Origin of the sequence: Streptomyces sp. NPDC050508, from assembly GCF_040655155.1 — a bacterium.
Lineage (GTDB): Bacteria > Actinomycetota > Actinomycetes > Streptomycetales > Streptomycetaceae > Streptomyces.
Genome location: NZ_JBFAJJ010000024.1, coordinates 1 through 110,611 on the forward strand (window position 1 = coordinate 1; position 110,611 = coordinate 110,611).

Sequence of the window (110,611 nt, forward strand, 5' to 3'; positions counted from 1 at the left end):
CGGATAGCAACGCAAGTCGATGACGTGCCACACTGCGTCTATGACGCAGAAGCGAGCGACGCCGACTATCAAGAGACGGCGTGTTGGCGCTCAGTTGCGCCGATGGCGTGGGGAGATGAAGTCCGGCGACGCCGCCAAGCTGATGGGCTGGGACACCACGAAACTCAGCCGGATCGAGCGAGGGCTATACCGCATTTCCGCCGTTGAAGTGCGCGGGCTCTGCGCGAAGTTGGGCGTGGACGACCCGGCCGGCGTGGAGGAGGTCGCGCGGGTCGCCGAGGAGCAGCCCGGAACGGGGTGGTGGGCTCCGTACGCCGATCGCGTCACTCAGGCGTACCTGGACTTCGTCGAGTTGGAAGCCGAAGCGGAGACCATCCGGATCATCCATCCCAAGGTCGTACCTGGTCTGTTGCAGTCTCACGGCTACGTGAGGGAGATGCTTTCGATCAGTCGGTCGAACAACCCCGAGTCGCTGATCGCCCTGCGCCTGGCACGGCAGGAAGTCCTGAGCCGCGCCCAGTTCCACGCGCTGGTGCCGGAATCCGCCTTTCACGCGCAGTTCGACTCCGGCCCTGCCCTGATGAGGGATCAGCTACGCAAATTGCTGGACGCCTCAGAGATGCCGAACGTAACCCTTCAGATCGTGCCGCTCACCGCCCACCCGTCCTACGGTTCAAACGGGGCGATGACGATCCTCACGTTCCGTCATCCCTGGACGCCCGTCGCCAGCATCGACAATCCCATGGGCGGGTCACACACGTACGACCCTGATCAAGTCGCCTACTTGGAAGCCGAGTTCGACAACATCGCTTCCGCTGCGCTTCCCGTGGACAAGACACGGGATCTTCTCAACCAGTACCTGGAGGAACTGCACCAGTGAACACGAACAACGGACGCCGTCGTGTGCTCGATGCCCTCGACGGCGCCGTCTGGAGAAAGTCCTCTTACAGCGGGGACTCTCAGGGGCAGTGCGTTGAGGTCGCTGACGTGCTCCGTACACATGCTGGGATCGCTGTCCGCGACTCGAAGAATCCGACGGGGCCCATACTGCTGTTTGCCCCCGAGGCGTTCGCCACCTTCGTTGATGACGCGGTGCAGGGCTTGGTCAACCAAGCCTGATCCGCACGACTGTTGAAGAGATGGCCCGTCTCCCCCAGCGCAAATGGGGGAGACGGGCCATCCTCGTACAGCCGTACCCATGGGTTAGGGGGAGCGTACCGCGAGTGATCGATAGCGGAAAGGTGACGCTCGGGGCCCAGTGGCAAATCAGCTCGTTCGGGCCTCTGCGACTGCTGCTCGGGCGGGGCCGCCGAACTGCGGAACCTTGTCGAGCGGGTCGCTTGTCCCGACACCGTGGCGGCGGTCATAGACCGTGTCCGCGGTATGGGAGCCGTCCGCCCACCGGCCGGCCAGGTTGCGCTCGGCGAGCGGAACCCCCTTCTCGGCCATGTCGGTGTTCGCGCCGGCCCGCCACGAGTGGGAGGTGACCTTCTTGCCGTCGATGTATGGCACGCCTGCCTGTTCGGCGAGGAGCTGGAACCGTTCGTTGAGCGAGCCCGGCCGCATCCGGGTGCCGCGCTTGCGGTTCGCCGGGTAGGAACGGAGACCGCCCTTCACGGTCAGGGCCCGGAAGGTCGGCTGGTCTGGGCCGTCCGCGCCGAGCTCGCGCAGCACGGCGAACCAGGCGCGGGCGCGGCCTACGAGCTGGAGGTCAGCGCGGTCGTTGATGAAGCGGCCGGACCCCTTGCCCGCCTGGTCCGTCTTGGACATGGCGGTGGTGACGTGGATGCCGGTGTCGTAAATCCGCAGCCGTTTGTTGAGCTGGTCGGCCAGCTCGGACTCCCGGTGCAGGTTGGCGTAAGCGAGCACCACCAGGAACGCGTCCCGCTTGCCGATGTTCGTGCTCTCATCGATCGAGTTGAGAATCCGGACGGTGTACTCGATCGTGGCCGCGGCTGCGCGTTCGACCTCGCCGCCGGCCTTCACCCACTCCTTCTTCCAGGCGCGCAGGCGCCCCTTGAAGCGGCTGGGGTCGGGCCGCAGGTCCATCGGCTGCCAGTTCCAGATCCGGGACATGTACTGACCGACGCTGTCCGGTCTGTACTCCCCGGCCTTGCCTCGGCGGATCAGGTGCAGGCCGTACGAGGTATACGTCGCTGTCGTACAGGGGTGGGCCAGCCGCGGCGGGTCCTGCGCCGCGCACCACTCCTCGAAGGCGCCGATCGTGGACTTGCGGTTTGCTTCGGTGGTGTCCGCGAGGTCGGGTTCGGCCAGGTCCGCGATGTCCTCGGCGGACAGGCGGAAGTCGGCATCGGTCCAGCTCGGCCGCTTGTTGGCGAGGGGCGGCAGCTCGCCGGGCCCCAGCATGGTGTGTTGAGTGACGAGGTAGCGCACCGGCGCTTCGGCAACCAGGTCCACGGCGTCGTCGTCGACCAACTCGGCCTCGACGACGTCCAGATCCGCGCTCACGGCCCCTCCGGAGGGACGTACTCGGGGTGCTGGGGGTGGTCGAGGAACGGATCACAGAACTGACGGACGATCATGAGGAGGGCGCCAGCCAGCGGGGCGCCGTCCTCGGCGGCCTGGAGCTTGAGCAGGTTGACCAGCATCAGCTTGCCCACGTGGTCACCGTGAGTGCGGTGGGGCTGGTTGCGGGCGATGTGCAGGGCGGTGGCCTGGTCCAGGAAGTGGCCGGAGCCGGTGAGGATCGGTGCGAAGACCCGGCCGCCCATTCCCCGCACGCCGAACCGCCGCGCGCCCGGCTCGGTCAGCTCCCACCAGCCGTGGGGGCTAAGGGCGTCGGCCGCCTCCAGTTCCTCCTTGACGCGGGCCTCCAGGAAGGCCGCCCACTCCGCGGCCGTCGCTTCTTTCTCGGTGGTCGGTCGCTCGGGTCGCTGCTCGGTCACCGGCCGGCCTCCGCGGGATAGTCCGGGTGGCCTTCCCAGCGCTTGGCCTCGTTGCGCATCCACGCCAACTTGCGTACGGCGCCGACGATGTCCCGCTGCTCCATGCACGCGTCGGCGTACCCCAGGGCATACCCCAGGGACTCGTAGAAGAGCGGGGTCACGTCCGCGCTCTCCGCCGCCCGCGCCCTCAAGAACGTGTGCAGGGCGGCGAGTTGGGCGCTCATGTCTGCGTAGGCGTCGATGCTGCCGCCGTCGGGGGGCGCGAGGGGGGAGGGCGTGGGGGGCGCGGTCGTCGGCTCGGGCCGGGTTCCGTGGGGGCTGTATCCGCGGCCGTTCCTCATGAGCGCTCACCGGCCTCGTCGGCGGAGTCGTCCGCGTCCTTGGTCAACAGGTCGATGGTGGTCAGCAGCCGGTACGCGGCACTGTGCAACTCGTCGTCGTAGGGCTGTAGTTCGGCTGTCGCGGAGATCTCGCGCACGCCCAGGAGGTATCGCAGGTGCTCGGCATGCCGAATCAGCCGTGCCTCAAGATTCCCCGGGTCGGCGATGACGACGGCGGGCTCCCCGTCTCCGCCGGTTGGAACATCTACCCTTGCGGCGAGCCCGGGGGCGGACGGCTGCCGCTCCGCCCACCCAGCCAGGTTCCTTCGCGAGACCGCGGGGGCGCCGGAGCGGTCCCGGTTCTCCTCGAACTCCTCGTGTCCGTTCACCGGGCGGACTCCTGGTGGTTGAAGGGGTTGGTGCACTTCGGCGAGGCCTTGGTTGCGGGGGCGAGGCACGTACGACACAGGTCGACGCCGTGGCCGCCCAGCGGCGTGGCCGCGGCGCCCTGCGGGTCGAGGTCCAGGATCATGGCGCGGCTGCTGGTCTTCCCGTCGCCGCCGGGTAGATTCCCGTCGGCCACGACTTGGCCGAACGACGCGATCCACTCTTCCGCGTCGGGCGGGGCCGGCAGGGTGTTCGGCACCGGCTTCATGATCGTGTACAGCTCGGTGGGGTGCTCGATGTGGCCGAGGTGTGCGAGGCGGTCGCCCGGCGGCACCGGTCGCGCCTGCCGGGCGATGCGTCCGTTGCGCTGTTCGGGTTCGGCCGGTCGCCAGGACGGCGGCCGGTGTTCCCACTCGCTCGCCCTTTCGGGGTTTATGCCCGTCCCGGTCCAGTACTCCTCACCGCGATCATGTTCGAGCCGGTCTGCCGGGATGCCGGGGCTGTCGAAGGTGGTGATCCGGATCTCCACCTCGTCGCCCCCGCCCCCGGCCTCCGTCCGCGCGGCCCAAGCCTGCGGATCGTGCTCCGGCTGCTCGGTGTCGCTCATCTGCGTCCCCCCTCTAGGTACCGGTTATTCCAGGCAGAATACCCGATAAGGCTTACCTAACCATGACTTCGCCACGCCCTCCTTGCATCCAGGTTTGATCCAGGGTTATTTCGCGGAGAGGCCACGGACGGGACGGGGCCGCACCGGCGACGGGCGGCACGGCGGAGCCACTGCGGGCCTCACCAGCCGTGCACGTGGTGCACTCCGGGCATGCCGAAAGCCGCGCCCGGCCCGGCGCGGTCAATGTTTCCAAACTTTCCGAGGTCAATTCATCGCAGGGCCTCCAATTCATTTCTGATCCGGCGAAGCAAAACCTCCGACTCCTCAATTGCATTTTGTTGACGAGATTCGGGCGGCGGATCGACCGGCAGTTCCATGACGGCAAGCCGAGGCCGACCCACGGAGTGACTGCACTCCTGCCGGACGGCCGGCGCCGTCACGAGCAGAGTCCATCTGCCGTCGTCGGCCGCGGCGGCGCTGAAGCTAGTGGCCTCGGCGATCAGCGAGTTCAGCGCCGCGTTCGGATCGCGCGCCGCTCCCAGGTTGTCCACGACGATCGTGACGGTGGTGTGAAGGGTGAAGTAGATCTGCATGGCGTCACGGAGTGGTTCGTTGCGCGGATGGAACGGCTCGAACATCAGGGACTCAGAATCAACCCTCCTGCGTTCGCAGTCCCTTTCCCTCTCCGACCAATAGACGCACAGCCGGTCCCACCAGAAATCATGCTTGCACCTATAGCTATCCGCCCGGCGGTCAGTCAGCCAGTTCCGCCGACGAGACCACGGCGAAATAATGGGAACGAAGTTCCCCCGCCCGGACGACTTAATTGAGCCGCCAGCGCTGCACAGAAGCACCGTGGAATATTCTTGCCCTACTTCTTCCAATCCAAAGTTGAACAGGCTATCCGGTGGCCACCTCCACGATCGATCTACGGGTGAGAGTGCAGATCGATAAAGATGACTCAACAGTGAAATGTAACTCGCATCGCTTGAAGCGGTTTCGTGACTGTCGCTATCGCCCTCTCCCTCTTCCGATTCGCTCAGGTAGAGATCCGTGCCCGAAATGCTTTCGATGTCCTCGGGAAGCGGCTCGACGGTCCGCTCGTGCAGCGAGGCGAGCCGCCTGTCCAGCTCGTCTTCGGGCACGGGAACGAAGCGCTCGTCGACCTCGCCTCCAGGCTCGTCCTCGCCTTCCACCGGTGTCTGCATGAGATACCAGTACGCCACCAGGCCCGCGCTCATCGTCTTCCCGCCACCCACGAACATCGTCACTTCCGCTTCGTCCGCCTCGTGCTGTCGCTCGTCGTCGTAGCTCATCACCGCACCCCCGCTTCCCCGTCGACCAGCTTCTTCAGCCGCTGCTTTGCCCGATGCAGACAGACTCTGAATGTTCCTTCCAACATGCCCAGGGCCTTAGCCTGCTCCGCGCAGGTGGCGCCCAAGTAATCCATGGCAATCACACGCTGATCCAGAGGCGACAATTCACCGATCAGCTCCTGTAGGCGAAATACGTCAATACAATGCTCCGGCTCTCCGTCCTTCGGAGCGGTTTGCATGACGACCTTCTCTGTGTCGGCGCACAGATATTCCTCCGACGCTCGTCTCATATTTTTCCGCCAGAAGTCCATAAGCCGCAAGGACACTCGATCCCAGAGGAAGGCCTCCGGATCTCGAACCTTGCTCCACCCTCGCGACGTCTCCTCGAAGGCGATCGACACGATCACCTCAGCGTCCACCTGCGCCAAGCGGGGCTCGCGCGCCATCAGTCGGCGGACGGTCGGATTGAACCGGGCGCGGAAGAAGGGACTGAACTCGTCCTTCGTGCGGGGCGCTTCATCGCTCACAGCTCCCTGACTCCGTCATCTGTCACTCGTCCGGCTGCGCGCAAGCTTGGTGACGCACAGGAGGAGGTCGCAGTGACCTGCTCATGAGGGAGGACGACTCGAATGGGTCGGTTGTTACAGCCGAACCAGCCTGAGATGACGCTGAGTTGTGCCACACTGTGAGTACAGGGTTTAACCAGGGTTATTTAGAGGAGAGTGCCCGCCCGTGGAGATCACCATCAAGCTGCCGGACCCGGCACCGCCAGGCGTCATGGCCGCAGTCGCCGATCTCATCGCCAGGATCGGCCCCAACGCCACGGTGGCCACCAACACCGAGTGGACCGTCGACCGCGCCGTGAAGTTGCTGAGGGACACCAACCGCCGGACGCTCCTCTTCGTTGAGGCAGCGATCGAGGGCGAGGGCTGGGTGGACGGCGCGGCCTTCCGCGAGAAGCAGGGCGAGACCGCGCTGCGCGGGCCGTCGCAGTCAATCACCAAGGCCATCAAGCGCGGTGCGGAGCAAGGGCTTTGGTCCCCTGACATCACGCCCCCGTTCACGCCCACAACCCCCGAAAAGGAGGGGTGGTCGAAGACCGGGGGCTACTACCTCGCAGACGGACTGCTGCCCATCTTCACCGAAGCCCTGAAGCGACTACGAGAGAGGGGAGCGGACGCGTGATCCCCTACACGCACTGGTCCTACTTCCCTGACCAGGCCAGCGCCCAGAGCTGCGCCGATGAACTAGCGGACTACGTCACTCGAATCCGTGAGACTGAGGACTCGAAGTGGCTGCTTCTGGCTGGCCGCGATGTCGAGGCGTCCGGGCTGATCGAGCGGCACGCGGAGGTCGAAGCCATCGTTGTACGCCACGGAGGCGACTACGACGGCGGAGAAGCCACCTACCAGGAAGGCAGGCCTGTGGTGGACCCGGTACTCACCGACGAGCCGGGCCCTCATCCCACTGATGGGACATGACATGGACGACGGACAGAGCACCACTCCGTGGCGCTGCGAGGTGGCGTGGCACGCCCACACCGACAACCAACGCGGCTCCACCTGCCGCCCCGACAGCTTGCTGCACCCCACGGCTAGCGCCGAGCGCACCGAGAGTGAGCGATGACGTGCACGACGAGACCCTGAGCCAATTCGAGTTCGAGACCGACCCGTTCACCGCGGCGGAACTCGCGGCCATCGCCACCTACCGCAAGGTAAGCGAGGGGATCTACGACGATCTTGGAGGTATCGCGCCGCAGGATCTCATCCCCCTGGGCGCCGGGCTGGAGGCGACGGGCGTGCGCTTCCTGCTCGCCGATTCCGCCGACCGTCTGAACAAGTGGTACCTCGCGCTGGACCAGGCGCTCGCCGAGCTGCTGACGTGCTCGACCGAGTCGACCCGCTACAGCGTGGCTGCCAGCCGGTTCCTCAAGTCCGAGTCGGGCAAGTACCACCAGACTCGGCAGTCGTTCGAGTACGCCGTGACGGTGTTCCTGCTGGGCCGTCACACCGGGCCGACCGGCGACTACCCCCCGGCTACCGTCACCGTGAGCCTGACCATGCAGAGCCTTCAGGGCTACAACTGACCCCGATCCATCCAGGAAGACGCGGTGCACGAGCAAGCACCGGGCCTTAGCGCTCCGAAAGGGCACACCATGCACTACACCGAGGACCCGCTGATGGACGAGCCGCGCACCCAGCACCGGATGATGCTCGAACCCGTCGGCACCACCAAGTCCCTGCTGGGCGGGGATGCCGAGCTGTACGGTGCGGCCTGCGCCGCGGGGGACTGGATGGACGCCCGGCCATACGACTTCAACGGCCACGCCGAGGGATTCGACCTGCATATGCAGGCAGTGCAGGCGAAGGTGCACGAAGAGAAGAGGAAGAGCAGTGAGTGAAGTGACCGGCGAGGAGACGACCGCGGAGGGCCGTGTGGCCGACCTGCTTCGCGAGGCGGGGGTGCGCGAGGAACTGGTGCCGACGTACGCCGCGGCGCACATGGCGCTGCGGGACACCGAGAACGCGGCCCGACTCCGCGCGGCGGGCTACCCGGAGGCCGCCGCGCTGCTCCAGCCGAGCGCCGTGCTCATCGATGCTGCGTGGGGCGAGGACCGATGACCACGAAGTCGGCGATGGAGCGGCGCCCCGCGCCGATGAACAACGACGCGAAGGGTGTGCCTCACGGCGCTCCCGCCCTGTGGGGCGGCGAGCTGGCCGCTCTGTACCGGGACGCTTCCTTCCTCAACCGCCCCGACACGCGGAGGGACAAGCAGGCGCACGTGGTCGTCTTCTCTACCAAGCTCAGCACCCGGGCTGGTGGTCTGCTCGGGGACCTCGGCGCGGCCTGCAACCCGACCGGCATCATGCTGAACGACGACCTGTGGTTCGAGGCCAACAGCGTGACGAGGGTGGCTCGTTGCCGCCGCCCAGCCTGCCGATTGCTCTTTGCGGTGGCCGACCGACAGCACGGCGACCTGAGGCACATCCGGTCGTACTACGCGTTGGAGAACCGCATCGGTGTCCGCGTCGACCTAGGGCTCCGCGTCCGCCACGGCGGCCGGCCGGGGGTCATCATCGACACCGATGGGCAGTACCTCGTCGTGCGCCTGGACGACGAACCCGTACCGGTGAAGGCCCACGCCACATCGAGCATGGAGTACGAGGGCCCGGACGGCTGGGTGCGCGCGGTACCGCTTCCCGACCCGTACGCCGCGGTGTAACGCTCCCGCAGGTCACTGCGTCTATCCCGTGCACGGCCCCCTACGTCGGCGCCCGCCGACCCGTCGTTCATGCAGGGGGCTGTGCTCTGGGGAGACGATGAGCACAGTCACCGATACGCGGCCCGTTGTCCTGCGCGAGGCGTCCCTGACCATCTGCGGGCGCCGCGAGGGCAAGACGAGAGCCTGCAACTCCTGCCTGCGGAAGGCCGACGCCGCGGTCCGTATGGCCACCGAGCCGTCCCTGAACACCGCGCTCCTTCCGCGTCTCGCTGACGTCATCTGCGGATCGGCCGGCCACCCGTGCCCCGCTTGTTGGGAGAAGGCCACCACGCTGCTCCTGGAGCTGCGCGCGTGACGTTCGAATTGGGCCTGCTGGTCCGGGCCAGCGTCCAGGTCGGCGACCGTGAGTTCACGGCGCAGAAAGCCATCGCTGGAAGCGCATGGGAGGACTGCCTCCCTGAAATCCGCATGCACACCGTCCGCTGGCTCAAGGCGATGTTGTACCGCCACAACGCCGTGTGCGTGTGGTGCTCGGGCCTCTCGATCAGCGAGCCAGTCGCACCGTGCCGTACGTGCCCACCCATCCGGTTGACCGTGTGGGACGGGGAGCGCGAGACACGACTCCCCGCCGATCAACTCTGTGGTTCTACCGATCAAGCCGGGTAGTCTTCAGCCACAACTACATCCCGGGTTTCGGCCCGGACCCCGTCGCGGCGCACGAGCAAGCGCCCTGGCGAACGCTCCGAATTCGACCAGAAGGGCATAGCTATGCCTCGCGCCTCCGTGATCTCTTCCGGCATCGGCATCTCCGTCTCGACGTGACGTGACGACCCCTCGACCTGGGGTTTTCGCCGTCATCCACGTCACGTCACGTCCCGGGAGACTGCTGTGCCTCCGCACGACTCGATATTGGCGCGCGCCGCGCTGGGAGCCGCGAGCGCGTTCGGCTCGGCCTGCCGTTGGTGCTCCCGCCGCCGCTACGAGGTCGCCCCTGGGGCCGCCTCCGCGACCCTGACCGGCCTGTCGTGGCTTCACCACCTCGACGGCGTCAGCATCCCCGAGCACATCGTCTACGGTGCGGCGACGGCCGCCGCGGGCGCGCTCACGGCCGGGGGGCTGAAGCACAAGCACAAGGGCATCGCGACCGCCGGAGCCGGTGGCGCCGTCGTGATGGCCGACGCGTGGATCGGCGCCGGCCTCGGCCCGTCGGTGCCGTCCCTGCTCGCCAGCGCGTTGGTGACCGGCGGCGCGTACGTGCCGTACGTGCGCTGGCTGGTGAAGTCGCGTCAGGATCGTCTCGCTCTCCAGGTGAAGGCCGCGAAGGCGGGCGTCCTCGCCGAGGGCCTGGGCGACAACATCCTCGCGCCTGGCATCACGGGCTCGACGGCGGAGGAGACCGCGCTCCTGCGGGCTCTGGTCGCCCTGCTGTCCGTGCCCGCGGTCGACGTGACCTCCTTGGACTACACCCCGTTCGGATGGCGGGCCGTCGTCGTTCTTCCCGCCGGCCGGAACACCTCTCCGCAGAAGGTCATCGCGCGCAAGGACCAGCTCGCAACGAACCTGGGGCTCGGCGGGAAGCTGCGCCTGGCGAAGGGGGAGAAGGACAACGAACTGGTCGTCTCGCTGTACGAGTCCGACCCGCTCGCCTCGCCGATCCCGTGGCCCGGTCCGTCGACCACGACGTGCCTGGAGCCCGCGGTCCTCGGCCTGGACGCGTTCGGGCAGCCCGTGCTGGCTCCGCTGCTCTACAACCACGTCCTCATCGGCGGCTCGACGGACAACGGCAAGTCGGGCATCCAGAGCGTGCTCATCGCCTACGCGGTCGCCTGCGAGGACGCCGAGGCGCTGCTCATCGACATGAAGCCCGGCGCCGTGGAGTTCGGGCCGTGGCGTGACAGTGCCCTCGCCCTCGCGGACACCCCGAGCCGGGCCATGCAGGTCCTCAAAGGGGTCTGGGCCGAGGTCGAGCGCCGCGGTGTACTGCTCGCCTCGCTGGGCGAGAAGAAGTGGATACCGGGCAAGCACGGCCCGGCGTGGTTCGTGTTCATCGACGAGCTGGCCGAGCTGGTCCGCCGTGTGCCGCAGGCCGCCAAGCTGATCGAGTCGCTGCTCCAGGTCGCCCGGTTCGTGGGCATCACCCTGGTGTGCGCCACTCAGTCCCCGTCGAACCGCGTGTTCGGCGGGTCTACCGACGGCCGCCAGCAGTACCAGCTCCGTGTCGGGCTCGGTGCGAAGGAGTCCACCACCTCGAACCTGATCTTCGGCCCGGGTGCGTACGGAGACGGCTGGTGCCTGGACGAACTGGACGCGCCGGGCAAGTTCCTGCGCTGGGACCGCGAGCACCAAGTCCCGGTCGAGGCCCGCGCGTTCTGGATGACCGAAGAGGACGTCGCGGCGACGAACCACCGCTATGCCCCCGAGGCGGCGAGCGAGGCCAGGGAGCACCCTGAGCACTCGCCGGACCCCGACGACGACCCGACACCTCCGAAGCCTCCTACACCCCCCTCCGGCGGTCCCGGGGGCGGTCGCCCGGTGCTGCGCGCGGTGCCGACCTTCCCGGACGGGTCGGAGATCAGCGACGAGCGGCACCTGGCACTGTGGCAGGCGATCGAGAAGACGGGACCGAAGGGCATCACGGTCGACGACCTGGTGGCGCTCGACCTGCCGCAGTTCGCGGCCCGGTCATCGGTGAACGGGCCGCTGAGTCAGTGGAGGAAGAAGGGATGGGTCGAGGAGGCGGGGAAGCAAGGCCGGGCCGTCGCGTTCAGGACGGTGCCACGTCGTACGGTCGTGGAACTGCCGACGGCTGCGGAGGGCGCCGAGCCGGTCAAGGTCGGCGGCTGAGGCGCCGTCAGTGGCCCGGGACGCTACCGGTGCTGTGAGCGTAGAGACGGCCTTACCGACGGCCGCGGGTGTAGAGGTCCCCGCGGCCGTCGTCGTTCGCCCCCGCTGACGTGAACTGCGTTTCTACGCAGTGCAGTTGACGGCATGGGATGATCTCACCCATGACCAAGGGGTGGGGAAGAGGCGTGGCATCCATACTGCTCGTGGCCGCGGCGGCGGCCGGTGTGGTGGGGTGCGGCGGGCAGGCCGACGCAGAATCCAAGCAGCCGGCCGCGAGCGCGCCCCCGGCGAAGAAGGCCGCCACGCCGGTGAAGGCGCAGTGGGACGAGACGATGGCGTGGTGGGAGACCCACGACATCGGGTGTCTCGGGGGAGCGGACGTCGAGGACAACCCCGACGGCTGCGCGGTCCGCGTGCAGGACTTCGTGGACGATGTACGGAAGATCCGCAAGGCGATGAACGGCGACACCGCGGCGCCGAAGGGGTTCTACACCGCGGCGTACGTGATCGTCGACAAGCTGGAGACGTACGCGGGCACGGCGAGCGGGGAGGACGACACCGAAGGGTGGCTCGCCGCCCGGCCGCTGATCTGGATGCAGGGGCAGGCCCTCGACAAGTGGATCACGGCGCACCCGTTGCAGTAGCTCGGTCGTTGGGCAGCACGGGGCGCGCGTCCGCCGCTCCTTCTATCAACCTTGAAAGATGGTGTATCAACCTTGATAGAGAAAATCGAAATGGCCGAGGACCGCAGAACCTATTCATTCGCCATTGACGTTCAGCACGCGTCTCGCTTTACCGCAATTCGCAGGAAACAGCGGCGAGAAATGGCAGAGTGGGCGCATGAATTGGCCTACAACAGCAAAGGGAAGATCACCCGCGCGGAGGCCCGCTTGGAGGCGCGCCGTCGGCGGCCGGAGCTCTGGCCCACGCTGGACGAATACGTGGAGCGCGCTGTGCGGAAACGACTGGCCGAGGAGGACTTGGCCGGCCCATGGGAGCCGCTGACCGTTGCCGAGACAGAAGCGGCGACGCTGTCGGGGCGGGGGTTCGGCAAGCACTACCCCGGCCACCTGATCACACGCGCCTACGATCTCCCTCCATCCCTGGTCAGGGCGTTGCGTACGGCCGCAATCAGAGTGAGCGAAGAACCATTGGCGGAACTGGATGAGCTGGGCCTGTTGTACAACTCCCTCAACTACACGATAGAGGAGCAGGAGCAGCGGACCGAGCTGGTGGAGAGGGTGTTGTCCGCCCCGCGGATCGTCCGCCAGGCGCTGGAGCGGTATGGCCCGTGGCCGCCGGACGAGCGCCCGCCTTCCGCACCTCCGGAGGCCCCCAAGCACTCGACCGAGTGAGGGCCCTTCGGGGTAAATTCTATCAACCTTGATAGAAGAAACGGCGCAACGCGCGCGCAGATATAGGGGTCTCCAATCGGCCTCCACAACCCGATCGCACGCATTCTTGGATTCGGCTTGAATAACGGATCGCGTGAGGCTATTAATGGCTTTAGAAATGCACCAGAGGAGGCGTCCCCTTGCCCAGTTCCGTCCCGCCGCTCCCGGACCTCACCCGCTACACCGGGTGGGACCAGGTCCCCGAGGGCCTGCACACCAAGACTCAGCTCGACCGGCAGGGCCTCAAACCGGGGTCCGCCCCGGTGGGGCAGGTGCTGTACCACGGCAACTCATACGCACCGCTGTACGAGGCGACCGCCGCGGTGGCGAAGCGTGGGTGCTCGCCAGCGCAGCGTGCCGCGCTAGGCCGGGCCCGGGAACTTCAGCACCGGTGCCGGCGCTGCGGCGTGTGCGAAGAGGAGCCGCTCGGGCGGGGCCGGTTCTGCGACCCGTGCCGGTACGCAATGACGATGTGGGACCAACACGAGCGGGCCCAGATCCTCGCCCGCGAGCTGGTCGCCGAACCGGCGGCCGTGCTCCTGGTCGTGGACGTCGAACCCCACTCACTCCCCGAGACGCAGGGCGTCGCCGTGATCAGCGTGCACGACGGCCAAGTCCTGTACGCCGATCCGGCGGGGGAGTACGGCAGCCCCGAGCGCGGCGCCGTCCTCGACCGGCTCGATGCGCTCCTGGCGGACCGACGGGTGGTCGAGGAGCCCGACTTCATGGGCCCGAACCGCCGCTACCCGCACGCCCTGCTGCGCCTGCCTAACTCCGGGCCGGTCGTCTCCGGCCGCGACCCGCTGCACCCGTGGGCCGCGCACGCCTCGGCGGCCAACGACTCCGTCACACGGATCTGGGCCGGATGGTTCGGCTGGACCGATCGCCACTCGTCCACGACTGCCTGCGCCCCGTGGGAGTGGAGCGGCGACATCCCGATGCCGTGGTCGAGGTCGCTGGACGTGGCGGCCGACGGGCGGTCGATGGCTGGCCTGCTGCACAGGATCGCGGACGGTACCGAGCCGGTGTGGGAGCGCGCGGCCTGGACGCTGGACGGCCACGGCGTCGGCACCCCGGAGGTGAGCGCCTGATGTCGTCGCTTCGCATCATGGACTCAGACCCCGGCAAGGCGCAGCGCACCGCCGACGCTGTGCAGCGCGCCCTGGAGGCGTCGCCGGAGGTCGTAGTCGGCAACGTCTCGGTGGTGCCGAACAAGAGGGGTCCCGGTGCCCGGGTGTTCATGGAGGTGCTGTTCCTGGAGGCCCCGGCCGCACGCAGCAACGAGGATCAGGAGGTGACCGTCGAACGTGCCGACCGCCCTCGGCGGCACACGTCTCGGCGCGGGTTGCCACGTGGCGGACGTACCTGATCCATCGCCCGGGACGTAAGTACCACTGGCGCCGCACTCTTCCCCAGCTCGCCACTCCTGGCGGGCGTTCTCCGAGGGAAAGAAGTGCACCGCATGACCAACTGGACCCCGAAGCTCACCAACGTCGCCGGGACCGACGGGACCTCCGGCGCCGGCCGGTACGCCGTCTCCGCCGACGGCATCTGTGTCTTCACCGCGCAGATCGCTGCGAAGAAGGAGACCGCTGCGGCGGACTCCAGCGGCTTCGGCCTGACCCTGCCTGTCCCGGCCGCGCCCGGCTGCCGCTACGTCTTCTCGGCCAGCCTCGACGGCCGCGACGCGGACAACGGCGTCTGGACCGGTGAGGCGCAGATCTACGCCGGGTCGGACGGCACGAAGATCGACCGCATCCGGGTCACCGGTGGCTCGAACGGCGCCGCGGTGCAGAACATCGGCCACCTCTACGGTGACGCCGAGGGTGCGACCGCAGCGGAGATCATCACGGTGACGGGCTCGTACCCGACCGCCTGATCCCCCACCACCTGCGGGGCCGACGGAGAGTTTTCCGTCGGCCCCGCAGCCCGTTTACGCTCGGGCTATGAGCAACGCACGGTACGTCGGAGGCCCGTTCGACGGGGGCTCGAACCCGGACACCTTCATCGACGAGATCGCGATGCGTACTCCCGCCGGCTGCGGCCGGTACGTGCTCGAACAGGACGAGGGCGGCATCGCGGTGTACCGGTGGGAGCCGGATCAGGACTGAAGGGTCCGGCCGGCCGCGATGACAGTCTCGGTGAGGTCATGGCACTCCTGGTCGGTGAAGGTGAACCCGACCATGGCCCCTTGCTCAGCGAGATGTGGCGCGGCAGGGGCACCCAACTCGATCAGGCGCCGCGCGTTGTCTGGGGAGAACCACGCGGTGAACATGCCTTTGGGATGGTGTACCCACGACGCGCCGGTGTGCCGAATACCCGCGCGGTCCTCAAGCGCGAGGAGCAGCCTCCAGCTCGCCGCCTGGGGATCGTCCTTGCCAATCCGGCCGTCGATGATCGCTTCCCTGTGGACGCGGATGGCGTCCCAGTTCGGTTCGATCGCGGCAGGCTTCGGTTCAACCCAGTGGCAGCGGATGCCTCGCGTCCATCGCAGGCGGCTGTCGCAGTCGGCGACGGACACCGCGATCCGGGCCTCCTTGGACAGTTCTTCGGTGAAGCGTGCACCGGTGCGCGCGTGGACCAGGTCGTGGATGCCGCGGCTGCTGACGTACAGGGAGAGGAAGCAGCCTGCGGGGGTCGCGTCCAGGCCCTCGATGTGGATGTTCAGCATGAGGCGATGGAGCGCCGGGTCCGTGTGTCGGTTCTCGGCGGCCCGCGCCTTCACGGTGGTCCACGCCGTTTCGACGCTCGCCGCGATGACGCCGCACGTCACCTCGATTGCGTCGGTGTCCCCGTACTCGTCCTCGGGCAGATGCCAGCGAACACTGTCCGCGGACAGCGGCATCAGCAGGTGCGGCGGCACGGTGTCGAGCATGGAACGGGCCCCTCCCCGGTCGTTCGTGAACCGGTCCCATCGTACGGAGCAGATCCCGGTATCCCGCCCGTCCCCGGTCAGCGACCGTGAAAGACTCGGGCACACCCAAACTTGCCGTGAAGGGCCTGAGATGACTGACGAACCCCGACTCTCCGAGCTGCTTGGCGCTACGGACAAAGAGGCGGTGCTCGCCGAGGACTTCGCCTACGTGGTGCTGAAGATCTCCGATGCCATCGGCTACGCCGAAGACGGCAACTGGCGCAACCTCCACGAGAAGATCGGCTCGCTGAGGGCCGCACTGGCAACCTTCGACCGCAAGATCAGCCAGACCGCAGTCGACGAGGACGGCGAGAAGTTCGAGGCGTACCGCGACCCTGAAGTAGACGCCCACCGCACGGTGCAGCTCATCACCGCGTACGCCCAGCAGCACGGGGGGCGCCTCGGGCCAACTCTGTTCCCCATCGAGAAGTTGGACAACGAGCAGGCCGTCACGCAGATCCAGGCTGCCCAGGAACGCACCCGTCGGTTCCACCAGGAACTCCTCGGGGACAGCGCCTGATGGCAGCGGTCGCACGGCGGGCGGAGCGGCTGCGCAAGGTCGCCTGGTCGCTCACCGAGCAGTACGAGCTGCCGCTCGACAGGCAGATCGAGGCACGGATCGACGACTACGCCCGCCCGAAGCGGTGGACGTTCTTCTGGTGGGACGGTCCCACCGAGACCCAGGTCCGGCGCGCGGCGGCGAAGCTCGACAAGGATGCGCTGGACGGCGTCGGCTACCAGCGCGAATACAGCTACATCGCGTATGCGGTCGCCGCGATCCGGTTCCTGCGTGAGGGCGATCCCGGGGAGGACCCGTTCCGCGCGGGCGTCAGCGTGTACGACGCCCGCCGGCTCCTGGATGCGCTGAAGAACCCCGGCCCGAGCGACGAGCGGGAACACGCCATGGCCGAGCGCCTGGTGAAAGCCTCCGAGCGCCATTCCTCGGCGTTCGGCGACGGTGACTCGATCTGTCGCGAGGCCACGGAGAAGGGGTTGTCACCGCTGCTGCGGGGCGAGGGCGCGCCGCCGCTTTCGCCGATCGAGATGCTGACCGAGCGGTACGCGAGTGGCCGCGCGAGCGCAGTGTGGATGCGCAGGCTCATCCCGATGACCGCCCTGGAGGCGTTCGCTGCCGTCCAGGCGGACGCGAAGGCGTCGCCCGAGCACGTTGCCGCTGCCCTATCCCTGCTCCCTGAGCTGCACGTCGCGCTCGACGCCGCGGCTGCATCGCTTCAGGCGCGACTCGACCCGGCGTAGCTTCATCACGTTGTACGGTTCGATCAGGCCCGGTACCGAACCCCCGTCGGTGCCGGGCCGTCAGTTTGCCCGGCCGCGGAGCACGATGACCTGCTCGACGCCGCCGTGCTGTTCCTCTCGCTGGCGCAACTCGTCCTCGACAGCCCGGCGTATCGGTTCGAGGCGAGTCGGCATGGGTGACCACTCGGGTACGGCGGTGCCCATCTGAGGGGCTCCGCGTTCCGTGAGCAGCTTCTCCATCTCCTCGTTCAGTGCCTCGGCCGCGCGCAGGAACACGCGCTGCACGCCGCGGGGCTTGAGCGGCAGGCCGGGAGGGTCCTGGATGGTGGAACCGTCGGGCATGCGGCGGGTGTTGTGCTCCAACGACACCCACAGGTGCTTGACCGTGTGCGCGTGCTCCAGGGGCTTGGTCAGCTTGGTGCGCAGCAGCAGATAGGCGGTCAGGGCGTCACGGGTGGCGAGGGAGAGCGGCCACTCCTCTATCGGCGGCTCGCTGCTCTGTCGGCCGTGGCGGGGGCGCTGGATACGGATGCTGGACAGGTCCCGGGCAAGGTGGGCTTCATGCTGGCCGGCCAGCGTGCCGGAGCTGGAGCCGGTGTCGAGGACGACGCCGTACATCGCGAGGAACCGAACGCGGAACGGCTCGCTGATGGAGCGCTCGACCTGGCCCTTGAAGTGCTCCAGGAGGAGCGCCCTGGTGACGGGGGAGACGACGGGCGCCAACTCGGGCTTGGGCGGCATCTCCGGCTTCTCGAACGGGGTGCGAGTGTGGTCGGCGATGATCTCGATGGCTCGGATGCGGGCCCGGATCTGCGCGTCGGACTCGTTCGCGTGCTTCCCGTCGCCGCGGATCAACCCGTTCGCGGCCAGGCGCAGAAACTCGTCCACGGACTCGGGCGCGAGCAGCGAGGGAAGGTCGTCGTATGCGTCGGGGGTGAGACCAAAGTTCGTCAGGGCCCGTTGGAAGGCCCCTTCGAGGGCGCGCAGGTGCTTCTTGCGGGACCTGCCCATCTTCTCCGGCGGGAGGGCGCACAGTTCGTCCACGGCGCGACTGAGGGCGGCCAGGGACGGCGCGACGGGAGTCTGGACAACGGTGGACATGCCCCCATGATGACGGGTGGCCGGTCGGGCGGCCGGGCTTCCCCGCGTTCTCGGGCCGCAGGGGCGGGAAATAGTCGGCGCCCGCCGGCACCCGCAGCCCAGGTGATGAGCCTTGCTGCGGTGGTGTGCCAGGGGGCGCGTCACCACATAGACGGAGCGAGATGCCGAGGCGTTACAGGGGGCTCGCTCCTCAAGCTCAAGGCTGTGAGCTGGTGCTGTCTCCGTCTGGAGGGTCCCCAGGTCGGTCGGCGGCTTCCCACATGCGTTGTATCTGTTCGAGGAGGCGGTCCGCGTCGGCGGTGGGCTTGCCGCTGATCTCGGCGGTTCGGTCTCCGACCTCGATCCGGATACGGGCGGACTCGTACCTGCTGGCGATGGCCTCGATGGCTGTGCGGATAGTCATCCAGAGGCCGCTGTCACGGGCGGCGAGCACAACGATGAAGAGCTGGTCGAGGTCGAGGCCGAATTCTGCGGCGTAGCTGGCTTCGGCTCCCTGCTCTTCGAGCTGTTCGAGGAGGGCTCGGGCGAGGCCGGGCGTCGCGCGAATCGCAACCTGCCCGGTGGATGCCCAGTTGGGGTCAATGCGGAGGCGCAGGACGCCGGGTTCAACGGGTGGAGGTTCAGGCATCGAGTCGTGGCCACGGGTCATGGGCGGAGAGTAGAGCTGAGTTCGGTCGGTGTCTCTATGCCGCGGCAAGACTGTGGCGCACGACCTGACACGGATGTTCTTCGTGTCTGGTCCCCAAGGCCGGGATAGCGTTCCATCTCATGGATGAGCCCAACCCGTTCAAGAGATTCGGGCAGTCAAGCGTCTACATCGTTGGTACAGCCGTGGTGGGAATCGGCCTACCGACTTGGCTGCTGCTGGCCTCCAAGTCGGTACGGAAGGTCATCAACACCCATGGCGTGATCTCCTTCGGCGCGTTTCTCGTCGTCACCGTCACGGCACTCCTGTGGATAGATCGGCTCATAGCCAGCCGTCATGAAGCCCGGCGCGAGCGCGACGCTCTCAAGGCCGAACTAGCCGCCTCCCAAAAGGAGTTGGAGGCCCCTTCCGCTCGCGATATAGCCCTCTTCAAGCAGTTCGAGGAGGAGTTCCCGTCTGCCGGCGGCCCCCTGGAGTACCTGCGTGAGTCCTTCAACGGCAAGCAGTGGCGGCTGGAAGCGTTGGAGGAGCTCGATGCCTTTCAGGAGAGCTGGCGCTACGGGCGCACCTTCGATGATCTGGAGATCGAGGCGGCGCGAAAGGCACTTTGGACCGCGGCCGACGACTTCACCACGATGCTCTCCAATGAGGGTGATCTGGTCAACGACGAGCCGCCTGTGGCCCGCCTCATCGAGGCGCGTCTCCGCCACGGCGGTCAGCAGGAGTGGGAGGACGTCAGAAGGCGGCTGCTCGACTCTGCGAAGACGGTGATCAAGGCGCACGAAGAACTGGTCCTCGTCGGACGCAAGCGGCGCCTCTGAGCCTGATTCCCCTGGTTGGCCGTCAGATGAATGTTCACGGTCGGCATCCCTGACAGGCTCGGGCCTCAGGCGATGAGTCCGCGGCGGCGGATGCCGGGCTCGTACACGGCCAGGAGGATGCCCTCGGCCCGATCCGGCGACTTCATCCCCCGGGCCTTCATCTGCTTCTTGCTCTCCACCACGGAGTGCCCGCCCGCGTTGTTGCCGAGGTTGGGGGTCGTGAGCTGGATACCGGCCTCGCGGTCGACGCGCAGGCGCAGGCGGCCGGAGCCGGTGGCAGGGTCCGGCTGGAGCAACGCCCTGGCGGCGAGCCACATCTCATCCCTCTTGCGCCAGGGCCTCATGACGGCGCCCGGATCGTCTCGGTCGGGGGATTCGGAGACCATGACGCCAACGACCTCCGAGCCGTGCCTGCCGTTGTCGCCCCAGACTTCGAGCATGCCGACCGCGCCGTGGCCGAGGCCGTTCTTGTCGATCTTGACGTGGACCTTGGCGGTGGAGCCGAGGGCCTGGGCCAGGCGCTCCGCGGCGTGGACCTCCTCCAGGATCTTCTTCGCGACCTTGACCTGGTTGTCGTTGGCGGCGCCGCTGGAGTGGTGGCGGTGCTCGATGGCGTCGCCGACGATCCGGTAGATCGTGAATTCGTCGCCCCCGTCCGCGGCCACGTCGACGCCGAGGCGTACCCAGGAGCCGCGTTTGACGGTGTGGGTGGCGGTCTCGCCTTCCAGTCCGAGGTCGCACAGGCGGACCCAGCCGGGGCCGGTCGGGTCCTCGTTCTTCTGTGCGTCCTCGACCCAGGTGACGGGGATGACCTTGCCGCCGCCGCCCTTCGGGAAGCGTGCGTACACCTTCGCCTCGACGTACGGGTGATCCTCCCCGTACTCGCGGATCGTCCGGTCCACCCAGTCCATATCCGGCAGATGGAGCGCGAGAGAGTGCTTCGGTACGCCTGCGGGGCAGTCGTTGCAGTACGGGACGCGTTCCTTCGTGATGGCAGGGGAGTCGAACGTCGCGATCGGCACGGTGACGGTGGTGGGCTCCTCGGGACTGTCCCCTTCGTCGCACAGGCTCTCGAACCAGGAACGCGGGTCGTCCGCCGGCGGGTTGCCGATCGCGAGCATCCGCGCGTCGCCCGTCAGCAAATTGTTGGTGCCGTTGCCGATGCCGCGGCTGATGCCTCCGGCCTCGTCCACGATGATCAGGAGTTTCGGCGTGCCGTGGATGCCCTGCATGGCCGCCTCGTCGCCCTCGGGGGCGGTGAAGCCGTACGCGACCACCACGTCGTTGCCGTAGTGGTCGGGCATCTTCCATTGGGTGGTGTCGCACCAGCCGGGGAGGCCCGCGCGGGCGACGGTCCGCCGGACGTGCGGCCACAGTTGATTCCGGACCTGCCGGAAGCGGGTCGCGGTGGTGACGATGACCATGGTCCCGGCGGGGTTCACAGCCCCGGCCCACGCGACCAGCCTTCCGGCGATCCAGGTCTTCCCGACACCGAAACCCGCAGGAACCGCGATCCGCTTGTGGAAGGGGACAGCGTCAACGATCTCGCGCTGCTTCGACCAGATGCTCTCTCCCAGCACGTCCTCGATGAACCCGGAGGGCGTGTCGTGCCAGAGGCCGTACATAGTGCCGGTCTCGCGCTCGACCTCGGTGAGGACGTGCGCCAGGTCCGCGGGGGCGAGCGTCTTGATTGCTGCTCGACGGACCGGGATGGGCGCACGGAGCAGCATGTCGGCGATGCTGGCGGCGTCGCTGGAGCGCACGCCCTGGCGCTGTTCCTTGGAGGCGTGGGCAGCGGCCACGACGGGCGTGCGGGTGTTCGGTGCGGCCATGGGCGCACCGTGCGTTTCGGCCCGGGTTTACGTCCCGGGCAACTCACCGCAGCAGTACGGGTAGTCGCACTCCTCGCGCAGGTGATAGTCACCGCGGCATCCGCAGTCGCAGCCGCCGAGGAGCTTCTTGGCGAACAGCTTGCTGATCTTCGCCAGGAACAGCTTCTCCGGGATGGGGCCGATGACGGCTTCGAGTGCTGTCTGGACGTCCCACCGCATCCGCCAGGGCACTGTGCCGGGGCGGATGGGCCCGGGTGCCGGTGTGCGGCGGACGGCGTCGCACACCAGCTCGTCGGGGATGTCCTTGCACTGCATGCGGTGCCCGTTGATCAGGCGAGTCGTGGGCCGTTCTGTCGTCTGCTGCATCGCCGTCCCGGGAAAAGCTGCGGCCCCCGTCCGGTCTCGTGCCTCCGCTGCGGCCACCGGGGGGTTCGGCGGGAGCGATGCACGATCGGGGACGGGGGCCGGCGGCTGGAGGTGGGGCGGCCCCCGGGGGGACGGGGGCCGCCCCTGGGGGGGGGTGGTGACCTACCTCGTGAGGGGTGACTGAGGTCCCTCACCGCCATAGACGGAGTGGGATCTCCAGGCGTTACAGGTCTCCCGGAAGATTCTTCAGCGCGGGTTCACGACACGGTGCACGACCGACACGTCGCGGTCGATGAACTCGGCGATCCGGGTGTAGCCCCACCCGTACGGCTCGGCGATGAGGACCATGATCGCGGCATCGCGGATCTCAACGGCCGCTGTGTGCCGGGCCTCTGCCGCCTCGTACGCCGCGGCGATCTGCGGCAGCTCCTCAGCGGCCTCCTTCAGGAACGGCACTCCTGCGGCACGGGCCGCTTCCGGCTGGTCGGGACGCGTCGGCAGGTTGGCGTCCCGCGAGAGCCCCAGGGCGCGCTGCTGCACTCGCTTCATGCCCTGGCGGGAGATGCCCGCGGAGTCGTACACGGCTCGCGCCGTGGTGTAGAAGGCGAGGCTGTTCAGGGCTTCGTCGCGCTCGGGGAGCAGCGCAGCCTTCTCCTCCTCGGCCTGGTCGACGGCTTCGGCAGCCAGGCGCAGCCGCTCCTCGGGGCCAGCCGCGAGGGTGGCGAACTCCGCGCGGATCTCCTCGGTGGCCTTGCGGCGGATCTCGTCGAAGTCGGGGCGCTCCACGGCAGCGACGCGGACCCGCCCGCCGGCGGTGCGCACGGCTTCGTGAGCGGCTTCGAGGTGGGTGAGGGCGGCGTTGCGGCGGGCCTCGGCCTCCTCGTAGCGGACTGCGAGGGTGACGGCCTGGTCGAGGAGACCGTCCGGGTGGGGGATTCCCGCCTTCTGGGCTGCCTTGGCTCGATCCTTGGGCCACGGCGGCGGGGTGTGGATGTCTTTGAGCGGGCCGACGGCGGCGCTCGCGATGCGCTTCATCTGGTTGTACGTGATGCCGAGGAGCTTGTGCACATTCTCGGCGGGCTCGTACAGGGCAACGGCGGCGACGAGCTGGTCACGCTCGCTCTTGAGTGACGCGAGTTCCATGTACGCCTGATCGCGCAGTTCCTCGGCGTGGGCGCGGCGCTGGAACGGGTCGTTGATCCCGGCAAGTTCGCGCTCAACCTCGTCGGCGGCGTCCGCGCGGAGCTTGTCGTAGTCGATGGTGCTGCTCATGAGCAGTGTCCCGTTTCCGGGTGCGCGCCCGGGGGCGCTGGTGGCAGGGGCCTCCCCTAGCCGTTCATCCTTCGGCGGAAACTGTACACCACCTCAAGAGGTCGGGGATCGTTCGGACGATCACGCGGCACCTCCGCGCAGAACGCGAGAGCGGGACCCGTCGGGGTGCAGTACGTACTCCGCGCCACCCGGGTAGGTGACGGTCATCTCGCCGGGGAGCATCGGACGCCGCACCTTCCATCCGTGGCTGTAGGACTCGCGAGGGTGGTCTTCGAACCAGGAGTTGCACGTCGTGCACACCAGGAGCAGGTTCTGCGGCTGGTTGATCCAATCCTCGCGGGAGGAACCCATGCCCCGGTTGACGCGGTGATGGATGGTCAGGCCGTTGGTGCTGTTGCAGCGAACGCAGCGTCCGCCGTCGCGATCGTGCACGAGCTGGCGGACGACGTCCGTGGGACCGGTGCGGCGGCGAGGGGCCACGGCAGGCTCTCCGTCCTGCTCCCGCGCGCCGGACCGCCGGTGTGACGGCCGCGGGGGAGCGGCGGGAGCGAGGACGGGAACATGCACGTCGGCGGGGCTTAGCGTCCCGGCGTGGCCGCTACGGCTTCCTGCTCGTCCTCCTGGCGCTCGCGGGCGGTCGAGAGCGCGTCGAGGAGTTCCACGGCGTAGCCGACAGGGACGTAGGCGACATAGACACGGCCGACCCCCTTCGTGCCGAGGACGACTTCGTACTCAGCGCCCGTCGACTCGTCGTCGTACGCGTAGCTGCCGGGCTCGGCGTCCTCCAGGGGGCCGTCGGCGCCGTCGAACCAGGCGATGCCGAACAGCTCGTCAACTCCCTCGGCGATGACGGAGTTGGGGACGTTGTCGAGTTCGACGGTCGCCCGGTGATCGTTGTCCACGCACACCTTGCCCTCGCCAACGACGTTCGGCTGGTCGATGGTGAGCGTGACCGGGCAGCAGTAAGCGGGGGTCGTGGACGGAGCCAGACCGGGCAGGGCGAGGCCGAGCACATTGATCGCCTGTTCGTGGGTCGTGTCGAAGGCGTCCTTCCATTCGAGGAGCGCCTTCTCAACTGCGGGCTTCATGTGGTGCTTCTCCGTTCGTCCGTCCCGGACTGGCCGCGCGGATGCGACCGCCCGGTGTGGAGCGGCTATGGCGGAGAAAAGTGCCGGCTGATCGTGCTTGCGTCCCGGGGTGAGGCCGCTTGCTGGCCGAGGTCTGTGCTGATCACGCCTCTGCCCGCAACAGGCCCACCGGGGTCCGTCACGGACAGAGTTCGTCTTCTTCCTACGTCTGTGTTGAGTACTTCTTGTTTACATGCGCCCCAGCGCATCAGGCCTCATACGGTGCAGCGCACGTGACCTGATGCGCTGGGGCGCATGTGGATTTCACCTCGTGCGCTGTGGCGCATGAGGAAACCCTCGTACGCCCCAGCGCATGTGGTCATGAATGTGCAGGTCAGATGAGGTGCACTCGGTCCCGGTTAAAGAGGGACAGCACACGGCCGACCAGGGAGCGGCGACGGGGCTTGCCGACGACGATCGCCGGGGCGAAGGGGTCGGTGGCCGCGACGTTGCTGACGCCCGTCTGACCGACGGTCACCGTGGTGATGGCATCTGCCTGGAGCGGGCCCGCCTTGATGACGCCTACGGGGATCTTGTTCGGGGAGGCGGCCGGCTCGGTGCCCCCCTTTCGCGCCTCGTCCGCGACGCCGACGCGCAGCCGGAGCGTGGCGCACCGGACCTCGAACTCGGAGGTACCGCCGCCGGCGTCGAGCACCTTGCGGCCGAGGGTGAGCCAGCGGGCGAAGGTTCCGGCGGAGATCCCGGCGTACTCGGCGGCGTCCGCCCGGGTCATGTTCGCCTCAACGGCCTGGACGAGGGAGTCGACCAGCTCGGGCGTCAGCTTGGACGGGCGGCCACGGGTCGGCGAAGGGGTGTTCGTCATGGCGCGGAACGTAGAGAGCGCGACTGCTTAGTGTCGCCCGCTGCCCGGCGCCCCCCGTGCCGGGGACGGTAGGGCGCGGCGAGCCGCATGGTGCACGGCCTCCGGGGCGCAGCGGGCGCCCCCGCACCGTGGAGGACCCTTCCGTGCCCCGACCGCACCCGGATGCAGCCCCGGGGAGCCTTCGACTGCACCTCGTGCCACTCCGGCAGAAGGACGCTCGCGAGTTCGTCGCCGCCTGGCACCGGCACCACCAGCCCCCGCCCGGGGCCGTGTTCAGCGTGGGCGCGGCTGACGACGACGGGGTACTGCGCGCGGTCGCGATGGTGGGCCGCCCGGTGGCGCGGATGTTCGACAACGGCCAGACGTTGGAGGTCACGCGGACCGCGACCGACGGCACGGCCAACGCGAACTCGCTGCTGTACGGCGCGGCGTGGCGGGCGGCGCAGGCCCTCGGTTACACGCGGCTGGTCACGTACACGCAGGCGGGGGAGAGCGGCGCGAGCCTGCGCGGGGCCGGGTGGCGAGTCCTGGCGCAGCGCCCGCCACGGCGGGGCTGGGACTGCCCCAGCCGCCCCCGCACGTCCCGGGGCGTCGATCAGGTCGCCCGAACCCTGTGGGAAGCACCTGGGGGGCCGTGAGGCGCGATGCGGCTATCTCGCGTGCACGGGGGCAGCCCGAGATGACAGGGTGTTCGACATGCGACTACGTAACGCCGGTGGCATCGACGACGCCGAGCGGACCCTTACCAGCCTGAAGTACGCCTGCGAGACTGTGCGGAACGGGAAGGCCGTCGCATCGCTCAGGGACGACTACCTGAACTGGGTCGATACCGCCGATCGGCACTTCCGCAACCTGTTCGACGACCAGGGCATGGTGGACGCTCTGTATTCCACGGCGTACTGGGAGATCCGTCGGATCACGCAGGCCACGCCGCAGCCGTACCGACTGGTTCATGCCGAGATTGACAACCAGTTGCGGCGCATTGAGGACGCGCTAGCCCAGCTCGCTCGCTTCCGCACGTTCGCGAGCCATCCGGGGACGATCGTCGTACCCGACACCTCGGCCTTCATCCAAGGTGAGATCTTCACCCAACTCCTCTGGCCGAAGAAGATGGGCATCAAGGGCGTGGTGCGCCTGGTCGTCCCGATCATCGTGATCGAGCAGCTCGACAAGCTCAAGGACACGGGCAACTCACGCGCCGGGGACCGCGCCAGGAAGGTCCTCAAGCTCCTCCGCGAGCAGCGCCGGACCGTCACCCCCGGAGTACCCGCGCCGGTGCGCGCGGGCGTCACGGTGGAGATCTTCCTCGACGACGGGTGGCAGCACCGGCATCCGATCGATGACGACGAGATCATCGAGCAGGCGCGAGTCATTCAGCAGATGGTGCCCGGGGAGGTCACGCTCGCATGTGTCGACGCGAGCATGGAGTTCCGCGCGCTGGAGCGCGGTTTCAAAGTGTTCGAGGTACCCCCTCCAGCAGCCGCTTCGGCCCCCACGGTGTAGCGGCCGGCGCAGGCGGTTCGCTGGCCTCCGCCTACGCTCGAAGGGTGAGCAGCGAGACGCCCCCCGAACCGGTTGAGGCGCGCCCCTGGCGACCCGACGACGGGCCGGAGCCGAAGGTCACGATGTGGCCCCACCGGAGCCGCCCGGCACTGGCCGTGTGGTCACACGGGAAGTGGCGGAACGCCCCGGTGATGGCGCGGCAGGACTGGGCCGACGGCAGGGTGTTCTACCAGGTGAGCGTCGACCTGCGCGGGGACATGTCGGTCGTGGCGCGCATGTACCAATGGCCACAGCCGGGTCTACGGGTGGCGTGGTACCCGAGTTCGGAGCCGGTCTCGGGAGCGGCCGACGACCGCAGACTCACGCCCCGCACCCGGCCCCGGCCGAGTGGTCCGGGGCCGGAGGAACGTCCGCCTACAGGGTCGTGAACAGCAACTCGGCGCAGCGGTAGCCGTTCCACACGGTGTCGGTGAGCAGGGCGCGGACGCGGTGGCCGTCGAGGGTCAGGTCGACGACGGAGCCGACCGGCGCCGTGTGGGGGAAGGTGATGACGCGCTCGGCGCCGAACAGGGCGCTGGGGTTGCTGACGACGTACGTGCGGGCGGACTGGAGCTTGGCCATGATGGCGGGCCTCCGGTGGAGTGCGGCGCCCCTGGTGGGCACCCTCACTCCTTGAGCCGCGCTCGGGGCCGATCCGACAGGACCGACCCCAGGAGGAGTCAGACCGCCGTGGCCATGTCGTCCTGCTCGACGGGCTTGATGGCCGGGAGGGCGCCGGGCATCCGCTTGAGCGCCTGCCGGGCCTCGAACTGGTCGGCGCCCGAGAAAGTGGCCCAGTGCGGATGCAGGGAGACAGCGGCGCTCGTTGTGCGGCACGCCTCCCACAGCCGGTCGTACTCGGCCCCCTGCTCGGAGGTCCACCCCTGGGTGGCCGGTCGGGAGGACTGGGGGCCGACCAGGGCGCCACCGTGCGCCGGGGTAGGCGCCTCCCACCCGTCATGCGGCACTCGGGACCACGGGAGCGTCGCCTGGTAGCGGTGCAGCGCCTCGTACGCCTCGGCGGCGGCCTTCTGCGCCTCGACCAACTCGGGCGGGAAACTGAATGGGTTGGACGGGTCGGAGGGGGTGTCGGTGGCGTCGCTCATGGATCGACAGTAGCCCGAGCCTCGGACATTCCCCGGGCGGTGGACTTGGGGACGCCCGGGGCGGGGCCGACGTCACCTCTTGCTCAGGCTCGGCGCCTTCACAGCGGGCGCCTTGGGCGCGGCCGGGACCTTTGCGGCGGGCTTCTGCGGGGCCGGGGCCTTCGCGCCCGGCTGCTTGCCCGTGGACGTCTTGCTGCCTGGCTCGCTCGTCGAGGTCGAGTGGCTGCCGCCCTGCTGGTACGTGCCGGTGCCCGTCGTCGTGCCGTGCCCGGCCCCGTAAAGGACACAGGGGCGCGGGCCCCCGGGGACGAGGTCGACCGCGCCGGTCCGCGAGACCGGGCAACGCGGCGGGGAGTCGTCGCCGCTGCTGAGCATCACGACGAACAGCGCCACGAACGCGATGCCAACGGCACCTATGGCGAGACAGCCAAGCGGGTTCGAGCGGCGGGATCTGGCGGAGTACACGGGGATGGTGCCTTTCGTCGGGAGGAGTGGAGGAGCGGGGCGGGACCTACACGAACGGCTGCTCGGCGGGGTCCTCGGTGTAGTTGCGGTCGTCAGGGAAGTGCCCCCACTTGTCGGGGGTGAGGATCTGCCAGACGGGCACGTCCGGCCCGGACAGCTCGCGCGCGGCGGTGAACTTGCTGGTGTCCGTCGCGCGGCGCAGACGGAACCCTGTAGCCGCCGAGCAGTACCTCGTCCAACTCCAGGCCCTCGGCCGGGTCGAGGTGATCCTTCGTGAGCTGTTTGGCCGCGCACGTGATCACGGCGTGGGCAAAGCGGTTGGGGAGCCCGAAGGTCGCCAGTTCGTAGGAGCGGCCGGGCCGAGAGGCGAGACCGACGGTGTACGCGAACGGCGGCTTCTTGCCGTCCGGGTCGAAGATCGCGCGGACCGTGTGCTCGGGAAGTACCGGCTCGTTGGTGGAGTCGTAGAGGGTCATGCTGCGTGGGTCCTTCGGACAGGCGTCAGGTGGCGAGGACGTTGTACCGGGGCCGGCGGGCGGGTCGACTGCGCGGTGAGCTGCGCGGACACCTCCGCCATCCAGGCCCGGAACGCGTCAGGCGCACCACAGCCGGCCCGGCGCACTAGCGTCCACACCTGCTCGGCCGTCGCGAGACCGGCCAAGCTGTTCGGCGACTCGGGGAGGACTGGCCCGGCAGGGAACCGCACGGCCAGGGCGGCGGCGATGTCGCGGCTGAACCAAACCGGTTCTCCGCCGCGCACCCGTACGCGCACCGGGGCGTGGCCGTAGTAGAAGACGCTGCTGAGGCTCACACGACCCCCACAGAGTCGCCCTGGGTGAGGACGAATCCGATCGTCAGAGCGACGCCGCGCCCGGCGCCGTCGCTCACCTCGGACAGGCGGCGGGCTTCCTCGGCCCCGGCGCGCACCGTGGCTTCCAGGCGGCTCGACCGCTCCGAGTAGAAGCGGAGGTGGTTGGCGTGGTTCGCCTCGAAGCAGGCGTTCCCGCTCTTCGCGGCGCTCAACAGGCTTTTGGCCAGCGCGACCCGGGTTTCCGGGGTGGAGTTGTTCAGCATCCACAGCACGTGGCCGCCCGTGGTCGGCGGCTGGTGAGTCTCGGCCGGTTCTTCTCCGGCCCGCAGCCGGGCGATCTCGGCCCGCAGTCGCTCGTTCTCCGCCTCCAGGTCGGCCCTGTCCCGTCCGGGCGTGCGCTGGCCGTCGATGTGGAGGATGAACGGCGTGCTGGTCGTCATGCGAGAGGCCTCCAGGCGGGATTGGTACCGCCGGGTAGACGGAGTGAGGGCACGGAACCGTTACACCCCGCCGCAGGGCGCGGCGGGGTGTTGGGGCCCGGCTCAGAGGATGTCGGGGCCGTCGATCGTGAACACGCCCGTCGTCAGATCCACGAACAGGTGGGCGCCGTGAACGGGCAGGTCGACACCGGAGCGGGTAGCGAGGAGTTCGGCGAACCGCTCGTCCTGCTCGGCGAACCCGTCGTCCTCCTCCGGGAACTCGAACTCGTCGACGGAGCCGTCCGCGCGGTGAATGTAGTAGCTCTCCTCGGACCAGCGGACGCTGCCGCCGTTCGAGTCGGTGACGAACTCGGCCTTGACGGCGTCAGGTTCAGAACCCTCCCAAGTCGGGTTCCACTCCCGCAGCAGAGCCAGCAACTCGGCGTCATCCCTGCGGCCCGCCTCCCGGGAGAACAGAGCCGCCACGGTGTACAGCTCCTCGCGCGTCCAGTCCGGAACGAGGGGAAGCACAAGCTCCTCGCTGGCGAGGAACGCCGGGTCGAGGCGGATAGTCGTGATGCCGCCCGGGGCGTAGCGGGCCGGGGCGGGCAAGCGCGTCGTACCGACGTCGATGGTGTCGCCGGGCAGGTTCATGCGGGGATTCCTTCGGGGAGTTCGGGCAGTTCGTATCCGGCGGACTCCAGACGCGTGACGAGGTCGTTGGCGTCCAGTCCGCCGATGTCGTTGGACTCGGTGACGTACTCGGCGACGATGCGGAGGATGGCGGCTGGCTCAGGGTCCGGCCACTCCAGCTCGCGGCGTTTGAAGAACGGGCCGAAGTACGTGGCGCGGTGCTGCTCCTTGGGCCCGTGCGGGGCGAGATCACACGTCACGTCCAGGTCCGCGTCCTCGTCGCGGCCGGGCGCGCCACACAGGGCGTCGGGCTCTTTCACGGGCTCTCCAGGGGCACGGCCCGGGGCGCAGCGTGGCCGCGCCCCGGGCGGGGCGGGTCAGCAGAAGTTGGCGCGGATGATCTCGGCGATGTCCTCGCCGACGGCACGCAGCTCGTACGGGTAACTGGGCGCGCCATTGGGGAGGTCGACGGTGAACCGCATGGGGTCGGCGTCGTCGTGGAGCGCCACCACCAGGTCGTCCCACTCGTCTACGTACACGCGCAGCGTGGGGACGCCGGGGCCCCAGAGCTTCCCGTACGCGCCGATGTACCCGGACTCGGAGTCCCAGCCCTCCCCGAGGACGGTCGCGGCCTCCCGGGCGTACTCGCTGATGGTGTACGCGTACTCGGTGCTGCGCGCGTCCTCGGCGGGCTCGGTGAACGGGGACGGGATGGCGACGCGGAGGGTGTCACCGACCTGCGGCCGGTCGAAGTTGCCGATCTCCACCAGGGCCTCGGAGACGAACGAGCGCTCGAAGTCTTCCCCGTACGTCTGACCGGTTGGGGAGTCGGTGAAGTAGGCGGTCGTGTCCCAGGTGGCCCACGCCGGGCCGTCGTCGTACTCGGTGGTGACGCGGAAGCTGATCGCGGCCGGACGGCGTATCTTCGGCCGGTCGTCGAACCACTCCGTCAATGCGGAGCGGAGGTCTTCCAGGAGGGTGCCGTACTCGTACCGGGGCGGGGTGGCGTCCTTGGTCCACAGGCGCGCCTTGTGGCAGCCGCCGCACGCGTTGAGGTCCGGGGTGTTGAGTTCCTTGCAGACGCAGCGCCACAGCAGGCCCGTGAAGGGCCCGAGGTCGGTGAGTGCGTGCTGCTGGGAGAGGAACGCGGCGCTCATCAGGCGGCCGAAGACCTTGGCGGCGAAGTTGCGCGGCATGGTCGCGGTGTTCACGAGGGTTTCCCTTCAATGGGTCGCCCGGCGCGCAGCCGGGCAGGGGAGGTTCAGGCAGGGAGGGCCGGGATTTCGGCGGGCACGGCGGCGGCTTGCTCGCGGCGCAGGTCGTTGTACGCGCCCCACTCGGGTAGCCCGGGGTGCGACTGGTCGGCGACGTAGAGCACGTCCGGCGGGGTGTCGTCCCATCCGGCCTGCTCGGCGAACCACTCGCGGAAGAACGGCAGGTCAAGGAGTTGGCGGCGGGCGTCGTCGATGTCCGCGCCGTTGAGGACGAAGGCGTACGGCTGTTCGCCGTCGTGCCGCTCGGGTCCGGCGAACGTGAGCGTGAACGTGTCCCCGGGGACGGGCGGACCGGCCAGGTCGTGAAGGTGCAGCACGAGCGAGTCAAGGAAGTTGTCGGCCTCGATCGTGTTGTCGAACCGCTGCTCGTCGTACTGGCCGTACTTCCGCACGTCGGGTTCGCCGTCCTCGGTCAGGTACGGGGCGAGCGCTTCGGCGTGGCGGGCGGCAAGGACTTGGTACTTGACGAGCCACGTGTGTATCTCCCCGATGAAGTCGGTGGGCTGGTCCATGGGCGTGTGGGCTTTCTGCGCGGGCCGTGCCCCCGGGCCGGCGTGCGGCCACCGGGGCGCGGCGGGGGAGATCAGGCGGAAGGGGCCGAGTCCGGAGCGGGCGCAGCGCGCAGCTCGGCGAGCCGGGCGACCACGGCGCGGGCGACGGTCCCCAGGAACGGGGCGTGATCGCCGGTGCGTTCGGTGAACCGGTCGTTGGCCAGGGCCATGAAGCGGTTGTTCGGGTCCCCGTTGGCGCTCACGAGGGTGGAGAGCTGGCCGGGGGTCGCGCCGAGGAGATCCGTCGCCATCTCCGTGATGACGGGGTGGTCGGCGAGGGCCGTGACGGACTGGTCGAACGCGGGGGAAAAGGCGGTGACGGACACCCGGGGCTCCGATCAGGCGAGGCGCTGACGTGTGAGGCCCGGGAGAGTGCAGGGCGGGAGCGGCTTACGTCGCGCGCTCCCGCCCGGGGGCCGTCAGGCGTCGCCGTGCGCGATGGCCTGGAGGTCGGCGAAGGTGAGATCCGGCGCGGGGTTGGCGACGGCGGCCGTGACGTACTCGAACGCGGCGCGCTCCTGATCCGGCGTCGGCTGGTACTCGGCGCGCAGCTCCTCGATGGCGGGCGCCTCATCACGCAGGAAGGCGAACCATGCGGAGTGCGGACCTTCCTCCTCCCAGCGGGCACGGGCCAGGCTCAAGGCGTGCCCGGCGCTCACCGCGTCGGGGAAGCCGTACCGGGCCAGGCCACGCGCGGCGAGCCGCTGCTCCGCGACGTGCCAGTCGTGCCCGGCGCGGAGCTGCGCCGTACGGACGACCGAGTGAACGGGCATGGCGGCCCACTGCGCGCCGGTGAGCGGCGACTCGGTGTGAAAGAGCACCTGCCACGACTCGGGCGTCTTCTCCAGGGTGACCGGGCCGGGCTGCTCGTACGCGTAGGCCATGACGTCGCGCGCTTCGTTCACCAGCTCGGCCCAGCGGTCCGTGTCCAACTCACCGGCCGCCGCACGGCGGTTGAGGTGTTCCCACGCCTTCAGCAGCGCGTTGGGCATCTCGTCGTTGGTCTCGTAGTCGTCCTGGCCGTAGTCGGCGCCGGGCTCCGCTCCGATCTGGTGCCACACCTCGGCCGGGGTGAACTCGGGGCCGCCCTCGAAGACTGTCGTCAACGCGTTCTCCTGCAAGGAGTTGACGACCCTGTTCGCGGCCGGGTGCACATCGGCGAACAGTTGGGCGGCCGTGTCGTACTGGTCCTGCCGCTTCTCCTCGGCGCGCTCCGCCTCCCACGCGGCCTCTTCCGCCGCCCGCTTCAGCGCCTCCGGGTGAGCGGCGACCTTGGCCTCGGCCTTGGCGCGGCACCGGTCGTGCAGGTTGGACAGGGGCCACCGGTCGGCGTCGCGCAGGGTGCGGAAGAACGTGTCGTTCTCGCGGTGCTGGCGGGCGCGGATGCTGCGGTTGCACAAGGCGCGGCCGTCGTCGCCGAACGCGTGCCAGAGTTCGAAGCTGGAGTCGGTGACGGACCAGACCTTGGAGTCGTCCAGGTATGAGGTCCAGCGGGGGGTAGCGGACACAGGTGTCCCCTTCTGGTTGGGTTCGGAGCGTTTGTTGTCCGGCTCGCTCATGCCGTCCAACAAGGAAAACTGTACACCACTGCAAGGCGCGCTCAACAGGGAACGCTCACACCGACTTTCCGCAGGTGGTCAGCCGCCGCGCCCCGGGCCCCGAGCCGGGACGGCACGGTCACCCGCCACCCGCACGAGCACGCGGCCACCGACGCCCCGTCGTACATCTGCCCGCCGTTACGCTCCCGCCCGCCACCCGAGTAGCCCCGGTCCAGCGGGCGGTGCCAGCCGGACGGCTCCGACGTACGGGTCAGGTGTGCCGCTTCCGGGTCGCACAGCAGCCGCAGACCGGCGTCCGCCACGGCGGCCACGCGATGTATGTCCCACCCCGAACCCTCCAGCCGTACGGACAGCGTCACCAGGCCGGCCCGCGTCACCTCCACCCGCCCGTCCGGCCACACACGGGCGGACGCTCCGGGCACGCTCCACCCCACCGACCCGTCCGACTGCCGGGGTATCCCGTTGGCGTGAGTCCGCGTCATGAGGGAGACGAGCCGCACCGACCCGGGCGCAGCGCTCGGGTTGTGGTGGTCGCCGCGCTCCGGCGCGTTCTCGGCAACGGCGGACAGCCACGCTGCGGCGTACGAGTACGCGGCCGGGCGCAGCGTCGCCAGCGCCACTCGCCCCATGCCGTCGGCGGACGCCTGCCGGGCGGGGACGGCCGCGCGGACGAACCCCCGCCTCGCATCGCGGCCGTACTTCCGGAAGCGCACCGGGCCGTGTGGCGTCATGTGCTCGATCGTCTCGCGGTCGGCAAGGAGGATCAGGCCAGGCATCGGGAGGTTCCTTCCAGGGAGGGGAGTGGCGGTCAGGAGCAGGGCCGGGGGTGGACGCGCGCGCGGGCCCGCTCCAGCACGGCGGCACGCTCCTCGGGCGGGATCGGCCAGGAGTGCGCGGTGAAGTCGTACGGGCCGTCACCCGGCGCCCGGTACCTGTGCACGACGAGTGTTCCCCCGGGGAACAGTTCGCTCGGCGTGCTGATCTCGAACACGAGACGGGAGCGGCCCATGCGGCGCACCCACGCGTACGTCACGGCATCGTGCTCGGGCGCCTTGAAGCGGCGCGGCCCGATGGACAGCCGGTAGCGGGTGCATGCCGTCGGCGCCCCGGGGTCGTCGTGCTCGCCCTTCCAGTGCCCGCACCAGGCGCAGCACGGAGTGAGCGGCGGACGCTCGCAGGGCTCGGCGACGAACACCGGGCCGAGGACACCAGGCACCATGCCCGCGCTCTGCCCGAACGTGAAGCGCACGGTGCCGTCCGGCTCCAGGGCGGCGGCGCCCCGGGAGTGGAACGCGGACGCGAGCACGGAGCGGAGCAGCGCGCCGGATACCGGTACCGCGGCGCCCTCGCGGTCTGCGTTGCTCAGCGCGTACGCCGTACCGATCGCGTCGAGGGGGCGGCCGATCGGGTGCGGCGCGTCCACCTGGGGGGCGATGACGGTGGTCATGAGCGGTTCCTCTCGGGCAGGGCGCGCCCCGGGCCGGCTGTCGGTCACCGGGGCGCAGCGGGCGGGGTCAGGAGCGTTCGAGTCCGAGCGTCACGCGGTGCGCTTCCTCGCGGCCCCAGGAGTACAAGGCGTTCAGCGGGAGCGGCAGGGACGCGGAAGCGTCGGCCTGCCGGTACTCGGCCGCGCCTTGGACAAGTGCGGCCTGCCACTCGGTGTGGGGAACGTGATAGCCCCAGTCGTCCCACCCCCACAGTCCGCCGATCTCGTACCGGCCGTGCGCGTCGGGCGTGACCTTCTGGGTGCCGCCTTCGCCGTCGTAGTCCTCGGTCCACGTCAACGTGAGCGTGCCGTCATCAGCGAACGTGCCGAAGATCCCGCGTCCGTCGTTCTCCAGGTTCCGCACGATCATCTCGGCCGTGGCCCGGGTGAACAGGTGGGCGCTGTACGGCGTCCACGCGGATGAGAGCGGCAGGGCGACGTACGGGCCGCAGCCACTGCCCTCCACGGTGAAGAGCTGAATGCTCAGCCGGGTGCCGTCGGCGTAAGTGGGGACGGTGACGGGGGTGGTGGTCATCGGTCGTTCCTCTCGGGACAGTGCGGGGAGAGTGCCAGGCGGCGGGGGCTTGCGGCCCGGGGTCGCCGTGGTGACCCCGGGCGAGCTGTCGTGCTCAGCGGCGGGGCAGGACCGGGGTGTAGTGGGGGGTGGCGGCCAGCCATTCAGCAGGCGTGCGGGTGTCCCGGTCGTAGGTGCCGACGTTCTTGTATCCGTCGTCCGTGATGCGGTACTCCTCAACGCCCCACGGGCGGTCGATGGCGACGATCAGGGAGCCGTCGTCGTCGCGGGCGAACGCGGGCTCGACGTTCACCGTCTCGGTGGCCAAGACGATCTGCCGAGCCAGTTCGGCCTTCGCGGCCTTGAGGGTCTTGCCGCGCCCGAACATGAAGCGGCTCAGGGTGACGCGCCACAGCTCACTGCCGACTCGGGAGGGGCGCTGAACGCTGATGTTGGGCAGGGGGATGGGGACGGTCTCAACGCGGACACCGGACATGGGAGTGCCTTTCAGGGTGTGCGGGAAGCGAAGGGAGGGAGCGGGGCGCGGGTGCCGCGCCCCGGGGTTGTGCGGGGTTAGGAGGCGGCGGGGACGAGCGCGGGGCGCTCCAGGCAGAAGTGCGTCGGCCAGAGGCGACGGGCACCGTACGTGGCCTTGGCGTACGCGTGCGCGTCCGTGATCAGGTCATCGGTGATGTGCCGGTTGATCGTGGGCGCCATGCCCTTGTGCGTGCCGTCGAGGACGCGGACGGTGAGCTTGGACCGGCCGCCGTTGTTGATGAAGTGCAGCCGCGTCACGGTGCCTGCGACGTACTTACGGTCGACGTGCCACCACACCCAACCCGTCGCGTCGTCGAGGGCGGGGGTCGACAGCCGGCCCAGGGACTTCACGGGCTCCGGCGCGCGCTCCGGCTCCGGGTCCGGCGCGGACTCCAGCTCGATGAGGGCGGGTACTTCGTCGCCAAGTCCGAACCAGCCGAGAAGGTCAAAGTCGTCGTTCGCCACAGGGAGCGCGGACGGCCCCGGGGCGACGCGCAACGTCAGGGTGTCGCCGGTCGCCGGTCGGCGCAGGTCGGCCAGATCGTTCAGGAAGTAGTCCAGCCGGATGCACGGGTAGCTGATGTTGTCCCGCTCCGTGCCGTCGTTGTACCGGGTCAGGGCGTGCGTGATGTTGCCCCACTCGATGCGGGAGCCGAAGGGGTGCGCGGTGAACTGGACTTCGGCCACGCGCCCGGGGCGATCGGCGTACATGTTGCGCAGCTCGGTCACGGCGGCGTCCAGGAGGAACGCGGCGGGGTCGGACAGGTCGAACCGGGGGAGTCGGGCGGCGTCCGCATCGCGCTCGAAGTCGCCGAGGATGCACACCACCTTGAGGTTCGAGCGGTCCCACAGTCCCCCGGGGTAGCAGTGGTGGCCGGTCTCCCCTGCCTCGAACGCCAGCTCCAGGAGCGCGGAACGCTCCGCCTCCGGGGTGTCCGGGTGCAGCGCACGGGCGCGGGCGAACGTCGACAGGGCGAACAGGTGGGTACGAGGGTGCAGTTCGGGCACGGCGGTCTCTCCGGGTGTGGGGTGGGAAGGAGTGGGGCCCGGGGCGCGGCGGTTCGCCCCGGGCGGGGCGGTCAGTGGCGGGTGTCCGTGCCGCACACGCGGTTCCCCATCGTTCGGCAGTCCCACCCGGGCTCGTCCTCGTCTATCCGGCCGTCCCCGTTGCCGTCGCCGACCGTGACGGTGACCGTGGTGGCGGGGTGGGGCGTTGCGTCGGCACGGACGGCGCTGACGGTCGCGGCCCCGGCGAGGAACAGCAGCGCGAGGAGTCCGGCGAGTACGGCGGCGGCGCGGGTGCGGGTGATGAGGGCGCGCAGGAAGGACACGGCGGTCTCCGTTCGGGAAGGGGCGGGGCGCGGCGGCGGGTGCCGCGCCCCGGGGTGGGGGAGCGGCTACGCGGCGACGCGGGCCGCGCGCATCTCGGCGGCCTTCCGGCGCGCGGTGACGAGATCCGGAGCGAGCGGAGACAACACGACGAACCGTTCGTGGTCCCGACCGTTGACGTTCTGCTCCCAGTCGGCGACCTGCCCCCAGGCGTGACCGCGCGGGTTCCGGCACGGGTAGCGCTTCTGGAAGTGGGGGTCAGTGGACCGGGGCGAGCACGCTTCACAGTCCCACCCGAGGGCGAAGGCGTTGGAGCCGCTGAGCGTGCCGTCTGCGTTCAGCACGCACGCCAGGTAGACGCGGCCGATCTGCACGTCACCGGACGCGGGGAGCGGCAGACCGAGGGCGCGCGAGGCCTCCAACTCGGCGAGCGCTTCCCGGAATGCGCGGTGCGCGGCGTCGAGGGACGGCCCCCACTGGCCCGGGTCCTCCATCACGGTGCGCGCCTCCACGTACCGCTCCCACGCGGCGGCGGGGGCGGGCAGTTGTGCCAGGAGGCCGGCGGGGGTGACCGCCCACACGGTCTGGCCGTCAAGGTCGACGTCGCCGGGGGCGATTGAACTCCCGCACGGGCAATGGAACTTGCCGTCTGGTCCGGCGGTGAACGGGTGCGTGCCGCAGGCGACGCAGACGATGACGGTCACGGCTTCGGGCAGCGCGGGGGCTGCGGTGCGCGTGGGCATGGGGGTCTCCCCTTGATTCCGGAGCGTGGAGCGCGCCGGTTGCTCGTTCCGGCGTCGCCCTCTCGGTCGGTGTGAGCACCACAGTACATGACCACGAGTACAACTGACAACCAACACAAGAAACGAGGGGGCGTCACCCCTACAAAGGCCAGTAAGGAGCGGGTTTCAGATGGAGTGTTGACGCCTCACCATTGGCATGGTGTACAGTTCAACTCGTTGGACGGCACGAGCGAGCCGGACAACAAACGCTCCGAACCCGACCAGAAGGGGACACTCATGTCCGTCACCATGGACAAGCCCAGCGACACCCCCGAGCAGGACGACGAGTCGCTGTTCATCAGCGTCAGCCAGACCGCAGACGGGCGCGTGGAGTCCGTACGGGTCTCCGAACTGGAGCCCTACGCCGACGAGACGCTGTTCCGCAACGGGCGCACCACCGTGTGGACCGTCGACTTCGCCGAGGACCGCGACACCGACGAGTTCGACGCGGACAAGGTGCTCGACCTCACCCACACCGGCCGCTACCGGCACCAGGACACCGACGGATGGGTCAAGGGGGAGCGCATGGCCGCAGACTTCTACGCCAGCAACAGCCCCGAGCGGGCCACCCTGCGCGCCATAGAGGCCCACCTGATTCAGGCCGGATACCTGGACGCCTACACCGGCATGGTCATGTGCCAGGGCTACGGCCTCACGCTGATCCGGGGCGGCGAGGAGTTCTACGTCTTCCGCATGTCGGACGGGTGGCACCAGGCCATGCGTGACCACACCTCCTGTGACGGTTGGTACGAGTTCCCCAGCGTCTTCGCCCCCGCCGACGCCTCACCGCGCCGCGTCGCCAACGAGATCATCGACGAACTCGCCTGCATCGACCTGGACCTCTACGAGCGGCTTCCCCTCCGCCACCGGGCCCGCGTCTACGTCCGCACCTTCGGATGGCGCGCCCGACTCCACCGCATCACCTACCGGCTCACCCGCTTCAGCCGCACCGTCCGGGCCCGCATCGCCCGCTGACCCCGGTCCTGGGCGCGCCGCCACCCTCGGCGCGCCCAGGCCGGCCCCCGCGCGCACGCGTAGGACGGTCTCACCGGTTCCACGAACACCCCTTTGCGCTGGTCAGGGTGCTGCACCCCGTCTCGCGGGTGATGCCGCCCCGGCGCGTTTTCCTTCCCTCTGCCTCTTCCAGGGAGTCTCTGTGTCTGCTGCCCGCGATGACGGCCGCACCGACCACCGCACCGCCATGTTCCGCCCGCTCACCAGTCCGGCCGAGGTGATGTTCGCCGCGTACTCGAAGACTGCGTTCGTCCCTGAGTGGAACCGCGTTCCCAACGTGCCCCTTACCCGGGTGGTGTCCGGCGCGTTCCTGCGTGCCCTCTTGATCGACGCCATCCGTTGCTCGGGTGCCCTGGCGTTCGATGATCTGTCCCGCATGGTGGCGTTCACGTACGCCGCCGGGATGTACGACCACGCCACGTTCGAGTGCCGCCCCATGCCCACGCCCCGTACGCCGATCTGTGGTGAGTGCGGCCAGTGGGAGAGCGAGCACGGGAACCCCAACGCGACGTGCTGCAACAAGTTCGACGTTGAGCCGCGTCCGGACACCCCGCAGAACCCGCTGTGCGGCGGGTGCGACCAGCCGTTCCTTCACCACGGGCGTCAGTTCACCGTCGCGTGCCGTGGCTTCTTCCGGAAGTAGGCCCGCCGACTCCGCATCGTTCCGCGGCGCCATGTCGCGGAGCGGTGCGGGGGCCGACGGTGCCCCCAATCCACCTATGACCCCTGGAGGTCACCCATGTCCAAGGAAGCCACGGAGTACGGCATCCCCACGCCCAAGCAGAAGGACCTGACTCGGGCGGCGGGGGCCATAGCGCTCGGCCTCGTGGCCATCGCTCTGGCGATCCTCGCGCACGGCCTGCTCGTCGTCATCGCGGCGAGCTAGCCCGATACGCGGAACCGGGGCTTGCACTCAGCCGGCCCCGGTCTCCACGCTCCGCCGTTCCCCCATCTCCGGCCGCGCCGCACTGTCCGTCGCGGCCGGATTGAGGGCGCGCCGTAAGCGCATCTCCCGGGCCACCATGCGCCCGCCCGTCCCGCCCTTCCTCGCTTGGAGTACCGCCGTGTCTGTTCTTCCCCCGTCCGTGCTTCCCCTCGTTCCCTCCACCTTCGCGACCGGTGACCGCGTCTCGCACCGCGCCTGCACCCTGGAGCGGCTGGCCTCCGGGCGTTGGACGTGCGTGAAGTGCGGGCCATCGCTGGGCGCCACGGACGCGAGTGTCCGTGAGCTGTTCGTGAACCCGGAGTTCCTGGAAGCGCAGGGTGGAGTACCGCTGTTCTCCCCGGCGAACGTCCCCGACGACGCGCCCCTTCCCGGGCGTCCGGTGGCCGACGGTGAGAGCCCGTACGAGGCAGGCCGCCCGTACCTGTTCTGCTCGACCGGTGTCGAGAAGCCCGTGAGTCTCCAGGGCGTTCCGGCCGCCGAGCCTGGCCTGTGGGGTCCCGCTCAGTTCGCGTTCACCGCCAAGTCCGTGCCCGCGTGCAGCGACGTCTTCGAGACCTCCATGACCGAGACGGGGACGGTGTACCTCCGCGTCCCCGGGGTGACGCTCGCCTACGTCCCGGCGGACCTGCCGACCGAGCCCGAGATGGTCGCGCTCCTCTCGTACTCCGTGCTGCTCCACGCCTTCGCGCCGCTCACCGTCATCGACCTGTCGTGACTCCGCCCGGCGGGGGCGTTCCGTTCTCGTGCGCCCCCGCCGGCCCGCATCCCCTCTTCCTCGTTCCGTGCCCCCGGAGGACTCCGTCATGACCACCGCCGTTGCCGTCGACTCCCGCACATCGCTGCTGGCACTCAGGGCCGCTGTACGCGCCGTACGGCAGAACCCGGAACCGTCGACCCTCGGCGCGCTCCACCTGGCCGTGCAGGCGCTCCCCACGGAATCGTTCCACTGGAACCTTGAAGACGGTCATCAGCGGGTGCTCAAGTCGGTCGAGTTCGCCGAGGAAAGCCACCTCTTCCCCCGCATCGGCCACATGAACGATGCGGTGACCGACCTGACCCGGACGTTGCCGAGCTGGACACCCGCGTACGCAACGGTCGCGATGGCGGACGTCCTTCGCCTCCTGGCCGTGTGCCACGACCACAGGGCCGACATGGAGGACCACCCGCTTGACCCGTGGTCCCGCGCGGCCGAAGCGGGCGCGCGCCTAGTCGCCATCATGCTGCGCCGTACCGATGCCCGGCCCGCTGACGCCCTGATGGTGCGCACGGCCGGAGAGTTCGCCGCACTCATGCGGACGGCCGTCGCCGCCAACGCCGTGCTGGGCGCGTCCAACCTCGCCAAGGAGGCCGCGCGCGTCTACGGGCTGTTCCCCATGGGGCCCCGTATGCCGTTCGAGAACGGCGGTACAGCCGGATGGACGCGACGCCTCGGCGGCACCACCTACCGGTTCGAGCTGCTGGGCGTCGGATGGCACCAGCCGGAATACCCGCACGGTCGCGTGGAGGTCCGCATCCCCGGCTCGTACGAGGTTGTTCGGTCGTTCACGCTCACCGCCCGCACGCGCCGCAAGGTGATCGACCGCTTCGTCAGCTCCCTGTGATCCGCCCGGCGGGGCGTGCCGTCCGTGCGCCCCGCCGGCCCCCGTACTCCGTTCCCCCTTCGTGAGCCCTTTGGAGGACTCGCCCATGAGCACCGCCGTCCGCGCCGCCCTGTACCCCCTGATCACCGCCGGGCAGTCCGCCGTACGCGACATCGAGCGCCACGCCACCCCCGAGACGCTGCGCGCGGTCGACGCGGCCCTGTGCGCCCTCCCCGTGAACGAGATGGACGACCAGGCCGACCGCATCCTTCACGTCGCGATACAGGCCGTGTCGCTCGCCGAGGACGCCGAGGAATGGGCGCTGCTGGCGGACGTGGAGCGCACTGTGTCTCGGTTCCTGCACGAGCCGGACGGCGCCACGATGGAACACCCCGCCGTGAAGGCCCTCGTGCTGCTCACCTCCCAGTGCGGCAGCCGCTACGGCGTGCGTGTCGATGACCCGATCGAACTCCGTGCGTGGGTGGCCTCGCCGGAGCGGCAGGCCTGGAATCGCGCCTTCCTGCGCGGGCTGGATGCGCTGCGAGAGCTGGGAACCGCCATCGGGGGCTCGGACAACGGGCGCGCCCTGGACAAGGCCATGACCGAGTTCCTGACCGCCGTGCGGCGCGCCATCCCGTACTCGGCGCTGTACGAGACGCGGCGAGCCCTGGTGGAAGCGGCGCGCGCCTACGGGCTGTTCGTCATCGGGATGCGTCAGCCGATGCCGGTCGGTGGCCGGTGGGAGTGGGCCCGCCGCATCGGGAGCGCGACGTACCTGTTCGAGGTCGAGTTCCCGCACATGGACGGCGACCCGTACGGGGCCGTCGCGGTCCGGCGGATCGCCGAGGACGGTACGGCCGCGCCGGTGCGGTACATCCCGCTCGGCCCCGACGAGGAGCGCCGCCGCGCCGTCACCAAAGCCCAGTACCGCATCTGACCGCCCGCCGGCCGGGGCGCACTCCGTCCCGGCCCGCCGGTTCCCCCTGCTCTTCCCCTTCCCTGCCCGTACCTTCCCGGAGGCCTTCCGTGTCCAGTCAGCAGACGTCGACCGCCGAACTCGCCCGTCAGATCCTGTCCGCCGCATCCCTTCGCGTCATCGACGGGGAACTGTCCGAGGACTCCCGCGGCTACCGGGTCACCGAGCAGCACGACGGCACGGTGCAGGTCTCCCCAGTGGTGGACGGGCACACGACCGCCCCTGCCGGAGCGCAGTTCCGTGCGGGCGCTCTCGACGAGTGGCAGACCATGAACCGAACCGCGCTCGACGTGGTGACCGCCGAGGGGTGGGAGCGCATCGAAGACACCTGGGACGGCAACGTGTTCCGCGCCCCTGCCTGCGAGTTGCACCCCCTGGTGAAGGAGACGCGTCACGTCCTGGAGCGCGACGGCCGCCCCGGCTACGCCTGGTTCGACCTGTCCCTTCTGGAGTCCGACGCGGTGAAGGTCGACGTCGTGGGTGGCTACAACTGCCGACAGCTCTCGCTGAGCGACGTGGCATCACCCGCACTTCGTGCCGCCGGGTTCGACATCGAGACCGTTCACGAGGACGACGGCCGGGGGCGTAGGGACTGGCACACCGCCCACCACATGGTGGTGCGTCCCCCGGTGGAGCGGCGCGAGGAATGGGCTATGGCCCACACGGTCCGCCGTCTCCTTCAGGACAAGGAACGCAACAGGGGTTGGGACGTGCACATGGTGCCTGCTCTGCCCGACCACATGCCCGAGGGCTCCGCGCCGGACGCGCACCTTGGCGGCTTGCTGTTCCAGTTCGACGGCCACGCCGTCCACCACCCGGGGGCATTCGACTACACGCTCCGCCAGGCCGGTTACGACTTCGCGCCGAGCCGCCACAAGTGGTGGCGCCGCATACGCATCCTGCGGCCTGTCGCCCAGTAGCCCCGCCGGTCGGGGCGGCACCCGTCGCCCCGACCCCCGCCCGCTGTTCCCTCCCCTCGGCCGCGCCCGTCGCGACCGGGAGCAGGGCGCACCGTGCCCCGCCGTACCGAACCTGACCAGGAGAACAACCGTGTCCGTTGCCACCCTGTCCGCGCCGCCCGCCCGGTCGGCCCTGTTCCCCCCGCCGGCCGTTCCGCTGCACTTCGCCGACGGCGACCACTACGAGTGGCCCGCCACCGGGGACGTGTGGGTCCGTACCGCCGGGGAGTGGAGGCCGAAGCCGAACGACGGAAGCGGCTACCTGACCGACGAGGAGGTACGCGGGTTGCTGCACGCAGCCGTCACGCGCTGGGACGTGGGGCAGCGATTCGTGCCCGCCGTACCGGGGGACATCCTGCCGGGGTGGCGCATTCTTGCCCTGCCGCCGGTCTGTGACGTCGCCCAGTACGTGCTCGACCACCAGGGCGCGGGGCTCGTGCCCCTTCGCGAGCTGGTGGCCCGACACGACGAGGATGGCGCGTACGACGTCCCCGGCGTCATCAGCGGTTCGGCCATGACGGACGTGCTGACGATGATCGTCGCCGAGCACTCGCGCACCCAGGTGTCGTACGACAAGGCCGCAGGACGCGTCTACGTCCGGTACCAGCGGCCGAGTGACTTCGGCCCCTGGCAGGAGGCCTTGCCCTCGTTCGTGACGTGCCTCCACGTGTTCGTGTTCGCCGCGTCCCCGGCGGAGGCGTAGCCGTGTCGAACATCAAGGAGCGAGGGAACTTCGGCGACAAGCTGTTCCGGGAGTTCGGCGAGTACGTGAACGCCCTGATCGAGGCGGGCGAGCCGTGGAAAGAGGTCTGGCACGTCAAGCCGTGGCCGCCGGGCAGTCGTCTGTGGTGGCTGCACGGCCGCTTCCTGCTCGCCCGCGAGATGGCCGGGGACGGGGGCGTCCGGCTCACCGACGCGCAGGTGACGACGGAGCAGGAAGTGCGCATGGCGTACCTGGAGATGTTCCCCGCCGGCATGCCGGAGCTGTCCCCCTCCGATGGCTGACGCCCCGACCTTCAGACTCACCGAACTCTTCCCGCGAAAGCAGGCCTAACCATGCCCAACACCGCCCCCCGTCCCGTTCTGCCCTCCGTCAGCTTGGCCGCCCGGGTGACGACCCTGCTCGCCCGCTCCTTCCCCGAGTACATCCCCGGGGTGGTGTACGAGGGGTTCCGCGTCGAATCGCTCGACGCCCGCGAGCCGCGCCGCATGTTCGTCCGCTGGCACGGCGGCACGCCGACCCGGCCGGTGTGGACACACGGGCCCGCCCTCGGCCGTGAGAAGTACAAGGCCCAGATCCTCGAAGTACTCACCCGCAACGGGTACGCCGTGACGAACGTGCCCGGCCGAATGGACGTAGTCGTGGCCGACAAGCCACACGACACCAGCGGACCCCGCTTCGCTCCCGTCCCCTCCGACATCCCCGTCACCGCCCCGTGGCTGGTCATGGACCTGTGGACACGTGCGCACATCGCGACGGCGAACACCGAGGAGGAAGCCGTGGCCGAGACGATGGAGCGCGAACGCCGGCACACAGTCACCGAGGCGCGCATCGTCACCCATCAGAAGCTGTGGGACTTCCTGGAGGGGGCGGACGCAGTCCTTGGCGATGGACTGACGTGGCTGCGCCGGGAGGTCCACAAGGTGGTGAAGCACACCACGCCCGTGCGGCACAAACGCATCGACGCCCTGGTCGACGTCGCGAACGCGCTGCGGCGCGGTGACAGATTCACGGCGGAAGGCCGGTTGGTCGGGTATGAGACGCCGTACCCGGGCGCGGGGGAGGACCGGCCCGATACCTACTCGGTGCACTGGGTACCCAAGTCCGCTGCTCCGGCGGTCGGTTACTTCCCCGACGCGGAGTGGCAGCGGGGCCCGGAGGTGACCACGGCGATCACGCTGCTGATCGAGGCGGGGCTCACGCCCGTGCGATACGGCGAGCCGATCGGCGAAGGGGCAGTCATGTGCGAGGCGGACGGGTTCATGGTGAGCGCGGCCGACCCGTCGGACCTGCGGGTGCCGGGTATCCACATCGACGGCATCGGAAGTCCGTCGGCGGATCAAACGGCGCGCGTGCCCGAGGTGTTGCGTGCGGCCGGGTGGCGCGTCGAGGGCGACCGGGGTTGGCCCGGCGCATGGACGGCGTTCCCGCCGGCCGAGTAGCACCGGTGCGGGGCGGTCGGGAGGGTCCGGAGGGAGAATTCCGGACCCTCCCCCTACTCCCATTCATTGGCTTGGTGTACAGTTTTCCTTGTTGGACGGCACGAGCGAGCCGCACAACGAACGCTCCGAAACAACCAGAAAGGGGACAGCCATGTCCTCTCCCACGACCACCCTGCCGTTCACGGCCGCGGCCGTCCTGGACGCCGCCCGTACGGTCCTCGGCACCGGGTGGATGACGTTCCCCGCCCACAACGGGCGCATTGAGGGGACCGTCCGCTCCCACCACGGGCACGACGTCGCCGTCCTCGGCGCCGAGAACGGGCACCTCTTCACCGCCGGACTGCTGCCCGACGGCACTCGACAGGAGAGGGCGACCACTCCCAAGGTGCAGACCGCCGCCGCGTACGGCAGCGCCCTCGCCGACCTGATCACCCGGGATCACATCCCCGCCCACAACGCCCGCAGCACCTCGCGGCTGCACGTCGCCAAGCTGCGCGCCGCCCTGGGGCACGAGTTGGCCACCCACTGGGAGTTCGGCACGGCCACCACCACGTGGAAGGTGCCCGGCGGGGGCACCGGGCGCCACCACACCCGCCCGCTCCCACGCGGCGCCGGTGACCCGCCCGGCGGCCCCGGAGCCGAATCGTGGCTACGCCTGAACGGCCTCACCGCCGACCAGGCCGTGACCGTCCTCCGCGCGGTCCAGGCCGAGAACCGCGACAAGCGGCGGCAGCAGCCGGTGTACGGAGGCCTCGCGCAGCAGATGAAGGCGGCGGCCCCCGGTCTGCGGCCCATCGACACCTACAACTGGCCCCGGCTCGGCGGGAAGTGCACCACGTCCCTCTGCGTGGACGACGTGGTCAAGGTGGAGCTCCACTACGGCGGACGGTCCGGCGCCGTGAACGTCATCGTCACCGGCTCCGTCGACAACCAGCTCCGCGCCGCCCGCGCGCTCTGACCCCCGTACGGCCGCCGCCCGTCCCATGGCGGCGGCCGTACACCCCGCCTCGGCATTGGCCGGGTGTACGGAACCCCTCTTTGGCCGACACGAGCGAGTCGGCTCCCGCGCTCCGCAGACCAGAAGGACACCGCCATGACCACGCCCGGCATCCTCGCCGCACTGTCCACCAGACCCCGCAGAGACGCCCAGCGGGTGGCCGAGAAGCGGCGCATCCGTGAAGCGCTCGATCTCGCCACCCTCGAACGCGCGGTCACGCGCACCACCATGAACAAGCTGCGCACCAAGGCCGACGGCGTACGGCGTGAGGCAGCCGAGCGCGACGAGCTGAGCGCGCTCTACCCGCAGACCTCGGCCGAGGTCCGGAAGAACACCGAGGAGTTCAGCCGGCTCGCCGACGAGATGGCCATAGCGCGCGCACACGGCGCAGCCGCCCAGGTCGCGTACGAGTCCGCCGGACTGGAACGCGCGTGGTTCCGGCGCAAGGCGGCCAAGGAGGACGCCGGCGGCCGTGCCATCGTCGCCGAGCTGGCCACCGGTGTGCGCAACGTCGTTGCCCCCGGGTACGCCGTAACCCGTCTGTGGCGGCGCGAGCCGGGCAAGCCCATGGAACTGATCGACACCCACATGGTCAGCAAGAGCCGCGCGCGGTCCCTGATCGCGGCATGGTTCAAGTCCGAGAACGGGTGGGTGCTGCGCGACACCGACGACCGGCTGTTCGTCGCCACGCCCGCGATGGTGCTGGAGCTGGTGCCCACCGACATGGCGCCCCCGCACACCGAGGGGGACGTGCTGCGGGCCGCTCTGGAGGCGTACGGATTCCCCGCGTACGACGACGGCGAGGGCGGGTTCACGTGGCTCGCGGTCCCGCTGGACCCGAGCACGGCGGAGGACGACGTCTATCAGGGCACGCACCTGCGGATCAACTCGGGGGAGCAGGCGGACCGTGTCGCGTCCCTGCATGACGACGTCTGGAGCGCGTCGGTCTACGACGCCGAAGGCGACTACGTGACCACGCTCGACCCCGCCCCGGCCGGCTCGTCGGTCGCCGAGGACTCCGCGTTCTGTGCCGCGCTCGTCGCCGCGTACGCCGCCCTGGTCTCCCCGAAGTAGCCCCGGAGCGCCGCACTGCCCGCCCGCGCTCCGGCACGGGCGGGGAGGTGCGGAACCCCGGTTCCCTCCCTGCTCCACCACATCGAAAGGCTCATCATGCCCACCGCTCCGATACCCTTCGGCGCCCTCACCGTCATCGCCCAGCTCATCGACGCTGGCGTGGGCGCCTTCTGGGACTACGACGAGAGCATGCTCATCGCGCACCCGGCCACCATCAGCGAGGACGACGCGCTGATGAGCGGGCAGCACATCATGGTCAACTGGTCCGGCGCCGACAGAGTCACCGCGCCCGACGGCGCATCGTTCGAAGCCACTGCGTGGGAGCCCGACGGTCTTCCGGACTACGACAAGATCGCCACCGTCTATGCCACGCCCGTTGCTCGCCCGTTCGACGAAGAGGCCGCCCGGTGCGCCCGTGCCGTCGCTGAGTGGTTCGCCGGTCCCCGGCTCACGGCCGGCGATCTGCTCATTGCGGCGCTCGCCGAGTACGGCATCACCGCGGAGACCGGGATGTCCGTCGACTACGGCACCCACAGCGACATTGTCAGCGTCGCGCTGCCGTTGCCCTATGACGCGTACGCCCACCTGATCATCGCCGACCGAGACGGTTCCCTCCGGCACGTCCCCGCTGCGCACATCGGCTGGAGCGTCTTCCTGCACAACGAAGAGAGAGAAGCGCTCGGAGACCCCGTGTACATCGCGGGCGACGGCGGGTTCGTCGACTGCGCCGAGGACTCCGCCGCCGCCGCGGAGTTCATCGCCGACTTCCTGACCTCCCCGGTCTCCCGTCACTGCGACTGCTACGCCCAGGAGGGCCACGGCAGGCGCCACGACGACGAGTGCAACCGGTACCGGCGGCCGTGATCGCGCGCCGTGCCGTCCGCCGCACCTGGCCCTAGGACGCGCAACTCCCTTACTGCCTAACCCCGTTCACGCCCGGCCGGATGCTCCGGCCGGGCCGGAAGGAAGACACCCATGGCCCTGCTCAGCCCCACGGGCGCGAAGATCCTCCACGCCAACGACAACGGCGTCGTCTCCGGCCATCCCGCCGCCATGGCCCGGCTGGTGGCGGACACCTTGGTCGTTGCGCACGACGGCGACAGCGGTACGCACTGGATGACCGAGGCCGGGTGGGCGGCCCTGGCCAAGTGGCGGCAGAAATACGGCGACAGCCCTGTCAACACCTCCGTCGGTGTGCTGCCGAAACTGCCCGCCAAGCCGCACGAAGCGGTCCTCACGGCCGCGCGGCGCCCCGACCAGCTCGTCGCCGGACGCGACGACAGCAAGGTGTACTGGGCCGGAGAGCCCTGGTTCCGCGGCCCGACGCTGCGCGCCGTTCACCGGGCGGGGTACGCCGAGATCCGGCCCGAGCCGCACGACCGCGAGCCGCAGACGTTCGCGACCTACGAGCGCTCGCTCTACCTGACTCCGGCCGGGCGCAAGTATGCTCGGCAGCGCGGCAACATCGACGTACGACGGCGCCGGGTCGTCATCATCGCGTGCGGCCACGAGAAGGCTCCGGACCCGGGCGTGAACGAGTTCGGCAACGCGAACGCGGGCTACCCCGCCGGCGAACTCTACGTTGGGCAGTACCACCGATCCCTGCGCCGCGCGGCCGACGCCCTCACCGACCGGTCGCTGATCTGGATCTTCTCGGCGCTCCACGGCCTTGTGGATCTTGACCGCCCGCTCCACCCGTACGACGTCACGATCGGCGACGAGCGGGCCGTGACGGCAGACCGGATGGCCAAGGACACCGCGCGGTTCGGCCTGGACGACGCGGACGTCATATTCCTCGGCGGCCAGGAGTACGCCGCGCTCCTGCTCCCGTCCGTCCCGCATCTGCTCACACCGCTCGCCGGAGGTATGGGGGAGCACCGCGGCCTGTGCAAGCAGGCTCGCGAGGATGCCGCGGTTCGCGACGCCTGGTGGAAGGAAGCTGCCTCCCTCCACGCCACCCCCTCCACCCGCTGACTGCGGCCCCGGAACACCCTCCCGATGCGCCGAACTACCCGGCCCGCGCCCGCCGTTGGGCGGGCGCGTTCGGCTCATCGGCCGAAGGTCCGGCGCTGTGCCGCGTGCACGGCCAGGGCTTCGTCGAGGGCGGTCCGGGAGTAGTCGGGCCACCACCGGTCGTCAAAGTGCAAGGTGCTGTCCGTGCACTGCCAGAGCAGGAAGCCGGACAGACGGCGCTCGCCGGAGGTGCGGACGATCAGGTCCGGGTTGGGCAGGCCGGCCGTGGTCAGGTACCGCTCGATCGGCAGTGTGACGGCCGGGTTGTACTCAGGGCATGTGGCCGCCTGGTGGGCAGCCCGCCGGATCTCGTCGTGACCGTCGTAGCCGATCCCGAGGCAGACAGCCATCCCGACCCGCTGCGCCGTAGTCGCCTCGGCGTACTCGATCGCCTCCAGCAGTTGCGGGGTCGCGTAGCCACGGAGGGCACCGTTGTGCAGGACGCGTACCGGACCGCTCGACTCGTCGGCGACGGTGCGCAGCAACTCGGCGATGACGTCGACCAGGACGACGACTTCCTCCGCTTCACGCTGGAAGTTCCGACTCGACATGAGGAACACACTGGCGGCTTCGAGGCCGAGTTCGCGGCAGTGGCCGAGCACCTGGTGGACCGTCAGTGCCCCGTGCCGGAAGCCGCTCTCCGTGCTCATGCCCCGCGCGCGAGCCCACCGTCGGTTGCCGTCAGCGATGAAGGCGATGTGGCGGGCCGGTGCACGCGGGGCAGGGGCAGTGGAGATCGTCATGGCTGGGTTGTGTACGTGTCCTGATCGGCTTACGTCATGCGCTCAGGAGAGAGAAGACGACGCCTGCGGTGCTGGTGCCGGCGATGGCACCAGCAACGGTCTGGGCGAGGGTGTGGTCACGGAGGGAGATACGGGACCAGGCGATCACGGCGACGAGGGGGTAGGCGATCCAGACGAGCGGGCCCCAGGTGAGGGCGAGCATCGCCAGGGCGCCGCCGGCCACCGCGGTGTGAACCGAGATCTTCCACTTCCACACGGCGGTGGGGACCAGGAGGACCGCCAGGGTGGCGAGCATCGCGACGACCAGGGCGAGCATGTCGTCGGGGGCGTCGAAGACGAGCATGCCCCCGATGCCGACGCCGACCGACGCCATGATGACGGGTATCAGGAGCTTGCGGCGCTGGACTTGCCCGACGTGGCGGTCGGCCCACTTGCCGCTGCGCATGCCCTTCTTGATGTACGTCATGGGGATCGCGGCGGCGAACACGATGGCCTCGATCGCCCACAGCAGCCCGGTGATCGGGTTGTCCTGGGCGAGGCCGATGCCGAGGCTCACCAGGATAATGACGTTCCGGGGTTCCGCCCGGTCGGTGATGAGCCGGGCGGCACGGTTTTCCTCGCGGGTGGGGGCGGCGGCGGTGCTGGTCATACGGCGACTTCCTGGAATGCCGTCGGGCTGGTGAAGGCCTTGAGGGCTTCGGCCATGCGGGGGTCGGTGTAGTAGTCGGTGACCCGGGCCAGCCAAAAGGCGTTGGCCTGAAGGTCGTTGTGGAGGGATAGCAGGGAGATCGCGGGGCGCTCGGCGGTCGGCTCTCCTTCGACGGCCTTGTTGCGGGCTACGCGCAGGCAGATGGCTTCGCGGGCAGCTCGGCAGTCCGCGCCGTGAAGGCCAGCGGAGTGTGCAGCCGCGAGGGCTCGGCGCGGCAGGTCGTCATCGATCCAGGGCAGTAGTTCGAACGCGGCATCGGATATCGCTACCACTCGGTTGTCGAGACGTCCGTACAGGTTGCCGAGGTTGCGGCGGTCGTCGGTCGCGGAGGTGCCTTCGCGGAAGTACTTCCGGACCGCGTCCGGGGGGAGGATCGACGCCATCTCCTCCCAGAGAGGGCGGATGCGGATCAGACCTCGCCGGTAGCGAATCGACTGCATGACCATGTCTGCTCCGCGGACGGAGCTGCCGACGAGGACGAGGAGGATGCAGACCAGTTGCATCAGGCTGCCGCCGCGGTGGAACTGGGCTTCGTCGAGCGGGTACTTCCATCCCAGCAGTCCACAGGCGAGGTAGCTGAGCCGGTAGATGGGGTAGAGGACGCCCACGGCGCTGCCTGCGCCCATGAGGCCCATGCAGTAGCGCAGGAGTCTGCTGGTGGTGCGGCGGGCCGCCGTCAGGCACAGGACAGTAGACATCGTCTGGGCGACGCCGATGGTCACCAAGTACATCGTCAGGTGGATCGTTCCGGCGACGTTGCCGTACTGCGGTGTGGCGAAGTCGGTCGATCCGTCCGGTGCGGTGATGGACTGGGCGGCGTGGGGGAATGCCACGGATGCGGCAGTGCCCGTCACGACGAAGATGATCATTCGGGACTTGAGGCCTATCCAGCGGTACCAGGCCGGCTCAGGCTCTCGGGGCGGGACGACGGAGTGGACCCATCCGAGCACGAGCATGCTGGCGAGCATGACGACCAGGTGCTTGGGCAGGATCGCCGCGTCGTGGAAGCCGGTCAGGCGAGCCAGGGCGTGCTCGATCACGGTCAGACGCAGGGTCGCGCCGGCCGAGAGCGCGGTGAAGGTGCCGAGCAGCGCCCACTGTCCTGGGGTCTTGGGCCGGGCACGGAGCCGGAGTGCGACCACCAGCCACAGGGGCACGGTAGTGAGCAGGTCTATGACATCGTCAGCGGGCACGCACGACTCCGAAGTTCAGTAGCGGCAGGGTGAGTTAGAGGCTGCGGTGCAGCCGGTCGAGCAGAGGGTCGGCCTGGTAGCGGGTATCCCTGGCCTGATCAGCGGCCTTGCGGCGGAGGAGATACGCGAAGTCCTCCGCTTGGGTCTCGTACCGCTGGTACAGCGGATCGCTGGGGCCGTCCTGGGAACGGGCTCGCCCGAGGAGGCAGCCACCGAGGAAGTCGGCGCTGAGCAACTCGTACTCGGGCTCGGGCTCGGGGTCGGTGGGCAGGATCACCGGCTGATGTCCAAGCAGGATGTGCCCGTACTCGTGAGCCAGGCTGTGCACTTCCGCCGAGCCGGTGAGCGCGCTGTCGAGCCAGATGGCATCGCTCGGCAGGTGGGGGCGAGTGAGCCAGAGGGCGTTGGCGTGCAGGCCGGGGAGCGGGCACTCTCCACGCAACAGGTCCAGTGGACGGTGATAGTCCCGAACGATGACGGCGAACAGCGACTCAACTGTGAGGGGGTTGGGGGCGGAAAACTCTTCGAGGGCGCGCCGGACTTCTCGGTCCTGAGGGGGCTTGATCACCGGAGTGAAACACCTTGTGGGGGATAGTCAGTCAGTATCGGTCGAAACGGTGGACTCGTTCTCGTCCTCCATGTCCTGGAGTTCGGAGAGCGTCCTGACGTACCTCACTGCCTTGGCCATGGCAGCGGGTGCCAAACGCCGTGCGGTCCGCGCGAGCACCGCCACTTCTTCCGAGTCCTGATCGTCCGCATGCCGAGTTCGACGCCTGGACCGGACCCGACGTTGTGCTTCCCTGACCAACTTGTTGGACGCATCGCCGCCAAGAGCGTTGAAGACGTCGAGATCCACCTGGAAGACATCAGCAAGCACCGACGCATAAGGCAGGGTCGGCTTGGGGCCGTTGGGCTGGCGGAGCTTGCGGATGTACTCAGTGGTGATAGTCCCATCGCCGTGACGACGGTTGATCTCGTCGGCGATCTCCTTGTTGGTGTACTCGATGAACTTCCCTGGTCTGTCAGGGTCTGCGCGCGCGCTGGCCTCGAAGAGGAGGTTCAGCACCTCGGCGAAGGAGGGCGCCTTGGGCTTGGCTGAGGTCACAGGTGGTGGATCTTTCTTGGCGAGGTGGCGACGAGAGCACCCTACCGGGTATCCAACGATCGTTGGTTCACAGGTTTCTGACACAACAATCGTTTGACGCGTGAGCGTTCACAGACTTTGATGGGGCATCGGAGCTTCACGTTCCGGCGGCAGCCGGTCACAGCTTGCTCACAGTCTCATCCGGCGGGAACGGGGGAACCTTTCTCGCACCGTGCGCTGAGGGGAACCCCATTGCCAATCCGCCCTCTCGATGGGCCTCATGAGAGGTCTGTCGCCATCTCAGCACGGCTCTCGGCGCGTGCTCCGTTCCCTGTGGGCTTGGCCATCACCCGCCGCAGCCGTTTCACCGTGTCCTCCAACGGATCAGCCTCGGTCCAGGCCCGGAAGGTAGCCCGGAGCGTGCTCGGGCTCATGGTCGGCACTGGCAACGATGCCGAGAGGACCGTGCGCCGCATTGAGAACTGCCTCTCCGAGCTGGTGGCCGTCGCCTATCTGCGCACGTTCGGCGCCGACATGCTCTGCGAGATCTGGATGGACGCCGAGCACGTGTTCATCTCCGTGGAGCACGACGAGGCACTGCCCGTTCAACCGAGCGAGACCAGCGCTGGTCTCAACATCGTGAAGACGATCGCCGACGACTACGGCACCCACATCACCGGCACCACACACCAGACCTGGGCCGCCATCCGCCGCGTGTGATCCCAGGTGTTCCCCTGGGGAACACCTCGCCGCTACGCCGCCACCGCCCACTCCGGAAGAGGCACCGGCCGGTCAGGATCGGTCACATCCCATCCGTTCCAGGCAGGATCAAGGATCTCCCCGGTGGTCCGGTCGACCGCGTCGACCGGCACGAGCGGACCCGCGTTGGTCAGTCCCCGGGCCAGCGCCTTCACACTCCTCATCAGCAGCCTCCATGCCCGGTAGAGCGTCCGCTCCCGGCGGTGCCGCTCCTGACGCCGGCGTCCGGCCCCTCTTGTCCCGCGGTGGTCCGCAGCCGCTTCCAGTACCTTCTCGTCGGCTGTGACACCAAGTTCACCGGAGAGTTGCGGAGCCAGGTAGAACAGACCCTCCTGCTCGACGACGAGGTTGTCCGCGAGCAGGAGGTCCAGACGTCGTACGACGGTCGTGCGGTGGAACCCGGAGGCCTCTCGAAGCTGCTTCGCGGTGAGTCCGTCCGACTCGTCGAGGAGCGTCAGCAGGCGAGCGCCGGTGGTGCCGTGGCCGTAGCGGTGGAAGGCGTCGTGACCGATGAGCTGGCTGAGGCTCTTGGTGTCTGTGTGCACGACTGGTACAGGGCTCCTGCCCCCCCTGGTAGCTGGGGATGGGGGGTGTACCGGTCCTGCACACTCGCCTTTCACCCAGTCAGGAAGGCGCAGCCGCCACCGAGAAGCCTTGTCCGTACCGCTCCCCGACGACTCCAGCCTGAGCCACCCAGCCGCCTCGATACGCCTGTTGCTGTCAGCCGCAGTGCCCTTCGCGCAACCCATCTCCTCGGCCAGCCGCCGCACAGACACACTGTGGTCCAGCCCGCCCGACTCCTCGCACAACCGCAGCCGTACGGTCAGGTTCTTGAGGTCCGTGTCCTTGCCGCCGCGGCAGGGCCACACGAGCCGATCGACCGCCTCGCGCACCTCGTTGACGGCCTCCCACGCGCTGTGGCGGCAGGAGATCGCGGGCCGGTCAGCCACGTACTCGCGGGCCTTGAGCAGCATCCCGGTGAGCTTGCCCTCGGCGTACTCCGAACCCTTGCGGGCCCGCAGCAGCCGCGCCCACTCGCCGGCGGCCGTCGGGGTGTAGATCAAGGCCCGGTGGAAGTCTGCGGGGGCCCAGCGGCGGCCGGGCTGGGACACGGCGACCGCGAGCGCCATGGTGATGCGGTAGCCCGCGTCCGAGTCGTTGTACCCGGCGTAGCGGCCGGCGACGTCGCCCTCCAGGAGCAGCCGCTTCATCTGCTCGGACAGACCCTTTGTCAGGGCCGGGTCAACCTTGGCGACGGTCTGCTGACGATGCGACTGCGATCTCTCCGCGATAGCCGCGCGATCGTTTTCTCGGCGCGTCGGCCGGATTGACTGGCCGCGCGCGGGGACATGGGGCATCATTACTCCGTGCTCTTGGGTCTCCTGAGGGCGCAAAAAAGCCCTCGGTAACGGGGGTTCGGGATGAACCAGGTGAAACCGCACTCACGTGCGGGGAGCCAACGGGCCTACGCCAAGGCCCGAGTAACGAAGCGGCCGGCAACTCGACGCCACATCGAGTTCACGGCCTGGAGGACTGGCTGGGACGGGACCGCTGCCAACGGAAACGACCTCGCACAGACCTCGCAGCAGGACTAGGTCACGACGACCTCCACAGGGGGAGAGAAGGGCAGAGCGGATGCCACGGTCGCCGAATGGGTAGGGCAGACCTCCGCCGAGGGGGACACCGACAGACCAGACTGAAGACCAACGAACGCACGTAGGCCCACCGGAAGCCGGCGCACGACGCGCCGCCCGGTGGGCCTATCTGTTGTTGCGTGATCCCACCCGGAGGCGGGTACATTGGTCCTCATCGAGACCAGTCCTCGTGTTAGGTCTCCCAGATCGGCCCCGTCAGATGCTCGCTGCAAGGTTTCCAGGCCTTAATTGCAGCAGAGCGGCGGGGCTTTTCCGGTTCTAGTGGTCTTGTGGCGGTACCGGCGCGAAGAGGGTCCCGTGGGGGACACACATGATCGCGACGGTATTCGTGTGCACAGACTAGACCTTCCAGTCCCCCTCTCGGGTGCATCTTCACCGGGCGTGCCGGGCCGTGTCGGTGACGAACTGTCATGACCGGCGGCGCCGCTCGAACGCCGCGCTGGCTTTGTCGGCCTGGTACTCGCACAGTTCCCTGTCCTCGTGGTAGGCGAGGGGGATGTCCTCCAGGGTGTCCCACAGCGCCCACGACAACTCGCGGCTCCGGTAGCGCTCGCCGTCCTCCGGCCGGTATCGCGCCTGGTACCGCGGCTGCGCGCGAAGCTGGCGAGCAAGCACTCCGGCGTCCTCGAACAAACCCGAGAGGCGCCGCTCGGTGGCGGGGGAGGCGGGCACCGGGTCGCCGCCAACGGGTGACGCCGCAGGAGGCAGCGGCCACTCGTTGGTGTTGAGGCCGGCGGCCAGCAGCTCGGGGAGCGGAGTCCGCGATCGTCGGGCGAGGAGATAGGTCTGCTGTTCCTCGCGCGTGCCCGTACGGCGCTCGCCGAGGGCCACGTGGACGGCTTCCAACTCTTCGGCGATCTGCTGGGCTTCGCCCTCGCGTCCATCTCGTCGTGCGGACTTCAGGGCGCCGATCGTGCGCGACCGCCACGCAGTGATTGATTCCTCCGCCATCTGTTCGTCCCTGAGTCGAGTCGACGGGGCAGGAGGACAGACCTGCCCGTGGGTCGTTGCGTGGTGCAGGACGCGCGAGTCCTGAGCATGGTTGCAGGCGTCCGCGGGCCTTCGCTCCGATTATTGGGATAACCGGCCCCAGGCCTCTCTTTCGTTGGTGGCTTCTTTTCAACGCGCGAGACCAGGGCCGCGCTGCCGCGCGGGCGCCTAGAAGGACCGGCCTGGGGCCGGTTATCCCTGTCTTGTCATTGCGAACCATGAGGCAGTTCACCGTAGTAGATCGCGGTGTTCTCCTCGTGACGAGGGCGTGGTGGCGAGGAGGAAGCTGAACCAGGGCGAGGCCGTTCAGCCCTGCATGCTGCTCGACGGTCGGGCCTGCGGGAGCCTGTGCCGGCGGACGCGCTTGAAGAGAACGGAGCCCTGGTCGTCACGAGAGACCGTGAGAGTGCCGCGGCGGCGGCCGGCGCGAAGCACCTTGTCCGCTTCTCCGACGGACAGGCCGATCAGCTTCGCGCTCTCGGCGACGCACACCCACGTCTCGTACGGCAGCCGGTTGATCTGGTCCGCCAGGCGGGCGCTCGACATGGCCGCCTCCCCCTTCGTCTCTGGTATGCCGGTTGCTCATCCCGGCGGCATGGGTTGACCACACACCATAGTGCACACCACGGCAAAGGTCACGGACTTGGCTGAAGGGGGCATGAGTGGCTGGATTCTGGTTACGCGTGCCAGCAGACACGAACTACTCAGTAACGGTTCTGCAACAGCAGTCCCGTGGTTCAATCACGCACGGGCCGACGGCATATGACAGATCGTCCGATAATGTGGCGGTGCGAACCCGGATTAACCTTCTCACTCAACGTGAACAGCACAATTACCTCAGTGGCCAATCTTTCGAACCTCTGTGCGAATTGATGCTCGCCAACTCGTCCCGGCCTGTCGGAAGATTGCGTTCCAGCGCCGATCAAGACGGGGGAGCGATCCGGTATGGCCGAGACCCGCAGCACGAGCGAGAACACGTCGTGCGACGGCGAACTCGGGCACCCTCTGGAGATCGCAGCATCAGCCGCGGCCAAGGACCCCACGAACAAGGAAGCCCTCGCCGAGCTGTTCGAGGGGCTGTACGAACCGGTCGTGCGGTTCATGCAGGCGCGCGTCCAAGACCCTGCCACGGCTGAGGACTTGGCACAGGAAGTCTTTGTGAAGATCGTGCAGAAGATCGGCAACTACAGCGGGGGCGGCGTCTTCGCGTGGGTGTGGGCGATCTCGCGCAATGTCTACAACGACTACTTCCGCCCGATGAAGAACCGCGGCTTCGAACAGCCCACCGGCGAGATGTGGCACCTGGACACTCCGAGCGCCGCCATGGGGCCCGAGGAGCTGGCGGAGTGGGAAGAGCTACGCCGAGCACTCAAGAGCAAACTGGACAAGCTGCCTGACCAGCAACATATGGTTCTTCTCCTCCGTATCTCCTGCGGGTACTCCACTGCTGAGACAGCGGAGATTATGGGGAAGCCAGTGGGTACCATTCGCGTGTTGCAGTGCCGAGCACTGGCCAAGCTGCGAAAGCTGATGCCCAAGGGCGGCAGCAGTCTGGCAACGTTTCTGTTGTCTGCTACCGAAGCGCAGCGGGAAGACGATGTAATACACGCAGCGCCCGTGATGCTGAGGGAGAGAAACGATGCTGGGTCGAGGGGATAGCGCCGTCGCAGAGCAGCTTGATCGCTGCCTGTCCGGCGACGCCGAGCCTGACAGCACCGCGATACGCGGCATGGTCATGGCTGCCGCTGCTCTCGCTCCGCGGCGTCCCATCAGCGAGGGTGCCCGTGAGCGCGCCTTGTCCGCCATGATGCGCGAGGTCGATCGCCGTACGCACCCGCTGGCCACTGAGCACTCCGAGGATCTTGAGGACCCCGGCATGCACGCCCGCGTGGCCCAGGTCGGCCCCGGCATGGAGATGCGCGTCGCCGACATCGAAGAGATCGACGACGTACGCCTTGAGCAGATCGCTTCCAAGCTCGCCGAGCGCATGCGCCGAGACGCCCCGGACCGCAATCAGTGAGTGATGGCATCAGGGAACTCCATGTCTACGAAGACGACATGGAGACCGATTGCCTGGTCTTTGACAACACCGAAGAGGGCGTCAGGGCCATCATCCTGCGGCCGGGCCAGTCCTTCGACAACGCCGTCAAAGCAGTCAAGCGCCTCTGCCCGGAGTTGAGCTTCCCGCGCATCCAGGACTTGGTGCGTACGAACTGCCCCAGCATCATCGAGATGAACGAGCGGCTGGGTGTCGAGCAGAACGTCCCACGCTTCGAGGCCGCTCCCGACGCCGGCGTCATAGCCCCGGCTCCGGCGACGACCACCGGCGCTCACCGCCGGCCCCGGCCTCCGCGCTGGGCCCGCATCACAGCCGTGGCCGCGCCCGCACTCCTCGGCGGCGTCGTCCTCGCCAACCTGTTCAACTCGGGTGCCCCCAAGGGGCCTCCCACACCGCCGTCACTCAGCCAGGACGACAAGGCCGCCGCCAGCACGTACAAGGACCCCGCATTCAAGAAGATCGCCGAAGGCGGTCAGATCAAGTGCGACCCCATGAGCGCCTACGAGGCCAAGTGCGTGGACCAGGACGGCAAGGTCATGACGAGCGAGGCGTCGGTAGGCACCTCGACGGCGTTCACGTTCTCCTACGACTACGAGAAGGTCGGCTTCCGGCTCTTCCCCGACGTCGACTCCGCCTCGGCCTGGAGCGCCGAAGAGGGCAACAAGGACCTCTACCAGAACGTGAAGCAGCACGGGCGCGTCGTGCTGTGGGGGACGGACGCCAAACGCATCCGTGAGTGGGAGCAGCCGTTCATCGAGAACGAGCGCCGCGCCGCCCGGAAGAAGCAGGGGCTGGGAAGCGCGACTTCGTACGTCGGGACGGGCGGCCAGTCGCTCACGACTACCGCGACGCCCCTTCCGGACCGGCTCGCCGTTCTCGCGTTCGGCACTCTCGGTGTCACCGAGGAATCGGTCGAGCGAGCGGTTCGCAGCGACGACGTGCAGTCGCATCAGCTCCTCCAGGCCGTCCAGCTTGTGCTGGGCAACGCGGACGTGAGCCAGCTCGGGACGATCCCGTCGGGCGGAGGCGATGCCGTCGCCGTGGTTATCGACGCGGACGACCCGCCAAAGGCTCCGTCTGACGGCGTACTCACCCAACTCGACCCGACGCCGGTCATCACCACGGGCGCGATCCCGGCTACTCCGACTGTCGTCAACGAGCCGAGCCCGCCGACACCTGCTCCCTCGCCTACGACAGCGACCCCCACCGAGACGAAGCCAGCCGAGACCAGCACTGCCACGCCCTCAACGGGCGACTCCAAGCAGACGGATACACGGTCGGAGGAGCCCTCAACTCCTGTTGCCACAACGCCCGTTGCCACACCGCCCGCGGAGCAGACGCCCGAGCCGGAGCCCGCTCAGCCCGACCCGGTCGAGCCCACTCCCGCTGACCCCGCTCCCGTGGCCAGCGACCCGGCACCGGTTGACGCTGCGCCGTCCGCCGCCGAGGAGCCGGTGACCGATCCAACCGTCGGTGACGACCAGCAGGACGATCAGCAGCCGGAGACGCTTCCGGCTCCCCCCGTACAGGAGGAGCCGGAAGACGACGGTCTGGGCATGGACACCCTGCCCTCTGCCTGGGCAGCCTAGAACGGCGGGTTCGGCTGACCTCCGCCGCTGTTCCACGGATCGCCGGCCGAGGCGCTGCCGGCCGACACCCCGGACCGCTGGCCCGACACCTTGGTCACCTTTGCCGTGGCGCGCGTCAGCGACGGCCCCACCTCGTCCACGTCCAGCTCGTAGACGGTTCGCTTCACCCCCTCCCGGTCCTCGTAGGAACGCTGCTTCAGGCGCCCCTGCGCGATGATGCGCATGCCGCGCTGGAGGGATTCGGCGGCGTTCTCCGCGGCCTGCCGCCAGACCGAGCAGGACAGGAACAGTGCCTCCCCGTCCTTCCACTCGTTGGTCTGCCGGTCGAAGGTTCGCGGGGTGGACGCGACGCGGAACTTCGCGACCGCGGAACCGGAGGGGGTGAAGCGCAGCTCGGGGTCGTCAACCAGGTTGCCGACGACGGTGATGACGGTCTCGCCTGCCACGGAGGGCCTTTCGATGTGGGGCCGACCCGCTCGGCGCGGGCCGGCCGGGGGTCAGGAGAAGAGGAGCTTCCAGGTCAGCGGACCGGGCAGGCCGTCCGCGTCGCCCTTGAGCTGGGAGTGGGCGAGCTGGAAGGCACGGACGTTCTTGCGGTCCGCGTCGCTCCACTTGGGGCCGGGGCCCGAGGTGTAGTACCGGCCGTACCCCTTCTTCACGAGCTGCTTGCCGAGGGTCGTGATGTGGGCGTTGTTCTTGCCGGGGCCGAAGTAGGAGGCGCCGGGGAACGGTGGGGCAGGCTTGGGTGTGGTGGTGGAGCCGCCGCCGGTCGACGGCTTGGTGCCGCTCTTGCTGACGATCGCCTTGGCCTTGGCCAGGATCTTGGCGAAGGGAAGGTTGCCTGGGTCGCCGTGGTAGTTCTCCGGGGCGTGGAGGTGGCCGCAGATGCCCTTGAAGCCGGTCCACTCGGCGAAGGTCATGCGGGCCTTCGTGGCGCCGTACGAGGACGGGTAGGCCGGCCACTCGGACGGGCCGGTCAGCGGGATGCCGACGTTCGTGTTCATCCACGCGATCAGCTCGGCCAGGGCGTCGTACGCCCACTCCGGTGCGTCCGGCCAGTAGATGTAGTCGACGCCCGCCTTGAGCTTGCCCCAAGTGCTCTTGTGCTTCGGGTCGCACGTGCCGACCAGTTCGAGCTGCACGACGTTCAGGGTGTTGGTCTCGACGCCGCCCGGGGCGTTGACCAGGGCGCGTGCGGAGCGGTTCAGCGCGAAGTGCTGGTAGACGTCGAACGCCTTCTTCGCGAAGTTCGGCAGGGCGGTCAGGGTCGGGGCCTCGGCGCCGTTGCTGTAGCTGACGACGCCGGTTCCCTCAGTGGTGTGCAGCGCCAGGACGTTGGGCGTCATCAGGTCGCCCTCGTACGTGTCGCCGTACCAGTGAGTTCCGCGGATGGCGCCCGGGTACAGGGTGGTGGTCATGGGTGATTCCTCCGGTGCTGGTGAGCAGGGAGGGAGCACCGTGGCGGGTTGGGAGGGTTAGCGTCCCGGGCTCATCCGGCGTCGGCGTCGAGGCCGTCGTCCTCGGCGTCGTCCGGGTACTGGAGGGCGTGCAGCGTCTCGGCGAGACGGGTCGCGAGGTCGGCAGCCGGCCCGGTGTGCTCGACTGCGAGAGGGCCACCCGCGGCGCCCGTCAGCTCGACCTCCAGGTGGTCTTCCTTGCCGTACTGCTTGCGGTGCTGCCGCTCCAGATACCAGGCCGCGGCCCGCCAGTCGGGAGGCGTGGTGATGGTCTCCTCCAGCACCTTGCCGGAGTGCGGGTCGAACTTGCGGTGAGTGGTGACGATGCCGCCGCGGCTGGCCCGCCGGATGTCGAGCGCGGCCGAGAGCGCGGCGGCGGAGCGGGCCCGCTCGACCTTCTCGAAGAACTCGACGAACACGTCGAGTTCGGGGTCCGGGGAGTTGCCGGCTGACCGGTCGACGGCTTCGGTGCGGCCGTAGGCCATCCACCGCAGGAACGTTGCGCGCGAGATGCCCGCGTGGACGGCCGCCAGGTCGATGGCGAGCCCGGCGCGGCTGGCCTCGATCAAGCGTGCCTCGACGTCCGGCGTGAGGAGTCGGGCACGCGCCGGGGTGTCGGAGCGGCGGACTTTGCGGCGGGGCATAGCGGGGACCGTAGGTCAGCTCGGCGGCTACCGTCCCGGGCTGAACAGGTGGCCGCAGGCGGGGCAGCACACGCCGGCCGCCCGCTCGTTGTCGCCCGTGTCGCCGAATCCGTCGTCGGTGAAGTCGTTGCCGCTCGGCGCGTCCTTGTCCTGGTCGCCGGAGTCCGGGCCCTGGGGCAGGCTTTCGGGGTCGACCTGGCGCAACAGCTCCTCCATCTCGTCGTCGGAGATGCACAGGGAGTCGAACAGATCGGCGTCGGACGTCGCGAGGTCTTCCAGGATCTCTGCAAGCGGGCCCGGGTCCCAACCGCCCGCCGCGCCAAGGCGGTTGAGGAGAATCAGGACAGCGTGGGCCTGGCGGTCGTTCTGCGAGGCCCAGCCGCGGGTGACGGGGATGAGCCACCCGCCGTCGTCGTCGATCAGGAGACCGGGCGGAACGGGTTCACCGCGAGTCTGCATCTCGATCAGGGCGATGCGGCGGCCGTGCCCGGAGATGACCAGGCCCGTGCGTTCGTCCACGACGGGCGTCTCGATGAATCCGTGGTCCTGGATGGACGCAATGATCCGCTCGATCTCGTGCTTCTTCGGGTTGACCGGGTCCGGGGGCAGGTCGGTGAGCGGGATGTAGGTGATGTGGCGGGGGGCTTGCAGGGGGCTCACGGCTGCTCCTGTCGCGCAGCTCGGGCCGGAGGGTGAGGAGCGGCCGGCGGTCAGCGAGCCCGCGGACTTCAACCGCGGCGTCCCGGCTCGCTACCGGGACATGCCGTCATGGCCGGACCGGTCGGCCGCTCCTCGGCCGACGTCGTCCCACATGTCCGGACGGGACAACGTCGGGGCCTGAGCTGGGCTTTCCGGCGGGTGCGCGTTCCGTCGGGCTCGTCTCGGGCCGGGCGGAACGTTGTCGGGCCAAACGGGTTGTGTCGCGTGTGCGGTACTCGCAGACGGCATTGACCTGGTGTACAGTCTGCCTCGTTGGCTGCACGAGCAAGCAGCCACGCCCGGTCTGGTGTAACGAATTCGGCCCTCACTCCGTCCATAGCGGCGAAGGCCACCGGCACCAGACCTCAACGCTCCAAAGCCGGTACGAGCAAACCGGCGAACCAGAAGGGTCACCAGAGATGTCCACGCAGTCCGAAGAGCAGGACGCCCCTACCGTCACCGTCGGCGATCTGGCGTTGAGAGCAGCCGTGGCCTACCGCGTGAAGGCGCGAGTCGCCGACATCTGCGACCCGCTCATCGATGCCAACGCCGCGTACGTGAAGGAAACCAAGGGCGTCCGCAGCACCGAGGCTGAGATGCCGCTCGACGGCGGCGGCACCATGCCGGTCGGCGCGTTCACCCGCTCCATGACGAAGTCGAAGATCGTCGTCGCCGACGACAAGGCTGTCCTCGACTACGCGGACGCGAGAGGCGAGACGCTGTACGTCGTCAACCCGGCGTTCCTCAAGACGCTGATCAGCAGGCTGCGTTACGTGCCCAGGACGGGAGAGATCGTCGACTCGACCAGCGGCGAAGTCGTCCCGGGGTTCCGGTACGAGCCGGGTGGCGAGACCGTCAGCGTCAGTCCGAAGTGGAACTCTGCGGGTGTCGAGGCTCTGGACGCCCGGCTGGGCTTCCTCGACCTTGCTCTGGAGAACCTGCCTGGGCTGACCGCCGGCGACTTCCTCACGGCGCTGGAGGCGGGCGAATGAGTACCCCCGTCTTCATGATCGATTCGCCGTGCTCGCGCACCGACCCCGAGGCGATGTTCCCGAAGGCAGATGACACCGACGGGATCGCGTTCGCCAAGCGGACCTGCGGCGAATGCTTCGCCCGCACCGAGTGCCTTGAGTGGGCCATCGCCCCGGCGTCCCGCGCCAACTTCGGTGTCTGGGGCGGCCTCACCGAGACCGAGCGGCGCACGCTGATACGGCAACAGCAGCGGGGCCGCGCCGACCGGATCGACTACGGCCCCTTGCCGCCCAAGAAGCAGCGCTTTACCGCAGCCGCCTGACCTCTTCACTCGGTCTGCCCGCCCCCGCCCTCCGCGGGGGCCGGGGCACCTCTCACAAGGAAATCTCGTGATCCCCAGCGCCACCCGCCTGCGGCTGATCGACCAGGCCACCGACCAGCTCGGAGGCAGCGTCAGCCCGGCATCCCTCTCCGTGTTCGTCCGGCACCTGCGTCGCGGCGACCTCGACGTCAGCGACTGGCACTGCTGCGACGACATCGCGAAGACGGGCACTCTGACCCACCACCAGGCGCGCGCCGTTGCCCACCAGCTCGTGACTGCGGGCCTGTTCGACCGCCGCGTCGTGCCTCGCCGCCGGCGGGGCGACAAGCAGCGCGTCGAGTACCGCCTGAACCTCCCGCAGACGCAGGAGGAATCCCAGTGAGCGCACACATCGCCGAAGACCTCGACGAGCAGTACGAGATCGTGGCGGGCCGCAAGGCCCCCTTCACCATGGTCCCGGACTGGATCACCCTGCACGACGAACTCGACCCGCAGGCGAAGGCGCTGTACGGCGTCCTCGCGATGCACGTCAACGTGTCGCGGAAGGACGGCGTCGCCTGGCCGACACGTCTGGTCATGGCCGAGATGCTGGGCTGGACCCGCGAGCAGTCTCCGGACAAGTACATCCAGCAGCTCGAAGCCGCCGGGGCGATCGACACGGAGGAGTTCACCCGGCCCAACGGCGCCCGGGGCAAGCGGTACTACGTGCACCAGACGCCGCCGTCCGGCTACACCGGAGCCACGACCGTGGCCGAGTGGTACAAGCGTCGCCGTGAGGCGCTGGAGGCGGCTGGTCCCACACCGAAGGCGGGACGCCCCCGCAAGAACGCCGCCGCGCTGAAGGCGGCGAAGGCGGCCACCGTCGCGCAGACCACGGCCGCGGACTCGGCGGAGGCGAAACCCGCCAAGAAGCCGGCCGCGAAGAAGACGGCCGCCACGGAGAAGACGCCCGAGGAACTGACCCTCGACAAGCGGGCGCAGGACGGTGCCGACAAGTGGTGGAAGCACGCCAAGGAACTCGCCGACTCGAAGCAGATGAAACCGCTCATGGGCAGCAAGCGGCAGCAGAGCGGCTACTTCCTCAATCTGCGGACCAAGATCCGCGACGCCCTCGCTGCCGGGTACGACCACCGAGTCATCTGGCGGGCGCTGGCACAGCTCGGCGAGTGGTCACCGGCCAAGCGTGAGTGGGAAACGACTCTCGCCAGTCTGAACGGCATCCCCGTCGGCCGGCGTCCCACCGGCCGGACTCCGATGTTCACCAACTCCCAGTGGAACCAGGGCGACAGCGACCAGCCCACGACCTCGGACGAGCCGCCCGCGCCCGACTTGAGCGCGTACGGGTTCGAAGAAGATGACGCGGCCTGACGACCAGACCTACGAGAGGGGGGACGACATGTCACTCACCCTTCCGGCCCCGGCGCCGGATATCAGCAACGGTGAACCCGTGCTCGCGGGCGGCCCTGTCGCGCACATCGCGAGCATCTTGAAGCGGCGGGGCCTGGAGCCGCACAAGGCGACGTTCGACGAGGACAGGCCGGACAGCACCGAGGAGTACCAGCGGGAGGTGTACCAGCAGGCATGGGTCAACTCCCTTGTCCGCGCTGGGCACTCGGACTACGCGCGGTACAAGCTCGCCCACCTGGACGAGGCCGAGCAGCACCGCGAGCACTTCCGTACGTACGTCGACCACCACGCCGAGGCTCGGCGCCACAACCGGTCGCAGCGGAACCTGCCCGCCGAGCAGCAGCAGATACGCCGCCCGAAGATCATGCACATGATCGTCCCCGGCGCGGTGGGGGCCGGGAAGACGGTCAGCGCTGTCGCGGCCGGGAGCTACGCGGTCGAGCGAGGCCTCATGGCCCGGTTCCTCGTCCACTCCCACTACCTGAAGTGGATGCGGCCCGACGGAGCACCGCCCGGGATGACGCAGCTCATGGTGCGCGAGTTCTACGAGCGGTGCGACGTCCTGGTGCTCGATGACCTCTGCCAGCAGATGGACGGATACGCGACCACCCACGTACGCGACCACACCTCGGACCTGATCAGCGCACGCATGCACTCGAACCGGCCCACGATCTTCACGACGAACCTCAACTCGGAGCAGTTGACCGTAGTCCTCGGCGACGCGCTGGTATCCCGCATCGGCAGCCGGGCCCAGGTGCTGAACATGCAGGGGTCCGACCGCCGCAAACCGAAAACCTGGTAGGAAAGGGGCATTTGGAAAGGACGCAGGGAGAACACTCCAGCCCCATGGGGCACAGGTGATCTAGGCTGTCGGCGACCGGGCGCTCACGAGCGAGGGCGCCCCGGCACGACGCTCCGGGAGGACATCACTGTGGCCCCATCCTCGCCCCTTGCCGACAAGTCCGAAGCGGAAGTCCGCGCCGCCGAACGGGTCCTCATGGCAGGCACCTGGGCAATCACCGCGGGCGCCATCCTGTTCAGCGTGCTGACGGTGACGCCACTCGTGGAGTCCGTGACGCCTGCTAAGTGGCAGTGGACTGCACCGATCCTGCCCATCGTCGTGGACGCCGCGGTCGTCATCGTGATCCAGCTCGACTCTGTCATCTCGCGGCTCGGCGGCAGCGGCGGTGCGTGGCCGGCACTCCTGCGCTGGATGACCGGCTGCATGACGCTGCTGCTCAACGTCGGGAATTCCGCCCTGCATAACGACTGGGTAGGCGTGGCCGTGCACTCCACCGCTCCGCTCCTCCTGATCGTCACCGCGGAGGCCGGTCTCGCGTACCGCCGCGCCATCAGCGACGCGCTCGCGCACATCCAGAGCGAGAAGGCCGCAGCCGCCGAGCGTCACCGCCAGGAGCGCGAGGCGACGGCCGAGCGTGTGCGCGAGGCGGAGCGGCGCGAGCGGCAGGAGCGGGAAGCCGCAGAGCAGAAGAAGCGTGCGGATGAGGAGCGTGTCGCCCGGGAGGCCTCCGAGCGCGAAGAGGCCCGGCTGCGCGAGGAGCGCGAGCACAAGCTGGCTCTGGAGAAGGAGCGCACCGAGCGCGCTGCGGCCGAGCGCAAGGATGCTGCCGACCGCGAGGAAGCCCGGCTTCGCACTGAGCGCGAGTACAACCTGCGCATGGAGCGTGAGCGGGCGGAGCGCCAGGCCCGCGTGGACAAGGAGAAGGCGGACCGCGAGGAGCGAGCGGCGGCCGAGCGCCGCCGTGAGGAGCGCGAGGAGAAGGAACGCCTCGCGGCACTGACACCGCAGCCCGTCGGGGTCTCCCCGGCGAAGCCCTCCGCCGCGCACGCGGTCACTGCGAGGGTCACGCGTCCTGCGCGGGCCGTCGAAGCGGTGGTGATGGACAACGAGTTCGCCGGGATGACCCAGTCCGACGCCGAGCGTGCTCTCTTCGAGCTGTACCGGGCGGCACGGGATGCGAACACCTTCGCCGACTGGGAGGACAACCCCCTGTTCGCGCCGGGCGGCGAGTTCTGCGGCAGCAACCTCGGCCGTCGCCTGGGCCGTACGGACGCCGCTGGTCGCTCGAATGTGAAGCCCAAGTTCGAGCGGTGGTACCTGGAGAGCAAGGAGCAGGCGGAGGAGAAGGAACTGGCCGGCGTGAGCTGACTTGTACCTTCCGCTTCTGTGACGGCGGGTGCCTCGTATTCTCGGGGCGCCCGCCGTCGTCGTATCGGTACCAGTGAACGGACTGACCTCATGGACCCCTCACGCCAGGCTGCTGAAGCGCGGCTTCTCGCCGCCGGCCATGCGCGCGAGGTCGCGGACTTCGCCCGCGGCATCGTCGGCGACTCCTCCAGTGGAGTCGACGCCGCCGACCGTATCCGCGCGGCCCGACGGCTGCGACTGTTGAGTCTCCAGGTGCTGAACTGGACCGTCCGGGCCGAGGTGTTGCACGGGACGCCGTGGCCCGACCTTGCTGTCGCGCTCGGCCGCGGCGAAGACGCGCTGCGCGAGGAGTTCGAGGCCAGCACACTCCAGTGGGCGCGCGATCACGACGCCGACCCGGCCAGCACGGAGCAGAGTCTCGCCGCAGCCGCGGCCCTGGATGCCTGGTACGAGCGGCACGCTGACGATCTGCTCGATCCAGACACTCAAGCGCCGGTTTCCAGCCTCTTCCCGCCTCCAAATGTCTAGCCAAAGTGGTAAACTGTAAACCACGCCAAAGGGAGATGTAAGGCCTCCTGAAGGCGCACCATGCCCCCGGCACGAGCGAGCCGGGGCATGAACGCTCCGAACAACCAGGAAGGCATCACCGTGGCCGGACGCGTCGCCCCCGAGCGCCAGAGAACCACCATCACACCCAACGGGCACCCGTCATGGCCCATGCTCCTCCTCGCGGGGACGGAGAAGTCCGGCAAGTCCTACGAGGCTGCCAAGTTCTCCGGGAGCGACCTGATCGGCCGAACCTTCTGGTTCGAGATCGGTGAGGGCGAGGGCCATCACTACGGCTCCGTGCCGGGCGCCCGCTACGAGCTGGTGCCGCACGACGGCGGCTTCCTCGACCTCCTCGACGCCGTCCGCTGGGCCGCCTGGCAGCCCCGCGGTGCGGACGGCAAGCCGAACGCGATCGTCCTGGACTCCGCGAGCATCTTGTGGGATCTCGTCGGTGACGAACAGGCCGTGATCGCTCGTCAGCGCGCCGCCGTTCGGGCTGCGCGGCAGAAGCTGCCCGCTCCTGAGCCGAGCGACTACACCATCACCAGCGACCAGTGGAACGTGGCCAAGCGGCGGTGGGGCATGGTGATCGACGCTCTGCGTCATCACGACGGACCGGTCATCATCTGCGCGCGCATGGATGAAGTCACCCTGTTCGACGCAGCCGGGCAGCCGACCAAAGATCGCACGTGGAAGATCCAGGCTGAGCGGAAACTTCCCTTCGAGGTCACGGGCACGATCCAGCTCCGTGGGTACCGGCGGGCGTTCCTGACCGGGATGCGCAGCCTGCGCCTCAACATCGACCCGGACGCGACTGTCCCGTACCCGGGGTTCTCCATCGACAAGCTGATGCGAGACCTCGGTCTGCACGAGCTGCCCACCGCTCAGCGCACCTACGTGGCCCCGCGCCCCGAGGCCTACATCGAGGAGCACGCCGCCGAGGTGGCTCGGCTCGCCGAACGGGCGTCCCACTCGCGCGACGCCCGCAGGCAAGCGGCACAGGGGCAACTGCCCGATGCCGAAGAAGTCTCCACCGCCATTCGGACCGCCTTCGAGTCCGACGGCGACAAGCGCACGGAGCTGGTCAAGGTTCGGTCCCACTACGGGGCGAGCATCCTGGCACAAGTCCAGGTGATCACCCCATGGGGGAATACGGACGCGAACTCGGCGATCGACACGGCGCTCACCCACGTGCCTCCTGCCGCCCCGCCCAAGACGTCGCAATCGACGGAGCCGAAGGACTCGCGCCCGCAGCAGCAGACGCCGCCGGAACAGCCGCAGCCGCTCAACCCGAGGGAGGTCGAGGAGTACCTGACCAGTGCTCTCCGTGCCCCGGAGGAGGGCCGCGCACTGCTCACCGGGCTTCAGAAGCAGTGCGGCCCGGGTTCGCTGCGGCAGACCGTGGTGAAGACCGAGTGGGGCACGATGGACGCGAACTCGGCGATCAAGATGGCGATCCTCGCCATCGACGACCGGCTGAAGTCGGCAGCTTCCGGGCAGTCATCCAACCCGGCCTCCGTGCCGACTCGGCCTCCCGCGCCCGACCCGGCTCCTTCCCCCCGCCCTCGAACGCAGATGACGGCCGCGGAACGGTCCTTCGCCCACTCGCTCGCGGAGGCGAAGTTCCAGGCGCAGATGCTCGGCGTGAGCAGCATGGACTTCCTCGACGAACTGCTGCCCGAGGACGCGACCAGCGTCGAGCAGATCCGCGGAGGGTCACGGCTCCTCGACCACGTTCGCGCCTACCGCCCCCAGGTGTTGGAGGCGCTGCGGAGTCAGGGGATGACGGCGGCGGCGACGGAGTACGAGAAGTTCGGCGAGCGGGTGCCCGCGCGGAACATCGACGAGTTCATCAAGAGGGTGCTCCAGCCGAATTGATGGGTGACGTGGCGTGCCGGGCGCCGGAAGAACCGAAACAGCGCTCCTTCGCCCGGCACGGCCGCAGCTTCACGTCACGTCACGTCACGCCATTAGACAGAGCGAGCCTCTTCCCGGAGGCGTACGTATGGGGGCGCCGGGACCCCGTACGGGTTCGCGTACGTGCGAGCGGCGGAGGGTACGGACCGCCGAAGGTTCGGGGTACGGCGACGCCAAGGTACGGGGTACGGAGCGCAGCCGACTCGCACGGGTACGCGCCTCGAAGGTACGGGGTACGGGGTACGAGGCCCTGGGGATACGCCTATTCGGGGTACGGGGTACGGCCCGGGAACGCGCACGCGCCCGCCGTGCGCGAGGGGTACGGGTTCGTGCTGTTCCCCAGGGGAACACCTTGGCCGGCTGCCGCTACTCCCTGGGCTGAGTCGCGGCGGCCGACGAATTGGCATACGGGTACGCCGGTCTGACCTGCGTGTATGCGCCCGTACCCCGGTTGCGGCGCGCGCGTACCCGAACCCGAACGCGCGCGACTCTGCGTACCCGTACCCGAACCCGAACTGCCTGCCGAGCCGTACCCCGCACGCCGAACCGCGCGCGGCCGGAGCCCGTACCCTCTCGTCCGTCTCGGCCCGTACCCCCGTACCCAGCGGCGGGGGTACGGGGGTACGGGCCGAAAACGAGAGAGGGCGTACCCCTTGGGTACGCCCTCCGGTGCGATCGAGCCGCGCTATGCGCCGGTGCTCTCCTCGCGCTGTTTCTTCCGCTCGGCTGCCGCCGCGGCGGTACGGTCCTGGTCGGCCTGCTGCTCCTCGCGCACCAGCTCCAGGAAGCGCTCGGGGTACTCGTCGGCAAGGCGGCGGCGCGCGCGGGCCCTCGGGTTCGGCTCCGGGGGGAGGTGGCCGCGGCGCGCGATCAAAGCTGCGGCGACGTTGTGGAGGAGCTGGCTCTCGTGGTTCACCCGATCGCGGAAGGCGCCGAGGCGTGCCCGGCGGGCGTTGTTGCTCTCGCCCTCCGGTGCCCGGAGGAAGTTCTCCGGGTTCTTCAGCAGATCGGGGATCAGGCGACGGGCCTTGCGGGCAAGTTCCGGGGAGCGGATGGCGTACGCGGCGACCTGGTCCACGTCTCCGTGTACCTGCTCGTAGATGAAATCGGCGAGGGCCTGAGTGAACTGCCGGTTGGTCAGCGCGCGGTAGGCATCGATCTGTTCGCGCACTTTGGCCGCGTCCGGCTCCGTGAACTGGTCTAGCTCGGGCTTAGCCTGGCCGCTCTTCTGCGTTGCCGCCATACCGGCTGGCCCTCCTGAAGTTGCTCATGGCCGGCCGGTGCCGACATAGGGGTGCAGGGCGAGGTGGCCGCCGTGCGACCGATCCCCCCGCGGGCCGGATCGTCCCGGGTAGCAGCCAGTACCCGGCCATCTTGGCGCCCTCCTCGCGGTTACGCTCCGGGTCACCAGAAGGCAGACCAGGAACCGCTTGGATGCTTTCCTACGGCGGTGAGATCGGCGGCACGGCGGCCACCTCGTTGCGGATGATACCTGTGCAGCCCCGGCAGGGCCGCACGCTGCGGCGTTATCCAGCCGCTGTAGGCGATTTCCGGCTCGTGGCGGACTCGATGGCCGGGGCGACCCGCGTCGGCTTCCAGATCAGGTCATAGGCGCTCTGGGAAGCCGCCAGAAGCCCGGCGAAGGTGGCGAGGGTGGGCACGCCGTGCTGGAACTGCTCCAGCCCGCCAACCGAGATGACGGTGACGACGCCGGCGATCAGCGCGGAAGCGACGGCGACAGCCTTCTTCACGTGGGCGGACCATCGTGGCTGCTGGACAACGGCGGTGACGAGCGGCAGGAGCGCGCCGACGGTGGAGCCCGTGGCGATCGAGTCGAGTGTGGACGACATGGTGAGGTTCCCGTCTGTCGGTGGGAGGGACGACGGGACCCTGCACCCGGGCCGGACCTTACGTCGCGGGCACGGTCACCGGCCGCCGTCGTTGAGGTCCGCGGCGATCTCCTCGGGCGGGTCGGGGGCAGGCCGACCAAGGGACCGGGCGACCAGGCCGCGCAAGTCGCGGATGTACTCCAGGGCTGCGGCCTTCCAACGGCGGTCCTTGCGCTGCTCCTCCTGGAGCTGCCGCACCTCGCGGGTGAGTTCGAGGTGCCCGGCCTCCAAGGTGGTGACTCGGTCGACGGTCAGCGCGTGCATGGTGCGCTCCTGGTCGAGGAGCACCTTCTGTTGATCGAGCATGCCGCGCTGCTGGTCGAGGAGCGAGGAGAAGCCTGCGGTGACGGTCTTCATCGCCTCGACGTATGTCTGCCCTTCGGTGGCCTCGGTCGTTGCCCTGACTTGGGCGGTGGCAATGCGCTCGTCCGTGTCGCTCTTGCGCTTGACCTGTCGGTAGCTGAAGACAGCTCCGGTGACGACGCCGAACGCGGCGAATGCGGATGCGATGGCGGGCGCCGCGGAGTTCAGCCAGTCCATGGCGCCTCCCTTTGTGATGGATGGTCGGGTGCGCGGGAGCCGGAGCCATGAAGGCCCGCGGCTCCCCGCAGCACGAAAGCTGTACGACCGTGGCGCCTTACGTCTTGTGCTGAACGGCTAAGCGGCCGTCTCGTACGGCACGAGATCGGTGATGGTCTCGCCGCATCGCATGCAAAAGCCTCGGTAGGTGGGCTCTTCGGCGTTGGCGTAGTAGGTGCCGACACACGGGACACCGTCGGCGGGGCAGCCGTATGTGTGGCAGGTCGCCACCAGCACCGCCGACGCTGGTTCGTCCTCGTCGGTTTGAACAGTCACGTGCTAGTCCTCTCCGATGATCATCCAGTGGATGCTGGTTGAGTTGGCGTTCGTGCGGGTGAGCCAGATCGTCATGCCGGCCGAGGACACCCCTGAGACGCTGACGCCGAGCACCTGGGTGCCTGGGGCGGCGGTTTGGGCGGTGACGAAGGCGCGGAAGTTGGTCCCCTTGATGGACCCGCCGCTCAGCGTCACCGAGGTCGGCGTGTTAGCGGTCGGGGTGATCGTGACGACGCCCATGCTGATGTTGTCCGCCCGGAAGACGCCGGCGGCACGGATGCCAGCCTCACCGGAGAGGGTCACGGTTCCGCCGGGGCCAGCGCCGAGCTGCGCCGTGCTCTTGCCGAGGTAGAGGCGCCCTCCGTTCGCCGAGAGGGTGGCGGTATTGACCCGCTCGGCAACCCAGAAATCGTTCCCGAGGTACGTGCGCCACTTGTAGGTGACGCCGTCCGCAGAGTCGACGAACGTGCCGCTGTTGATGCCCAGGTTGGCATCAGAGGTGCCGCCGGAGACGTTGATGACCGCTCGGTTCGTGCCGTCGGTAGACGTCCAGTAGATGTACGGGTACTTGTCGTTCGGCTCGATGCCGATCTTGTTGCCGCTGGTGCCGTATCCGGTCAGGTTGGCGGAGTTGAGGACGATGCGGGGGCCCGACGCAGCCGTCTGGACCGTCGCACCCGTGATCGTCTTGCCGTTGATGGCGTCGGCGTCGAGTTTGTCCGCCGTGATCGCGCCCGCCTTGATGTGCGTGGCCTCGACCGCCCCGGCTGCGATCTTCGTTGCGGTGACGGAGTTGACGGCGAGCTTGTCGGCTGTGACCGCCAATGCGTCGAGCTTGGCGGTCGTCACCGCGAGGGAAGCGATCTTCTCGGCGGTGACCCCGAGCGCGGTGAGTTTCTCGGTGGTGACGGCCCCAGCCAAGATCTTCGGCGCGGTGACGGCACCGTCAGCGATCATCACCCCGGCTAGGACGGGGCGGACTGCGGCGTTATCGACCCACAAGCTGCCGGCCGATGCTTGGAAGCTCTCCACCCAGATCGAGGCCTGAACTGCGGTCGCCGGGGCGGTGACCGTGGCCGTTACCCGGGTCCACGTCGTACCGTCCGCGGTGAGCGTGGCGGGCTGGGCGACGCCCCACCCGAGCGTCGCCCCCGCGGAGTCCTCCCACTTGGCGTAGAACTTCGGGAAGGCTGCCGCTGTGTAGTCGCTGCTGGCGAGGTAGTCGAAGGCCAGGAAGAGCTGGTCGCCCGCCAGGACGGGAACACTGGTGATCTTCAGAGATCGGGTAGTCGCGGCGGTCGCGACTGCGTTGACTTTCAGAGACTTGGCGGAGCCGGTGCCCTTGGTGTCGATCGCGAAGTACGCGTTGCCCGCGACGAGACTGGCGCTGTAGGCGCCCTCGAAAGACGGGTCGGACAGCAGGTTGGCGCCACCGACAACCGTCAGCTTGTCCGTGGTGATCGCGCCCGCGGCCACGGCCACGGCGGTGACCGAGCCGGCCGTCAGCTCCGCCGCTGTGACGGAGTTCGCTTGGAGCTCCCGCGCGCTGATCGCGTCCGCGGCAACCTTCCCTGCGGTCACCGAGTCCGTCGCGAGCGCCGCGGTGGTCACGCTTCCCGCGACGAAGTTGGTGGAGTCGACCAGGCCGGTCTTTAGGGACTCGATGGTGAACGCGTCGACCTGCATGACGCTGGTCGACGTGCCGCCGCCCACGGCGGTGTAGTTGAGCCACAGGTACGGGGAGATGAACCGGACGTCGGCGTGGACCAGGCCCGCGGCCCGGGGGTCCGTGTTCGGGCCGGCCGACCCGGTGGCGCCCGTGGCGGCGCGGTCCTTGAGGTAGCCGATGACGGTCACCCAGCCGTTGGCCGCGGTGATGGTCTGGTTGGAGGCGGCAACGTAGTAGTGGCTGCTCGCACTGTTCGCGCCGCTGCGGTTGACCAGCGTCGTCGTATCCGCGCCGACCCCAAGGACGCCCACATAGAAGGTGTCTGATCCGCTGGCGGGGGCGGTGAGCCGGACACGGGCACTGACCCGATAGACGGTGCCCGGCTCGTACGGGATGAGGGTCAGGCCTCGTTGCTGGACGAACCCCTGCGCTTGGGCGACGGTCTGTCCGGTCGGGGCGTCCGTGATTCCGGTGAGGTGGTTCCAGGCGGCGCCGGAGCCCTTGGTGATGGTCTGCCAGGCCGTCGGGTCGCCCATCGCGTCCACGTAGCGCTGCGTCGCGGAGTCGGAGAGCGCGCCGCCGAGGGCGTTGATGGTGACGGCCCCGGCGGCGATCTTTCCGAGGGTGACCGCAGCCTTCGCCAACTTGTCTTCGAGGACCGCACCGTCAGCGAGAGCAGTGGTCCCGACCGCGCCCAAGGCGATCTTCGCCGCGGTGACGGCGTCCTCGGCGAGCTTGTTCTCCGTGATGATGCCGTCGACCAGGTCTTGCGGTACGGCTTGCCGGGGCGTTCCCTGCACGGCTTCGGAGGCCGGGCCGGTGAGCGCCGCGGTGTTCGCGCCGACCAGCCGGACCCATACCGGTTCGTAGCCCTCGATCGCGATGGTCGCGGTTCCGCCCAGCGGAGCGGTGATCGTCGCTAGCTGGGTGGTCAGGTCTGGGGTGAAGTCCTCGGTGGCGCCGACGTGGATCTGGATGTGGGAGAAGTCGGAGGGCGTGGTGTAGGCGTCGGCCCATGTGCCGTCCCAGCCCACCAGGAGCCCGGCAAGAACGGTCTCGACTGCCGGGGCGGTCGGTGTGGGCGGCGGGGCTGTGTTGACCGGGACCAGGGCGACGCCGCCGTCCGGCTGCACGCCCACGCTGCCCTTGAGCGTGCCTTCCTCGTCGTAGATATCGAGAGAGCCGCCGCCCTCGATCGACGTGTAGCCGGCCTGTGTGGTTCGTTCGAGCGCCTGGAGCCGTCGCTCGTAGTCGTCGAGCAGCGCGGCGAAGCGCTGCACATCCGACTGGTCATCCAGGAAGTTCGCCATGGCCGCGGATGCTGTGGTCCGTCGGCGGTTAGCGTCTCGGGCTGCTGTTCCCCTGGGGAACAGGTCCGGAGGGCGACCGCGGGGGTTCGCGTCCTCGCGGTCGCAGGTGGGCTGTTCCCCAGGGGAACAGCGGTAGCGGGGTCAGTACACGAACTGGTCGCTGCGCTTCAGGGTGAGGATGCACACGTCGTCTGGGCTGAGTTCGTCGCTGATGATGCGGTGCCAGATCGAGACGTCACCGACCCACGGAACGTGGACCTGGACGAGGATGTCGTCGCCGAGAGTCCAGCTCCCGAAGCGGGCGTTGGGGTGGTTGCGGATCTGGATGGCGGGGATCTGCAAGGCCTGGTTGCGGCCCTTCAGTTCCCGCTCGGCGCGTGATCGGAGAGATGACGCGGAGGACAGGGTCTTGTCCACGACGGTGGCCACTCGGCGCAGGCGCTTGGCCCCCAGATCGAAGACCTGCGACCGTTTCATTTTCTGCCCCTCGCCCTTGCCGAGGGTGATGACCTCGTTGGCGTACTCGTCGCCGAGGCCTTCGGGTTTCGCGATGGCGGTGATGTTCTCGCCGTCAGCGAACCGCAGGTCGGTGCGCTTGCGGCCGAGCCGGGGTTTGCCGAGCCGGATGCGGTGGTCGATGTCGTTGCTCGTGTCGCTGGCCCAGGCGTGGGTCTCGATCCAGTCGAAGGGGATGTCCCGGGTGAGGGTGTCCAACGTCTGTCCGCAGTCCGGGTTGTTCCACCACGCGAGTTCCCACGGGTCGGAGCCGTCGGAGGCACCCAGCTTCTCGCCCAGGTCGTGGGTGTCGATCGTGATGCCGATGTAGCCAAGGGGCTGGGACTGCACGTGTGACCAGATGCTGCGGAAGGCATCGAACACGTCGATCCTCGGACCGCCGTACGGCGCAGGCGCCTTGGGGACCTTCTTCTTCGGATTCGAGCCGTCGATGTAGCCATCGTGATTTTTGTCCCGGCCGGCGTACGGGTCTTTCGGGGTGATCAGCTTCCCGGAGATCATGTAACTCGTGTACGGGATGCCTTGCGGGTAGCAGGAGAAGCCCTCGCACGCGATCGTGTACTTCGCACCGTCGTAGTTGGTCTTGGTGACGATGCCGCCCCACCGAATGTGTCCGTCGATCTCGGCGTACAGCTTGGTGCCCCACTCCTGAAGGAGGGGGGCACCGTCGGAGCCGATCATGCGGGCGTACTCAGGCTCGATGGTGCCTGCCATCGAGCCGGGCCCGGAGAGGTCACGCTGCGGGTTGGACGACAGGGCGAAAGGGACGTCCCAGTCCAGGAACTCTTCGTCCAGGGCACGTTGCGCGATGAACCGCCAGCCGGCGGGCATCAGATCGCGTCCTCCGAAGCGTCCTCGACGAACTCGATGTCGAGGAACACCGCGGCGCCGCCGTCCGCTTCCAACACGCCCGTGTACCCGGACTCGCCGCACCCCTCAAGTACCGCGTCGTAGACGTTGCCGCGCATGGCCGCCGGGATGCTCACCGTGCCGCCGCCCACGAGCGTGTAGCGCTGGGCGGAGCCGGTCCAGTCGCAGTGGAAGCGGGTCTCGGGTGTGGTGACGGAGCCGAACTCGACGCGCAGGCGGCCGTACGAGTCCTTGGCGTTGCGCTGGTCGAGCTGGGCCCATGTCGCCATGATCGTGGCCGACGTCGCCCACTCGGGAACCTCGATGTCCCAGCGGGCCCCGTTCGGGAACTCCTCCCAGCTCGGGTACTTGACGTTGCCGACCTCGTCCGGGGTGTCCCACGTGCCTCGCAGCGCGCGGACGACGCGGCGCCTGCGCGGGTTCGCCATCTCCCGCAGATCCTTGATCATGGCCTGCGTGATGGTGCTGGTGTTCGCGGGGATGTCGATGCGGGCGAGGGTGATCGCGCTGTCGCTGCTGCGGACCTGCTTGACCCGGGTGGTGGTCTTGGGGACGCCCGAGACGACCCGGGTGAAGACGTAGGGGCCGTTCGCCGGGTCGGAGGGCTGCGGCCACGTCTCGCCGTAGCTGTAGGGGTTCTCGATCCGGGCGACGATCAGGTCCGAGCGTGCCGAGGCTCCGGTGGGGGCGATGAGGATCTGGTCGGCGGACGGGAGGCGGGCCGCGTACGCCTGGTACTGGCCGCCAGAGGCCTTGTTGAGGATGGCGCATGCTCCGGGCAGGATCTGGACGGAGGCGGCTGGGGTGGCGAGGGCCTTCACCTGGAGGTCGCTGTTCCCGATGATGCCCTCGGCGCCGGCGAACGCGGCGTAGGCGAGGAGACGGGCGACTTCGCTGGAGTGCTCGGCTTCCCCTTCGGTGAACCACGGCACGCTGTCCCACGGCATTCGATTCGTCCTCTGCTGCTGGGTGATGGGCAGCGGGACTGTTCCTCGGGGGAACACCTTGTGTCGCGGGCTGGCCGCGCACGGGGTGTTCCCCAGGGGAACAGCGCGGTCAGAGATAGGCGTACGCGTCGCGCCAGGCGACCGTCATGTACGCGAGGCCCGTGACGTCGGAGCCTCGCAGGATGAAGTCCTGGCGGCCGGGCGGCAGCCGCATGTCGGGCAGCCGTGGCGAGGTGCGTGTGAGGTTGCCGGCGACGGACGCGGACCCGTTGCGTAGGACGGTCAGGGCCCACGGCCGCGGGTCGATGGTGACGCGCTCGCCCGCCTTGAGCGTCAGATCCAGCGCGACCTTCCACTTCCCGACGACTTCGCAGGCCGGTTGCGCGATGGGCCCGTAGATCGTGATGACGGGCCACGTTGGGCGAGTGCCCAGGATGACCGCCTCGCCTGGCACCTTCGTGGCGCCGGTGCCGGTCATCCGCAGAGGTGTTGTCAGTGGCCCGACCAAGCCTCGGTGCGGCGGCGGGACCAGGTCAACACGGAGGGTCTGCTCCGTGTCGTCGTAGGCGATGCCGTCCAGGGACAGGAAGTTGGCGACGACCGGGGTGTGCCCCTGCCGGGTGAGGCGTGATGCGGCTGGGGCGAACTTGCGGGGGCGGCCGTAGAAGCGGCGAGCCCTACCGCCCTGCGTGGTCCGCAGAACGGCAGGGGTGCCGAAGAGACGGCGTACGGCTTCGCCGTCCCAGGCCTGCCCGAGCGCGGAAACGGCGGCGAGGTTCGCGCCGTGCCGACCGAGCAAGGTCGGGGCAGCGTCCACCGTGTCGACGGCGATTTCGAAGGTGATGGTCGCGGTCGTGCGGTAGTCCTGGCCGAGCCGGACGCCGTCCCGGCGCGGCATGGGGGTGTCCCCGACGTCGGCGTCGCCGTAGGTGATCTCGTACGGGTCGAGCAGGTAGTAGCCCGTCTGGAAGGTGCCGAACGTAACGCTGGCACTGGGGTAGATGCCGTTGCTGCTGTAGGAGAGGTTCCATTCGCCCTCAGCCAGTGGCATGTGCGCCTCCTCGGCGGATACGGCGCAGCTCGAACAGGGCGTCGCCCAGGGCTTCGCTCGGGGACATGGGGGTGCCGGTCATCGTGAGGTTGAGGTCGCCGCCGACGAGCGCGGTGTTCCCCTGGGGAACAGCCGCGCGCGGGGCTGTCGCGGTGCGGGCGGTGGTGCGGCTGCCGTACATGGAGACGGCACCGTTGGCGTACTGGCGCAGGGCGCCTTCGCCCGGGTACATGACCATGCCGCCGAACATCCGGGCGACTTCGTCCAGGATCGCCTTGCTGCGCTTCCGCTTGGACTTGGCCAGAGGGAGGTAAGCCTCCCCGTCTGTCTCAGGTTCCGCCCATATCCGCCATTCACCCGCTTTGGCGATCTGGGCGATGTGGTTCTCGGCTCCGTTGGCGAAGGCCCGGATGCGCTCGCTCGCGCGGCGGATGCCGCCGTTGGCGAACCGGACGATTCCGCCGTCGGCCTTCTTCGACGTCTCGACGTACGGCTGGCCCAGGGTCGAGTACTTGACGGTGACGGTGACCGTCTTGCCCGTCAGCCCGTTGATGCGCTCCTGGATTGACTGGACCTGCTGGAGCGGCGTCTTGTTCGGCGCCGTGATCTCGATCTTCTTGCCCTTGAGTTCCTTGACCTTGTAGCCGAGGTTCTTGATCTCGTCCTGGGCGAGCTTGGTCGGAGCCTCCATCTTCAGCTTCCTGCCGGCGGGCAGACCTACGACCTTGTCGCGGATACCGGTCAGGTCGGTGGCCGCCTGCTTCACGAGCATCTGCACGGTGATCTTCTTGCTGCCCGGAGCACGGGACAGATCGCCGACCAGGGCGGCGAGGTTGGTCCTGGCCGTGGCCGTCGGCGCGGAGATCGTGACTTTCTTGCCGCCGGGCAGTTTGACCACTTCGAAGCCGAGGTTCTTCAAGGCGGTGATGGCGCCGGCTGTCGGAGTGGTGACCGTGATGGTCTTGTTCTTGGGCAGGTTGAGGAGCTTCGTCGACAGGCTGAGGACGTCAGCCGTCACCTTCTCCATGCCGTTGGACTGGAGGAGCACGGACACCGAGGAGGGGATCAGGCCCATCTGGTTGGCCAGGCCCGCGGCCTGTTCCTTCGTCAGGCCCAGGTCCACGCCGTACTTGATCGCCGCGTCCCGGGCCTTCTGGACTTCGCCCTCAGCCTTCTTCATTGCCTCGGGCAGGCTGATGTCGTGGGCCTTGGCCATGTCGAAGGCGGCGTTGGCCGCCGAGAGCGAGGAGTCACGCAGCTCCGTCAGGTGCTGGTTGTAGTCCTGCCCGGCCCGGGTCGCGGTGCGCAGGCTGCCGTCCTGGTTGATCAGCTCCTTGTTGGCGTTCTTGAGTTCCTTGGTGTTGTCCCGGATGGCGTCGTTCACGGAGATGACGGCCGCGTTGACCCGGGTCTGGGCGTCGTGGAACGACTCGGTGCCGCCGGTCAGCGCATCCAGGGCGCGCTTCAGGGAGTTCACGCGGTCGTCGGCGGTAGCCGTCGAGGAGGACATGCCGTCCACGGCTGTCTTCAGCCGGGAGAAGGCGTCGGTGCCCTTGTTGCCTGCGCCGCTCGTGGCATCGAAGTACTCCTTGTACTGCTGCTGGCCCTTCTCCAGCTCCCCGCGGACGCCCTTGAGGGCGTCCGCCGCGCGGATGGCGGGCAGGCCGACCTCGTCGGTGTAGATCATGGCGCCGCCCTGGGCGCTGCTCATCCACACCTTGTTCGCCTCGGCGGTGTCCGTGAGTTCCTTCTGGAGCTTGCTGAGCGAGGTGCCCTGGCCGAGGTAGGCGTCGGTGAGTTCCTTCAGGCTGACGCCGGCGTCGCGCATCCGGTCGACCAACTTGCCCTTGCCGTCGGCGGCCTTCGCCTCCTGGAGCAGAGAGGCAGCCTGTGCGCGCACGTTCGCGTCGATGGCGCCGTTGGAGTCACGGAGCGCCTGGGAGAGGGAGTTGATGCGGCTCTGCTGCTCCTGGGCGGCTGCCGCTGCCTTCTCGTGCTGGTTGGCGAGCAGGCCGATCCCGATGGTGACGGCCGCGATGGCGGCTCCCCACGGACCACCAAGGGCACCGAGCAGGCCGGTCATGCTGCCGCGCATGACGCCGGTGGCGGCGCCAACTCCACGCATGGCGCCGGTCAGTCGGCCACTGCTGGCCGCCGCGGTGGTGTACGCGGTGCCCATGCGCTGCCACAGCGTCGTCTGCGTGGCGACGCCCGCGGCCGTGGTGGTGGACACGGTGCCCACCGCCCGGATCGAGGTCCCGAGCCGGGACAGCATGCTCTGGATGCTGCTGACCACGCGGAACGCGAGCATCGCGCCGAGGAGGACGCCGAGCGCGGTCCCAAGTCCCGGCACCACGTTCAGCAGGCCGTTGAAGAGGTTCAGCAGGCCGTTGAGCGCTCCGAGCAGAACGCCGAGCCCGGACCCGGCGGAGGACAGCGACGCGAACAGGGTCGCGATGTTGGAGACGAGCCCGATGACCGCCGGTCCGACCGAGCCGCCCAGGGCCTTGAGGAAAGCCCCGATGCCGGGCATCAGCTCCGTGCGGATCTGGACGATCAGGTCGCGGATGCCGTTGTCCTTGGACATCCGGCCGAGCCCGCGAACGAAGTCGCCGACCAGCTTGTTCAGCTCGTGGAACGTGGGAGCCGCGTCGCTGAAGAACGCCTTCATCGACTTCTGGCCTTCTCCCGAGTTGGCCCATCGGGAGAAGCGCAGCATCGACGCTTCGAGGCCGTTCAGAAGTGCGTTGCCGGAGTCCATTCCGGCGCGGGCGACACCAGCCAGGCCCTTGCCGAGGTCGAGCGTCGTACGGCCGAGCAGCTTCGCTTTCTCGGCGGCGTGGTCGAGGAAGTCTCCGAGTGAGCCGGTTTCGCGGCCGGCCTGCGCGGAGGCCCGCAGCCATACGGTGAACTTCTCCCCGGCCTCGGCGACGCGCTCGACGAACGGGCCGGAGGCGACGAGGAAGTGGCCCGCCGCAGCGGCCAGGTTGGCGACGCTGTCGGTGACGTTGCCGATGACCTTGCTGTTGGTCCCGGCGACCGTCTTGAAGTCTTTGGCGAACGGGCCGCTCTGCATGGCCTGCGCGCCGCGCTTGGCCAGGTTGCCCATCTGCCCGGCGGCGTCCCCGAGGGACGACTTCAGCAGCGGCAGGACCGCGTTGGACAGAGGCTTGACCTCGTCCGCGATCTTCGAGAAGAAGCGTTCCTGTACGGACTGCTTCATCTTCCGCCACTCGCCGCTGAGGCTGGCGACCGTCTTGACGGTGGCGCGGGCGGATGTCGACAGGCCCTTGAGGGACTGGTCGAGTGCTTGCTGTTGTGCCTCGGTGAGCTTGGTGCCCTCGGCGAGTTGGGACTGCGCCTTGAGGGTCTGCTTCAGGGCCTCGCCGAAGCCGCCGAACGCGACCTTGGTCGCGATGGCCGCGGTTCCGGCGGCTGCGATGAGCCCGGGTATGGCACCCAGGACGCCGACGGCCGGGAGCGCGGCGGAGACGAGCGCGGTGAGCCCGGCGCCGTACTGGGTGAGGGCGGCGATGGCCGGTTGGGCGAGCGAGACGATGGCGCCCATGGCCAGCGACCGCAGTCGCTGGCGACCGCTCCGGCCGCGCCCCGATCCGCCAAGTTGGAAGGGGACGTCGACCGGGTTCTGGTCGGCTTCGCCCTGGGCTCGGCGGAGCAGGTTGCGGATGCGGCCGAGTAGTCCGCCGCCGCCGGTGCTGCTGTCGTCGTCGGGGCGGACCGGTACGCGGACGTCGCTGTCCGCGACGCGGCGGGCAACTTCCTCCAGTTCGCCGCGGAGTCCGTCGCGGTCGACGCGGACATTGACCTTCGCGGTGAGCCCGGCGGAGGCGTCCTTCACCGCCCGTTTCAGGCGCTTCCGCAGGCCCTTGTCGTCAACCTCTAGCTTGACCTTTGCGGCCAAGCCCTCTGCGGCCGTCTCGACCTTCGTCCGCAACTCGCGGGCGAAGTTGTCGAGTACCGAGACGACTGTTACTTCGAGGCGACCGGCCTGCAAGCCCTCAGACACTGGGGCGCACCATTCCTCTCCGGGCGGCAGCCGCGAGCATCTTGCGGTGGCCGTTCAGTGGGGCGGGCTGCTGCGCCGGCGAGCTGTTCCCCTGGGGAACAGCCGAGGCCGTGTCGTACGGGCGATTGATCGTCCGAGGGTCTTCACGGCGCCTGTCGGAGGCGAGCAGTGAGATTTCCTCGATGAGCTGCACCAGGAGTTCGGTGTGCACCGTCCAGCCGCCGATCGGCGACGAGGCGGTCCGGGACTCTTCGGGCAGGCCGTCGAGGAGGACGGTCAGTCGGCGGAGGCCGATGAAGCCGGGCTGTCCTGGGCGGAGCCAGAGCCTTCGGGCGTCGAGCTGGTGGTATCGGCTGAGGTCGGACTCGACATCTCCCCATCGCTCGCGGAGGAGCCGTCCGACCCGAAGAGCTTTCCCAGGTCCACCCCGTAGACGCTGACGAGGGCCTTGGTCAGGCGGACGTAGTCGCCGATGGACGGCCGGACGCTCTTGAACTCGCGGTAGACGTCGTCGCCGAGGAGCGCCTTGTAGATGTCCATGACCGCGCCGTAGAACCGGGCCGGGAGTTGTGGTCGGCGGAACAGCATCTCGACCACTTCCCCGGTCGTGGTGCTGCCGTCCTCGGCGTTCACGATGTCGTGCAGGACCCCCATGAGGTCCAACTCCTCTGTGAAGAGCGGGTCGAGGCAGTCGGCCGGGATCTCCGCAGGGAAGAGGAACTGCTCGCCGCGCAGGAGCACGGGGATGCCGTTGGGGTACTGGACCTCGCGGCGCTCGGCGTCGAGGTCGATAACGAAGGTCATGAGCCGGTCCTCCCGGGTGGGTGCTGAAGCCCGGGGAACGTAGAGAGGCCGGAACGTTTGCGTCTCGGGCTCGGACCGTGCGGGAGGGGGCCGCCGCTTCTTCTATCAACCTTGATAGATAGAGTCCGGCTCCGGCCCGGCTCGAAGGTGTTCCCCTGGGGAACAGTTCACGGGTGGAGCTCGGGCATGTGGCACCAGGTAGGGGGGTGCTGACAGCTAGTCTCTATCCCGAACCAATCGTCCGAGAATCGGAGACCTATCTATGAAACAGCTCACGGGAGGGGCCAAGAACCGGAGGGGTGAAGGTGTGGGAGGCAAAGGGACTGCGGCGGCGGAGCCGAAGGAGCCCCAGAAGTTCTACCAGCGCGTAGAAAAGGAGGGCGACGCCCTCGACCTCGCCCTGACGGACATCACTCCCAACCCGTTCAACGACATCCGCTCGATGGGAGATATCGACTCCCTGGCCGAGAGCATCAAGGAGGACGGTCTCCTCCAGGACATCGTCGTGATGCACGCGGCGGAGTTCGCCAAGTTCTGGCCGCAGCAGGCCGAGGGCATCGAGACCAGGTTCGTCATCGCCTTCGGAGAGCGCCGCTGGCGCGCCTCGCAGAAGGCGGGCAACACCAAGATCACGTGTGTTCTCAAGAACACGGTCGTCCCGAAGATCCGTCGTGTTCTCCTGATCGAGAACTTGCAGCGGGTCGGGTACACGCCCATGGAAGAAGCGCGCAACTTCCTCCGCCTCAACACCGAAGAGGGCCTGTCGTACCGGGAGATCGCGAAGGAGCTGAAGATCGGCCCGACGCATGTGTCCCGCCGTCTTCAGCTCGTTCAACTCCCGCCCGTGCTTCAGCAGGCCATCGAAGACGAGGAGTTGGGCGTGACTGCCGCGCGCAACCTCGTTGAAGACCTGGAGACTCCCGAGCAGATGGCGCAGGCCTGGGCTCTCGTGCAGACCGAGGGCGTCAAGGTCAAAGACGCCATCACGGCCGTCGTTTCGGGATACCTGCCCGACGGGCGGGAGCTTGAAGAGGCGCCTGCCGAGGACGAGCACGTCGACGTTCCGGAGCAGCGCACGGACACAGAAGAGACCACGACGGCTGACTCCGAGGCGGAGGAGACCACGACCGGGGCGCCGACGAAAACGCGCGCGGAGACTGAGGAGGAGCCCGAGCAGAAGCCTGTCGTAACTGAGCAGAGTCCGCCCAAGTCACCTGCGGTCCAGAAGGGCCGGGTGGTGCCTGCTGCTGACCGCTTCGCCCGCGAGCGCAACAACGCTGCGGCAGACAGGACTGCGGCGTGTCTGCACCTGGTCAAGAGCGGATTCGAACCGGACGGCAAGCAGCTCGGCGACCTGTTCGCCCGTACGGTGCTGTCGCCCATCCAGCAGGGGCCCGCGAAGACGAAGGCGCACGTCTGGCTTCGTGAAGCGGGCAAGGAAGTTCTCGGAGTCAGCGATTCCGACAGCTACTTCCAGGCCGTTCTGTCCTCGGGGAACGACGAACTGATCCGGCTGGCCACCTTCGTGACTGCCCTCGCCGCGGGCGAGATCCGCGCGAAGGACAACCGCCGGCAGTGGGACCGCACCGACGCGGCACACGTCGAGTTCCTCATTCAGGCTGCGAACTACCAGCCGGAAACCACGTGGGAGCGCGAGCAGCTCACCAAGTTCAACGTCGCTTTCACTGCGGAAGAGACCGCGGACGAAGCAGCCGTCTGATCAGAGAACTGGAGCCTTTGTGTCAAAGACAACCCTGGCACGCAACACGCGGCCCGGAGGCCGTAACTGGCCGCTCATCATCGCGGCGCTCATCATCTCCGGCGGTAGCGCGAAGACGACGACCGTCAGCATCCTGGCGACGATCCTCGCTCTGCGCGGCTGGAAGGTCCGAGTCTTCGACTTCGACCAGCAGCGGAACCTGAGCCACATCTTCGGCGTGAAGCACCTGGACGACAAGCAGTTCCCGACCGTCTGGGACCTGATGCTCGACAAGGTCAGCCTGGACGAGGCCAGCCTCCCCGCACGCTTCCGTGCGGGTACGGGCTGGGAGGACGAAGCGTTCAAAGAGATCCCGAACCTCATGATCGTGCGCGGCTCCCGCGAGGTGAAGGGCTTCGACACCGAAGTCGCAACAGGCACCGGCATGCTGATGGGGTGGTTCGACAAGCTGTGCCACCAGTACCAGGGCGATGACGAGATCTGGATGCTCGATCTCCCGGCCAGCCTCAGCAAGTTGTCCGTGTCCACCCTGCTTCCGCTCACCGAGGACGACGAGGTGCTGCCTCCGGTCCTGGTGACGAACAAAGAGGAGGAAGACCTCGGCTACACCTTCGAGGAACTGGCGACGATGGTCGACGAGATGACGACCCGTAGCCAGAAACCGGCCCCGACCATCAAGAACATCGTGATGTGCGGGACGCCGACGTCGCAGCACAAGGGCGTCGAGTACGACGAGACCGTGGAGGCGATCGAGAGGAAGTACGGCCCGAACTACCGACTCCACAAGGTGCGGTACAGCGGCCACATCCCGCGGCAGCACCGGTTGCAGCAGACGATCCCCGCGTTCGCGAGCGGGTCGTACCCGATGGAGGACTACCAGAAGCTAGCCACGGCGCTCGGCTTCCCGGATCTCGACGACGAGTAGCCGGACACGCCAACGGCCCGTACCGATCGCGGAAGTCTCCATCTCCCGCGCCCGGTACGGGCCGTTCGTCGTACGCGCTCCAGGTTACGCCGCGTCGGCGAAACTGGGGTCGTTAGTGATCAAGTACCAGGCGTCGGCATCGTCACCACCCTGGACGGCCAGCCGCAACGGCAGAACCGCTTCCTTCGCCTTCTGGAGGTCGGTCGCCACGCCTTCCATCTGCATGGCGCGGGGGATGATGTACCGGTATAGCTTGGCGCCGTCGATGACCTCGATGACGGCGGCGACCTCCGAGCGCCCACCGATCCGCGGCGGGGTGAACTTGTAGTGCTTCGGCGGGGTGCCGGTGCCGCCGGACGGGGTGATCTCGGTGATCGTGCCGCCGCCGAACACCGCCTTGAAGTTCCGCGAGTTCCACTGCTGAAGGTCTACCTCGATGGTGGCCGAGTCGCTGGTCTGGAACGTGCGGGACGGGAAGTCCGTCTGCGCGCTCTTGACCTGCTCGAACTGCGGCTCTTCGTTGAACTTCAACGAGTCCTCGGTGGTGAGACCGACCGAGTACCAGCCCTCGGGCATCGCGATTGCGGCATCTGCGGGGGCGGCAGTTCCGACCGGGGCAAGCCACAGCCGGGTTCGTGCGGGGACGACGATCTGTGTTGCGTTGGTGATCTCGCCAGCCATGGCGTTCTCTCCTCGTGACCAGGTGTTGGGGCCGGGTCACGATGGAGAGAGCGGAGGGCTAGCGTCCCGGGCTCAGAACAGGCACGCCCCCGGAAGACCGACGGGCTGCGCGCGAGCGGCTGTGAGGAGCTGAGAGATGCGCCATCTAAGGGCCGCCCGCTCGATGCGGTAGCGGGTGTCCTGGCACGGGAGAGGCCGGTACAGCGGTGCGAGCGCTTGCCGCGCGACGTACGTCGGCATGGTGACCGTCGTGGTCTTGGGCCAGTTGTCGCCGTAGAAGAGTGGGATGTCGTCGGCGTCGGCCGGCTTGATGTGCAGCTCCCCGTCCGTGAAGCCGAGGGGTGTCCACGCGTCGCGATCGGTGGGGCTGGTGCCGACAGGGGCGATGGACACGGTGGTGTTCGCGAGGTTCACGGGTTCTCCGGGTTGGGGTGGAGGGAGACGAGAAGGCCCATGACCCATCGGGGCTGGCCGTTCTCCAGGGGTGATTCGAGCAGGACGCCGGAGGGCTGCACATTGCTGACGACGGGTCGGCCGCCGGGTGGAGTGTGTTCAGGGAGTTCCATCGCGGCCAGCGCGCAGACCTTGAGGGTCCGGGACATGGCGGCCGGGCCGGGCCAGCCGCCCGGGTCGCCGTACAGCTCCAGGGAGACTTCCGGCTGGGTGAGCCATGTGAGGTCGTTGAGGTTGCCGCCGGGGCCGAGCGCGACACGCAGGTGGGGCCAGGGTGCTTCCCTGGTACCGGAGACGCGGCCTGGTCCGCCGAGCACTTCCTGAACCTTCGGGTGCTCGGCGAGCCAGGACAGTACGGCGGCCACCGGGTCGGCGTCAGCGACGGCGTAGGCGTCCACGGTCAGCCGCGTTCCCGGGCGAGGTAGCCGTTGGCGCGGAGCTGGCGGGCGTAGTCCGGCGAGATGCTGGCGGTGTCGCCCGGCTTGAAGTCCCTTCCCTGGATGCGCAGATGGTGGGCGAAGGTGACCCTCTCCGGCTTCTGGCCGGCGCGCAGCTCGGGACCGAGGACAGTCTCGGCGGTGGTGTCGGTGACGGTGGTCTCGGCCTCCGGCTCTGCGGTGGCTGCGGTCTTCCTGGTGGTGGTGTTCGTCATGGGGCGGAGAGTGCAGCCCGTAGTGCGTTAGTGTCGCCCGCTCCTCTCGGGGGTTCCCCGGGAGAACGGTCAGCGGCGGGCGGCTACGGCCGCGACGGCGCGCGCCATGTAATAGGCGCCCTTTGCTTCCAGGTTGCCTGGGTAGACGGTGCCGATCTCCGCAGTGACAACCCACTTGCCTTCGGCGATGACCTTCACGGTGACGGTGCTGCCGGAGACGACCGGTGGCAGCGTGCGGATGTTGCGGGAGATGCCGTCGGGGATGCTGCGTGCGTGGCAACGGCAGTTCTTCAGGTTGGCGACCGCTCGGCTGGACTCGTCCCGGGGTTCCTTCATGTAGGTGAAGGCGCCGACGCCGCGGTGGTCGCGGTCCCACTTCATGGAATTGATCTTGAAGCGGAGGTTGCCGGGCACCTCCTGGCCGTGAGCGGCGACGTGGGTGGGCCTCACCTTGTCGTCGGCCACGGTGATCCACTGCTTCGTGGGCGGGGCGAACACCTTGGCCTGCCGCTCGACTTCCCGGCCGATCTCGTGGATCTTCGGCGCGATCAGCGCGGCCAGTTCCTGCTCCAGCGCCGGGTTGGCGGTGAACTTCGGCATGTCAGGGCACCTCTGGGGGGTTCAGCGTCGCGGTGACGGCGATGTAGTCGGCTGCGCCGTAGCCGGGCACCTTCTTCAGAAGGGCCGTCACGATCGTCCATGTGAGGGTGCCGTCGCTGAGGACGTCGCCGGGTTCGAGCGGCCACGCGGCTGGGTCGGCGCGCAGGGTCCACGACTTGTCGCTCTGCTCGGCCGCGGCTCCGGGCCAGGGACCGCGCGGCTCAGGTCGGGCGTCCGGTGGCGGTGGTACGGGTACACCGTGCGCGTCCCGGCCCCAGGGGTGGGCCAGGACGTACGCGGTCAGGTCCCGATCGGGAAGGAGGACGGCCATGGGTGTCCTGTCGTTACCAGCGGCTGTAGCGGCGTCCGCGTCCGTACGGCCAGGGCGCGGCGGGGGTGGCGGCGATGGGGCGGTAGAGCCGCTTGCGGTAGCCCGAGAGGGAGTCGAGCGCGGGCAGGGCGCCCGGCTGGCCGGCCACGGGTGCGGAGTCGTAGCTGATGGACTGGCCCTCTGCGGAGACGGAGGTGACGCGCCGTTCCCCCTCGGCGGAGGACGGGCTGTTGCGGATGCGTTCGGAGGCGTGCGCCACGACGTACTCGCGGATCGGGTCCTCGACCGCGGCGTCCAGGCCGATGAGGAGCTGCACGGTGTACGTGTTCCGGTCGTCCACGTTGGCGGAGTAACTGACCACGGAGGCGACGTCGTCGAAGTGCTGGATCGGCCAGGCCTGCGGGTCGTCGAGGTCGTAGCCGAACAGCGGCGTCACCTCCAGCAGCGTGCGGGGCTCCGGGATCAACGGCCGTCCCAGATAGCCGACAACGTCTGCCTGCGCCTTGTTGATGGCGTCGCGGTACTTCTCGCGCTGCACCGCGGTGATCGGCAGGGAGACGCCGAGTTCGCTGGCGATGTCCTCGGCGGAGGCGATCAGGCCGGTGCCGAGGGGGAGGTCAGCGCGGACGGTGCGGTCGGTTGCGGGCGGCTGGTCTTTGGCGGGAGTGACGGTGACGGTGCACCAGTACCGGCCGTCGGGAAGGTTGTCGGGAAGCGTGAACCGGTAAACGGTCGCGCGAAGTCGCACGGCCGGCCCGGCGGTCGCCACGACGGCGCCGTTGCGGTCGGGCGTCGAGTACAGGTCGATCCGGCTGACCTGCCCTCCGGCCGGGTCCGGGTCGCACCAGGCGCCTGCCCAGACGGGTCGGTAGTCGTACACCGCCACCGGAGTCTCCTTACTCGCTGTCCGCGGGCGCGGAGAGCTGCGCGCGGAGCCGGGCGACGACGCGCTCGACCTGGTCGCGGCGCAGCTCGGCACCGGCCGGGACGAGCAGGCGTGCGGTGGGGGTGTTGTACGCGCCCATGCCGACGTGCTCGACCAGGCGGACGGTGCAGCGCAGAGAGCTGCCGTGCGGCATGACGGGAACGAACACTCCGTCCGGGTCGGTCGGCGGTTCGCCGGTGGCGTCGTCCACGATGCGGTCGCCCATCTTCGCGGGAAGGAGCTGCTGCGCGGTCGTGAGGGGCACCGGCTCCGGGACCGGCTCCGGGGTGCGCGGCGGTTCGAGCGGCGCAACGTCGGGGATCTTCGTCTCGGTGTCGGCGGGGGCCGCCTTGTCCTCGACGATCTCCGGCAGCGCCGGTTCGGTCGCCTCGGACGTGGCGTCCTCGACGTTGGTCTCCTCCGAGGTCACGGCCTCGGCATCGTCCGAGGTGGTCTTGCGGGTACGGGGTGGCACAGGGTCCTCCTGCCGATGTACGGGCGTTGGCGGAGGAACCCTGAACCCTGCGGGGGGCTTACGTCGCGGGCATCACGACGTGCCCCGCGCGGTCACGCGTACGTGAACCCGGTCGTCTTGGTGACGGCCCCTGCTTCGTCGCCGACGACGACGCTGACCGCTCCAGCCGCGCCCGCAGGCGTGGTGACCTGGAGTCGTCCGGCGGAGAGGATCTTGAGGTTGGTCCCGGCGGTGCTGCCGAACTTCACGTCCGCGACCCCGTCGAGGTTGGTTCCGGTGATGGTGACGACGGTTCCGCCGGCGGCCGGCCCGGTGGCCGGGCTGATGCCCGCAATCGTCGCGGCGGGGAACAGAGCGTCGACCTGCGACTGGCGCAGGATCGTCCCCGCTCGATAGCGCAGCACCCTGATCGACCCCTCGGGAACGGAGTCTCGGCTGTCGCTCGGGCGGGAGCCCTGGTCGTGCGGGCGTGTCTCGTACACGTCCGCGGTGACCTTCAACAGCGGATCGCTGACGGCGGAGGCGGGGAAAGCCGCCTTCGTGATGCGGGTGCCAGCCGCGTTGTAGAGCCCCATGGTTGTCCCTTCTCGGTGAGTGGGCGAGCAGGGTGCAGTAAGGGTGCGGCTTGTGTCCTGCGCGTGGTTCTAAGGTGATCCACCATGGGGCGTAAGAAGAGCGGTAAGCATGCCGCCGAGCAGTTTCAAGAGGCGACGACCCGCTTGCGCGCGTACGCCGTAGAGATCGACTCATCAGGCTTGTCTCCGGAGGCCATGAATCTGGGGTTCGACTCAGGTCTGATCAAGACGGCCGTGGCGTTCGAGAAGCTGATGTTGGAGTGTCTGATCGTGGCGCTGAACAACGACAGCTCGGCGTTTACCAAGACAACGGGCATTCAGTTCCCGAAGCACATCACGCAGGATCACTGCGAGTACCTGATCACCGGAGGCGGGTACTTCGACTTCAGCGGTCGAGGAGCGTTGCTCAAAGAGATAAAGCGCTTCACCAGCGGCGAGGGGCACTGGCTCTACGACGCGGTCACAGACCAGGCGTACTACTACCACTTGGAGTTGCTGCTGGCTCTGCGCAACTTCGCCGCACACGAGAGTCCGCAGGCCAAGAAGAAGATGAAGGAAGCCATCTTCTGCTGGCAACACCTGGTCAAGAACCCTCAGTGCGACGACAAGCACAAGCAGTTGTTCGCCAAGGCCTACGCGCCTTCCTCGGCTGGTTCGTGGGTACGCCGCCAAGGCCGCTTCGGCGCAGTCCTGGACGGCCTTGACGGTCTGGCCAGCCAGATGCAGGCCGGCGCTCCCTTCTGACCTTCACAGGATGCGCAGGTCATCCCAGCCCTGCGCGGTCACGGAGAAGACCAGCAGACCGGGCTGGGATACCTCTCCTGAGCGCATGACCCACCAGTCCGAGCCGTTGTCCAGGGTGGGGGCCTGCACCCAGAGGCGGCCGTTACCGAGCTGCTGCGCGCGGAAGTGGTGGAAGTGGCCGCTGACCAAGATCTTGGCGTCGGCGATGGGCTGGCGACCGAAGGACTGTCCCTTCCACCAGTCCGGCGCTTTCTCCGGGCGGGCGTACTGGTGACCATGGTTGAGGCCCACGATCGTCCCCGCCATGTCGAGCGAGACGGTGTCACGCCAGGGTTCGGGCATCACGAAGCTCACGTGGCCGTACGCGTCGGGGTTCCGTCCGTAGGCATCGGCGATTTGCGACAGGACTTCGACTCCCCAATCGTCTTCTGGGGGCCCGATGGCTTCCTTGCCACGCCTGACTCGGGAGTGGTTCGAGCCGACGGTCGCGGCGACCACCCTGGGGAACGCTGTGGCGAGGCGGTCCAGGCCTTCGAACGTCAACCGCCGGTGCAGCCGGATCATCTGTGTGAGGGTCAGATCGTTCGTGAAGGCTTGGGAGGCAACGTTCTCGAACCCCTCGACGCAGTCACCTGCGTCGAGCCAGTACGCGGAGTCGGGTGCCCGACCGACCTTGCCGAGATCGCGCAGGTGGTCTTGGAGCCGGTCGAAGCGGTCGGCGACCCGGGCCACCAGTTCCTTCGTGCCGCCGTCGCGGCCGACCTTTCCGGCCTGCGGGTCGGCGTACACCACGGCGAGCGCACGCGCGGGCTGATCGGTTGCTGTGCGCGGCTTCCTGCGGCGCCGCATCGCGTCGCGCACCAGGGTGTTGAGGTCTTCGGCCGATGCCCAGCCGGGCACGGACGGTTCGATCAGGTACCGGCAGCGCCACACCGGGCGGGTGACGGCGTCCTCGCCCTGGGCGTCGCGGTGCCAGGCGGCCGGATCGTGCCGGGCTTCGACGAGCCGCACCCGGTAGCCGTCGGGCACTACGAGGCCGAGTTCGTCGATGCGGGCACGCCATCCGGTCTCGTCCTGGGGCGGCGCGTCGGCGGCCGGCGCGGTGACGAGCATCGAGCCGCCCTGTTCGTACCGGACTCCGGGCTCCCAGCCCTTGGGGGCCGTGGCCGCAGGCCGGGTGATCTCCGACGGCGCGGACTGCCCGGCGGGGGCAGGGGAAAGCAGCGCGTCAAGGTGGGCGTCGAGGCTCATCGCGGGCACCTGCAACCGTTGGAGCCACCGCGGCGACGGTGCCGGGCGACAGCGGGTGCTTGGACCTGGTGACCGCTGCCGATGAGTGTGTCGGCGATCTGCGTCGAGCTGATGGCCGGGGTATCGAGCACGTCGCGGACCTTCTGCTCGGTGCTGGCGTCGAGTTCGTCGAGAATGATCCCGACGGTGCATCGCGGGCCGCGGGGTGCCGAAGGCGCCTCGGCGAGTTGAGCGAGGGCCGCGATCAGCCCGTTCGTGTCTGCCACGGCAGTCCTCTCTGTACAAAGGGAAGCGGGGCCGGACCGTACGGTCCGGCCCCGCTTTGCGTCTCCGCTGGTGAGCCCACTACCGGGCCCGCGCGGATCAGCCGGTCGGCGTGGTCCAGGTGCCGATGACGAAGCTCTCCGGACGCGACACCTCAAGGGCCAGGCGCTCGTCCGCCCTGAAGGTCAGCACGCCCCGCTCGAAGTTGTCCGAGTTCTCGGAGCTGACGGTCACGGACACGTTCTCGCGGTCGTAGAGCTGGGCTCCCATGCCGAAGCTGCCGAGCAGGTACTGGCTGTCGGGCATGGCCGTGGTTTCGACGACGTTGATGCGCCACACGCGCTTCTGCGCGCCGACGGCGACCTGGAGCGCGACGCGGAAGGCCCCGTTGTCGTCGGTCTCGACCTCGACCTGCTCCCACATCGTCGGGGAGAGGACGATGCCGGTGGGCTCGTACTCGGCCAGCAGCGACTTCGTCATCGCGCGGCGCATCTGGATCGAGAACTTGTCCTTGGAGTCGCCCGTGTACTGCTGGACACCCGGCGTGTTGAACAGGCCGGTGAGCGAGGTGCCGTCGGTGCCCACGCTGTGGAGCAGGTCGTAGTCCTCGGAGAACTTGATGCCCTCGATGAGGCGGCTGTTGATGAACTGCTTCAGCCTCGGCTCGTCCGAAAGAATGTTCTTGTGCCCGTCGATCATGTGGGCGATCTCGGCGATCGGGAACGCGACCGGCTCCAGCTTCAGCTTCGAGCGGGGGGCCTTGCCGAAGACATCGCTGTCGAGCCCGGTCGGCGCGGAGACACCGTCGGCGGCCCTGCGTTCGGCGACCTGGGCGGCATTGTTGACCCACCCGGTCTCGCGGATGCCGAGCAGGACCGCATTCTTCGTCTTGGCCGACGGGAAAAGATCGCGGATGTGCCATTTCCGGCGTTGGGCCTCGGTGATGCCGAGGTCCTGTACGCCGCCGAGCGCCTGGTGGGTGTGGGTGCCGGCCGACAGGGAGAAGATGCTCTTCCCCTCCATCTCGGCACGGATGAACGGCCGGTCCTTGAAGTCGGCGCGGGCCGCGGCCTTGTAGGCGTCGGACTCGATGAACATGTCGCCGAGCGACTTGACCTCGGTGGCTCCGCCGCCGCCGCCGTAGAACTGTCCGGCTGCGGACGAGCCGGCGGGGGCGTCGAGGTAGCCGCTGAGTTCGTCGGCGCCCTGGGCGGCGTCGAGGAGGCCCTTGATCTCCTGGGCGTCCTTGACGGCCTTGACGTACGCGTTGCGCTGCTCGGTGGAGACGACGAAGGCGCCGTTCTCCTCCTTGAAGGTTGAGGCGATGCGCTCGGCCTCGGCCGACTTCTCTCCGAGCTGTTCCTTGAGCGAGCGGAGGAGGCTCTTGTCGGTGGTGGCGGTTGCCATGTCGGTTGCACTCTCCTGTGCTGGATGGGCGAGGGGTGCGTCGCTCGCCCGGCCAGCACCGGGACGCCTCAACGCGAGGCGCATGGAAGTTGAGTGCGGTGGTTAACGTCTCGGGCTCCCGGACGCGAAAGTTCGCGAAGCCGGGAGCCCGTTGTTTGCGCAGGTCAGGCAGCGAGTGCGGCGAGTGCGGCCTTGACTTCGTTGGCGTTGAGACGGACTTGTTCGTCGTCGTCCGGGTCGTCCTCGGTGTCGTCCGTCGGTATGTCGCCTGCGGGAACGTCGTCCGGGTCCTCGGTGTCGTCCGTCGGTGCGTCGCCGGTGGGAACGTCGTCGGTGACGCTGGTGTCCTCGGCGTTGGCGGTGTCGTCCTCGTCGTCCCAGCCGTCAGTGACGTCGTATTCGGAGTCCCACAGGTTGAGGGAGGAACCGGCCGGGGCGTGGCGCTTGTCGTCGTCCATGGGGAGACCCTTCTTCGCGAGCGTGTTCAGCAGTTCGTTGATGACGGGCTTGAGGTGTTGGAGGTGGGAGGGCCCGGCGTCGGAGACCTCGATCAGGGATCTCGCGTTCTGGAGCGCCGCGGCGGTCGGCTGCATGAACCGGGCCTCGATCTCTTCGTCTCCGTCGACCGCGTGGCTCTCTCCGGTGACGGGAAGCGCCACGGTGGTCAGCTCGACGGGGGTGGGAGTCCCGAGATCGACGTCCCGGCCGGCCGTGGTGTACGGGATGGCGTAGGTGCTGGTCTCGTCTCGGGAGTGGTGAGAGACGATGACCCGGTCCGGGTAGGTGGCCTCGATCGCCACGTAGCAGTCGCCGTCTTCGGGCGACAGCAGGGTGCGCGCCGCGTCGGTGAGCCGGGCACGGAGCTGTTCGTAGGAGAAGGGCATGGGAGTGGTCAACGGAACCTCCGGGAGGGACACAGCGAGGGGCGCGGACTTCGCTTCGAGCACGATCTGCGCGGCTGACTTCTGTTCTGCCGCATGGAGGGCTGGACGGGTGCCGAGGGCCTTGGCCTCCATGACGATCTGCGAGGCGGTCTTCGCTTCCAGCGGTGGAGCGGGCGCGGGAGCATCGGGAGCCCGCGGGGGCCGCTCCTGCGCAGTGCCGCCGAGCGGCACGAGCGAGGTGTCGGGGCCACGCACCACTGCGATCTGATCGAGCGTCACGGGCGTGGCCGGGACGGGCTCGGTGTCGGGCAGGCTGTAGCCGAGGGTGATGTGCGGGGTGAAGCCGTGGTCGGTCTTGAGCTTGTCGGCGTAGACCGAGGTTCTGAGCGCGTCCGCCAGTCGCTGCCACAGTTCGGCAAGGCCAGGCACGTCGACGGGGACCCATGTGGGTTCGCCGTCGCCGGTGTCGGGGAACTTCCCGATGCCGCCGATGCTGCCCGTGAGCGGTGCGAGGCCGCTGACGGCCGAGGCGACGATGTCCCGCAGGTCGTCGGGGTGGCCGCCGAGTGCTGCCGCGTCGCCGAGGTATGCCAGCGTGATGTGAAGTTCCTCAGGCGCTGTTCCGTCCGGGTGTGCGATGCGAGCGGCGATATCCGGAGGCAGCTTCAGGGCGACCATCACGCCGCGGCCGGTCTGCGCCTCGGCGGCCTTCAGTTCGACCGCCGACCAGATCGCCTTGCGTTCCAGTTCCTGCTCGCCGAAGCGAGCGGCGGTCTTCACCTCCAGGCTGCGAGTCATGGGGTGGGCGCCATGCAGGACGGGGCTGATCTCGTACAGATCCAAGTCGTGGATGACGCGGACGTTGTCGTGCCGCTTCGACGCGCCGCCGACCGTGACCTTGTAGCCGATGGAGAACTGGGCTTCACCGTTCTCATGCCACTGGCGGACCTGCTCGTATGTATCGCGGCCCCTGGTAGTGCGCAGGTTGTACTGGACGGTCGCGACCAGGGCGCCGGCCTCGCGCGGCCACACGATCCCGCCGGGGATCGTGGCGAACCGCGGATCGCCGGGCATCCATTCTTCGGCCTCCAGAACGGCCCCGACGGGGTCCTTCCACTCGTGATGCCATGCTGCTTTGACCCTGCGGGTTGCCAGCGTGCGGGTGAACGCGCCAGGGACGATCAGGTCTGCGACTTCGTCTACCACGCCGGTCACGGCGTAGATGGCACGAACCACGCCCTTGGTCTGCGCCGGGCGGCGCAGCGGTGCGTTGGGCGACGGCGGTGTTCTCGGCACGGCGGGTTCCTCCTGGGCGGGCTTCTCGGCGGTGCGCACCGTGCCTCCGCGAGGTGGTTAGCGTCCCGCCGTGCCTGCCGCCCGGGTCACTTGAAGGGGTTGGGGCGCTTCCCCTTGCCGGCGTCGTCCTCTTCCTCGTCGTCCTCTGCGGGCTCGTCCCCGTTCGGCTCCTCGTCGGTCTCCTCGGCTTCCGGGTCAGCCGCTTTGGGCTCCTGAGGAGTCGTCCCGTCGGCGGGCACGACCTCGTCAGCCGTGCCGAAGTCGAGGGGAATGCCGCCCTCCGGCGCCTGGTCGATCGAGGCCGGGTCGGATGCTGCCGCTGGGTCTGTGGGCTCGCCGTCCGTCGGTTGCTCGGCGCCCGGCGCAGCCCCGGATGTGCCGACCTCGGACATGCCCGCGTCGTCCACGTCGATGGCCCAGGCCTCGGGGTCGGCATAGCGCCACACCTGACCCGTCTCATCGCGCACCCAGCCGGTCAGAGTGCCGTCCTCGGCCTTGTCGAGCCAGGCCTGCTCTCCGGACGGCCCGGCAAAAGAGGCGTACGCCTGCGTGGGGTCGGTCTCATCGCCCTCGTCGTAGACGTCACCGGCCCACGGCCGGGAGTCATCCTCCTGCGGGGGCTGAAGCTCCTGCGGAGGCGGCGGTGCTCCGGGGTCGTTGGCGGCCGGGTCGGTTGGCTGGGGCAGGTTCTTAACGTCGAATGCGTAGTCCACGGCCGCAGATAGTCGGCATGGGGAACGCTTACGTCTCGGGCTGCGCGTCGAGCGGCCTGTGGGACTACCCTCGCGTGTAGAGGTCCCCTTCCGCCCCATGGGGTACGAAAGGGGACAGGTGACGGACGCTGGTCGTGTAGCCGGATGCTTGCCGGCTGTGGGCTACACGGCCAGGAGTCCGAGGACCGGGACGAACCACACGATCACGCAGATGATCGCGTAGGCGACGATGCCGCCGATGATCGCGACTGCTATATCCCGCTTCATGGACCGCTCCCTCCTTCCTTCGTGTTGCGGCTGGGGCTGGAGTGCCCTCGACCTCCACGTACCGGCACATTACGCCCGACGACTGAGACTGAAACGGGCTCTGTCGGCATACTTGGATCATTTTCTGTAGCAGAGCGCTAGGATTCTGCTATGGCTACCACTCAGTTGAATGCGCGAGTCCCCGAGGAGCTGGCTGACGCCGTGCGTGCCTCGGCGAGTCGCGCGGGCATGAACATCGGTGACTACGTCATCTCGGTGCTGGAAGCGGACCAGGCCGCGTCATCGAATCCGGAGCTGCATGAGGCTCGCGCCCGGATGCACGCTGCGGCGGCATACAGGAAGTGGAAGGCGAACGGGCAGCCCGAGGATGGCGCCATGACCATGGACGAGGTCTTCGGCGCGTGACGGCTATCCCCGCACGGTTCGCCGCGAACGTCGGCGAGACGATCAAGAACATGCCCGGCCCGGACAAGGAGGAGTTGCACGACGCCGTGATTCAGGCGTGCACCGACCCCTGGTCATGGCCGCAGGCGGACAAGTACGAGATGGACGAGACGGTGCGCGTCATCACGACGCGCACCGCCATCGTTCACTACGTGATCCTTCTGGGCGCCGATCCTCACCTGTGGGTCTTCGCCATCACGGTCTGACCTCGACCACCGTCGTGTGCTGGCGCAGCAGCGCGAGCACCGCGGCGGTGTCCGTCGCCTCCAGGTCCCGCTGCGGCCCGAGCGGGCCGAGCAGCACCGGTTGCCCGGCGTACTGCTCGACCAGCGCTCGAACACGGCGTGAGCCGAGGATCGACTGCTCGTCCTGTCCGGTGACGTCGACCTGGTAGGCCGCGCCGTCCTCGAACGTTCCCGTCACCAACATGCTGTGCTCCTTCTACCGAGTGGCGAGCAGTCCGAGAAGGAAAGCCCGCAGGTCGTCGTCCTCGTACCAGTCGCCGGAGAACAGCGTCGCCAGGCCGAGCGGCACGATGTCGTCCGGGGTGCCCTGCGTGGCCAGGTTGCGGAACAGCCGTCCCAGCAGCACGTCCAGCGCCGTACGGCGGCGTGCCCCGGTCCGTCCGCGGTGGGTGCGGGAGAAGTGGAACGCCTCCTGCGCGGCCGTGAGGTCGGGGTAGTTCCGCTGGAGATGCGCGAGCAGTGCGTTCGCGGCCGTACGGCGCCCGGCGTCTCCCAGGTCCGCGACCGTGGCCGTCCGCCCGTCGTAGCCGCCCGCGTCGCCGTTCCGCGCCGCGAGGAACCGCGACTCGGTGGGAGTCAGCCAGTCCCGCGGCACGAACTGGGAGACGTCCACGAGCGCGCGGGTCGCCTCCGGATCGCTGTCCGGGGTGGTGACCAGGTGAGACCCGGCGGCCGGCCCCATCTCGCGGATCTCGGCGAGGGTGTCCCGCACGATGTCCGGCAGCGCCGCGGCGTACGCCCGCTGAAGTCGCTGGGCTTCCTGCCGGGCGGCCTGGGCCTCGGCGCGGGCTGCGTCGATCTCCATGTCTGCGTCCGGGGTGCCACCGGCCGCCGCTGCTTGCAGGTCACGCAGGCGACGCTCGGCCGTGTCCGCATAGTGTGCGGCGTGCCGGACGGTGCCGTGCGGGTCGTCGCCCAACTCGGGCGCCGCAGCGGTCAGGCGGGCGGCGATGTCGCTGTCGACGTCGAGGCCCGCGGCTCGTACTGCGGCCAGGTGCCGCAGAGCCTGCGGGCCGGGGCCGCCGTCGACCGCGCGGTCCGGCATCCAGCGGACACCGTCCTGCACCGGCGGGAGCTGCCCGGCGGCGAGGGATGCCCGGCTGGCGGGCCGGTACCAGCGCGAGCGGCGGGAGACCTGCCCGAAGCGCCCGGGGGCGGGGAGGAGTCGCGCCCAGTGGGCGATGCGGTCGCCGAGGGACAGCCCGTCGGCGTGGCCGGGCAGGTTCGTCGCGGCGGCCAGGCGGCGCAGGCGGCGGGCTTCTGGCCACGTCCTGACGTGCTGCACCAGGTTGCGGCGGTAGCGGGCGATGCGCTCACGCATGCGCCGCAGGCCTTCGCGGCTGTTCCTCCACGCCGTGGCCAGCCCCTTCAGCAACGCGGCGATCACGGCGACGATCTTCCGCGCGATGACGACCAGGGCGGCCACGATGTGCGGGAGGAGTCCAGCCCGCTGGCCGGCGGGCAGCGTCGCAGCGATGCGCTGCGCCGTGGCGTCACGGTTCGCGGCCATCCGGGCGGCGAGCTGACGGACGATCGCGGCACGGCGCTCCTCGGTCAGTCCGCTGGCAGCGGCGTCTTGGAGGGCGCCGCCCACGGCGTCGTCCACGTGTCCGGTCACGGCGTCATCGACGCGGGAGTCTCCGTCAGTGCTGTCCGGCTCGGGCCTGTTGCGCAGCGCGTCGGGAATCAGGCGCAGGAGGTCGGCCGCGCGGCGGGCAGTGTCCTCTTCAGACTCGCCGTCCAGCGGCTCCAGGTCGTCGAGGGTGCGCACCGCAGCCCGGATGGCGTCCGTGCGTGCCCGCGCAGCCTCCTTACGGAGGGAGCGCACGAGTTCGGTCCGCTCGTCTCCGTCGATCCCGGCGTCGGTGATCGCGGAGAGGGCCCCGTTGCGGGCCCGCCGCATCGCCTGACGCAGGGCTTCGGGAGTGAGCTGCGCGGCGATCTGCTCGCGGAGCTGGTGGATACTGCCCGGGGTCGTCGTGCCCTGGATGGCGTTGTCGACGACCGCGCGCACCACGGAGTCCGCGTAGTCGGACCGGAGTTGGTCGGCGTCGGGCGCCGGATTGGGGTCCCTCTGCTCGGCGTCGTCGTCCGCGGCCGGGGTCTGCGGCTCGGGGAGCTGGTACAACGGCTGACCCGACCCGAGGGACCGCTTGAAGCGCATCCCGTCTCCGTCCTCGATCGTGAGGACTCGTACGCCGCCGGGGGCTTCCTCGATCTTGACGACCTTGTACGAGGTGAGGGTGTCGGGGTCGAACTCGCCCGGCAGGGCGATCGTGTCACCGACGCCGACCGTGCCGATCGTGCCCGGCTCGGGGCGCCCGGCGTCGTCTGGCTCGTCACCGGCAGCGGCAGCGAGGTGGTTCGCGGCGCGCTGTGCGGCCCGGCCTTCCGGGGTAGAGGAGTCTGCGCCTTCGCGCAGGTCGTCAGCGAGCGCCGATGCCTGATCCGGGGTGACCGGGAGGTCGTTGGCGAGCCGCGCAACGGCTTGTTGAGCGTCAGGGTCGCTGGCCGGAGCGTCGCCGCGGTCCGCGATGGCGTCGCGCTCCTCGGGGGAGAGCTGCGGGTCCACGGTGGGCCCGGTGACCGGGTCGACGGCCGGAGCCGGTTCGTGAGTGGTGATCTCCCCGTCGTTGTCCGCCGCGTCGTCCGGGCCCAGCTCGGGGGCGTGGCCGTCCGCGCCAAGGGCTCGCAGGGCTTCGGAGTCGCTGGGGACGCTGAGCTGGTCGGCCTCACCGGTGGTGGTGTCCTGGACGTCCAGGAGCGACGCCTCGCCGTTGTCCTCGGCGCGGGTGACCCGGGCGGTGCGCGGTCCGTCGGGGGTGTCCCGTACGACGACGTCGCCCTCGTTCAGCTCTCCGGCCGTGGTGGGCTCGACTCGGTCGACCTTGCTGCCGGCGTTGCTGTCGTCGGCGACTCCGCCCACAACGCGCAGGTCCACAATCGGCAGGTCATTCATGCCCTGCGGGGTGGCGACGCTGGCGGTGTCGCCGTCCACGTCCTCGACGGTGCCGAGCATGTTGCCGTCGTGGTCGGCGACGACGTTCCCGGGCCGTACGAGGTGCCCGTCGGCAGTCCAACCGGTGGGCCGGGCCGCGCCGCCGTCGGTGACGTTGAGGGAGGTCGGCGACTGGGTGTCGTCGGTGCGGTCGTCGCCGAACTGGACGTGAGTGGTGCTCGCGCTCGCGCCGGTGACAACTCCCTCTCGGCCGTCGTCGTCGGTGACGACGGAGCCGGGGAACAGTGCGTTGCCGTTGTTGTCGGTCGGGACGCGGTCGGCGATGCGGCCGGTGAGGACGTCGGAGTCGGCGCCGGTCTGCGGGGCTCCGTCGACCTGGTCGGCGTCGTCGCGGGTGGCCCGCGCCGCGGTGGCGTCCGGCATGACCCAGATCGAGTTCCGCTTACCGCGGCCGTCGGGGGTGTCGGAGACCAGGACGCGGTACATGTCCTGCACGCGGCGGGCCTTGGTGGTGGGGACCTTCTTGGGGCCGTCCACGACGTATCCGGCCAGGGTGCGCGCGGTGCCGCCCTTGGTGGTGCCCTCGATCCGGATCAGGTCTCCGAGGCCAAGGTCGCTGACCTTGACCCACTCCGCGGGCCGTCCGCCGACCGGCTCCGGCTCCTTCTCCGGCTCCGGGGCGGGTTCGTCTGTGGTGGTCGGCTCGTCCGCCGGGCGCTGCTTCGGAGCGGGCGAGGGGGGCTTCGGGGCGGAAGCGGGCTCGTCCGCGGCCGGGGCCGGCTCGGGGGTGTCCGTGCTCGGCTCCGTCTCCGGCGTCCGGCCGGTGTCCGCTTCGGCGTCGCCGGTGTCGGTGCGGTCGTCACCATCCTCCGCGCGCAGGGTGTCTGCCTGGTTGGCCTGTGCATGGGCGCGGCCCGTGTAGTCGATACCGTCGGTCTCCGGGTTGTAGACGTGCTCGGGCGCCTCCTGGCCGACACGCAGACCGTAGTCCTGCTGGTCCTCGCGGATCTCGACCTGACTGATGCCTGCACGGCGGTACACCATGGCGTCGATGGGGACGGTCAGCTTCTCCTCCCGGCCGCCGTCTTCCCACGGGGTGTCGCCGACACGGACTCGGTAGGCGCGGATCTTCTCCTTACCCCGCCGCAAGGTGACCTTCTTCGGCGCCCCTCGCAGGTAGCCGGTCGCTAGATCGGTGGAGCCGGTGGAGCGTCGGCCCTTCAGCTTGATGACCACGTCGCCGTCGCGCAGGTCCGCGACCGACACCCGCTCGGAGTGGTCAAGAACATCGTCCGTGTCCAGATCCCGTAGGGCCTGGATGGCGGCACGGTACTGGAGTTCACGGTGGTGAGCTGCCCGCGGGTCTTCCGGCCGCACATGGTCCAGAGCCTTGGCGAAGTCCCGGGCCAGCACGGACGGATTGATGTGGAAGTCCTCGTCCTTGCCCTTGCGGTACCGGTCGGCCAGCCAGCCGAGTTCGTCGACCGCGTGGCCGAGGTCGGCTGGGAGATTCCCACTCGGCGTACGGCCGGCGGCCAGCTCGTTGAGCAGGTTGTCCAGCGCCTCGTACCGCTCGCGCTCCTCGTCGCTGAAGTCCTGCCCGTCCACGCTCTTGGGGAAGTGCAGGTCCCGCCAGAGCTTGAAGTCGTCGGCCATCTCATCGGTGACCTGACTCTGGTCCGGCGGCCCGGCCTTCAGGGCGCGGAGCACCAGTTCGGCGATGGCGGCCTCACGGCTGCGGAACACGGGCTCGCGGAAGGTGGGGAAGAACTTCGGCTCCGCCTGCCACATGCCCTCGTAGTCGTCCGGGTAGAGCCTGCGGTTGTAGCTGTCCAGGTCGTTGACCGAGCCGACGAGGCGGCCGTTCAGCCAGACCTCGGACTCGTGGTCGGTGGGGAGCTGCGGGCTGGGGAGCGTCGCCCGGGAGGCGAGTTCCCGCATCCGTTCGAGGCTGCCGAAGCGTCGGATGGCTGCCTCGTCGGTGATGATGCGGTCGTTCCAGTCGTCGCCGGTGTCGGACATGAAGGGCTGGAGGTCCAGTTCGGGGTCGCCCTCCGGCGCCCCATCGCCAGCGCGCTTCTCGCTGTCTGCCGGAACGGTGGTGCCCGAGGCCCCGGTGTCGTCCGCTCCGACCGTGGAGTCGTCATCAGCGCCGGCCGGTGCGTCGTCGTCTTGTTCCTCCGCAGGAGGCTCCGGGCGCCCCTCGGCCCCCGACTCGGAGGTCGCTTGCGGCGCGGCGTCGGGCTCGGCCGTCTCGTCTGTGCTGCTCGTCGGCCGCTCGTTGGAGTCGGCCGTGCCCGCGTCCGTCTGGCGGCGGCCCGCTTCCCGCTGGTGTTCGCGGATGACGGAGTCGCGGACGAACGTCACGGCGTCGGTCAACGGCTCACCGCGGGAGTCGCGCCACTGGCGCAGGGTTTCGATGTCGAGCTGGGGCTGTGCCCAGTCAAGCGGCTGCCCGTTCTCGCCCCTCATCCGCTCGTACTCGCCCGCCAGGCGCACGGCGCCGTCCCGGCCGCCGATCTCCTCTCCGTAGGCGCCGAAGCGCGGGAGGTGCATCCCGCTCGCCGCGTGCCCCATCTGCCAGGTGCGGCCGTTGTCGTCCGACCAAATGATCAGGTCGCCGCTCGGGGAGAGTGTGAGGGTGTCGTTGTCAGCGAGGCGCCGCAGGTAGGCGTTGTGTTCCTGGGGGTTGGCGCCCTCGGGCGTCGGGGTGTCGCCGCTGCGGTACCGGTCCTTCAGGTCAGCCAGCCGCCGCGATCGGCCAGCGCGACCGCGGCCGTCGTCGTCGCTGCCCGAGTGGTCGTTGTCGAGGTTCGGCAGGTTCGGGAGCCCGATTCCGTCCGGACCGTCAACCCCGTTGCCGGGCCGGTTGCGGTCGCGGTCACGACGCCGGCGTCGGCGGTTACGGCGCTCACGGTCCTCTTCGTCATCGGCCTCCGGACCGTCGCCGTCGCCCGCGGCGTCGTCCTGGTGGTCGCGGTCGTCGTCATCGTCCGGCGTCGCGGGGTCACCAGTGGGCGGTTCGCCGCCACCACCGTCACCGTCGTGGTCATCCCGTCGGCGGATGTTCTTACTGTCGTCCTCATCGTCGTTCTGCTGCGTGTCCTCGTCGTTGGAGTCTTCCTCGGGCTCGGGCTCGGATTCGTTCGAGTCGGTGTCCTGGGCGTCGCTGTCGTCCGTGGAGTTGTCGTCGTCCTGCGGAAGCCGACGGTCGCGCGGGTCCTCGTGTGCGGCGATCCGGCGCTCGGCCTCTTGCTGCGACACCGTGCCGTCGTGCATGAAGTGCATGCGGGGGCCTTCCTCCCCGTCCTTGTCGACCTGGGCGAGCAGGAGGGCGGCACGCGTCGTTGGGTCGTCGGGTTCGCCGGACCAGCGGGTGATCCAGCCTGAGCCGACGCTGCCGTGACGGTCATGCTCGGCGCGCCATGCGCCCCCCTCCCCGTGGAGACGGCCGATGCGCTTGCCGTCGAGGTAGACAGCGCGCCCGACCGACTGGCCCTTGATGTGCAGCTCGCCGACCTCGACGGGCTTGCCGTCGTACTCGCCGACCTTCTCCCGGCTCTCGTCCGGGCCCTTCCAGCCCAGGGTGTTGGTGTGCTCCTCCCGCTCCTCCTGCTGAGGCGCCGGTGTGGGAGTGGGCATGCGCTCGATCGTGTCGTCGGCCAGGATTGTGACGCCGTTGCTGCGGGACGGCTGCTCGCCTTCGCGGCCGAGGTACAGGCGCCATGCCTTCACTCGCTGTCTGTCGCGGGTCGCGGTGACCTTCTTGGCCGGCGCGAGGAGATGCCCCTCGCGCACCACGCGGGTTCCCGCAGTGTTCTGCGTCTCGACCCGGACGTAGTCGCCGACCTCGGCCTGGTCCGGGCGCAGGTTCTCGCTCTCCGGTGCGGCGTTGGCGTCGTTGCCGCCATCGTTCTCGGGCGCGTCCACGTCGGGGGTATTGGCGTTGTCGTCGGCCGCACCGTCGGTTCGTTCGGCCCACTCGTCGTCTTCCCCGTCGGCGACGTAGATGTCGTCACGCGCGTGCGAGCGTGACGAGAGAAGCAGCCGCCAGCCGTCCACCTGCTCGCCGTTGCGCCACATCTGCGCTCGCTCCGGCGGCTCCAGTAGGTCGCCTTCGGCCACGTACGTGCCGCCGATGAACTCGTTCGATCCGCGGACGCGGACTCGCTCCCCTTCCTTCAGGGTCGCAAGGTCGGCGGCCTCGCCCTCCGGGCGCCGGGAAATGGCCTGGGCGGCTTCCCACTTGCGGTCGTCGTCCTGCACCTCCTGCCGCACCCACTTGTCGCGGAGCTTGGCGTTTGCCTTCTTACGCAGGGAGGACTCCGGCGAGGTCAACTGAATGACCCAGTCGCCGGGGTGCTCGGTGTGGCCGCCGGTGGAGAGGCTCCTCGTGCGCGGCCTGCCCTCCTTGCCGTCGGCGTGCAGATTGATGACGATGTGAGGGGCGTCCAGCCCGTCGAACACCTTTTGGTCATCACTCGTGGCACTCACCGGGCGGTAGAGGTCACCGGGCTGAAGGTTTTGCAGGCGCGTCCAGCGCATGCCCTCGGGGAGTTCGGCCTCTCCGATGATGAGTGGGCCGGTGCCCGACGCGGCGTCGACTGCCGGCAGCGGCTCGGCACCGAGGGCTCGGCGCCTGCCGTTGTAGTGGTGGTATCCGGCGAACTGCTGATCGTCGTCCTGCCCCTGCCAGGCCCTGAATCCGGCGTAGTACGACAAGACGTCGGTACGCGCCGCGGTGAGGGATCGCCTCACCTCGGGGAAGGCGCCGGGGAGCCCGTTCGCCTTCTGCTCAGGGCCGTCACCACCCGCGACGCCGGTGAGGAAGTCCTTGACCTGCTGATCGGTGAGTCCGTGCCGCTTGGCATCTGCCTCAGCGACGGCAATCCGGTCCGGCACGATCTGACGGACTCGCTCAAGGTCTTCGGCCCATCGAGCGTTCAGCTTCTCGGTGGCCTCCTCCGTGCCGGAGCGCGTGGCGATGTGCGGGAGCATGATCTTTCGACTCTCGGCACGGAACTCACCCGCGATCTTCTGCGTGGCCTCTCGCATGGAGGCTGCCTGGCCGGCAAGGAACTCCCGCTGCTCGCCGTCGTATCCCGTGAGCAGGTGACGCGTGTTCTCGTCGAACTGGTCCAGCGGGAAGGCGTCACTGGCGACGCCGATCCACCGTGCAGCCTCTTCTGGACGGAGCGGCTTGTAGGCGGAACCGGGCATGGTCCTGACCCGGTCCAGCAGCGTGTTCCGTGGGCCATCCTGGGACGGGTTCGCCCACACGCCTGCCCAGTCGCGGTACTCGTCGACGTGCTTCCGCTCGTCGCGGGTGTACTCGCTCAGATCAATCCCGGGAACGTCCGGGATCTCCAGTTCGGGCACCGGCCCCGGAGTGGGCTTGCGCTCGACCACGTGGCCGGTGGGGATGTCGAGCAGGTCGTCCCACTCGTGGTCGGCGTGCGGGGTGTCCGCGAGGTGCACGGACCATGAGTCGACCGGGTCGTCCCCCCTGGGGCCCGCTCTCCGCGGGCTCTTGCTGGTGACGTATCCCTCGTGGGTGACCTCGTTGCCCTCGGAATCGGGGAGGGTGACGCGGATGTACTCGCCGTTCTTCACCGAGTCCACGTCGACCGGGCCCGGTTGCGGGGCTTCGGGAGCGGGCAGCCGCTGGATCTTCTGGTCAGTGGGGATCTCTACCTGGGCGCCGCGGTGGGGCGACTGGTTGCGCCCGTCTCCGAGGTACAGAATCCATGCGTCGAAGTCCTGGCCGCGGTGATGCCCCTTGCCCTTGCGGGGGTTGGCCCGCAGGAAGCCCTCGTCCACCCGGGTCCTGCCCATGGTGTCCGGCGTCTCCACGCGGACGTAGTCGTTGAGGCGGGCCTGGCCAGCGTCAATGGTCTCCCCCTCAGCGTCTGGCTCCCGCTCGCTGTCCGTCTCCTCCGTGTCCGCCGGGGCAGGGCTGCTGCTGTCCGTCTCGTTGTCGCCGCCGTCGTTGAGGGCATTGAGGTCGGATCGGACCCTCTCCGGGTCGAGCGCGACCGTGTCCTCCTCGGCCTGCGGTTCGTCCTGCGGGGGCACCGGAACCTCGTCGGCGCCCGGAGCATTGGACGCGGGGCCACTGGCCTCCGGCGCCTCCTGGTCGGCGGCCCTGCTCCTGCGGGTCCGCGACTCCTGCTCGAACTGGGCCCGCGCGCCTGCTTCCAGGTCTCGCTGCTGCCCGTCTTCGCGCTGCCGCTTCGTACGGGTTGCCCGGTGTCTCGGGAGGTAGGTGTCGATCGCGTCGAGGAACGACCGCAGCGGTCCCTCCATCTCGCCGCGCTCGTTGTCCTCCAGGGTGTCCAGCAGGGTGGCCGCGCTGTCGCGGGCGTCGCGAAGGTGCTCCTCAGCGGCGTCGTAGTCCCCGTCCTCCTGGGCGGCGACTGCGTCCATGACCGCACGGCGGATGAGCGGCACCGACCCAGGCAGCCCCTCGCCATTGCCCCAGGTCGACGTCGCCGCGCTGTGGAGCTGCGTCTCGGCGCCGTCCACGGGCGTCAGGGCGATGCGCCACTCTCTGTCGTTCGAGAACGGCCGTGCTGCGGGCGTACGGGTGGGCTGCGCGGAGGAGGTGGTGGTCTGCGCGTCCTGCTCGGGCTCCGCGGCGGCCGATGCCTCGTCGGTGGCGTCGCTGTCACTGTCGCCGTTCAGGCTGTCGAGGTCGGATCGGACCTTCTCGGGGTCGAGTGCGACCGTCTCCTCCGGCTCGTCGCGCGTGGCCGGAGTGATCTGCTCGCTGTCGGACACCGAGGCCTCATCGGACGTCTCGGCGTTCGACCCGCCCGTCTCCTCCTCGGCGTTCGGGGACTCACGGTGAGCGCGGATGCGGGCGGCGAGTTCTGCGGTCATGCCGTCCCGGGACGTGGTTTTCATCCGCTCGACGTGCACCTCGGCCCGGTCCCGCAGTTGCTCCAGGACGGCACGGTCGGATTCCGCGTTATGGGTCTCTTCGTGGTGTTTGTGGAGGTATGCGGAGAGGTCGTCGATGGCGTTGATGACCCGCTTCCAGGCGCGGGTCGCCGTCGAGTACATGCCGTCGCGGGTGTCGTTGTGGTCCGTTGCGTCATCGAGAGCGGTGACCAGGCGCCGGCCGTCGCTGCCCTCAGGCTGGGCCAGCAGCCGGGCGTGTAGCTCGGAGTCGTTCCACTGAGCGATGAGCCGCCGCTTCTCCTCGGACGCTTCGCGGGGGGTCTGCGTGCCGGGCTCTTCGTAGTGGGCTTTGCGGGGGTCGATCTGTGGGGCGTCTTGCCCCGACGCCGCCGACGGAGCAGATTCCTGCGTCTGCTCGGTGGAGTCGTCTTCGTTCTCGGGGGCGCGGGGCGCGGGGGCGGCGTCGACACCTGGGGCGCCCTCGCTCAGAGATGCCAGGTCCCTGCGAACTTGCTCGGGATCGAGGGTGGTCTCACCCCGCTCCTCCCGGGCCCGCTGCGCCCGCTCGTTCTTCTGCTTCTCCTTGGCCGCCTTCCTGGCCTCGGCGTCCGGCCACAGGATGCGCGGACGACCCTTCTCGTCGGTGCTGATGGACGGCGGGGCGGGCGTACGGGGAAGGAGGTCGGTGTCCTGGGCGGCGGCCGGATCGTCCACGTCGCCGGACTCCTCGCCGGCGGCGAGGCGGGCCTCGCGGAGTTGGTGCTCCAGTGCGTCCAGTCGGGCGCGCTTCTCGCGTCCGGCTTCGTCGCTGGTGGTGTCCTTGGACTGCTCGCGGATGAGTGCGCCGATGAGCTTGGAGCGGCGCTCGGCGGATGCCAGTTCGTCAGCCTGCTCGAACGGCCGGTCGACGCGCTCGCGGGCGGTCTCGGCGGCGCGCTCTTCCTGGCGGAGGTGGGACTCGGCGCGCACGATCCGCTTGTCGACGTCGGCGAGTGAGTCTTCCAGACGGGTGATGGGGAGGGTGGTCTCCTTCTTCAGGTCGTCTTCCTGGTAGGAGTGACGGCTCTGCGGGATGTCCGGGAAGGAGATGTCGACCAGGTGCACGCGTCCGAAGTCGCCCCATGCGGTGCGGTATTGGGCGGTGACCTCGATGTT

The 110,611-nt window shown here is 69.0% G+C and carries 126 protein-coding genes (1 of these 126 cut by a window edge); 54 read left to right on the top strand and 72 right to left on the bottom strand.

Annotation, left to right across the window (positions count from 1 at the left end; translation table 11 throughout):
• Positions 1-40: 40 nt before the first annotated feature.
• Positions 41-880, top strand: a complete 840-nt coding sequence (locus tag AB0I69_RS42455; RefSeq protein WP_363101154.1) for a helix-turn-helix transcriptional regulator — start codon at positions 41-43, stop codon at positions 878-880.
• Positions 877-1,119 (top strand): DUF397 domain-containing protein, encoded by a 243-nt coding sequence (locus AB0I69_RS42460; RefSeq protein ID WP_363101155.1) that lies wholly within the window; start codon positions 877-879, stop codon positions 1,117-1,119. The genes AB0I69_RS42455 and AB0I69_RS42460 overlap by 4 nt, the downstream gene beginning before the upstream one ends.
• 147 nt (positions 1,120-1,266) lie before the next feature.
• Here AB0I69_RS42460 and AB0I69_RS42465 read toward each other — a convergent pair whose 3' ends face one another.
• From AB0I69_RS42465 to AB0I69_RS42495, 7 genes are all read right to left on the bottom strand, one after another.
• Positions 1,267-2,469 carry a hypothetical protein gene (locus AB0I69_RS42465; protein WP_363101156.1) on the bottom strand — a complete coding sequence of 401 codons (1,203 nt, stop codon included), beginning with the start codon at positions 2,467-2,469 and terminating at the stop codon, positions 1,267-1,269.
• Positions 2,466-2,906 (bottom strand): DUF6221 family protein, encoded by a 441-nt coding sequence (locus AB0I69_RS42470; protein ID WP_363101157.1) that lies wholly within the window; start codon positions 2,904-2,906, stop codon positions 2,466-2,468. Before AB0I69_RS42470 ends, AB0I69_RS42465 begins: the two co-directional genes overlap by 4 nt.
• Positions 2,903-3,247, bottom strand: a complete 345-nt coding sequence (locus tag AB0I69_RS42475; RefSeq protein ID WP_363101158.1) for a hypothetical protein — start codon at positions 3,245-3,247, stop codon at positions 2,903-2,905. The genes AB0I69_RS42470 and AB0I69_RS42475 overlap by 4 nt, the downstream gene beginning before the upstream one ends.
• Positions 3,244-3,615 (bottom strand): hypothetical protein, encoded by a 372-nt coding sequence (locus AB0I69_RS42480; protein WP_363101159.1) that lies wholly within the window; start codon positions 3,613-3,615, stop codon positions 3,244-3,246. The genes AB0I69_RS42475 and AB0I69_RS42480 overlap by 4 nt, the downstream gene beginning before the upstream one ends.
• The gene (locus AB0I69_RS42485; protein WP_363101160.1) at positions 3,612-4,220 is read right to left on the bottom strand and encodes a hypothetical protein; all 609 of its coding nucleotides are present in this window, start codon (positions 4,218-4,220) and stop codon (positions 3,612-3,614) included. The genes AB0I69_RS42480 and AB0I69_RS42485 overlap by 4 nt, the downstream gene beginning before the upstream one ends.
• A 269-nt stretch (positions 4,221-4,489) precedes the next feature.
• Positions 4,490-5,536 (bottom strand): hypothetical protein, encoded by a 1,047-nt coding sequence (locus AB0I69_RS42490; RefSeq protein WP_363101161.1) that lies wholly within the window; start codon positions 5,534-5,536, stop codon positions 4,490-4,492.
• Entirely contained in the window at positions 5,536-6,063 is a 528-nt protein-coding gene (locus AB0I69_RS42495) for a sigma factor-like helix-turn-helix DNA-binding protein (RefSeq protein ID WP_363101162.1), read from the bottom strand. The genes AB0I69_RS42490 and AB0I69_RS42495 overlap by 1 nt, the downstream gene beginning before the upstream one ends.
• Positions 6,064-6,268: 205 nt before the next feature.
• Between AB0I69_RS42495 and AB0I69_RS42500 the strand changes: the two genes are divergently transcribed.
• The 15 genes from AB0I69_RS42500 (at position 6,269) to AB0I69_RS42570 (ending at position 15,108) form a co-directional block, all read left to right on the top strand.
• Positions 6,269-6,721, top strand: a complete 453-nt coding sequence (locus AB0I69_RS42500; RefSeq protein WP_363101163.1) for a hypothetical protein — start codon at positions 6,269-6,271, stop codon at positions 6,719-6,721.
• Positions 6,718-7,017: a ribonuclease E inhibitor RraB gene (locus tag AB0I69_RS42505; protein WP_363101164.1), complete on the top strand. Its 300-nt coding sequence runs from the start codon at positions 6,718-6,720 to the stop codon at positions 7,015-7,017. Before AB0I69_RS42500 ends, AB0I69_RS42505 begins: the two co-directional genes overlap by 4 nt.
• A 1-nt stretch (position 7,018) precedes the next feature.
• Complete coding sequence (locus AB0I69_RS42510; RefSeq protein WP_363101165.1) at positions 7,019-7,162, top strand: hypothetical protein; 144 nt, start codon at positions 7,019-7,021, stop codon at positions 7,160-7,162.
• Between the two features lies 1 nt (position 7,163).
• Complete coding sequence (locus tag AB0I69_RS42515) at positions 7,164-7,622, top strand: hypothetical protein (RefSeq protein ID WP_363101166.1); 459 nt, start codon at positions 7,164-7,166, stop codon at positions 7,620-7,622.
• A gap of 69 nt (positions 7,623-7,691) precedes the next feature.
• On the top strand, positions 7,692-7,937 hold the full coding sequence (locus AB0I69_RS42520; protein ID WP_363101167.1) for a hypothetical protein: 246 nt from the start codon (positions 7,692-7,694) through the stop codon (positions 7,935-7,937).
• Entirely contained in the window at positions 7,930-8,157 is a 228-nt protein-coding gene (locus AB0I69_RS42525; RefSeq protein ID WP_363101168.1) for a hypothetical protein, read from the top strand. The genes AB0I69_RS42520 and AB0I69_RS42525 overlap by 8 nt, the downstream gene beginning before the upstream one ends.
• Positions 8,154-8,759 carry a hypothetical protein gene (locus tag AB0I69_RS42530; protein WP_363101169.1) on the top strand — a complete coding sequence of 202 codons (606 nt, stop codon included), beginning with the start codon at positions 8,154-8,156 and terminating at the stop codon, positions 8,757-8,759. The genes AB0I69_RS42525 and AB0I69_RS42530 overlap by 4 nt, the downstream gene beginning before the upstream one ends.
• 97 nt (positions 8,760-8,856) lie before the next feature.
• The gene (locus AB0I69_RS42535; RefSeq protein ID WP_363101170.1) at positions 8,857-9,114 is read left to right on the top strand and encodes a hypothetical protein; all 258 of its coding nucleotides are present in this window, start codon (positions 8,857-8,859) and stop codon (positions 9,112-9,114) included.
• Positions 9,115-9,647: 533 nt separating this feature from the next.
• Positions 9,648-11,603, top strand: a complete 1,956-nt coding sequence (locus AB0I69_RS42540) for an FtsK/SpoIIIE domain-containing protein (RefSeq protein ID WP_363101171.1) — start codon at positions 9,648-9,650, stop codon at positions 11,601-11,603.
• Positions 11,604-11,788: 185 nt separating this feature from the next.
• Positions 11,789-12,247, top strand: a complete 459-nt coding sequence (locus AB0I69_RS42545) for a hypothetical protein (protein WP_363101172.1) — start codon at positions 11,789-11,791, stop codon at positions 12,245-12,247.
• 72 nt (positions 12,248-12,319) lie between these two features.
• Entirely contained in the window at positions 12,320-12,958 is a 639-nt protein-coding gene (locus AB0I69_RS42550; RefSeq protein ID WP_363101173.1) for a hypothetical protein, read from the top strand.
• Between the two features lie 179 nt (positions 12,959-13,137).
• Positions 13,138-14,088: a hypothetical protein gene (locus AB0I69_RS42555; protein ID WP_363101174.1), complete on the top strand. Its 951-nt coding sequence runs from the start codon at positions 13,138-13,140 to the stop codon at positions 14,086-14,088.
• A 17-nt stretch (positions 14,089-14,105) separates the two neighbouring features.
• Entirely contained in the window at positions 14,106-14,366 is a 261-nt protein-coding gene (locus tag AB0I69_RS42560; RefSeq protein ID WP_363101175.1) for a hypothetical protein, read from the top strand.
• A gap of 93 nt (positions 14,367-14,459) precedes the next feature.
• Positions 14,460-14,876, top strand: a complete 417-nt coding sequence (locus tag AB0I69_RS42565) for a hypothetical protein (RefSeq protein WP_363101176.1) — start codon at positions 14,460-14,462, stop codon at positions 14,874-14,876.
• Between the two features lie 67 nt (positions 14,877-14,943).
• Positions 14,944-15,108 carry a hypothetical protein gene (locus tag AB0I69_RS42570; protein ID WP_363101177.1) on the top strand — a complete coding sequence of 55 codons (165 nt, stop codon included), beginning with the start codon at positions 14,944-14,946 and terminating at the stop codon, positions 15,106-15,108.
• On the opposite strand, the gene AB0I69_RS42575 is transcribed toward AB0I69_RS42570, so the two are convergent.
• On the bottom strand, positions 15,099-15,872 hold the full coding sequence (locus AB0I69_RS42575) for a hypothetical protein (protein WP_363101178.1): 774 nt from the start codon (positions 15,870-15,872) through the stop codon (positions 15,099-15,101). The two genes, AB0I69_RS42570 and AB0I69_RS42575, sit on opposite strands and share 10 nt — an antisense overlap.
• A 130-nt stretch (positions 15,873-16,002) precedes the next feature.
• Between AB0I69_RS42575 and AB0I69_RS42580 the strand changes: the two genes are divergently transcribed.
• Together AB0I69_RS42580 and AB0I69_RS42585 are read left to right on the top strand one after the other, a co-directional pair.
• The gene (locus AB0I69_RS42580; protein ID WP_363101179.1) at positions 16,003-16,431 is read left to right on the top strand and encodes a hypothetical protein; all 429 of its coding nucleotides are present in this window, start codon (positions 16,003-16,005) and stop codon (positions 16,429-16,431) included.
• On the top strand, positions 16,431-17,168 hold the full coding sequence (locus AB0I69_RS42585; protein ID WP_363101180.1) for a hypothetical protein: 738 nt from the start codon (positions 16,431-16,433) through the stop codon (positions 17,166-17,168). Before AB0I69_RS42580 ends, AB0I69_RS42585 begins: the two co-directional genes overlap by 1 nt.
• A gap of 60 nt (positions 17,169-17,228) precedes the next feature.
• Here AB0I69_RS42585 and AB0I69_RS42590 read toward each other — a convergent pair whose 3' ends face one another.
• Positions 17,229-18,269, bottom strand: a complete 1,041-nt coding sequence (locus AB0I69_RS42590; RefSeq protein WP_363101181.1) for a hypothetical protein — start codon at positions 18,267-18,269, stop codon at positions 17,229-17,231.
• A gap of 196 nt (positions 18,270-18,465) precedes the next feature.
• Positions 18,466-18,918: a hypothetical protein gene (locus AB0I69_RS42595; RefSeq protein ID WP_363101182.1), complete on the bottom strand. Its 453-nt coding sequence runs from the start codon at positions 18,916-18,918 to the stop codon at positions 18,466-18,468.
• Positions 18,919-19,037: 119 nt separating this feature from the next.
• On the opposite strand from AB0I69_RS42595, the gene AB0I69_RS42600 reads away from it, so the two are divergent.
• On the top strand, positions 19,038-19,736 hold the full coding sequence (locus AB0I69_RS42600) for a hypothetical protein (protein ID WP_363101183.1): 699 nt from the start codon (positions 19,038-19,040) through the stop codon (positions 19,734-19,736).
• 65 nt (positions 19,737-19,801) lie between these two features.
• Here the strand turns inward: AB0I69_RS42600 and AB0I69_RS42605 are convergent, their stop codons facing one another.
• The 6 genes from AB0I69_RS42605 to AB0I69_RS42630 all read right to left on the bottom strand — a co-directional run bounded on the left by AB0I69_RS42605 (position 19,802) and on the right by AB0I69_RS42630 (position 25,156).
• Positions 19,802-21,568: a hypothetical protein gene (locus AB0I69_RS42605; RefSeq protein ID WP_363101184.1), complete on the bottom strand. Its 1,767-nt coding sequence runs from the start codon at positions 21,566-21,568 to the stop codon at positions 19,802-19,804.
• 27 nt (positions 21,569-21,595) lie between these two features.
• Positions 21,596-21,934 (bottom strand): hypothetical protein, encoded by a 339-nt coding sequence (locus tag AB0I69_RS42610; protein ID WP_363101185.1) that lies wholly within the window; start codon positions 21,932-21,934, stop codon positions 21,596-21,598.
• A 246-nt stretch (positions 21,935-22,180) separates the two neighbouring features.
• Positions 22,181-23,206, bottom strand: coding sequence for a hypothetical protein (locus AB0I69_RS42615; RefSeq protein ID WP_363101186.1), 1,026 nt, complete (start codon positions 23,204-23,206; stop codon positions 22,181-22,183).
• Between the two features lie 120 nt (positions 23,207-23,326).
• Positions 23,327-23,686 carry a hypothetical protein gene (locus AB0I69_RS42620; protein ID WP_363101187.1) on the bottom strand — a complete coding sequence of 120 codons (360 nt, stop codon included), beginning with the start codon at positions 23,684-23,686 and terminating at the stop codon, positions 23,327-23,329.
• 98 nt (positions 23,687-23,784) lie between these two features.
• Entirely contained in the window at positions 23,785-24,294 is a 510-nt protein-coding gene (locus AB0I69_RS42625) for a hypothetical protein (protein ID WP_363101188.1), read from the bottom strand.
• A 373-nt stretch (positions 24,295-24,667) separates the two neighbouring features.
• Positions 24,668-25,156: a hypothetical protein gene (locus tag AB0I69_RS42630; protein WP_363101189.1), complete on the bottom strand. Its 489-nt coding sequence runs from the start codon at positions 25,154-25,156 to the stop codon at positions 24,668-24,670.
• A 194-nt stretch (positions 25,157-25,350) separates the two neighbouring features.
• Here AB0I69_RS42630 and AB0I69_RS42635 point away from each other — a divergent pair, with 194 nt between their 5' ends.
• Genes AB0I69_RS42635 through AB0I69_RS42645 form a run of 3 tightly spaced genes read left to right on the top strand, consistent with a single transcriptional unit; the run spans position 25,351 to position 27,087 of the window.
• Positions 25,351-25,794: an XF1762 family protein gene (locus AB0I69_RS42635; protein WP_363101190.1), complete on the top strand. Its 444-nt coding sequence runs from the start codon at positions 25,351-25,353 to the stop codon at positions 25,792-25,794.
• Positions 25,795-25,852: 58 nt separating this feature from the next.
• Complete coding sequence (locus AB0I69_RS42640) at positions 25,853-26,659, top strand: PIN domain-containing protein (protein ID WP_363101298.1); 807 nt, start codon at positions 25,853-25,855, stop codon at positions 26,657-26,659.
• 44 nt (positions 26,660-26,703) lie between these two features.
• Complete coding sequence (locus tag AB0I69_RS42645) at positions 26,704-27,087, top strand: hypothetical protein (protein ID WP_363101191.1); 384 nt, start codon at positions 26,704-26,706, stop codon at positions 27,085-27,087.
• Here the strand turns inward: AB0I69_RS42645 and AB0I69_RS42650 are convergent.
• The 18 genes from AB0I69_RS42650 to AB0I69_RS42735 all read right to left on the bottom strand — a co-directional run bounded on the left by AB0I69_RS42650 (position 27,074) and on the right by AB0I69_RS42735 (position 38,125).
• Positions 27,074-27,322 (bottom strand): hypothetical protein, encoded by a 249-nt coding sequence (locus AB0I69_RS42650; RefSeq protein WP_363101192.1) that lies wholly within the window; start codon positions 27,320-27,322, stop codon positions 27,074-27,076. The genes AB0I69_RS42645 and AB0I69_RS42650 overlap by 14 nt on opposite strands.
• 56 nt (positions 27,323-27,378) lie before the next feature.
• Positions 27,379-27,804 (bottom strand): hypothetical protein, encoded by a 426-nt coding sequence (locus AB0I69_RS42655; protein ID WP_363101193.1) that lies wholly within the window; start codon positions 27,802-27,804, stop codon positions 27,379-27,381.
• Positions 27,805-27,876: 72 nt separating this feature from the next.
• Positions 27,877-28,197 carry a hypothetical protein gene (locus AB0I69_RS42660; protein ID WP_363101194.1) on the bottom strand — a complete coding sequence of 107 codons (321 nt, stop codon included), beginning with the start codon at positions 28,195-28,197 and terminating at the stop codon, positions 27,877-27,879.
• A 164-nt stretch (positions 28,198-28,361) separates the two neighbouring features.
• A complete protein-coding gene (locus AB0I69_RS42665) occupies positions 28,362-28,745 on the bottom strand; it encodes a DUF4262 domain-containing protein (RefSeq protein ID WP_363101195.1) in 384 nt (127 codons plus the stop codon).
• Between the two features lie 331 nt (positions 28,746-29,076).
• Positions 29,077-29,520 (bottom strand): hypothetical protein, encoded by a 444-nt coding sequence (locus AB0I69_RS42670; RefSeq protein WP_363101196.1) that lies wholly within the window; start codon positions 29,518-29,520, stop codon positions 29,077-29,079.
• A 102-nt stretch (positions 29,521-29,622) separates the two neighbouring features.
• Positions 29,623-30,153, bottom strand: a complete 531-nt coding sequence (locus tag AB0I69_RS42675) for a hypothetical protein (RefSeq protein WP_363101197.1) — start codon at positions 30,151-30,153, stop codon at positions 29,623-29,625.
• Positions 30,150-30,452 (bottom strand): hypothetical protein, encoded by a 303-nt coding sequence (locus AB0I69_RS42680; protein WP_363101198.1) that lies wholly within the window; start codon positions 30,450-30,452, stop codon positions 30,150-30,152. Before AB0I69_RS42680 ends, AB0I69_RS42675 begins: the two co-directional genes overlap by 4 nt.
• Before the next feature lie 57 nt (positions 30,453-30,509).
• Positions 30,510-31,343 carry a hypothetical protein gene (locus AB0I69_RS42685; RefSeq protein ID WP_363101199.1) on the bottom strand — a complete coding sequence of 278 codons (834 nt, stop codon included), beginning with the start codon at positions 31,341-31,343 and terminating at the stop codon, positions 30,510-30,512.
• Between the two features lie 50 nt (positions 31,344-31,393).
• Positions 31,394-31,918, bottom strand: coding sequence for a hypothetical protein (locus AB0I69_RS42690; protein ID WP_363101200.1), 525 nt, complete (start codon positions 31,916-31,918; stop codon positions 31,394-31,396).
• A 71-nt stretch (positions 31,919-31,989) separates the two neighbouring features.
• Complete coding sequence (locus AB0I69_RS42695; RefSeq protein WP_363101201.1) at positions 31,990-32,283, bottom strand: hypothetical protein; 294 nt, start codon at positions 32,281-32,283, stop codon at positions 31,990-31,992.
• Positions 32,284-32,376: 93 nt separating this feature from the next.
• Positions 32,377-33,465 carry a hypothetical protein gene (locus AB0I69_RS42700; RefSeq protein ID WP_363101202.1) on the bottom strand — a complete coding sequence of 363 codons (1,089 nt, stop codon included), beginning with the start codon at positions 33,463-33,465 and terminating at the stop codon, positions 32,377-32,379.
• A 92-nt stretch (positions 33,466-33,557) separates the two neighbouring features.
• The gene (locus AB0I69_RS42705; RefSeq protein WP_363101203.1) at positions 33,558-34,292 is read right to left on the bottom strand and encodes a hypothetical protein; all 735 of its coding nucleotides are present in this window, start codon (positions 34,290-34,292) and stop codon (positions 33,558-33,560) included.
• Positions 34,293-34,324: 32 nt separating this feature from the next.
• Positions 34,325-34,963, bottom strand: a complete 639-nt coding sequence (locus AB0I69_RS42710; RefSeq protein ID WP_363101204.1) for a hypothetical protein — start codon at positions 34,961-34,963, stop codon at positions 34,325-34,327.
• 67 nt (positions 34,964-35,030) lie between these two features.
• Entirely contained in the window at positions 35,031-35,537 is a 507-nt protein-coding gene (locus AB0I69_RS42715; RefSeq protein WP_363101205.1) for a hypothetical protein, read from the bottom strand.
• A 94-nt stretch (positions 35,538-35,631) separates the two neighbouring features.
• Positions 35,632-36,012 carry a hypothetical protein gene (locus AB0I69_RS42720; RefSeq protein WP_363101206.1) on the bottom strand — a complete coding sequence of 127 codons (381 nt, stop codon included), beginning with the start codon at positions 36,010-36,012 and terminating at the stop codon, positions 35,632-35,634.
• A gap of 77 nt (positions 36,013-36,089) precedes the next feature.
• Entirely contained in the window at positions 36,090-37,061 is a 972-nt protein-coding gene (locus AB0I69_RS42725; protein ID WP_363101207.1) for a hypothetical protein, read from the bottom strand.
• A 71-nt stretch (positions 37,062-37,132) separates the two neighbouring features.
• On the bottom strand, positions 37,133-37,384 hold the full coding sequence (locus AB0I69_RS42730) for a hypothetical protein (protein WP_363101208.1): 252 nt from the start codon (positions 37,382-37,384) through the stop codon (positions 37,133-37,135).
• A 66-nt stretch (positions 37,385-37,450) separates the two neighbouring features.
• Entirely contained in the window at positions 37,451-38,125 is a 675-nt protein-coding gene (locus AB0I69_RS42735) for a hypothetical protein (RefSeq protein WP_363101209.1), read from the bottom strand.
• A 216-nt stretch (positions 38,126-38,341) separates the two neighbouring features.
• Here AB0I69_RS42735 and AB0I69_RS42740 point away from each other — a divergent pair, with 216 nt between their 5' ends.
• The 14 genes from AB0I69_RS42740 to AB0I69_RS42805 all read left to right on the top strand — a co-directional run bounded on the left by AB0I69_RS42740 (position 38,342) and on the right by AB0I69_RS42805 (position 49,847).
• Positions 38,342-39,139, top strand: a complete 798-nt coding sequence (locus AB0I69_RS42740; protein ID WP_363101210.1) for a hypothetical protein — start codon at positions 38,342-38,344, stop codon at positions 39,137-39,139.
• Positions 39,140-39,320: 181 nt separating this feature from the next.
• Positions 39,321-39,821, top strand: coding sequence for a hypothetical protein (locus AB0I69_RS42745; protein WP_363101211.1), 501 nt, complete (start codon positions 39,321-39,323; stop codon positions 39,819-39,821).
• 96 nt (positions 39,822-39,917) lie between these two features.
• On the top strand, positions 39,918-40,064 hold the full coding sequence (locus AB0I69_RS42750) for a hypothetical protein (protein WP_363101212.1): 147 nt from the start codon (positions 39,918-39,920) through the stop codon (positions 40,062-40,064).
• A 178-nt stretch (positions 40,065-40,242) separates the two neighbouring features.
• Positions 40,243-40,839 carry a hypothetical protein gene (locus AB0I69_RS42755; RefSeq protein WP_363101213.1) on the top strand — a complete coding sequence of 199 codons (597 nt, stop codon included), beginning with the start codon at positions 40,243-40,245 and terminating at the stop codon, positions 40,837-40,839.
• A gap of 88 nt (positions 40,840-40,927) precedes the next feature.
• The gene (locus AB0I69_RS42760; protein ID WP_363101214.1) at positions 40,928-41,725 is read left to right on the top strand and encodes a hypothetical protein; all 798 of its coding nucleotides are present in this window, start codon (positions 40,928-40,930) and stop codon (positions 41,723-41,725) included.
• Between the two features lie 85 nt (positions 41,726-41,810).
• On the top strand, positions 41,811-42,641 hold the full coding sequence (locus AB0I69_RS42765; protein ID WP_363101215.1) for a hypothetical protein: 831 nt from the start codon (positions 41,811-41,813) through the stop codon (positions 42,639-42,641).
• Positions 42,642-42,730: 89 nt separating this feature from the next.
• The gene (locus AB0I69_RS42770; RefSeq protein ID WP_363101216.1) at positions 42,731-43,600 is read left to right on the top strand and encodes a hypothetical protein; all 870 of its coding nucleotides are present in this window, start codon (positions 42,731-42,733) and stop codon (positions 43,598-43,600) included.
• A 130-nt stretch (positions 43,601-43,730) separates the two neighbouring features.
• Positions 43,731-44,342, top strand: a complete 612-nt coding sequence (locus AB0I69_RS42775; protein WP_363101217.1) for a hypothetical protein — start codon at positions 43,731-43,733, stop codon at positions 44,340-44,342.
• A 2-nt stretch (positions 44,343-44,344) separates the two neighbouring features.
• Positions 44,345-44,644 carry a hypothetical protein gene (locus AB0I69_RS42780; protein ID WP_363101218.1) on the top strand — a complete coding sequence of 100 codons (300 nt, stop codon included), beginning with the start codon at positions 44,345-44,347 and terminating at the stop codon, positions 44,642-44,644.
• A gap of 51 nt (positions 44,645-44,695) precedes the next feature.
• Entirely contained in the window at positions 44,696-45,802 is a 1,107-nt protein-coding gene (locus AB0I69_RS42785; protein WP_363101219.1) for a hypothetical protein, read from the top strand.
• A 151-nt stretch (positions 45,803-45,953) separates the two neighbouring features.
• Positions 45,954-46,760: a hypothetical protein gene (locus AB0I69_RS42790; protein WP_363101220.1), complete on the top strand. Its 807-nt coding sequence runs from the start codon at positions 45,954-45,956 to the stop codon at positions 46,758-46,760.
• Between the two features lie 135 nt (positions 46,761-46,895).
• On the top strand, positions 46,896-47,873 hold the full coding sequence (locus AB0I69_RS42795; RefSeq protein ID WP_363101221.1) for a hypothetical protein: 978 nt from the start codon (positions 46,896-46,898) through the stop codon (positions 47,871-47,873).
• A 96-nt stretch (positions 47,874-47,969) separates the two neighbouring features.
• Positions 47,970-48,737 carry a hypothetical protein gene (locus AB0I69_RS42800; RefSeq protein ID WP_363101222.1) on the top strand — a complete coding sequence of 256 codons (768 nt, stop codon included), beginning with the start codon at positions 47,970-47,972 and terminating at the stop codon, positions 48,735-48,737.
• Positions 48,738-48,848: 111 nt separating this feature from the next.
• Positions 48,849-49,847, top strand: coding sequence for a DUF6884 domain-containing protein (locus AB0I69_RS42805; protein WP_363101223.1), 999 nt, complete (start codon positions 48,849-48,851; stop codon positions 49,845-49,847).
• A gap of 74 nt (positions 49,848-49,921) precedes the next feature.
• Here the strand turns inward: AB0I69_RS42805 and uppS are convergent, their stop codons facing one another.
• The 5 genes from uppS to AB0I69_RS42830 are packed head-to-tail and all read right to left on the bottom strand — an operon-like array spanning position 49,922 to position 53,636.
• Entirely contained in the window at positions 49,922-50,629 is a 708-nt protein-coding gene (gene uppS / locus AB0I69_RS42810) for a polyprenyl diphosphate synthase (RefSeq protein ID WP_363101224.1), read from the bottom strand.
• Positions 50,630-50,663: 34 nt separating this feature from the next.
• The gene (locus tag AB0I69_RS42815; protein WP_363101225.1) at positions 50,664-51,278 is read right to left on the bottom strand and encodes a hypothetical protein; all 615 of its coding nucleotides are present in this window, start codon (positions 51,276-51,278) and stop codon (positions 50,664-50,666) included.
• Positions 51,275-52,531: an MAB_1171c family putative transporter gene (locus tag AB0I69_RS42820; RefSeq protein WP_363101226.1), complete on the bottom strand. Its 1,257-nt coding sequence runs from the start codon at positions 52,529-52,531 to the stop codon at positions 51,275-51,277. The genes AB0I69_RS42815 and AB0I69_RS42820 overlap by 4 nt, the downstream gene beginning before the upstream one ends.
• Positions 52,532-52,565: 34 nt before the next feature.
• Complete coding sequence (locus AB0I69_RS42825) at positions 52,566-53,099, bottom strand: hypothetical protein (RefSeq protein ID WP_363101227.1); 534 nt, start codon at positions 53,097-53,099, stop codon at positions 52,566-52,568.
• A gap of 27 nt (positions 53,100-53,126) precedes the next feature.
• A complete protein-coding gene (locus tag AB0I69_RS42830; RefSeq protein WP_363101228.1) occupies positions 53,127-53,636 on the bottom strand; it encodes a hypothetical protein in 510 nt (169 codons plus the stop codon).
• Between the two features lie 318 nt (positions 53,637-53,954).
• Here AB0I69_RS42830 and AB0I69_RS42835 point away from each other — a divergent pair, with 318 nt between their 5' ends.
• Positions 53,955-54,335, top strand: coding sequence for a hypothetical protein (locus AB0I69_RS42835; RefSeq protein WP_363101229.1), 381 nt, complete (start codon positions 53,955-53,957; stop codon positions 54,333-54,335).
• A gap of 32 nt (positions 54,336-54,367) precedes the next feature.
• On the opposite strand, the gene AB0I69_RS42840 is transcribed toward AB0I69_RS42835, so the two are convergent.
• The 3 genes from AB0I69_RS42840 to AB0I69_RS42850 all read right to left on the bottom strand — a co-directional run bounded on the left by AB0I69_RS42840 (position 54,368) and on the right by AB0I69_RS42850 (position 57,565).
• A complete protein-coding gene (locus AB0I69_RS42840; protein WP_363101230.1) occupies positions 54,368-55,585 on the bottom strand; it encodes a hypothetical protein in 1,218 nt (405 codons plus the stop codon).
• A gap of 852 nt (positions 55,586-56,437) precedes the next feature.
• Complete coding sequence (locus AB0I69_RS42845) at positions 56,438-56,980, bottom strand: hypothetical protein (protein WP_363101231.1); 543 nt, start codon at positions 56,978-56,980, stop codon at positions 56,438-56,440.
• Positions 56,981-57,325: 345 nt separating this feature from the next.
• Positions 57,326-57,565 carry a hypothetical protein gene (locus AB0I69_RS42850; protein ID WP_363101232.1) on the bottom strand — a complete coding sequence of 80 codons (240 nt, stop codon included), beginning with the start codon at positions 57,563-57,565 and terminating at the stop codon, positions 57,326-57,328.
• Between the two features lie 399 nt (positions 57,566-57,964).
• Here AB0I69_RS42850 and AB0I69_RS42855 point away from each other — a divergent pair, with 399 nt between their 5' ends.
• The 3 genes from AB0I69_RS42855 (at position 57,965) to AB0I69_RS42865 (ending at position 60,667) form a co-directional block, all read left to right on the top strand.
• Positions 57,965-58,678 (top strand): sigma-70 family RNA polymerase sigma factor, encoded by a 714-nt coding sequence (locus tag AB0I69_RS42855; RefSeq protein WP_363101233.1) that lies wholly within the window; start codon positions 57,965-57,967, stop codon positions 58,676-58,678.
• 76 nt (positions 58,679-58,754) lie between these two features.
• Complete coding sequence (locus AB0I69_RS42860) at positions 58,755-59,039, top strand: hypothetical protein (RefSeq protein WP_363101234.1); 285 nt, start codon at positions 58,755-58,757, stop codon at positions 59,037-59,039.
• 38 nt (positions 59,040-59,077) lie between these two features.
• Positions 59,078-60,667, top strand: coding sequence for a hypothetical protein (locus tag AB0I69_RS42865; RefSeq protein ID WP_363101235.1), 1,590 nt, complete (start codon positions 59,078-59,080; stop codon positions 60,665-60,667).
• Here AB0I69_RS42865 and AB0I69_RS42870 read toward each other — a convergent pair.
• The 4 genes from AB0I69_RS42870 to AB0I69_RS42885 all read right to left on the bottom strand — a co-directional run bounded on the left by AB0I69_RS42870 (position 60,664) and on the right by AB0I69_RS42885 (position 63,428).
• On the bottom strand, positions 60,664-61,113 hold the full coding sequence (locus AB0I69_RS42870) for a single-stranded DNA-binding protein (RefSeq protein WP_363101236.1): 450 nt from the start codon (positions 61,111-61,113) through the stop codon (positions 60,664-60,666). The genes AB0I69_RS42865 and AB0I69_RS42870 overlap by 4 nt on opposite strands.
• 51 nt (positions 61,114-61,164) lie before the next feature.
• Entirely contained in the window at positions 61,165-62,085 is a 921-nt protein-coding gene (locus AB0I69_RS42875; RefSeq protein WP_363101237.1) for a peptidoglycan-binding protein, read from the bottom strand.
• Positions 62,086-62,156: 71 nt separating this feature from the next.
• Positions 62,157-62,768: a hypothetical protein gene (locus tag AB0I69_RS42880; protein ID WP_363101238.1), complete on the bottom strand. Its 612-nt coding sequence runs from the start codon at positions 62,766-62,768 to the stop codon at positions 62,157-62,159.
• A gap of 27 nt (positions 62,769-62,795) precedes the next feature.
• Positions 62,796-63,428 carry a ParB N-terminal domain-containing protein gene (locus AB0I69_RS42885; RefSeq protein ID WP_363101239.1) on the bottom strand — a complete coding sequence of 211 codons (633 nt, stop codon included), beginning with the start codon at positions 63,426-63,428 and terminating at the stop codon, positions 62,796-62,798.
• Positions 63,429-63,886: 458 nt separating this feature from the next.
• Here AB0I69_RS42885 and AB0I69_RS42890 point away from each other — a divergent pair, with 458 nt between their 5' ends.
• The 8 genes from AB0I69_RS42890 (at position 63,887) to AB0I69_RS42925 (ending at position 70,765) form a co-directional block, all read left to right on the top strand.
• Positions 63,887-64,459 carry a hypothetical protein gene (locus AB0I69_RS42890; RefSeq protein ID WP_363101240.1) on the top strand — a complete coding sequence of 191 codons (573 nt, stop codon included), beginning with the start codon at positions 63,887-63,889 and terminating at the stop codon, positions 64,457-64,459.
• 14 nt (positions 64,460-64,473) lie between these two features.
• On the top strand, positions 64,474-64,761 hold the full coding sequence (locus AB0I69_RS42895; RefSeq protein WP_363101299.1) for a WhiB family transcriptional regulator: 288 nt from the start codon (positions 64,474-64,476) through the stop codon (positions 64,759-64,761).
• 67 nt (positions 64,762-64,828) lie between these two features.
• Positions 64,829-65,143, top strand: coding sequence for a hypothetical protein (locus AB0I69_RS42900; protein ID WP_363101241.1), 315 nt, complete (start codon positions 64,829-64,831; stop codon positions 65,141-65,143).
• Positions 65,140-66,129 (top strand): hypothetical protein, encoded by a 990-nt coding sequence (locus AB0I69_RS42905; protein ID WP_363101242.1) that lies wholly within the window; start codon positions 65,140-65,142, stop codon positions 66,127-66,129. The genes AB0I69_RS42900 and AB0I69_RS42905 overlap by 4 nt, the downstream gene beginning before the upstream one ends.
• Positions 66,130-66,157: 28 nt before the next feature.
• Entirely contained in the window at positions 66,158-66,970 is an 813-nt protein-coding gene (locus tag AB0I69_RS42910; protein ID WP_363101243.1) for an ATP-binding protein, read from the top strand.
• A gap of 129 nt (positions 66,971-67,099) precedes the next feature.
• On the top strand, positions 67,100-68,338 hold the full coding sequence (locus AB0I69_RS42915) for a DUF2637 domain-containing protein (RefSeq protein ID WP_363101244.1): 1,239 nt from the start codon (positions 67,100-67,102) through the stop codon (positions 68,336-68,338).
• A gap of 90 nt (positions 68,339-68,428) precedes the next feature.
• Positions 68,429-68,866, top strand: a complete 438-nt coding sequence (locus tag AB0I69_RS42920) for a hypothetical protein (RefSeq protein WP_363101245.1) — start codon at positions 68,429-68,431, stop codon at positions 68,864-68,866.
• Between the two features lie 87 nt (positions 68,867-68,953).
• On the top strand, positions 68,954-70,765 hold the full coding sequence (locus AB0I69_RS42925; RefSeq protein ID WP_363101246.1) for a hypothetical protein: 1,812 nt from the start codon (positions 68,954-68,956) through the stop codon (positions 70,763-70,765).
• A gap of 724 nt (positions 70,766-71,489) precedes the next feature.
• Here the strand turns inward: AB0I69_RS42925 and AB0I69_RS42930 are convergent.
• The 10 genes from AB0I69_RS42930 to AB0I69_RS42975 form a co-directional block, all read right to left on the bottom strand.
• Complete coding sequence (locus AB0I69_RS42930) at positions 71,490-72,047, bottom strand: hypothetical protein (protein ID WP_363101247.1); 558 nt, start codon at positions 72,045-72,047, stop codon at positions 71,490-71,492.
• Between the two features lie 283 nt (positions 72,048-72,330).
• Entirely contained in the window at positions 72,331-72,654 is a 324-nt protein-coding gene (locus AB0I69_RS42935) for a hypothetical protein (protein ID WP_363101248.1), read from the bottom strand.
• 75 nt (positions 72,655-72,729) lie between these two features.
• The gene (locus AB0I69_RS42940; RefSeq protein WP_363101249.1) at positions 72,730-73,233 is read right to left on the bottom strand and encodes a hypothetical protein; all 504 of its coding nucleotides are present in this window, start codon (positions 73,231-73,233) and stop codon (positions 72,730-72,732) included.
• A gap of 117 nt (positions 73,234-73,350) precedes the next feature.
• Positions 73,351-73,548 carry a hypothetical protein gene (locus AB0I69_RS42945; protein WP_363101250.1) on the bottom strand — a complete coding sequence of 66 codons (198 nt, stop codon included), beginning with the start codon at positions 73,546-73,548 and terminating at the stop codon, positions 73,351-73,353.
• A 3-nt stretch (positions 73,549-73,551) separates the two neighbouring features.
• Positions 73,552-76,527 carry a hypothetical protein gene (locus AB0I69_RS42950; protein WP_363101251.1) on the bottom strand — a complete coding sequence of 992 codons (2,976 nt, stop codon included), beginning with the start codon at positions 76,525-76,527 and terminating at the stop codon, positions 73,552-73,554.
• A 141-nt stretch (positions 76,528-76,668) separates the two neighbouring features.
• On the bottom strand, positions 76,669-77,874 hold the full coding sequence (locus tag AB0I69_RS42955; RefSeq protein ID WP_363101252.1) for a hypothetical protein: 1,206 nt from the start codon (positions 77,872-77,874) through the stop codon (positions 76,669-76,671).
• The gene (locus tag AB0I69_RS42960) at positions 77,874-78,860 is read right to left on the bottom strand and encodes a hypothetical protein (protein WP_363101253.1); all 987 of its coding nucleotides are present in this window, start codon (positions 78,858-78,860) and stop codon (positions 77,874-77,876) included. Before AB0I69_RS42960 ends, AB0I69_RS42955 begins: the two co-directional genes overlap by 1 nt.
• 109 nt (positions 78,861-78,969) lie before the next feature.
• Positions 78,970-79,911 carry a hypothetical protein gene (locus tag AB0I69_RS42965; RefSeq protein WP_363101254.1) on the bottom strand — a complete coding sequence of 314 codons (942 nt, stop codon included), beginning with the start codon at positions 79,909-79,911 and terminating at the stop codon, positions 78,970-78,972.
• Positions 79,898-83,938 carry a hypothetical protein gene (locus AB0I69_RS42970; protein ID WP_363101255.1) on the bottom strand — a complete coding sequence of 1,347 codons (4,041 nt, stop codon included), beginning with the start codon at positions 83,936-83,938 and terminating at the stop codon, positions 79,898-79,900. Before AB0I69_RS42970 ends, AB0I69_RS42965 begins: the two co-directional genes overlap by 14 nt.
• 276 nt (positions 83,939-84,214) lie before the next feature.
• Positions 84,215-84,742, bottom strand: a complete 528-nt coding sequence (locus AB0I69_RS42975; protein ID WP_363101256.1) for a hypothetical protein — start codon at positions 84,740-84,742, stop codon at positions 84,215-84,217.
• A gap of 307 nt (positions 84,743-85,049) precedes the next feature.
• Here AB0I69_RS42975 and AB0I69_RS42980 point away from each other — a divergent pair, with 307 nt between their 5' ends.
• Positions 85,050-86,462 carry a ParB/RepB/Spo0J family partition protein gene (locus AB0I69_RS42980; RefSeq protein WP_363101257.1) on the top strand — a complete coding sequence of 471 codons (1,413 nt, stop codon included), beginning with the start codon at positions 85,050-85,052 and terminating at the stop codon, positions 86,460-86,462.
• Positions 86,463-86,481: 19 nt separating this feature from the next.
• The gene (locus tag AB0I69_RS42985) at positions 86,482-87,387 is read left to right on the top strand and encodes an AAA family ATPase (RefSeq protein WP_363101258.1); all 906 of its coding nucleotides are present in this window, start codon (positions 86,482-86,484) and stop codon (positions 87,385-87,387) included.
• Between the two features lie 84 nt (positions 87,388-87,471).
• On the opposite strand, the gene AB0I69_RS42990 is transcribed toward AB0I69_RS42985, so the two are convergent.
• The 9 genes from AB0I69_RS42990 to AB0I69_RS43030 form a co-directional block, all read right to left on the bottom strand.
• Positions 87,472-88,068 (bottom strand): hypothetical protein, encoded by a 597-nt coding sequence (locus AB0I69_RS42990; protein ID WP_363101259.1) that lies wholly within the window; start codon positions 88,066-88,068, stop codon positions 87,472-87,474.
• Between the two features lie 72 nt (positions 88,069-88,140).
• Complete coding sequence (locus AB0I69_RS42995; protein WP_363101260.1) at positions 88,141-88,482, bottom strand: hypothetical protein; 342 nt, start codon at positions 88,480-88,482, stop codon at positions 88,141-88,143.
• A complete protein-coding gene (locus AB0I69_RS43000; protein WP_363101261.1) occupies positions 88,479-88,919 on the bottom strand; it encodes a hypothetical protein in 441 nt (146 codons plus the stop codon). The genes AB0I69_RS42995 and AB0I69_RS43000 overlap by 4 nt, the downstream gene beginning before the upstream one ends.
• 2 nt (positions 88,920-88,921) lie before the next feature.
• A complete protein-coding gene (locus tag AB0I69_RS43005) occupies positions 88,922-89,173 on the bottom strand; it encodes a hypothetical protein (RefSeq protein WP_363101262.1) in 252 nt (83 codons plus the stop codon).
• A gap of 69 nt (positions 89,174-89,242) precedes the next feature.
• Positions 89,243-89,773 carry a hypothetical protein gene (locus tag AB0I69_RS43010; RefSeq protein WP_363101263.1) on the bottom strand — a complete coding sequence of 177 codons (531 nt, stop codon included), beginning with the start codon at positions 89,771-89,773 and terminating at the stop codon, positions 89,243-89,245.
• Position 89,774: 1 nt separating this feature from the next.
• A complete protein-coding gene (locus AB0I69_RS43015; RefSeq protein ID WP_363101264.1) occupies positions 89,775-90,104 on the bottom strand; it encodes a hypothetical protein in 330 nt (109 codons plus the stop codon).
• Positions 90,105-90,117: 13 nt separating this feature from the next.
• Complete coding sequence (locus AB0I69_RS43020) at positions 90,118-90,990, bottom strand: hypothetical protein (RefSeq protein ID WP_363101265.1); 873 nt, start codon at positions 90,988-90,990, stop codon at positions 90,118-90,120.
• Positions 90,991-91,000: 10 nt separating this feature from the next.
• The gene (locus AB0I69_RS43025) at positions 91,001-91,504 is read right to left on the bottom strand and encodes a hypothetical protein (RefSeq protein WP_363101266.1); all 504 of its coding nucleotides are present in this window, start codon (positions 91,502-91,504) and stop codon (positions 91,001-91,003) included.
• Between the two features lie 92 nt (positions 91,505-91,596).
• A complete protein-coding gene (locus tag AB0I69_RS43030; protein WP_363101267.1) occupies positions 91,597-92,079 on the bottom strand; it encodes an IPT/TIG domain-containing protein in 483 nt (160 codons plus the stop codon).
• An 84-nt stretch (positions 92,080-92,163) separates the two neighbouring features.
• On the opposite strand from AB0I69_RS43030, the gene AB0I69_RS43035 reads away from it, so the two are divergent.
• On the top strand, positions 92,164-92,823 hold the full coding sequence (locus AB0I69_RS43035) for a hypothetical protein (protein ID WP_363101269.1): 660 nt from the start codon (positions 92,164-92,166) through the stop codon (positions 92,821-92,823).
• Positions 92,824-92,826: 3 nt separating this feature from the next.
• Here the strand turns inward: AB0I69_RS43035 and AB0I69_RS43040 are convergent, their stop codons facing one another.
• The 5 genes from AB0I69_RS43040 to AB0I69_RS43060 form a co-directional block, all read right to left on the bottom strand.
• Positions 92,827-94,074, bottom strand: coding sequence for a hypothetical protein (locus tag AB0I69_RS43040; protein ID WP_363101270.1), 1,248 nt, complete (start codon positions 94,072-94,074; stop codon positions 92,827-92,829).
• Positions 94,071-94,340, bottom strand: a complete 270-nt coding sequence (locus AB0I69_RS43045) for a hypothetical protein (RefSeq protein ID WP_363101271.1) — start codon at positions 94,338-94,340, stop codon at positions 94,071-94,073. The genes AB0I69_RS43040 and AB0I69_RS43045 overlap by 4 nt, the downstream gene beginning before the upstream one ends.
• A gap of 97 nt (positions 94,341-94,437) precedes the next feature.
• Positions 94,438-95,745: a phage major capsid protein gene (locus AB0I69_RS43050; RefSeq protein ID WP_363101272.1), complete on the bottom strand. Its 1,308-nt coding sequence runs from the start codon at positions 95,743-95,745 to the stop codon at positions 94,438-94,440.
• A 164-nt stretch (positions 95,746-95,909) separates the two neighbouring features.
• Positions 95,910-97,964: an HK97 family phage prohead protease gene (locus AB0I69_RS43055; RefSeq protein WP_363101273.1), complete on the bottom strand. Its 2,055-nt coding sequence runs from the start codon at positions 97,962-97,964 to the stop codon at positions 95,910-95,912.
• 47 nt (positions 97,965-98,011) lie between these two features.
• A complete protein-coding gene (locus AB0I69_RS43060) occupies positions 98,012-98,638 on the bottom strand; it encodes a hypothetical protein (protein WP_363101274.1) in 627 nt (208 codons plus the stop codon).
• Between the two features lie 417 nt (positions 98,639-99,055).
• Here AB0I69_RS43060 and AB0I69_RS43065 point away from each other — a divergent pair, with 417 nt between their 5' ends.
• Both AB0I69_RS43065 and AB0I69_RS43070 read left to right on the top strand, forming a co-directional pair.
• On the top strand, positions 99,056-99,310 hold the full coding sequence (locus tag AB0I69_RS43065; RefSeq protein ID WP_363101275.1) for a hypothetical protein: 255 nt from the start codon (positions 99,056-99,058) through the stop codon (positions 99,308-99,310).
• Positions 99,307-99,555, top strand: coding sequence for a hypothetical protein (locus AB0I69_RS43070; RefSeq protein WP_363101276.1), 249 nt, complete (start codon positions 99,307-99,309; stop codon positions 99,553-99,555). Before AB0I69_RS43065 ends, AB0I69_RS43070 begins: the two co-directional genes overlap by 4 nt.
• On the opposite strand, the gene AB0I69_RS43075 is transcribed toward AB0I69_RS43070, so the two are convergent.
• Positions 99,545-99,778, bottom strand: a complete 234-nt coding sequence (locus tag AB0I69_RS43075; RefSeq protein ID WP_363101277.1) for a hypothetical protein — start codon at positions 99,776-99,778, stop codon at positions 99,545-99,547. The genes AB0I69_RS43070 and AB0I69_RS43075 overlap by 11 nt on opposite strands.
• 12 nt (positions 99,779-99,790) lie before the next feature.
• A protein-coding gene (locus tag AB0I69_RS43080; RefSeq protein ID WP_363101278.1) for a helicase-related protein crosses the window boundary here: on the bottom strand, positions 99,791-110,611 show its 3' portion. Its footprint extends 7,491 nt past the window's final position; the window shows 10,821 of its 18,312 coding nt (coding positions 7,492-18,312); the start codon falls outside the window, past its right edge; it ends in the stop codon at positions 99,791-99,793.

Coding starts and splice junctions, on each gene's coding strand:
- AB0I69_RS42950 (WP_363101251.1), bottom strand. CDS start 76,527: ATGGCGAACTTCCTGGATGACCAGTCGGATGTGCAGCGCTTCGCCGCG.
- AB0I69_RS42570 (WP_363101177.1), top strand. CDS start 14,944: ATGAGCAACGCACGGTACGTCGGAGGCCCGTTCGACGGGGGCTCGAAC.
- AB0I69_RS42910 (WP_363101243.1), top strand. CDS start 66,158: ATGTCACTCACCCTTCCGGCCCCGGCGCCGGATATCAGCAACGGTGAA.
- AB0I69_RS42940 (WP_363101249.1), bottom strand. CDS start 73,233: ATGGACTGGCTGAACTCCGCGGCGCCCGCCATCGCATCCGCATTCGCC.
- AB0I69_RS42535 (WP_363101170.1), top strand. CDS start 8,857: ATGAGCACAGTCACCGATACGCGGCCCGTTGTCCTGCGCGAGGCGTCC.
- AB0I69_RS42865 (WP_363101235.1), top strand. CDS start 59,078: ATGGAGACCGATTGCCTGGTCTTTGACAACACCGAAGAGGGCGTCAGG.
- AB0I69_RS42625 (WP_363101188.1), bottom strand. CDS start 24,294: ATGAAGCCCGCAGTTGAGAAGGCGCTCCTCGAATGGAAGGACGCCTTC.
- AB0I69_RS42875 (WP_363101237.1), bottom strand. CDS start 62,085: ATGACCACCACCCTGTACCCGGGCGCCATCCGCGGAACTCACTGGTAC.
- AB0I69_RS42575 (WP_363101178.1), bottom strand. CDS start 15,872: ATGCTCGACACCGTGCCGCCGCACCTGCTGATGCCGCTGTCCGCGGAC.
- AB0I69_RS42530 (WP_363101169.1), top strand. CDS start 8,154: ATGACCACGAAGTCGGCGATGGAGCGGCGCCCCGCGCCGATGAACAAC.
- AB0I69_RS42765 (WP_363101215.1), top strand. CDS start 41,811: ATGAGCACCGCCGTCCGCGCCGCCCTGTACCCCCTGATCACCGCCGGG.
- AB0I69_RS43015 (WP_363101264.1), bottom strand. CDS start 90,104: ATGGCCGTCCTCCTTCCCGATCGGGACCTGACCGCGTACGTCCTGGCC.
- AB0I69_RS42935 (WP_363101248.1), bottom strand. CDS start 72,654: ATGTCGTCCACACTCGACTCGATCGCCACGGGCTCCACCGTCGGCGCG.
- AB0I69_RS42510 (WP_363101165.1), top strand. CDS start 7,019: ATGGACGACGGACAGAGCACCACTCCGTGGCGCTGCGAGGTGGCGTGG.
- AB0I69_RS42890 (WP_363101240.1), top strand. CDS start 63,887: ATGTCCACGCAGTCCGAAGAGCAGGACGCCCCTACCGTCACCGTCGGC.
- AB0I69_RS42955 (WP_363101252.1), bottom strand. CDS start 77,874: ATGCCCGCCGGCTGGCGGTTCATCGCGCAACGTGCCCTGGACGAAGAG.
- AB0I69_RS42790 (WP_363101220.1), top strand. CDS start 45,954: ATGTCCTCTCCCACGACCACCCTGCCGTTCACGGCCGCGGCCGTCCTG.
- AB0I69_RS42930 (WP_363101247.1), bottom strand. CDS start 72,047: ATGGCGGCAACGCAGAAGAGCGGCCAGGCTAAGCCCGAGCTAGACCAG.
- AB0I69_RS42845 (WP_363101231.1), bottom strand. CDS start 56,980: ATGGCGGAGGAATCAATCACTGCGTGGCGGTCGCGCACGATCGGCGCC.
- AB0I69_RS42720 (WP_363101206.1), bottom strand. CDS start 36,012: ATGTCCGGTGTCCGCGTTGAGACCGTCCCCATCCCCCTGCCCAACATC.
- AB0I69_RS42880 (WP_363101238.1), bottom strand. CDS start 62,768: ATGCCCCGCCGCAAAGTCCGCCGCTCCGACACCCCGGCGCGTGCCCGA.
- AB0I69_RS42800 (WP_363101222.1), top strand. CDS start 47,970: ATGCCCACCGCTCCGATACCCTTCGGCGCCCTCACCGTCATCGCCCAG.
- AB0I69_RS42750 (WP_363101212.1), top strand. CDS start 39,918: ATGTCCAAGGAAGCCACGGAGTACGGCATCCCCACGCCCAAGCAGAAG.
- AB0I69_RS42560 (WP_363101175.1), top strand. CDS start 14,106: ATGGACTCAGACCCCGGCAAGGCGCAGCGCACCGCCGACGCTGTGCAG.
- AB0I69_RS42610 (WP_363101185.1), bottom strand. CDS start 21,934: ATGCAGCAGACGACAGAACGGCCCACGACTCGCCTGATCAACGGGCAC.
- AB0I69_RS42605 (WP_363101184.1), bottom strand. CDS start 21,568: ATGGCCGCACCGAACACCCGCACGCCCGTCGTGGCCGCTGCCCACGCC.
- AB0I69_RS42805 (WP_363101223.1), top strand. CDS start 48,849: ATGGCCCTGCTCAGCCCCACGGGCGCGAAGATCCTCCACGCCAACGAC.
- AB0I69_RS42590 (WP_363101181.1), bottom strand. CDS start 18,269: ATGTCCACCGTTGTCCAGACTCCCGTCGCGCCGTCCCTGGCCGCCCTC.
- AB0I69_RS42670 (WP_363101196.1), bottom strand. CDS start 29,520: ATGACGACCAGCACGCCGTTCATCCTCCACATCGACGGCCAGCGCACG.
- AB0I69_RS42710 (WP_363101204.1), bottom strand. CDS start 34,963: ATGACCACCGTCATCGCCCCCCAGGTGGACGCGCCGCACCCGATCGGC.
- AB0I69_RS42705 (WP_363101203.1), bottom strand. CDS start 34,292: ATGCCTGGCCTGATCCTCCTTGCCGACCGCGAGACGATCGAGCACATG.
- uppS (WP_363101224.1), bottom strand. CDS start 50,629: ATGACGATCTCCACTGCCCCTGCCCCGCGTGCACCGGCCCGCCACATC.
- AB0I69_RS43065 (WP_363101275.1), top strand. CDS start 99,056: ATGGCTACCACTCAGTTGAATGCGCGAGTCCCCGAGGAGCTGGCTGAC.
- AB0I69_RS43035 (WP_363101269.1), top strand. CDS start 92,164: ATGGGGCGTAAGAAGAGCGGTAAGCATGCCGCCGAGCAGTTTCAAGAG.
- AB0I69_RS43010 (WP_363101263.1), bottom strand. CDS start 89,773: ATGCCGAAGTTCACCGCCAACCCGGCGCTGGAGCAGGAACTGGCCGCG.
- AB0I69_RS43040 (WP_363101270.1), bottom strand. CDS start 94,074: ATGAGCCTCGACGCCCACCTTGACGCGCTGCTTTCCCCTGCCCCCGCC.
- AB0I69_RS42655 (WP_363101193.1), bottom strand. CDS start 27,804: ATGAGCGACGCCACCGACACCCCCTCCGACCCGTCCAACCCATTCAGT.
- AB0I69_RS42715 (WP_363101205.1), bottom strand. CDS start 35,537: ATGACCACCACCCCCGTCACCGTCCCCACTTACGCCGACGGCACCCGG.
- AB0I69_RS43075 (WP_363101277.1), bottom strand. CDS start 99,778: ATGTTGGTGACGGGAACGTTCGAGGACGGCGCGGCCTACCAGGTCGAC.
- AB0I69_RS42895 (WP_363101299.1), top strand. CDS start 64,474: ATGATCGATTCGCCGTGCTCGCGCACCGACCCCGAGGCGATGTTCCCG.
- AB0I69_RS42595 (WP_363101182.1), bottom strand. CDS start 18,918: ATGACCCGTGGCCACGACTCGATGCCTGAACCTCCACCCGTTGAACCC.
- AB0I69_RS42960 (WP_363101253.1), bottom strand. CDS start 78,860: ATGCCGTGGGACAGCGTGCCGTGGTTCACCGAAGGGGAAGCCGAGCAC.
- AB0I69_RS42785 (WP_363101219.1), top strand. CDS start 44,696: ATGCCCAACACCGCCCCCCGTCCCGTTCTGCCCTCCGTCAGCTTGGCC.
- AB0I69_RS42640 (WP_363101298.1), top strand. CDS start 25,853: ATGCGACTACGTAACGCCGGTGGCATCGACGACGCCGAGCGGACCCTT.
- AB0I69_RS42990 (WP_363101259.1), bottom strand. CDS start 88,068: ATGGCTGGCGAGATCACCAACGCAACACAGATCGTCGTCCCCGCACGA.
- AB0I69_RS42690 (WP_363101200.1), bottom strand. CDS start 31,918: ATGGACCAGCCCACCGACTTCATCGGGGAGATACACACGTGGCTCGTC.
- AB0I69_RS42580 (WP_363101179.1), top strand. CDS start 16,003: ATGACTGACGAACCCCGACTCTCCGAGCTGCTTGGCGCTACGGACAAA.
- AB0I69_RS42455 (WP_363101154.1), top strand. CDS start 41: ATGACGCAGAAGCGAGCGACGCCGACTATCAAGAGACGGCGTGTTGGC.
- AB0I69_RS42840 (WP_363101230.1), bottom strand. CDS start 55,585: ATGAAGCGGCTGCTCCTGGAGGGCGACGTCGCCGGCCGCTACGCCGGG.
- AB0I69_RS42665 (WP_363101195.1), bottom strand. CDS start 28,745: ATGACCCTCTACGACTCCACCAACGAGCCGGTACTTCCCGAGCACACG.
- AB0I69_RS42475 (WP_363101158.1), bottom strand. CDS start 3,247: ATGAGGAACGGCCGCGGATACAGCCCCCACGGAACCCGGCCCGAGCCG.
- AB0I69_RS42490 (WP_363101161.1), bottom strand. CDS start 5,536: ATGAGCTACGACGACGAGCGACAGCACGAGGCGGACGAAGCGGAAGTG.
- AB0I69_RS42860 (WP_363101234.1), top strand. CDS start 58,755: ATGGCTGCCGCTGCTCTCGCTCCGCGGCGTCCCATCAGCGAGGGTGCC.
- AB0I69_RS42675 (WP_363101197.1), bottom strand. CDS start 30,153: ATGAACCTGCCCGGCGACACCATCGACGTCGGTACGACGCGCTTGCCC.
- AB0I69_RS42975 (WP_363101256.1), bottom strand. CDS start 84,742: ATGACCTTCGTTATCGACCTCGACGCCGAGCGCCGCGAGGTCCAGTAC.
- AB0I69_RS42925 (WP_363101246.1), top strand. CDS start 68,954: ATGAACGCTCCGAACAACCAGGAAGGCATCACCGTGGCCGGACGCGTC.
- AB0I69_RS42600 (WP_363101183.1), top strand. CDS start 19,038: ATGGATGAGCCCAACCCGTTCAAGAGATTCGGGCAGTCAAGCGTCTAC.
- AB0I69_RS42735 (WP_363101209.1), bottom strand. CDS start 38,125: ATGCCCACGCGCACCGCAGCCCCCGCGCTGCCCGAAGCCGTGACCGTC.
- AB0I69_RS42815 (WP_363101225.1), bottom strand. CDS start 51,278: ATGACCAGCACCGCCGCCGCCCCCACCCGCGAGGAAAACCGTGCCGCC.
- AB0I69_RS42920 (WP_363101245.1), top strand. CDS start 68,429: ATGGACCCCTCACGCCAGGCTGCTGAAGCGCGGCTTCTCGCCGCCGGC.
- AB0I69_RS42965 (WP_363101254.1), bottom strand. CDS start 79,911: ATGCCACTGGCTGAGGGCGAATGGAACCTCTCCTACAGCAGCAACGGC.
- AB0I69_RS42795 (WP_363101221.1), top strand. CDS start 46,896: ATGACCACGCCCGGCATCCTCGCCGCACTGTCCACCAGACCCCGCAGA.
- AB0I69_RS43050 (WP_363101272.1), bottom strand. CDS start 95,745: ATGGCAACCGCCACCACCGACAAGAGCCTCCTCCGCTCGCTCAAGGAA.
- AB0I69_RS43005 (WP_363101262.1), bottom strand. CDS start 89,173: ATGACGAACACCACCACCAGGAAGACCGCAGCCACCGCAGAGCCGGAG.
- AB0I69_RS42615 (WP_363101186.1), bottom strand. CDS start 23,206: ATGAGCAGCACCATCGACTACGACAAGCTCCGCGCGGACGCCGCCGAC.
- AB0I69_RS42850 (WP_363101232.1), bottom strand. CDS start 57,565: ATGTCGAGCGCCCGCCTGGCGGACCAGATCAACCGGCTGCCGTACGAG.
- AB0I69_RS43030 (WP_363101267.1), bottom strand. CDS start 92,079: ATGGGGCTCTACAACGCGGCTGGCACCCGCATCACGAAGGCGGCTTTC.
- AB0I69_RS42520 (WP_363101167.1), top strand. CDS start 7,692: ATGCACTACACCGAGGACCCGCTGATGGACGAGCCGCGCACCCAGCAC.
- AB0I69_RS42630 (WP_363101189.1), bottom strand. CDS start 25,156: ATGACGAACACCCCTTCGCCGACCCGTGGCCGCCCGTCCAAGCTGACG.
- AB0I69_RS42855 (WP_363101233.1), top strand. CDS start 57,965: ATGGCCGAGACCCGCAGCACGAGCGAGAACACGTCGTGCGACGGCGAA.
- AB0I69_RS42760 (WP_363101214.1), top strand. CDS start 40,928: ATGACCACCGCCGTTGCCGTCGACTCCCGCACATCGCTGCTGGCACTC.
- AB0I69_RS42485 (WP_363101160.1), bottom strand. CDS start 4,220: ATGAGCGACACCGAGCAGCCGGAGCACGATCCGCAGGCTTGGGCCGCG.
- AB0I69_RS42585 (WP_363101180.1), top strand. CDS start 16,431: ATGGCAGCGGTCGCACGGCGGGCGGAGCGGCTGCGCAAGGTCGCCTGG.
- AB0I69_RS42565 (WP_363101176.1), top strand. CDS start 14,460: ATGACCAACTGGACCCCGAAGCTCACCAACGTCGCCGGGACCGACGGG.